The organism is Pseudomonas sp. S8, assembly GCF_050473925.1.
GTDB lineage: Bacteria > Pseudomonadota > Gammaproteobacteria > Pseudomonadales > Pseudomonadaceae > Aquipseudomonas > Aquipseudomonas parakoreensis.
In genome coordinates this window covers 3,681,486-3,796,828 of sequence record NZ_JBFDVZ010000016.1, presented here as the reverse complement: position 1 = coordinate 3,796,828, position 115,343 = coordinate 3,681,486, and the positions used below count along the sequence as shown (strand labels likewise).

Below are 115,343 nucleotides of genomic sequence, written 5' to 3'. Positions count from 1 at the left end.
CTGTTGAGCTGGCTCGAAGGCAAGGCCAACAAGCTTTATGCGCGCAAACAGCGTTACGGGGATGCGCTCTGATGGCGGGTTGGACTCTTGAGCCGCAATACAGCGAACTGAGCGAAGATTTCGGCAGCCTCGAAGCAGTGTTTGCCCTGCAGGGCGAGCGCCTGACCCGTGACCCGCTGTCCGAAGTCATCCGCGTGCAGCGCAACGGCGTCAATTACTACGTCAAACGCTACGTCGGCGCCGGCAAAGGCTTGCGCCGCTACCTGGGCAAGCCGCGGGTGAAGATGGAGTGGCAGAACCTCAAGCGCTTCGCCAAGTGGGGCATTCCCACGGCCGAAGTGGTGGCCTGGGGTCTGGAACGGCGGGGCGCGGCGTACAACCGTGGCGCGATGATCACCCGCGAGCTGCCGCGCACCGAAGACCTGTCGGCGCTGGCCGAACGCAACGATCCGAAACTCAAGGATCGCCTGTGGGTTGATGGCATCAGCCGGCAACTGGCCGGCTACACGCGAACCATGCACGATCACCGCTTTACCCATAACGATCTGAAGTGGCGCAACCTGCTGATCGACGATCAGGCGCAGCTGTTTTTGATCGACTGCCCGAACGGCGATTTCTGGCGCGGCTTCTGGCTCAAATACCGGATCACCAAGGATCTGGCCTGTCTCGACAAGGTGGCCAAATATCATCTGTCGAACACCCAGCGCCTGCGCTTCTACCTGCAATACCGCGGACGTGATCGGCTGAATGCCGCCGACAAGAAACGGATTCGCCACGTGGTGAGATTTTTCGAGGGACGCGAATGACTGATTTCCTGGCTGCTGAAGACCGGGCGCTGCTTGAGCGTCATGGCCTCGGCACTTTCGACGCGCTCTGGGCCAAACAGCTCGAAGCCGTGGATGAACCGAACACCGATGGCGGTGGCTGGAGCAGCGTGTTTCGCCTGGAGCTGGAAGGGCAGGCCTACTACCTCAAGCGTCAGAGCAACTACCTGACCCGCACCCTGCATGCGCCGTTCGGAGAGCCGAGTTTTGCCCGCGAGTTTCGCAATATCAGCCGCTACAACAAGCTGGGAATTCCTGCGCTGCAAGCGGCGTTTTTCGGCGAGCGCAAGGTCAAGGGCGATGTTCAGGCGATCCTGCTGACCCGTGCCCTCGACGGTTGGGATGATCTCGACTCGCTGTTGCAACGCTGGTCCGAGCTGACCGCCGCGCAGCACTCGGCCATTCTCAAAGCCTGTGGACAACTGGCGCGCCTGCTGCACGGCGTGCGTCAGGTGCACGGCTGTTTTTATCCCAAGCACATTTTCTTGCAGGCTGATGGTGAGGCTTATCGGGCGCAGTTGATCGACCTGGAAAAGACCCGGCCCCTGCTGTTCGGCATGCGCGACCGGGTCAAGGATCTGGAGCCGCTGCTGCGTCGCGCGCCGGAATGGAGCGAGGCGCAATTGCGCGAGTTGCTCGCGGCGTACCTCGATCAGCCCGTCGACAGTTCGCTGGTCGACAGCTGGGTTTCGCGCCTGACCGCACGGCGCAGTCGCAAGGAGACCCGTTGATGCGCTTGTCCGAACTGAAAAACGCCGGGCGTGCGCCGAGTCTGCCGCTGACGATCAGCCTCGCTGATGCGGCCGGTCCTGCGGATTTGCAGTTGCTGAGCCTGCTGCGGGTGTTGCCGGGACAGCGTTATGTCGGCGCCGGGGTCTGGCGCGGGCGACCGGTGCTGGCCAAGTTGCTGGTGGGCAGCAAGGCTGCACGGCATTTTCAGCGCGAGCTGACGGGCGTCAAACTGCTCGCCGAACAAGGCCTGACCACGCCGCTGTTGTTGGCGGATGGCCTGAAGGATGGCGAGGGCGGCTGGCTGCTGTTCGAATTTCTTGAGGGTGCTGAAAGCCTCGGTGATGCCTGGCAGAAGGTCGAATCGCTGCCGGTGCTGGCGGACGAGCAATCGGCGGTGCTCGCCGAGGCACTGGGCGCTATCGGTCAACTGCATGGCAAAGGCTTGTGGCAGGAAGATCTGCACCTCGACAACCTGCTGCGCCAGGGCGGTCAGTTGTACTTGATCGACGGTGCCGGGATCTGTGCCGAAACCGCTGGCCAGCCGTTGTCGCGGCAGAAGGTGCTGGAAAACCTCGGGGTGTTTTTCGCCCAGTTGCCCAAGTCGCTGGAGCCGTTCACCGAAGAATTGCTGGTGTATTACCTGCTGAGCAACAGCGAGCATGCGCTGCCACTGGAAGCGTTGCAGAAGCAGATCGCCAAGGTGCGCGCCTGGCGCCTGAAGGATTACCTGATCAAGGTGGGTCGCGAGTGCACGTTGTTCAGTGTGCAGCGCGGTGCATTTGGCTTGCGCGCAATCCGCCGCGAGGAAGAAGCCGCGATGCTGCCGGTGCTGGGTCAGGCCGATGCACTGCTCGATCAGGGCCATCTGTACAAGACCGGCGGCGCGGCGAGCGTTGGCAAAGTCGAGGTGGCCGGGCGCACACTGGTGATCAAGCGCTACAACATCAAAGGCGTTGCGCACTGGCTCAAGCGCTTCTGGCGTCCGAGCCGGGCGTGGCATTCGTGGCGTGAAGGCAATCGCCTGGCGTTCCTCGGCATCGCCACGCCGAAACCACTGGCAGTGCTGGAAAAGCGCTTTCTGTGGCTGCGCAGTCGCGCCTATCTGGTGACCGAGTTCCTGCCGGGGCCGGACATCATCGAGCGCTTTGCGCCGTATGTTGAAAGCGGTGCAGCGCCGGAATCCGAGTTGCAGGCGCTGGATCAACTGTTCGCCCGATTGATCGCCGAGCGCATCAGTCATGGCGACTTCAAGGGGCATAACCTGTTCTGGCAGGAGGATCGCTGGGCGCTGATCGACCTGGATTCGATGTGTCAGCACGGTTCTTCCGGCAGCTTTGCCCCCGCCTATGCCAAGGATCGCGCGCGGTTTATGCGCAATTGGCCTGAAGGAAGTGCGCTTTATCAGGTCATTGACCAACGTCTTCCCAAGGACAGCGCTAGCGCTGGCTGAATCTGGGCTATCGGTCCTGTTGCGGGCAAGCCCGCTTCCACAGGCGTTCCGGTCGTTCAGAACTCCCTGTGGGAGCGGGCTTGCTCGCGATGGCGGCGGTGCGGCTTGCGCCTCTCTTGAAAGGCGACGCCTGTTCTGTTTTTTACATGTTCAGATAGCGCACCATTCCTACAAAGCTGGTTGTCAGGTATTGAGTCACATCCCCTGTTACTAGAAGCTTGCCGTCGTTTTGTATATGGATGCGGTTGGCCTGATCAACCGCCCCAAGGTTCGTCCTGATTCTCCCGTCGGAGCCAAAAGTGGGGTCTACTTTTCCGTTTTCGAGATAGCGCATCAGCATAAAATCGGTTCTTTCGGCATTGCCGAAAAACGTTCCGGCAGCTACAGCTTTGTTGTCGGACTGTATGGTTATTGTCGAGTGTATGGCGCCGCGGTCATACGCTTCAATGTTAGGTGTCCCCCCGTAAAATGAATCGTCCAACTTTCCGTCTGGATGGATGCGAGTGACCAGAGGCTGTTCCTTGCCCTCAAAGCGGGCATGACCCGAGGCGACAAATTTTCCATCCGATTGTTGTGCAATTCCTGTGATCTGCGCTGCCAGACTGCTCTTTACAGGAATGATTGCAAATCCATCGTCGCCAAAGGAGGTATCAAGCTCGCCATTTTCCAAGTAGCGGGTAAACATCAGCTTGCCATTTCTGGATCCTGCCAAGAGCAATTTGCCAGACTTCAATGTGAGTATTGACGAGATATAAATTTTACCGGCATACACTTCGCCATTCGACCCGAAGCTGCTATCTGGCTTACCGTTATCGAGAATGCGTCGGATAATGACTTTGTCGTCCTCAACGCCGCCAACCTCTGTGCTCACGAACACAATTTCCCCGTCGTCCTGTATTGCAATGCAATTACATTTTTGCTTTCCAGAAGATTCATTAAAGATGAGTCGACCACCCTCACCAAATGAGAGGTCGAGATCACCTTCGGGCAGAACCCTGATAAGAAACACATTATGCACCGGCTTATCTAAATAGCCGAAAGAGCCAAATATAACGGCCTTGCCATCGGATTGCAGGGTAATCAATGCTTTTGTGATGGGCTGACGAGGGACAAGGTCGATGTACTTTATTCCCTGATCGCAAAAAAGGCTGTCTACAACGCCGGTATTCAGATGTCGTACGAGCACCAGACGATCTCCGACTGCAATAACGCTGAGGATTTTCCCATCGGTTTGTAATACGGAAGAGCCAGGATTTGTTATACCTGGGAGATTGAACAGTACTTTGCCTTCAACGCCAAAAGTCGGGTCAGGGGCGTTATTGTTTTTAGAGTTGGTTAGTGTGCTCATTGTCTGCTTTCCTATGCGAAATTAATAACAAATGCTCGAGTGGCAATTCCTGCTGTCTAGATATAAGCGTAATGATTTGTTGTGGGCTACTGTCAGAAATGACAGTGACGACCAGCGGTGTTTAAGCAATATCTGTTATCGCTATTGCGCCAGGGAAACTCTTCAGGAAGTGTGCGAAGGGACGGCGCTGAGCGTGGGCATGCCAGCCTGTCGCTCAGGCAAGGCGAAAGCGTTCTCCCCGTGTCAATTAACCTCTGGGTCATTCCCGTCATCTTTACGCTATAATCCCGCCCTTTAGCTGTCTCTCGCCCGGTGCGAGGGCACATCAATTTTCAAGGCGCATCGCGCCTGAATGCAGACTAAAGAGGCTAGACCCTGTGGCATTGACGATTCTTGGCCTGTCCGGCGCCCTTAGCCATGACCCTTCAGCCGCCTTGTACATCGACGGCAAGCTGGTGGCGGCGGCTGAAGAAGAGCGCTTCGTCCGCGATAAGCATGCAAAGAACCGCATGCCCTACGAATCGGCGAAGTTCTGCCTGGAACAGGCCGGTATCAAGCCCTCCGACGTTGACGTGGTGGCGATTCCGTTCGCCCCGATCAGCCTGTTCGGCAAGGCGCGCTGGCACTACGCCAAGCGTTACTGGTACGCGCCGGATCGCGCACTCGACGCGATCCTGATGGGCAACCGTCGCTACAAGCGCTATCGCAACAAGATCGTCTGGTGCCTGGAGCAACTGGGTTTTGATCCGAAGAAGATCAAGATCGAGCCGGTCGAGCACCATCTGGCTCACGCCTCCAGCGCTTACCACTGCTCGGGTTTCAAAGAGAAAACCGCGATCCTCGGGATCGACGGCAAGGGCGAGTACGCCACTACCTTTTTCGGTTACGGCGAAAACGGCAAGATCCACAAGATCAAGGAATTCTTCGATCCGGACTCCCTCGGCGGCCTGTATGGCGCGATCACCGAGTTCCTCGGTTTCGAGATGCTCGACGGTGAGTTCAAGGTCATGGGCATGGCGCCGTACGGTGACGCCAGCAAATACGATTTCTCGCGTCTGGCCTCGTTCGAGAACGGCGAGCTGGTGATCAACACCGACTACGCCAACGTGATCGGCCTGCGTCGCTACAAAGAGAAGGGCAAAGGCTTCTACTTCTCGCCGAAGCTGATCGAGTGGCTGGGTCCGAAGCGTGAAGGCGATATCGCCGACGAACCTTACATCCACTACGCCGCGAGCATGCAAGCGCTGTTCGAGAAACTGGCGTTGCAGATGATCGACTACTACCTGGGCGATGTGCTCAAGGAAACCGGCAAACTGGCCTTCGCTGGCGGCTGTGCATTGAACGTCAAGCTGAACCAGAAAATCATCGCCCGCGATGACATCAAGGAACTGTTCGTCCAGCCTGCGTCCGGCGATGCCGGCACCGCGGTGGGTGCTGCGGCCTATGTGTCCCACGCCCGTGGCGTGCCGGTCGAGAAGATGGAACACGTCTACCTCGGCCCGTCGTACAGCAACGAAGACGTGATCGCCGCGTGCGCCCGTCACGAGAATAAGCCGACCTGGCGCAAGCTCGACAACATGCCGGAGCAGATCGCCAAAATCATGGTCGATGGCAACCCGGTGGCCTGGTTCCAGGGTCGCATGGAGTTCGGTCCGCGCGCACTGGGCGGTCGTTCGATCATCGGTTGCCCGAGCGTGGCCGGTGTGGCTGACCGGATCAACCACCAGATCAAGTTCCGCGAGCGCTGGAGGCCTTTCTGCCCGTCGATGCTCGACACCGTGGCACCGCAGATGATCAAGATCGATCACCCGGCGCCGTTCATGACCTTCACTTTCGAAGTGGCGGAAGAATGGAAGACCCGCGTGCCGGAAGTCGTTCACGAAGACGGCACTTCCCGTGCCCAGGTCCTGAAGCGCGAATACAACCCGCGCTACTATGACATGATGAAGGCACTGGAAAACCTCACCGGCAACGGCGTGTCGTTGAACACCTCGTTGAACCGTCGTGGTGAACCGATGATCTGCTCGCCGACCGACGCCCTGAACATGTTCTTCGGCTCCGATCTGCAGTACCTGATCATGGAAGACATTCTGGTGGTCAAAGAGGGCGCAAACGCTTATGACTCGCTCGGCTGAACGCCATGTGCTGCAGTTCTGTCACGGCTATGACGGGCCGTTCCTCGACTGCGCACGGCAGTACGCCAGCCTGTTCGCGGGCACCGGTTATCGGGTGACCACGGTCTTTCTGACCGGGGCCGCCGACGGCGAGGTGGCCGCAGCGTGTGCTTCCGATGAAGTGTTGTTCATGGAATACAGCTCCAAGGCCATTCGTGGCCTGAAGCTGGGCGCCATCGGTGATCTGCGCAAGATCGCCGCTTCACGCAATTTCAGTTTCTGCATCGCCCATCGCTTCAAGCCGATCTACATCGCCTTGCTCGGCACGTCGCTGCCGGTGATTGGCGTGCACCACGCGTTTGACGATTACAAACGCGGCACGCGCAAGCTGTTCGCGCACATTTTTCGCAAGCGTCTGAGCCTGCTCGGCGTCTCCGACGCAGTACGCGACGACATGCGGCGCTGCCTGCCGAAATGGCCGTCGACCCGCATCCAGACCTTGTACAACCGCATCGATGTGCCGGCCTTGCAGGCCAGTCAGGTGTCGGCCCGCGAGGCCCGCGAGACCCTCGGTCTGGCGGCTGATGCGTTCATTGTCGGCAACGTTGGACGGCTGCACCCGGACAAGGATCAGGCCACGTTGCTGCACGGTTTTGCTGCAGCGTTGCCGGGTTTGCCGGGCAACAGTCAGCTGGTGATTCTCGGCAAGGGCCGTCTGGAGCAGGACCTCAAGGAGCTGGCGCGCGAACTGGGCATCGGTGACCGGGTGCTGTTTCTCGGTCAGGTGCCGGACGCGCGCAATTACTTCCGCGCCTTCGATGTGTTCGCCTTGAGCTCCGATCACGAACCGTTCGGCATGGTGCTGCTCGAAGCCATGGCCGCCGGCGTGCCGTTACTCGCCACTGCCTGTGGCGGGGCCAAGGAAGTGGTCGAAGGCGTGGGCATTCTGTTTCCGCTGGGCGATGCCGAACACCTTGCACAAGGCCTGCAACATTTGGCCGGTATGGATGATCAGCAACGCCGGCAGTGCGCCGAGCTGATGCTCGATCGCCTGCGTGAGCGTTTCTCCGACCGTGCGGTGCGCGACACCTTCTGGCGTCTGCCGCAAGTTACCGATCTGGCACCGAGGGGCTGATGCTCAACCGATTTCAAGGCTGGCGCGAACGTGGCTGGTCGCCCGTTGACGCCTCCACCTATGCCACCGCCTGGCAGCGTTTTGGCGGCAGCGTCGCGACGCATCCTTTGGTCGTCGAGCGTCTGGCTGATCTGGCCGGCATCCCGGTGCGTTATCTGGCCTGGGAGCAAGGCGGCGAAGTCAAAGCGGCAATCCCGACCTGGGGCCGTGATTTGGCGCTGTCCAAAGATGTGCTCAAGCGCAACGGCAAGAAAGGCCTGTTCGACCTCGGCAATGCCGAGTTGATCCTGCCGGCCGCCGCCGATGCCCAGGCGCCGCTGCGCCATCGCGCACGCTATCTGTCGGCGCTCAACGAAAACCGCTTCAGCGGCCTCAAGTTGCAGACCGAACAACTGGCCATGGCCCGCACCCCCGAAGAATTGTCGAAGAAGTTTCGCTACAACCAGCGCCGCGAACTGCGCTTGCTGGAAGAGGCGGGTGGACTGGTGCGTCCGGTCAGTGAGTTTTCCAGTGCCGAACTGGCGGCGATCTACTGTGATCTGTTCCAGCGCCGCTGGGGCTTTCCGGCCACCGGCGCGGCGCGTATGGGCGAAGTCATCGAGCTGCTGCGCGAACTGTTGATCGGCTCGGTGATTTTCCTCAATGATGCGCCGATCGCCATTCAACTGGTGTACCGCGTCGAAGCGCCGGAGTGGATCAGCGTCGAGTACATCAACGGCGGCGTCGACCCCGAAACCCGCGAATTCAGCCCTGGCAGCGTGTTGAGCTTCCTCAATACGCAAAGCGCCTGGGAACAGGCGCGAGCACTGAACAAGCCGCTGCGGTTTTCCTTCGGTCGCGCCGACCGTGAATACAAGGATCGCTGGTGCAACCCCGTGCCGGTGTTCACCGTATGAGTCAGCCCATGAGCCGCAAACAGCAACTGCTCAAGCGTCATCGCCGCAACAAGCGCGTCACCTTGCTGATCGCCCTGATCGTGTTGATCGCGCTCGGTGTACTGGTCGCGTGGTGGTTGCCGCTGGTGCTTGCAGTGGTTGGCTGGGTCGCCCATGAAGCGTGGTTTGCCGATCACCTGTTCTATTCGCCGAAAGACGATTACCAGTACAGCTTTCCGCCGTTTACACCGCAGCCGAAGGTGCATCTGAACGGCGAACAATTGCGTCTGGATGAAGGTGTGATGCTGGTCGACGAAGCGACGTTGATCCTCGCGGTAAAGGTTAAAAGCACTTGGCTGGGACGTTTCCTCGATCCGCGCGTCGAACTGCTCGGCGGGGCGAATCCGGATGCGCAAACCTTCGAACGCGGGGTCAATGGCCAGCGTTACCTGAACCTCAGCGGTCAGGCACAAACCCTGTCGCAAGGTCAGTTGCGTTTGCGCGGGCGCTTTTGCCGGGTCTCTGGCGAGCCTGTTTTGTGGGCACTGGAGCAACCGGACTACCGCCGTCAACGGGTGATGGTGATTGCACCACACGCCGACGACGCCGAGCTGGCGGCCTACGGTTTGTACAGTCAGGCCGATGAAGCCTGGATTGTCACCCTGACCGCAGGCGAGATCGAAGCCGAGCACTATGAGCAGATGGGCCTGAACAAGGTCGAAGCGGCGCGACTCAAGGGTCGCCTGCGGGCTTGGGACAGTCTAGCCGTGCCGCGTTGGGCCGGGGTTGCGCAGGAACACTGCGTGCAACTCGGTTACTTCTGTCTGCAACTGGCCGCGATGCAAGCTGCGCCGAATCAGGCGGTAGGTTCGCGCGAAGCGGACTTGAATGACACTCGCCTGTTTCGTCAGTTGAATCCGTTCACTCTGCCGGGCGACGCCGATGGTGCGCCGACCTGGAACAACCTGCTGGCCGACCTGCGTGAAGTGCTGCTGCGCGCCCGTCCGGACGTGATTGTGTTGCCGCACCCGACCCTTGATCCGCATCCCGATCATATCTGCGCCCAGCAAGCGGTTTTGCAGGCGCTCCAAAGTCTCGACTGGCAGCCGACGTTGCTCGGTTACGCCAACCATTTGCACGACAACGACCGCTGGCCGATGGGCAATACCGGGCAGGGCATTGCCTTGCCGCCGGCCTTCGATGCGGCGGTGCCGATGCAGCCGCTGTGCCTGTCGCTGTCCCTTGAACAACAGCGGGACAAGGCCATGGCGCTGGGCATGATGCATGACCTGCAGCCACCGGCGCCATTCAAGCGCCGCCTGCGCCGCGTGATTCAGCGCCTGCTCGCCGGGCGGACATCCTCGGTATACGGGGAAAACGAGTTTTTTCGAAAAGCGGTCAGACGCCAGGAATTGTTCTGGTTATTGAAGCACGGTGAACCGGGCGATCAGCGGGGAGAGTCATGAGTCAACGGTCCAAGGTGTTGCAGCTGCAACCCGACTACAACGTCAAAGCCCATGATTTCGCCGACCTGGCCGAGCAGATCGTCAAGGCGTTACCGGCTGATCGCTATGAAGTCACGGCGGCGTTCCTGCGCGGCAAACCGGGGCCGGGCGAGCCGGTGAGCCGGGCTGACCGTTCGGTGTACTTCGAGTTTTCCGACAAGTCGCTCAAAGGCATGCGCCTGCGGGCGATGTGGCAGCTGTACAAGTTCTGCCGTCGGGAAAAGTTCGATGTGGTGATCTGCAACCGCTTCAAGCCGGTGAATATGATGCTGGCGCTCAATCGCTGGTTGAAGGTGCCGCTGTGCATTGGCATCTCCCACGGTTTCGGCGAATACGACCGCTTTTACCGACGTCGTCAGACCCAGCGTCTGATCGATCGGCACTGGCGCTTTGTCGGCGTGTCACCGGCGGTCAAACAGTACCTGCTCGATTGCGATTGCGGCTTCACCGATCAGAACACCTACGCCATTACCAATGCCATCGACATCGAGCAGGCCGAGGGCTTGCAGCACAGCCGCGACAAAGCCCGCGAGTTGTTGGGCCTCGACCCGACTGTGCGTTTGATTGGCGCGCTGGGGCGGTTGGTATCGGTCAAGGGCCACACCTATCTGCTACAAGCCTTTGCCGCGCTGAAAGACAAATACCCGAACACTCAATTGGCGATCATCGGAGCAGGGCGCCTGCAGGCGCCGCTGGCGGCCGAGATCGAACAACTGGGCCTGAGCGGGCGTGCGCACTTGCTGGGCTTCAAGGAAAACGCCCTGCAATACGTGCGTGCGTTCGACATCTGGATCATGCCGTCGCTGGCCGAGGGCCTCGGTCTGGCGTTGCTCGAAGGCATGAGCGGACACCTGCCGGTGATCGCCTCGAATGTGCCGGCCATGTTGCCGCTGATCGAAGGCGCCGGTGGCTTGGCGATTACACCCAAGGATGTACCGAGTCTGGTCGCCGCGCTGGACAACTATCTCGCGCTATCGGATGAAGAACTCAAGGCCAAGGGCGAGCAGGCTTATCGCTACCTGCAGGAACAACACGACATCGAGGTGTTCCGTCAGCAATACCTGGACTTGATCGATTCTGGCCTGGAACAGGCCCGCAAGGAGCAGCCGTGAGCGAAGAGCAAGTCATGAGTGAAGCCAACGCCCTCGTCACGGTGATCATCGCTTCGTACAACCACGGCCCGTATATCGAGGAAAGCATCCTCAGCGTCCTCAATCAGACCTACAAGAACATTGAGCTGCTGGTGGTCGATGATGGCTCGAAGGATGACAGTGTCGAACGCATCAGCGCATTGCAGGCGCAGTACGGTTTCGATTTTCGTGTGCAGCAGAATCAGGGCCTGACCAATACCCTCAATGGCGCTATCGCCCGTTCGAAGGGCAGCCTGATCGTGCCATTCGGCTCCGACGACATCATGTACCCGGAGAGAATCGCCACCCAGGTGGCGTACATGGCCGGCAAGCCCGAAGTCGGGATCTGCGCCGGCAACATCGAATTGATGCACGCCGATGGCAGCCTTTACCCGGAGAAGCGTCAGCGCCGTGACGTGCCGTTCCGCCGTCTGGATTTCGACGATATGTTCCTTGAGCGCAAGCCATATCCGCCGGCGCCAACACTGATGATCCGTCGTGAGGCGCTGGACAAGGTGGGCGGGTTCGATCCGACGATTCGCCTTGAGGACCTGTACATCGAGCTGAAGGTGACCCGCGCCGGTTACTTCATCGATGGTCTGAATGTGGTGATGGCGCGTTACCGCAAGCACGCCACCAACTCGTACAAGAACCATCGCTTCATGATCGAGAATATTCTGCGCACCTATGCGCTGTTCAGCGATCATCCGCTGTATGACGAAGTACGCTTCAAGGCGCTGAACTCGATGTTCCTCAAGACCGCCAACCGCAATCGCAAGCTGGCCCGCGAACTGCTGGCACAGATCCCGTTCAAGGCCTGGAACAAGAAAACCTGGCGCGGCTTGGGGCGTTTGCTCTTTTCTCCGCTGGAAAAGGACTGAGGTCATGGTCGCTCGCACTCAGCGAGCGACTTTCTCCGGCAGGCGCTTTTCGCCCTTCTGGCGCTGGCGCAACCAATGCACAACCTTCTTGCCGGCAGCCATGCCCGGTTGCTCGATATAGAGGAAGGTCACGCTGCTGATCAGAATCAGCAGGCACGTGCAGATCGCCACCAGGGGCAGGTACACCGAAGTTTCCCGCGCATCGATATCCAGCAGCAGCGGCAGCCGTTGCACCATCAGCCACAGGACGAAACCGTGCAGCAGGTAAGTGCTGTAGCTGATTTCGCCGAGCCAGCGAATACTGCGTGGTTTCAGCGCGCCGAACAGGCTGTTGCCGGAAGCCACGATCACGAAAAACAGCGTCAGCAAAAACAGCGGCGCAGTCTTGAACGCCCGACTGAACGCGGTGAACGCAATCACCAGCGCGAGCACGGCGATGATGCTCGCCAGGCGTGACTGGCTCCATGCCACGAGCGCCGGGCGGCGAATCCAGTACGCGGCGGCGATACCGCCGAGGAAGCTCGCCAGAAAGTGTTTCTTCAGCGAATGCTCCCAACCGATGATCTGGTACAGCGCGTAGATGCCGATCAGGCACAGCACCACTTGCAACCAACTGCCGCGGTAGATGAACACCAGTCCGGCCAATGGCAGTGCCAGGTAGAAAAACACTTCATAGGCCAGCGTCCAGGTGACGTTGGATATCAGCATGCCGGAGTGTCGGTACTGGTTGATGTCCGGGCGGTCGAACGTCAGCCAGGCGAGAACCTGCTTGAGCACTTCCAGCCCCGGCTCTTTCAGCTGCCAGCTCTGCAAGTGGAAGATCGAGACGAACACCAGCAGCATCAATGGCAGGTACAGCGGGTACAGACGAAATACCCGTGAGACGCCGAACGCCAGCCAGTCATGGTTGCGGCCTTGCGCGAGCAAGCGGCTCCAGAACAGGAACCCAGTGATCATGAAGAACAGCGCGACGCTGCCCTGGCCCAGCATCGAATAGAAGTTGCTCGGAGGGAAGTCGATCACGCCGGTGCGCAAGAAGATCCAGGTAATGATCGAATGGTGCACGAACACACCAAACGCCAGATAGCCGCGCAGACCGTCGATGCTCGCATAGCGGCTTTCGCCGGAATGCTGCAGGTGCCGAGCAATTTTCGGCACCGCGCGCAACAGGAGCGCGGAGGTGACGATGGCCAGCAGGTAGGCTGCCAGCGCAATAAGAGGATTGGTTTCGATCATCACTGAACTCGGGCCGGGGCGTTGCCGGCCAGCACTTGCCTGTGCAGGTTTTCAACTGCGGATTTGGACGCCGTCACAGCATATCCCTGGAGCAGGGCATCGAGGTGATCCTCGAACAGCCAGCGTTTGTCGACAGTGTAACGTTGCATATGACGCAAATTGCGTTGACGCATCGAAAGGCTGAGCGGGGTCGGGTAGATGCGCAGGTCGGCCAAATCAATCAAGCCGAACTCGCCATCTTCCAGTACCAGTACGTTGCCCAGGTGCAGCGAGCGGAAGTACACGCCTTTCTCATGCAATTGCGCCATGAATTTGCCGAAGCGTTCGATCAACGCCTGACGCACCGCCGGGGCGGTAATGCTCTGCAGTACCTGACGCAGGGTGTGGCCAGGCAACGGTGCGTAATGCACGGCACTGCTGCCATCATCGAGACGGTAAACGTTCAATACTTGCGGGGTGGGAATTCCCATCTGGCGCAGTTGTTCGCTGTTGACTGCGAACCGCTCGGAGTAGGGGTTGAAACTGCCGGAGGTGTACCAGCGGCGGCGACGGAACAGTTTGAGGAAGCTGCCATCGCTCAGGCACAGGACTTTCGGGCCCAGGCCGTCTTCTTCGATGATCCGGGCTTCGCGGCTCAATTGCTCAAGGCCTGTCACCGACAGCTTTTGCACGGGCAGGGTCAACAGGCGCCGCGCGCGTTGATTGATGCTCAGCGCCGCGATCAGTGCCAGCGGGATCCACAGCAGGAACCAGTGCTCCTTGGGCCGCGAAATGATCCCGCCACCCTCTGTCAGGCCTGCGCCGATACCGAATATCAGCCAGGTCGAAGCAATGATCAGCATGGGCTGTACACGCTGACGCCAACTGCTCAGCAGGCCCCATAGCAGGAAAAACAGCCATGGCAGCAGGCCGATGATGCCGACGTAATACAGGACCCCCAGGACAAAACTGTGCGGCTCCTGAAAACTGACACCGTTGCCGGGGTCGACGGAAAGGCTGGCGCTGTAGCCATGGCCGATCCAGGGGTGATCAGCAATCATGTGCAGCACTTTCTGCCAGATTTCCAGGCGGTAGGAATCGCCTCGTTCAATGATCATCTGCGCAAACAGGGTCAGAACGGTCGCGCCGCTCAGGGCCAGCGCGATCAATAACCCTACCGAACGTCGGTTCCAGCAAATGAAACACAGCCACAACGCGGCCATGGTCAGTGCTACCAGCGGCGTTCTGGAACCGGTGCCGATCACCGCCATGAACATGACGGCCATCGCCGGTACGCTGAGCCACATCATCTGGCGGCGCTTGCAGGTCATGGTCACGCTCAGCCAGTAGGCGCTGAAGAACCCGAACAGGTGAGAGCTGAGCAGCGGATTATCGAAGGCGCCGCCGCCAATCAGGCGCATCCCCGGTTCATAGATCCGGGCGAACATGAACAGGAAAATGGTGGTTGCAATCAGGGCGACCAGCGCTGCGCCGAACAGCAAGGGTTGCAGGATGTCGGCGCGGTAGCGCACCAGCAGGTAGCAGCCGGCAAACAGCAGCAAGGTATGCAGTGGCGGCTTGAACATTCCGCCGAGCGGCTCGCCGCCTGGCCCCCAGGCGAGGCTGAGCAACGCCCACGCAGCGAACAGCAGGGCCGCGATGAAAATCGGCTCGCGCAGCAGCTCCTTGAGCTCACGCGGGCGCAGGCACAGTGCGATCAGTGTCGGGATGCTGAACAGCCCGTAGAACAACTTGTGATGAAGGCTTCGACCCGGCAAAAAGAACAGCGCGCACAGGAGCAGGAAATAACCGGTGGGGAGTATCCACAGGCTAATGAAATCGAAAACTCGATTGGACGTACCGCTGAAGCCGCGAAGTTGCATGCTGTGAGATTCATTCCTGAGGTTGATCGACCATTCGAGTGATGGCTATTTGATGCAGAAAAGGTGCATAACAATAACAGCCTTTCGCCGATTGCCAGAACCCTGAAGAAGCTGTGCTAAAGTCAGCGTCCTTTTTATCGACTTTCGCGTGATATGACCGACTCCAGTCCCGCCGCAAGCCCTTCGAGCTTGAAAATCTACTTCCGCCTGCTCGGCTACGTCCGGCCGTACATCAGTCTGTTCCTGATCAGCATCGTCGGCTTTCTGATTTTCGCCTCGACGCAGCCGATGCTCGGCTACATCCTCAAGTACTTTGTCGATGGCCTGTCCAATCCTGAAGCGGTGCTGTTTCCCTCTGTGCCCTACCTGCGTGACCTGCAACTGCTGCAGGCCGTCCCGCTGCTGATCATTCTGATCGCCGCGTGGCAGGGGCTGGGCTCGTATCTGGGCAACTACTTCCTGGCCAAGGTTTCCCTCGGGCTGGTGCATGACTTGCGTGTGCAGTTGTTCAACAACCTGCTGGTGCTGCCCAACCGCTATTTCGACAAGCATAACTCCGGTCATCTGATTTCGCGTATCACCTTCAACGTGACCATGGTCACGGGGGCGGCAACAGATGCGATCAAGGTCGTAATCCGTGAAGGCATGACGGTGATCTTCCTGTTTGCCTCGCTGCTGTTCATGAACTGGAAGCTGACCCTGGTGATGGTCGCGATCCTGCCGCTCATCGCCGTAATGGTGCGCACCGCCAGCAAGAAATTCCGCAAGCAGAGCAAGAAGATCCAGCTGGCGATGGGCGATGTCACGCATGTGGCCTCGGAAACCATCCAGGGTTATCGCGTGGTGCGCAGCTTCGGCGGCGAGGCTTACGAAGAGCAACGTTTCCTCAACGCCAGCCAGAGCAACACCGACAAGCAACTGCGCATGACCCGTACCGGCGCAATCTACACGCCGATGCTGCAACTGGTGATCTACACCGCCATGGCGGTGCTGATGTTCCTCGTGCTGTTCCTGCGCGGTGACGCCTCGGCCGGTGACATGGTCGCCTACATCACCCTGGCAGGTCTGCTGCCCAAGCCGATCCGTCAATTGTCCGAGGTCAGCTCGACCATCCAGAAAGGCGTGGCCGGTGCCGAAAGCATCTTCGAGCAACTGGACGTCGAGCCGGAAGTCGATACGGGCACCGTCGAGCGCGATTCGGTGAGCGGTCGCCTGGACGTGCGCAACCTGAGCTTCACCTACCCGGGCACCGAGCGTCAGGTGCTCGACGACATCAGCTTCTCGGTCCAGCCGGGACAGATGGTCGCGCTGGTCGGCCGTTCCGGCAGCGGCAAGTCAACGCTGGCCAACCTGATTCCACGTTTCTATCACCACGACAAGGGCGAAATCCTTATCGACGATGTGGAAATCGAGCAATACAAGCTGCTCAACCTGCGCCGTCATATCGCCCAGGTGACCCAGCACGTCACCCTGTTCAGCGACACCGTGGCCAATAACATCGCTTATGGCGATCTGGCCGGTGCGCCACGTGAAGACATCGAGAAAGCCGCGCGTGATGCCTACGCGATGGACTTCATTTCGCAACTGCCGCAAGGCCTGGACACCCAGGTCGGCGAGAACGGCGTCTTGCTTTCCGGTGGCCAGCGCCAGCGTCTGGCAATTGCCCGCGCGCTGCTCAAGAACGCGCCGTTGCTGATTCTCGACGAGGCTACTTCCGCGCTCGACACCGAATCCGAACGGCATATTCAGGCCGCGCTGGATCAGGTGATGAAGGGTCGCACCACACTGGTGATCGCTCACCGTCTGTCGACCATCGAGAAGGCCGATCTGATTCTGGTCATGGATCAGGGGCGGATTGTCGAGCGTGGTACCCATGATCAGTTGCTGGCGCAAAATGGTTACTACGCGCGCCTCAACGCCATGGGCCTGGATGCGCCGGCCGAAGATATCGCCTGATTCCAGGCCCTGCCCTGTGGGAGCGAGCCTGCTCGCGAAAGCACTGCAACAGACGACGTCCGTGTCGCATGTTCACCCGCTATCGCGAGCAGGCTCGCTCCCACAGTCGTTTGTATCCAGACCTTTACCCTTCTTGACCAAACCGGAATAAATCCGGACACCGCGCTTGTTAAGGTTCCTCACTGAACTCTGACTTTTATCGAGGGGGCCATCCCCGTCGCGCGGGTGCTTTCATGTTGCAACGCTATCTCTGGAAACTGCTGCCCAAGCCGCAGCGAGCCTTTCTGCTCGGGCGCCTGTCGGTGGTCGATCGGCAGGTGGTGAACAAGTCGATGTCGGCCAACCTGACGTTTCCCCAGCCCTTCCAGCAGCGCTCCTGCCTGTTCATCCATGTCCCGAAATGTGCCGGCAGCAGCGTTTGCACGGCGTTGTTCGACGGCTGGCGTCCCGGGCACTTGCCGTTGTACTGGTACGAAGAGCAATTCCCCGAGCAGTTCGCCAACGCCTTCAAGTTCGCCTTTGTCCGCGACCCGCTGGAGCGCGCCTATTCGGCCTACGCCTTTTTGCGTGGCAACGAGTTGAGCGCGCGTGACCATTCGGCGCAGCAGTTGGTGCGGCAGTACCGGGATTTCGACGATTTTGTCGCACGCTGGCTGCATCCGGAAACGATTGCCCGGCAATTGCACTTTGCGGCACAGACCGACTTTCTTACCGATTCGCTGGGGCATCTGGCGCTGGACTTCATCGGTTATCAGGAGCATCTGGCGCGGGATTTTCGTCTGGTTTGCGAACAGTTGGGGCTGACTGGCGAGTTGCCTCACGTCAACGGCTCGCGGGAAAGGCAAACGATGCCGGCGCGGGAGTTCTGTACGGTGCGCACCCGGCGTCTGGTGCGTCGGGTTTATCAGCGTGATTACGAGTTGCTCGGTTATGAATGAGTACCTGTCAATGCCGATGCAAGCCCCGGCCATTCGGCCTTACGGTCTGGCGTTGTCACATCAGGCCCGCGCAGCGCTCAAGGCGCAACGCCCACGCTGCCTGTGGCTGACCGGATTTTCCGGCGCCGGTAAGTCAACCTTGGCCAATGCCCTCGAACTGCACCTGCATGCGTCGGGTCTGCACACCTTTCTGCTCGATGGCGACAATGTGCGCAATGGCCTGTGCCGCGACCTGGGCATGAGCGACCTCTGCCGCCGGGAAAACATCCGGCGTATGGCTGAGGTGGCGCGGTTGATGGTCGACGCCGGGCTGATTGTGATCGTTGCGGCCATTTCGCCGTTCCGCACCGAGCGCGACGCTGCGCGCAGGCTGTTTGCGCAGGATGAGTTCATTGAAGTGCACGTCAGCACTTCGCTCGAAGTCTGCGCCCGTCGCGATCCGAAAGGTTTGTATCAGGCCGTGCGGGAAGGAAGGATCAAGCACTTGACGGGCGTGGACAGTCCTTACGAAGCGCCATTGGCAGCCGAGTGGCAGATCGACACCGAGGCGCTGGAGTTGTCCGAATCCTGTGAGCAACTGGCGGCGCTGGTGCTCAAAAAATGAGCAAAGTGACGGACTGTTTCATCCTGTTGCAGGCTGCACTCAAGCCTGCGCCAACCCTGTGTTAATATCGCGCCCCTGTTCATTTTGTATGTGGGTTGCTCCATGAAGTTGTCCATGCCGCGATTCGATCAAGCCCCAGTCTTGGTGGTCGGCGATGTCATGCTCGACCGTTACTGGCATGGTGGAACCTCACGGATTTCCCCTGAGGCACCGGTTCCGGTCGTAAAAGTCGAGCAAATCGAAGACCGTCCGGGCGGTGCTGCCAACGTTGCCTTGAACATTGCCGCGCTGGGTGCGCCGGCGTCGCTGGTCGGTGTGACCGGTGATGACGAAGCCGCCGACAGCCTGAGCAACAGTCTCAAGGGCGCGGGCGTGCGTGCCCTGTTCCAGCGCATCGCGCATCAGCCGACCATCGTCAAACTGCGGGTCATGAGCCGGCACCAGCAATTGCTGCGTATCGACTTCGAAGAACCGTTTGCCACCGATGCGCTGGCCCTGGCCTCGCAGGTCGATGATCTGCTCGAGGGCATCAAAGTGCTGGTGCTGTCGGACTACGGCAAAGGCGCGCTGAAGAACCATCAGGCCCTGATTCAGGCGGCCCGGGCCAAAGGCATTCCGGTGCTGGCCGATCCCAAGGGCAAGGATTTTTCGATTTACCGTGGCGCCAGCCTGATCACGCCGAACCTCAGCGAATTCGAAGCCATCGTCGGTGGTTGCGCCGATGAGCACGAGCTGGTGAGCAAGGGCGCCGCCCTGATGCACGATCTCGAACTCGGCGCGCTGCTGGTCACCCGTGGCGAACACGGCATGACCCTGCTGCGTCCGGAGCATCCGGCGTTGCACCTGCCGGCCCGTGCCCGTGAAGTGTTCGATGTGACCGGTGCCGGTGACACGGTGATTTCCACCCTCGCGGCGGCAATTGCTGCCGGTGAAGAACTGCCGCACGCGGTGGCGCTGGCCAACCTGGCCGCCGGTATTGTGGTCGGCAAGCTCGGTACTGCAGCGATCAGCGCTCCGGAACTGCGTCGCGCGATCCAGCGTGAAGAAGGTTCGGAACGCGGTGTGCTGGGGCTGGAGCAACTGGTACTGGCAGTGGCCGATGCTCGCGCGCATAACGAGCGCATCGTCTTCACCAATGGCTGCTTTGACATTCTGCACGCCGGGCACGTGACCTACCTCGAGCAGGCGCGCGCCCAGGGCGACCGTCTGATCGTGGCGATCAACGATGACGCCTCGGTCAGCCGCCTGAAAGGGCCGGGGCGTCCGATCAACAGTGTCGACCGCCGCATGGCGGTCCTCGCCGGCCTCGGTGCGGTGGACTGGGTGATCAGCTTCCCGGAAGGCACCCCGGAAAACCTGCTGCGCGAAGTCAAACCGGATGTGTTGGTCAAGGGTGGTGATTACGGTATCGACCAGGTGGTCGGCGCCGACATCGTCAAAGCTTACGGCGGCACGGTGAAAGTGCTGGGGCTGGTGGAAAACAGCTCGACCACGGCGATCGTGGAGAAAATCCGCGGTCACTGATTCAAGCTAAAAAGATCGCCGCCTGCGGCAGCTTCTGCATTGGAATGCGCTTCCCTGCAGGAGCTGCCGCAAGCGGCGATCTTTTGCGTTTCAGGAACTGACTTTCTTGCGCGGTACGATCTTCTTCAGCAGTTGCTTCGCCTTGCCGCGCAACCGCGCCAGGCCCGTGGGTTTCTCCGGCGGCGTCAGGCCTTGCTGGCGCAGCCAGTCCTTCCAGCGAATCCGCTCCTCGCGCACCAGCCAGCCATCCTGTCTGGCAAAACTTTCGGCCAGATACAGACCGCGCGTGCCGGCCGGAGACAGCTGACCTTTCTTCAAGGTGTACAGCTCAGCCAGCGGCTCACCGTCCTGCAACGGCATCAGGTACAGATCCGGACGCTTGCGGTCCAGGCGCGCCACCAGTTGATCACCCTCCAGCCGCTCATCGACATGAAACAGGCTCAGCGATTTGGCTTCTTTTGGTACTTCCAGGCGCAGGTCGTAGATCAGTTGCAGCGACGCGGTGGGCAAATGCACATAGGCCCGGGGCCGTTCGAGCAATTGCAGATTGGCGCAGCGCACCGGCCGCGCCGAGCCGGACAACGGCGTCAGGCGAAACGGCAGCGCTTCGCGATAATGCAGGGCGGACGAGTAGGGCGCGGGCAGCCATGTGTCGTTGAATCGCCCGCCGAGCCAGCCCTCCGGGGTTTCCAGCAGGCACTCTTCGGCAATCTCTTGAATCGCGGTGTGCAGCGGGATGTTCAGCTCATGGGCTGGCACGTAACCGGAAATCAGCTTGAGCACCACGTCGCCGCGATCCTGCCGACGCTGGCGCACCAGCACCCAGTAGTCGCGATTCTGCCAATGCAGGGTCAGGCGCACCGAGACCCCGAGGTTGGCCAGCTCCACCGCGAAACGCTCGGCATCCGCCACGCTCACCGGTTTGCGCCGCTGCAAGGTCTGGGCGAAATTCAGCGGCATGCCGACGCTCTGATAGCTCAGACCCTCGGGCGTGGCCTCGACGAACAGCGGCAGTGTCTTGAAGTTGCTCGGGTTCTTTCTGATGAGCGTACGCGGCATGTCGGCTCCTGCTTAAGGCCGCGGGGCGGCGTCAGTGACCACGAAGGACCTGGGCAACGGTCGCAACGTTATGGGCGAGGTGCAGCGGATTGATCGTCCCGACAATAGCACTGGCCACGCCGGGCTGCTGGAACAACAGCTCGAAGCTGGCGCGTACCGGATCCACGCCTGGGCTCAGGCACACATGGCCGCTGGCCAACGCCTTCTTCACCAGAATGGCTTTGCCGTGGGCAGCAGCATAGTCAATGACTGCCTTCTCGTTCTGTTCGTTCAGATTGTAGGTGACCATCGCGCAGTCCCCTTGCTCCAGCGCCTTGAGCCCGCCTTCGACGGTTTTGCCGGAGAAACCGAACCCGCGAATCTTGCCCTCGGCCTTGAGTGCGGCAAGGGTGGCGTAGACCTCTTCGTGCTCGAGGATCGCCAGATCGTTGCCGTCGGAGTGCACCAGCACCAGGTCGATAAAATCGGTTTCAAGACGTCGCAGGCTACGCTCGACCGACATCCGTGTATGCGCCGCACTGAAGTCATGGCGCGACAGGCCGTCGGCAAACTCTTCACCGACCTTGCTGACGATCACCCAGTCCTGTCGCTGGCCGCGCAGCAACGGGCCGAGGCGTTCTTCGCTGCGGCCATAAGCCGGGGCAGTGTCGATCAGGTTGATGCCCAAACCTTTGGCCTGCTTGAGCAGCAAGCGTGCCGCGTCATCGTCGGGGATCTGGAAACCGTTGGGGTATTTCACACCCTGGTCGCGGCCCAGCTTGACCGTGCCCAGGCCCAGCGGGGACACCAGCAGGCCGGTGCTGCCCAGCGGGCGATGCAGTTCGTGCAGGGTCGCTACGCTCATGGCAACAATTGCTCCCAGGCCGGTACGCCCATCGGTGGTTTTGGCAGCGCCGGCAATGCTTCGGCAGGTTGCGGCTGAATGCCGTCGCGCTCCAGTGAGGCGATGACCCGGTCGGCAAAGTCCGGTGCCAGCGCCAGTTTGGTCGGCCAGCCCACCAGCAGGCGACCCTGCTCGGCAAGGAAAGCGTTGTCCGGGCGGGTCAGACCGGTTTGCAGCGGTTCGGCGCGATCCACCCGCAAGGTCGCCCATTGCACCTGGCTCAGGTCGATCCACGGCAGCAATTGGCCGAGTTCTTTCTGCGCGGTGGCGATCTGTTCGGCAGGCTCGCGGGCCACCCCGTCGCTCTCGGCAATGTCGCCGCCCAGGTACCAGACCCAGTTGCCATCAGCGGCCGGGTGAGTCGTGACGGTGATGCGCGGCTTGGTGCCGCCACCCAGGCAATGGGCGTACAACGGCTTCAGGCTTGGGCCTTTGGCGATGATCATGTGCAGCGGTCGGCGTTGCATCGCCGGTTGGGTCAGGCCCAGGTCTTCCAGCAACTGCGCGGTGCCGGCCCCTGCGCTGAGCACGATGCGCTGAGCGTGGATTTCACGACCGTCGACCTTCAGGCCGACCAGCACGCCCGCCTCCAGCAGCGGCTCGATGTTTTGCCCGGCGAGCAGACCGTCGCCGGCCAGATCGGCCAGGCGCTGGATCAGGCTCGGCACGTCGACCACCAACTCGGCGAGGCGATAGACCTTGCCCTTGAAGCGCTTGTCTTGCAGCGCCGGCGGCAGTTGATCGCCCTTGACCTGATCGACTCGGCCACGCACGGCTTTACTGGCGAAGAAACTGGTGAGGTTGCCGGCGAGGGTGCCGGGCGACCACAGGTAATGCGCTTCGGACAGCACGCGCACGCCGGACAGGTCCAGCTCGCCGTTGCCGGCCAGCGCCTCACGCCAGCGGCGCGGCATGTCGGCGATGGCTTCCGAGGCGCCGGTCAGTGCACCGTGCAGCGCGTATTTGGCGCCACCGTGGATGATGCCCTGGGACTTCACACTCTGCCCGCCGCCGAGGCTGGCGCTTTCCACCAGCACGGTCGAAAAACCCTGGCGGCGCAGACGCGCGTTCAGCCAGAGGCCGGCGACACCAGCGCCGACAATCAGAACGTCGGTGGAAATAACGGATGGCATGCAACGACCTCAGTGTTCAAGACGAGGGCGCAGTATACAGACTCGGGGATCGGAGCTCAGAGGCGAAAAAAGATCGCAGCCTTCGGCAGCACCTACATTGGAATGCATATCCCTGTAGGAGCTGCCGAAGGCTGCGATCTTTTTCTTCAATGCCCTGCGGTCTTGGAGAACAACTGGATGACCACCACGCCGAGCACGATCAGCGCCATCCCGAGCATCGCTGGCACGTCCAGTTTCTGCCCATAAATGAACAGCGCCGCGACGCTGACCATGACGATGCCCATGCCCGCCCACACGGCGTAGGCGACACCCACCGGCACGGTGCGGACAACGAGGGTCAGCATCCAGAAGGCGATCCCGTAGCCGACGATCACCAGAATCAGCGGCAGCGGGGTGCTCAAGCCTTTGACCGCTTTCATCGAAACGGTGGCGATCACTTCGGCGCAGATGGCGATAGCCAGGAAGGCGTAGGCGTTCATGTGTAGATCCTCATGTAAAACGTTGCTTGCTGAGGCGGCATTCTAGTGATTCGCCAGATGGGGTAAAGTCATTACCTATCTGTTTTGAAGATGGGTTGCAGCATGAATACCCTGTGGAATCTGGAACAACTGCGCGCTTTTGTCAGCGTCGCCGAGCAACGCTCGTTTTCTGCAGTGGCGCGCCAGCAGCGCAAGGCGCAGTCGGCGATCAGCAGTGCGATTGCCATGCTGGAGGACGATTTGGGCGTCAGCCTGTTCGAGCGTAGCAGTGGTCGCCAGCCCCGACTCACCGAAGCCGGCGAGGCGCTGCTCGAAGAGGCGCGAGAAGTGTTGCGTCAATGCGAGCGTCTGAACGGTCGGGCGATGGCGATGATGCGCGGTCAGGAAGCGCAGTTGCGCGTGGCCCAGGACGAGGCCATGCCTTATCAGGCACTGGTGGAAAGCTTCGATGCGCTGGCCGGGCAATTTCCCAGCCTCGAAGTGCAACTGACCAGCGCCGCCCAAGGTGAAGTGGCGCGCAAACTGGTCGAACGCCGTGCCGATCTGGGCCTGCTGTTCTATCACGATGAAATCCCCGAAGCGCTGGAACGTCGGGTCTTGGGGCGGGTGGAAATGGTCACCGTCTGCGGTATCAATCATCCGTTGGCGACGCAGTCCTACGTCACCTGCCAGCAGCTGGCGCAGCATCGGCAATTGCTGATGTCGACGCAAACCAGCGTCTATCCCGGCAACGAGCCAGCCAGCCCGCAGGTATGGCGTGCCGACAGTTTCTATGTGATGGCCGAATGGCTGGTGCGGGATCTCGGCTGGGCGTGGCTGCCCCGGCATGTGGTGCAGTATTCGGCCTATCAGGGCCTGATGGTTGAGCTGGACAGTGAATGGACGCCGCCGGCGCTGGTGGTGGAACTGGTCTGGCGCCGCGACGAACCTCTCGGCCCTGCCGCAAGGTGGCTGGCGGAACGTTTTGCCGTGCACTTGCGGGCGATCGGCGACAAAAGTCGATAAACTCCGCCGCCATGAATAGAACTCTCTACACCGCGCTGTTTTACCTGGGGCTGCCATTGGTGGCAATTCGGCTGTGGCTGCGCTCGCGCAAGGCTCCGGCGTATGCCAAACGGATTGGCGAGCGCTTCTCTTATGGCATGCCGTCACTGCGACCCGGAGGCATCTGGGTGCATGCGGTATCGGTGGGAGAGAGCATCGCTGCTGCACCGATGATTCGCGCCTTGCTGCAACGTTATCCACAGCTGCCGATCACCGTGACCTGCATGACCCCGACCGGATCGGAGCGGATTCAGGCGCTGTTCGCCAGCGAGCCGCGCATCCAGCATTGCTATCTGCCATACGACTTGCCGTGCGCAGCGGCGCGTTTTCTTGATCACGCCAAACCGAAACTCGCGGTGATCATGGAAACCGAACTGTGGCCCAACCACATTCATCAGTGTGCCAAACGCGGGATTCCGGTGGCGCTGGCTAACGGTCGTTTGTCCGAGCGTTCGGCGCGGGGCTATGGGCGCTTCAGCAAGCTGACCGCGCCGATGCTCGCTGAAATGAGTTTTTTCGCGGTGCAGACCGAGGCTGAAGCCCAGCGCTTCCGAGATCTCGGCGCGCGACCGCAGACGGTCGAGGTCACCGGTTCGATCAAGTTCGACCTGACCATCGACCCGCAACTGCTGCAGCGCGCCCATGAGTTGCGCGGCCAATGGCAGGCCTTGGAACGCCCGGTGTGGATCGCCGCCAGCACCCACGAAGGCGAAGACGAAGTGGTGCTCGACGCCCATCGTCGCCTGCTGGCGAACTACCCGAATGCGTTGCTGATTTTGGTGCCGCGTCATCCCGAGCGTTTCAATTCGGTGTTCGAGTTATGCCAGCGAGAAGGCTTTGCCACGGTGCGTCGTTCCACCGGTGCCAATGTCGAGGCAAACACCGCGGTGCTGCTCGGCGACACCATGGGCGAATTACTGTTTCTTTACGCGTTGGCGGACAGCGCCTTCGTTGGCGGCAGTCTGGTGCCGAACGGTGGACACAATCTGCTGGAGCCAGCAGCGTTGGCAAAACCAGTGCTCAGCGGCCCGCACCTGTTCAACTTCCTCGACATCGCCGCGCAATTGCGTGAAGCCGGGGCATTGGCTGAAGTGGATGATGCCGAAGGGCTGGCGGTGGAAGTGCAGCGCCTGTTCGAATTGCCGCGCGATGCCCAGCGCATGGCCGAGGCGGGACTGGCGGTGATGCGCCGTAATCAGGGAGCGTTGCAGCGGCTGCTGGATGGGCTGGGCCGGTTGATCAAATAGTCGCCTGGAACATTGTGGCGAGGGGATTTATCCCCGATGGGTTGCGCAGCAGCCCCCAAACCATTCACCTCGGTGATTCAGTCAGATCGGGTAAGCCGGGTTTACGACTGCTGCGCAGTCGAATCGGGGATAAATCCCCTCGCCACAGGGGATTTATTCAGATTGTTTACGGCCGTGCCTTGAGCTGTGCTTCGGCGGCTTTGGCCAGATCCGGCGGGAGGAAATCCTTGTCCGGGTTGTAGTCGGCCTTCAAATAACGTCGCAGGTCTTCCAGATCACCCGGATTCAACGTCCCCGCCGCCTGCTTCAAGCGCAGGTTGTCGAGGATGTAGTCGTAACGGGTGTTGTTGTAGTTGCGCACCGAGGTGTACAGCTGACGCTGAGCATCGAGCACGTCGACGATGTTGCGCGTCCCCACCTGATAACCGATTTCCGTGGCTTCCACCGCGCTCTGGTTGGAAATGATCGACTGGCGCCGCGCCTGTACCTGCTCGACATCGGTGTTCACCGCGCGGTGCAGGTTGCGGGTGTTTTCGACGATCTGCCGGCGCAGGGCTTCGCGCTGCTGTTCGCTCTGATCCAGTTGCGCATAGGACTGGCGCACTTGCGAACTGGTCAGCCCGCCGCTGTAGATCGGAATGTTCAGTTGCAACGCCAGCGTGCGTTGATCGACGTTGCCACCGTACGGCGTGCCGAAGGCGTTAGGGTTGGCGAAGCCGAGGGCGTCGTTGTCACCCTTTTCGTATTTGGCCACGGCGTCGAGGGTCGGCAAGTGGCCGGCCTTGCGCTGCTTGAGGGTCTGTTCGGCGGAGCTGACCGCAAAGTTGCTCGCCAGCAGATTGAGGTTCTGTTTGGCGGCGGTGTCGACCCAGGCCTTGGCGTCGTTGGGTGTCGGCGGCAGGATCGGCAACGTATGGACGATGCCCTGAATCGAGTTGTACTGACGGTTGGTCAGGGTGATCAGCGCTTCGAAGGCATCGTCGACCTGACGCTGGGCAACGATCCGGTTGGCACGCGCGGTGTCGTAGCTGGCTTGTGATTGCAGGACGTCGGTCTTGTCCGACAGGCCGACATCGAAGCGCTCGTTGGACTGGTCGAGCTGACGCTTGAACGCGGCTTCTTCTGCCTTGGTCGAAGCCAGGTTGTCCTGACTGCGCAGCACGTTGAAGTAGCTTTCGGCTGATTGCAGGATCAGGTTCTGTTCGCTGGCCGAGAGTTGCAGGGCGGCCTGTTCGTTGACGTCCTTGGCGGCCTGGTACTGGAACCAGCGGTCGGCACGGAACAAGGGCTGGGCCAGGGTCGCCTGATAGGAGTGTGCGCTGCGATTGGCAATGGCTGAAGGCTGGTCGATCGAGGTGCGCACATCCGCCACTTCGGCGCCGCCGGACAGGTTCGGCAGCAAGCCGGCACGGGCCTGTGGCACCACTTCTTTCTGCGCGCCGTACTGGGCGCGGGCGGCGGCCAGATCGGCGTTGTTGTCGACGGCTTCCTGATAGACGCTGACCAGATCGGTCTTGGTCGACAAGGGCGCTTCTGCTGCCCAGGCCATTGCGTTGGACGCACAAGACACGGCAAGAGCCAGTGAAAGTTTGCGCAGCATGAGGCGATCCCTAGCAAAAATATTACGAAAATAATGTGCGCGCCAAGGCTACGGCGCGGCCCTGACAGCGTCAAGGTGCGCAGGGCAAAGCGAGTGTAGTTGTGCAAACGTGCGGCAACAATCCTGCAAGTCCCGGTAATTGCGCCATTCATCATGGTGTTTGCCGCGGTGTTGGCGTTCTTTGCCGGTTGTGTCTAGACTGGCCGGGTTCTTGTCGGGGTGCCTTGCTATGAGGCTGAGATCGAATAATTTCGGATCCCGTTGAACCTGATCAGGTTAGCGCCTGCGTAGGGAACAAGATTTCTCGTCACCCGGCGAGTCCTCTTGTGCTTCGTCCGGGAAATTGTTCGACAATCGAACGCTCGACGACGATGCACAGCACCAGTCCTGGTGCGTCCGTGCCTTTCAGGTTCTGCTCCGACAATCCACTGCCTGGATGCTGTCTGGAGAGCCCGTGATGACTACAAAATCTAAAAACGCGATCAACCTGAGTGACTCGGCCAAGGTCGATGAGCAGTCGGTTCAGCCGTTCACCCGTTCGCAAAAAGTCTACGTTCAGGGCTCGCGCCCGGACATCCGCGTGCCGATGCGCGAAATCACCCTCGATGTGACGCCGACCGACTTCGGCGGCGAAATCAACGCGCCGGTCACCGTCTACGACACCTCGGGCCCGTACACCGATCCGAATGTAGTGATCGACGTGCGCAAAGGTCTGGGCGACGTGCGTTCGGCGTGGATCGACGACCGTGGCGACACCGAGCGTCTGCCAGGCCTGAGCTCCAACTTCGGTCAGGAACGTCTGGCGGACCCGGAGCTGACCAAACTGCGTTTTGCCCACGTCAACAACCCGCGCCGCGCCAAGGCCGGGGCCAACGTCAGCCAGATGCACTACGCGCGCAAAGGCATCATCACCGCCGAGATGGAATACGTCGCCATCCGCGAAAACATGAAGCTGCAAGAGGCCCGCGCCGCCGGCCTGTTGACTCAGCAACACGCCGGCCACAGCTTCGGCGCGAGCATCCCGAAAGAAATCACCCCTGAGTTCGTCCGCGAAGAGATCGCCCGTGGTCGCGCGATCATTCCGGCCAACATCAACCACGTCGAACTGGAACCGATGATCATCGGCCGTAACTTCCTGGTGAAGATCAACGGCAACATCGGCAACAGCGCGTTGGGTTCTTCCATCGAAGAAGAAGTGGCGAAACTGACCTGGGGCATTCGCTGGGGTTCGGACACGGTCATGGACTTGTCTACCGGCAAGCACATCCACGAAACCCGCGAGTGGATCATCCGCAACTCGCCGGTGCCGATCGGCACCGTGCCGATCTATCAGGCGCTGGAGAAGGTCAACGGCGTCGCTGAAGACCTGACCTGGGAGCTGTTCCGCGACACGCTGATCGAGCAGGCCGAGCAGGGCGTCGACTACTTCACCATCCACGCCGGCGTGCTGTTGCGCTACGTGCCGCTGACCGCCAAGCGCGTGACCGGGATCGTTTCCCGTGGCGGTTCGATCATGGCCAAGTGGTGCCTGGCGCACCACAAAGAGAACTTCCTCTACACCCACTTCGACGAAATCTGCGAAATCATGAAGGCCTACGACGTCAGCTTCTCGCTGGGCGATGGCCTGCGTCCGGGCTCGATTGCCGACGCCAACGACGAAGCGCAATTCGGCGAGCTGGAGACCCTCGGCGAGCTGACCAAGATCGCCTGGAAACACGACGTGCAGTGCATGATCGAAGGCCCAGGCCACGTGCCGATGCAGTTGATCAAAGAGAACATGGACAAGCAGCTGGAGTGCTGTGACGAGGCGCCGTTCTACACCCTTGGCCCGCTGACCACCGACATCGCCCCGGGTTACGACCACATCACCTCGGGTATCGGTGCGGCAATGATCGGCTGGTTCGGTTGCGCGATGCTCTGCTACGTGACACCGAAGGAGCACTTGGGCCTGCCGAACAAGGATGACGTGAAGACCGGGATCATCACCTACAAGATCGCCGCCCACGCAGCGGACTTGGCCAAAGGACACCCGGGCGCGCAGATTCGTGACAACGCCTTGAGCAAGGCGCGTTTCGAATTCCGTTGGGAAGACCAGTTCAACCTCGGTCTGGACCCGGACACCGCGCGTTCGTATCACGACGAAACCCTGCCGAAGGATTCGGCCAAGGTCGCGCATTTCTGTTCGATGTGTGGGCCGAAGTTCTGCTCGATGAAGATCACTCAGGAAGTCCGCGAATACGCGGCCAACCAGCGGATCGACGCGGTCGACGTGGACGTCGCCCAGGGCCTGGCGGAACAGGCCGAACGGTTCAAGAAGGAAGGCAGTCAGCTGTATAAAAAAGTCTGATCCCTGACTGATCTTTTGTGGTGAGGGGATTTATCCCCGATCGACTGCGCAGCAGTCGCAATTTTGAGAACCGGGTCCTTCAGATGGACCGCGTTCTCAGGTTTTGGGGCTGCTTCGCAGCCCATCGGGGATGAATCCCCTCGCCACAAGTGGGCCAGCTTGATCACACACAACAACAAATGTCCCTCTGAGATAACACCTTGAGCATTCAACCCGGCACTTATTCCCCCGACCTCGCCGTATCCGCCGACAAGCGAGTATTTGGCGGTCGCGATCTGTTTTCCCTGTGGTTCTCCCTCGGCATCGGCCTGATGGTGTTGCAGACCGGCGCGTTGCTCGCGCCCGGTCTGGGCCTCTCCGGCTCGCTGTTGGCGATCTTCCTCGGCACGCTGGTTGGCGTGTTGCTGCTGGCCGCCGTCGGCGTGATCGGCAGCGACACCGGCCTGTCATCGATGGCCGCGCTTAAACTGAGCCTCGGCAGCAAAGGCGCGAGCCTGCCGGCACTGCTCAACCTTTTGCAACTGATCGGTTGGGGGTCGTTCGAAATCATCGTCATGCGCGATGCCGCCAGCCTGCTCGGCACTCGCGCGTTCAGCGAAGGTTCGCTGTGGGCCAGCCCGATGCTCTGGACGTTGTGCTTCGGTGCGCTGGCGACCTTGCTCGCAGTCAGCGGGCCGCTGACGTTCGTGCGCAAGATCCTGCGCAAATGGGGTATCTGGCTGATCCTGGCGGCGTGCATCTGGCTGACCTGGAATCTGTTCGCCAAGGCTGATCTGGCGGCACTCTGGGCGCGTGCGGGGGACGGTTCGATGCCGTTTGCCGTGGGCTTCGATATTGCCATCGCGATGCCGCTGTCGTGGCTGCCGCTGATCGCCGATTACTCGCGTTTCGGCAAGCGCGCGAAAAACGTATTCGGCGGCACGGCGATCGGTTTCTTCGTCGGCAACTTCTGGTTGATGAGCCTCGGCGTGGCCTACACCTTGGCGTTTGCGCCAAGCGGTGAGGTCAATGCGTTGCTGCTGGCACTGGCCGGGGCCGGTCTGGGCATTCCGCTGTTGCTGATTCTGCTGGATGAGTCGGAAAACGCTTTCGCCGACATTCATTCGGCAGCGGTTTCCAGCGGGATTCTGTTGCGTTTGAAGGTCGAGCATCTGGCCTTGGCCATCGGCGTGATCTGCACTCTGATTGCACTGCTGGCGCCCTTGGCGCAGTACCAGAACTTCCTGTTGCTGATCGGCTCGGTGTTCGCGCCGCTGTTCGGCGTAGTGCTGGTGGATCACTTCATCCTGCGTAAGCGCAGCGCCCACGTGGCGTCAGCCGCATTGCGCTGGCCGGCGCTGTTGGCGTGGCTGGGCGGGATCAGCACCTACCACTTGCTGGCGAATCTGTATCCGGATGTCGGCGCGACCCTGCCGGCACTGGTGCTGGCAGGGCTGTTGCAACTGGTGCTGGGCCGGGCTTTCAGTTACGGCCGGGAAACAGCTCGGGTTTGAGGATGCCGTTCAGACGCGGGTAAGGAATCTTCAGTTCGACGTGGCCCAGTGCGTAAGGCGCGATGGTGCTCACGTCGTACTTGAGGATCACGCCACCGTAGGTCAGCGCCACGTTCGGGGTTTTCACGAACGGCCAGCTCTTCACGAAATCCGCTTCCTGATCGAGCTTGGTGCTGATCAGCCAGCTGTTGTGCGCCACCTGCGCAGCCTTCCAGAACGCGTCTTCCTGACCCGGCAGCAACATGTCCGACAGGTTCAGCACCTTGTGCTGCTGACGCGAGTAGTTGATGAAGCCGCGCCCCGGGGTGCCATGGGCGCCGCCGGTGTCGAGGTAGCTCGACAGTTCGATGATCACCAAGCCGTCATGCTGCTCGCGTACCTTGGCCTGCAGATAGCTGCTGTTGCGCGGGCCGGCGGTGCGCAGGAATTGATCACGATAGGCCGCCAGGGTTGGCGCGACCGCTGCGTTCTGCTCGGTGCGGGTCATTTGCAGCAGGCGCTTTTCGATAATGCCGTCCAGTGCAGGCTCGGCCGCGAAGTGCACGGTATCGATATTCACCAGCGGACAATCGGGGTTGGAACAGCCGGGTTTCAGGGTTTCCGAGGCGTCGCGGGTGGTGTCCAGCGGCGTGCGGTAGTTGGGCTGGAACAGGTTGGCGCAGGCGCCCAGAGTCAGGGCGATGGCGGCCACGGAGGCAATTTTGAAAAGCGACATGGGCGTCCTTTCTGAAGCAGGGGAAGGCAAAAAGTTATCCGCTTCGACTCTCGCCGAAGCAGTCAGTTCGCCACTAAGCTAATTAGAGTGGGTTTCGCCGCCACCGTCCATCCCGCTGGCGGTAAAGGGGCTGCATCAATCATCACCGGCGCGTTAGGATGGCGCGAAGTCGAGGTTGCCGGTCACCACAAGGCACCTCGTATCGGGATTTGCAGTAAGAGAGGATGCTCATGACAGATTTTGCCAACGCCACTCCGGCCAACGTCGACGTCGTAAAGCGCGAGCGCTGCTACGAGGGCTTCTACAAGCTCGACCGTTTGCACCTGCGCCATGAGCTGTTCGCCGGCGGCATGAGCCGCGAGATCAACCGCGAAGTCTTCGTGCGCCACGATGCCGTGTGCCTGCTGCCGTACGATCCGCAGCGTGACGAAGTGGTGCTGCTCGAGCAGTTTCGCGTCGGGGCCATGGGCAAGACCGACAACCCGTGGCTGGTTGAGCTGGTCGCCGGTCTGATCGACAAAGTTGAAGTGCCGGAAGAAGTTGCTCACCGCGAGGCACAGGAGGAAGCTGGACTGGACATCAAGGCCCTGTGGCCGATGACCAAATATTTTCCGTCGCCGGGCGGCAGCAACGAGTTCGTGCATTTGTACCTGGGGCACTGCAGCACCGACGGCGTAGGCGGCCTGCACGGGCTGGAGGAAGAAGCAGAAGATATCCGCGTTACGGTCTGGGCCTTTGAAGATGCCTTGCAGGCCGTCCGTGACGGACGCATTGCCAATGCGGCGAGCATCATCGCCTTGCAATGGCTGGCGCTGAACCGCGCCGAAGTGAGGGGGTTATGGTCGTAAACAAGCTGCGCGATCGTTATCGAGTTGACCTTGCGGGCCTGCAAGCCGCCTGCGAGGCCAACTACGCGCGCCTGATGCGACTGGTGCCGGACATGCGCAACGACCCCGAAGCGCGGCGCATCGCCGTGACTCAGGGCGAGCAGATGCTCGGCGTGCTGGCCCTCGAAGTGCTGCAGACCTGCCCGTACACCACCACTTTGCAGGTGCGCCAGGAGCACAGTCTGCCGTGGTTGCCGGTGCCGCAACTGGAGGTGCAGGTCTATCACGATGCGCGCATGGCCGAGGTGATCAGCGCCGAACATGCACGACGCTTTCGTGGCATCTATCCTTACCCGAACGCCGCGATGCATCAGCCGGATGAAAAGGCCCAGCTCAATCTGTTCCTGGGGGAATGGCTGAGCCATTGCCTGGCCCTGGGGCACGAGTACGAAGTCGTACGCTAGTTGTGAACTGCGTCCGGTTCGCCGGTTTCCCCTTTGCGCCATCCCCCAGCATAATTGCGGCACTCAACCGATTCCGTGCTTTTGCCCTGGGAGAACGCCTTGCCGAGCGTATCCACATTGACCACCGCCGATCCGGCGTTGCTGGTGCAGTTATCCGACAGTCACCTGTTCGCCGAGGCGGACGGCACGCTGCTGGGCATGAACACCCGCGAGAGTCTGCAAAAGGTCATTGAACAGGTACTCAAGCAGCAGCCGCGGATTGACCTGATGCTGGCCACGGGTGATTTGTCACAGGACGGAACACTTGAGTCGTATCAACTGTTTCGCCAGATGACCGTGCAGATCGATGCGCCGGCGCGCTGGATTCCCGGCAATCACGATGAACCGCAAATCATGGCTCAGGCCGCGGTGCAAAGTGCATTGCTGGAATCGGTGGTCGATGTCGGCAACTGGCGCGTGACCTTGCTCGATTCGGCGGTGCCGGGCTCGGTGCCGGGTTATCTGCAGGATGATCAGTTGCAGTTGCTGGCCCGTTCGTTGAGCGAAGCGCCGGAGCGCCATCATCTGGTGTGTTTCCATCATCATCCGGTGTCGATCGGATGCCCGTGGATGGAGCCGATCGGCTTGCGCAACCCGGAAGCGTTTTTCGACGTGCTCGATCGTTTTCCACAGGCGCGCGCGGTGCTGTGGGGGCATGTACATCAGGAAATCGACCGCGAACGCAACGGCGTGCGGCTGATGGCCTCACCGTCGACCTGCATCCAGTTCGAACCGGGCAGTCACGACTTCAAGGTCGGCGAACAGGCCCCGGGCTATCGCTGGTTGCGGCTGTTGCCGGATGGGCGGCTGGAAACCGGTGTCGAGCGCGTTACCGACTTCGAGTTCACCGTCGATTACGGCTCCAACGGTTACTGACACTCCCTGTAGGAGCTGCCGAAGGCTGCGATCTTTTGATCCTGTTTTTAAAATCAAAAGATCGCAGCCTTCGGCAGCTCCTACAGGAGGTCGCGGGGTCGGGAGGGCAGCATTGCTACAGGGCATGCACATCATTTGTATGGCCCATCCCACCGCGACTCCCTGTAAACTCCGCTATCTTTCGCCGACACTCAGGGAGCTCAAATGTCCGGTTCGATCCTCTATATCCACGGTTTCAACAGCGCGCCGGCCTCGAAAAAGGCCTGTCAGCTGGTCGAGGTGATGGAACGGCTGGGTTTGAGCGAGCAATTGCGTGTCCCGGCGCTGCATCACCACCCGCGTGAAGCCATCGGTCAGTTGCAGCAGGCGATTGCCGAACTGGGCCGGCCGTTGCTGGTGGGAAGCTCACTCGGCGGCTACTATGCGACTCACCTGGCTGAGCGCCACGGCTTGAAAGCCCTGCTGGTCAACCCGGCGGTCAGCCCGCACCGGATGTTCGACGGCTATTTGGGCACGCAGAAAAACCTGTATACCGATGAGACCTGGGAACTGACCCACGACCATGTGACGGCCCTGGCCGAACTGGAAGTGCCGGCGCCGGTGAATGCACAGCGTTATCAGGTGTGGTTGCAGACCGGCGATGAAACACTGGATTATCGCCTCGCCCAGCAGTATTACCGGGCCTGTGCCCTGCGCATTCAGGCCGGCGGCGACCATGGTTACCAGGGTTTTGCCGAACAATTGCCGGCGTTGTTAAGTTTTGCCGGCATTGGCGCGGATTTGTATCAGGCAATCGATTTCACCGCACTGTGAAGTCTTGCCCCTTTTTCATTGAATCACTGACGACGAGACCCTATGGCCACTCCCAGCGCTAGCTCTTATAACGCCGACGCCATCGAAGTCCTCTCGGGCCTCGACCCGGTGCGCAAACGCCCCGGCATGTACACCGACACCAGTCGGCCGAACCACCTCGCCCAGGAAGTCATCGACAACAGTGTCGACGAAGCCCTGGCCGGCCACGCCAAATCGGTGCAGGTGATTCTGCACGCCGATCACTCGCTGGAGGTCAGCGACGACGGACGCGGCATGCCGGTCGACATTCACCCGGAAGAGGGTGTGTCGGGTGTCGAGCTGATCCTCACCAAGCTGCATGCGGGCGGCAAGTTTTCCAACAAGAATTACCAGTTCTCCGGCGGTCTGCACGGGGTGGGTATTTCCGTGGTCAACGCTTTGTCGACCGAAGTCCGGGTGCGCGTGAAGCGTGACGGCAACGAATACCAGATGACCTTCAAGGATGGCTTCAAGGCCACTGAGCTGGAAATCGTCGGCACCGTCGGCAAGCGCAACACCGGCACCAGCGTGTACTTCGCGCCGGATCCGAAATACTTCGATTCACCGAAATTCTCCATCAGCCGCCTCAAGCACGTGCTCAAGGCCAAGGCGGTGTTGTGCCCGGGCCTGCTGGTCAGCTTCGAGGACAAAGGTACCGGTGAGAAAGTCGAGTGGCATTACGAAGACGGCCTGCGCTCCTACCTGGTGGACGCGGTCAGCGAATTCGAACGCCTGCCGGACGAGCCGTTCTGCGGCAGCCTGGCCGGTAATAAAGAAGCGGTGGACTGGGCGCTGCTGTGGCTGCCGGAAGGTGGCGACGCGGTGCAGGAAAGCTACGTCAACCTGATCCCGACGGCGCAGGGCGGCACTCACGTCAACGGTTTGCGTCAGGGCCTGCTCGACGCGATGCGCGAGTTCTGCGAATTCCGCAGCCTGCTGCCACGCGGCGTGAAGCTGGCGCCGGAAGACGTCTGGGAACGCATCGCTTTCGTGCTGTCGATGAAGATGCAGGAACCGCAGTTCTCCGGCCAGACCAAAGAGCGTCTGTCGTCCCGTGAAGCGGCGGCGTTCGTTTCCGGCGTGGTCAAGGACGCTTTCAGTCTGTGGCTCAACGCCAATCCGGAAACCGGTCTGGCGCTGGCCGAACTGGCGATCAACAACGCCGGTCGTCGCCTCAAGGCGAGCAAGAAAGTCGAGCGCAAGCGCGTTACCCAGGGCCCTGCGCTGCCGGGCAAACTGGCCGACTGCGCGGGTCAGGATCCGATGCGCTCCGAGCTGTTCCTGGTCGAAGGTGATTCCGCCGGCGGTTCCGCCAAGCAAGCGCGGGACAAGGAATTCCAGGCGATCCTGCCGTTGCGCGGCAAGATCCTCAACACCTGGGAAGTCGACGGCAGCGAAGTGCTGGCGAGCCAGGAAGTGCACAACATTGCCGTGGCCATCGGTGTCGATCCGGGCGCCACGGACATGAGCCAGCTGCGCTACGGCAAGATCTGCATCCTCGCCGACGCCGACTCCGACGGTTTGCACATCGCCACGCTGCTGTGTGCGCTGTTTGTCCAGCACTTCCGCCCGCTGGTGGATGCCGGGCACGTCTACGTGGCAATGCCGCCGCTGTACCGCATCGACCTCGGCAAAGAGATCTACTACGCCCTCGACGAAGCCGAGCGCGACGGGATTCTCGACCGTCTGGTGGCCGAGAAGAAACGCGGCAAGCCGCAGGTCACCCGATTCAAAGGCCTGGGTGAAATGAACCCGCCGCAGCTGCGCGAAACCACCATGGACCCGAACACCCGGCGTCTGGTGCAGCTGACACTGGGCGACGATTTTGCCCAAACCTCGGAAATGATGGACATGCTGCTGGCGAAGAAACGCGCCGGTGACCGCAAGACCTGGCTCGAATCCAAGGGCAACCTCGCCGAGGTGCTGGCCTGATGCGTTTTGGCTGGGCCTTGGCGGGTGCCTTGCTGCTGAGTGCGATGAGCGTGTCGGCCGAACCGCTGCAGGAGTTGCGGGTGCTCTCCGAACACCCGGTCGACGGCATGCGCGGCGGCAACCTGTCGGGGCTGGCCATGTGTGGCAGCGAGTTGTGGGCGGTGTCGGACCGTGATGACGACCAGATCTATCGACTCAACACCGCCGATCAAGCCTGGCAGGCCGAAGCCTTGCACATCGACGTGCCGCCAGTGCCGGAGACCGGATTGCCGTGGGGATTGCGCTCGCGCAATTGGGCCGCGTCGTTCGTGCGCGGTGGCGACCTGGATTTCGAAGGCATCAGCTGCGACAGCGCCGGCAATCGCTACATTGTCAGCGAGGGCCACGCGGCGGTCTTGCAGGTGCCCGTCAGCGGCCCGGTCAACTGGCTCAAGATTTCGCCGATGATGGTTCGCGAAGCACGTGCCAGTGGCATGCTCCTGCATTTCAACGCGATCTTCGAAGGTCTGGCGATCAACCCGGCGGGCGATCAGATGTGGCTGGCCGGCGAGCGGCAAAACCGTGGCTTGCTGCTGATCAAGCGTCAGCAGACCGTGTGGGATTGCGACGGTCGTTGCGTGTTGCTCAGCGAGGGCGGCAAGGAGATGCAGCCGCCGCAGTTCCCGCACGCCAAAGCGGTCGACCGCGACTTTTCCGACCTTTCATTGTTCAACGGCAAATTGTTTACCCTTGAACGCAACGCCTTCCAGATTTGTCGACGCGATGCGCAGACTGCCAAGGTCGAGCGTTGCTGGTCGTACGCTGCTGAACTGTTGCAGGCCAACCGCCGTTATTCGCAGAACTTCGGGTTGGAAGAAGCGCTGATCGTTGATGCGGAGGGGGCGTGGGTCGGCGTCGACAATAATTTCGGCCCGCGGGCTGACGGTGAGGTTCGGCCGATCGTCTGGCGCTTCGCCGCGCCTGAAGGTGGCTGGAGCGCCAAACCGTGAGTCAGCAACCGCCGGGCAAACGCGCCGGCCGGGTGTTGATGATTCTGGCCTGGTGTGCGGGGCTGTTTCTGGCCACGCGGTTTTTCGGCCAGTGGGAAGAACGTCAGCAGAATCCGAACGTGGTGGTCACGTCCGAGCAGCATGACGGCGTGGTCGAAGTAAAACTGGCGGGCAATGCCCAAGGGCATTTCGTCGCCAGTGGCCAGATCAACGGTGAGCCGGTGGAGTTCATGCTCGACACCGGCGCCACCGATGTGGCGATCCCGGCGGATCTGGCCAAACGCTTGAAACTGGAAGAAGGTTTCGGTGTGACCCTGAGCACGGCCAACGGCCTGAGCCAGGGCTACCGGACAAAGATCGAGCGCCTGCAACTGGGCGACATCGTGCTGCGGGACGTCCGCGCACTGGTGGCGCCGGGGCTGCATGGCGATCAGGTGCTGCTCGGCATGAGCGCCCTGAACAAACTTGAATTCACCCAGCGCGGTGGCACCATGCTGCTGCGCCAGACAACGAACCGATGAGGCCCGCATGAGCGACTCCCTTGATCTCAGCCTGGACGGTGTAGAACGCCGCTCGCTGGCTGACTTCACCGAAAATGCCTACCTCAACTACTCCATGTACGTGATCATGGACCGTGCCCTGCCGCATATCGGCGACGGTCTGAAACCGGTACAGCGGCGTATCGTCTACGCCATGAGCGAGCTGGGGCTGGACGCCGATTCCAAGCACAAGAAATCGGCGCGTACCGTCGGTGACGTGCTCGGCAAGTTCCACCCGCACGGCGACTCGGCGTGCTACGAAGCGATGGTGCTGATGGCTCAGCCGTTCAGCTATCGCTACACGCTGGTTGACGGTCAGGGTAACTGGGGTGCGCCGGACGATCCGAAGTCCTTCGCCGCCATGCGTTATACCGAAGCGCGCCTGTCGCGCTATTCCGAAGTGCTGCTCAGCGAGTTGGGCCAGGGCACGGCCGACTGGGGGCCGAACTTCGACGGCACCTTGCAGGAACCCTTGGTTCTGCCGGCACGTTTGCCGAACATCCTGCTCAACGGCACCACCGGCATTGCTGTCGGCATGGCCACCGACGTACCGCCGCACAACCTGCGCGAAGTCGCTACCGCTTGCGTGCGCCTGCTCGATGAGCCGAAAGCCACGGTCGAACAGCTCTGCGAACACATTCAAGGCCCGGACTATCCGACCGAAGCGGAAATCATCACCCCGCGCGCCGACCTGCTGAAAATGTACGAAACCGGCAAGGGCTCGGTGCGCATGCGCGCCGTGTACCACGTCGAGGACGGCGACATCATCGTCACCGCGTTGCCGCACCAGGTCTCCGGGGCCAAGGTGCTGGAACAGATCGCCGCGCTGATGCAGGCCAAGCCGTCGAAAGCGCCGCAGATCGCCGACCTGCGTGACGAATCCGACCACGAAAACCCGTGCCGCATCGTGATCATTCCGGTCAACAGCCGCGTCGATCACGAAGCGCTGATGCAGCACCTGTTCGCCAGTACCGAGCTGGAATCGACCTACCGGGTCAACGTCAACATCATCGGTCTGGATGGCAAGCCGCAGCTGAAGAACCTGCGCGCCTTGCTGGTCGAATGGCTGGAGTTCCGCGTACTGACCGTGCGTCGTCGCCTGCAATTCCGCCTCGACAAGGTCGAGCGCCGCCTGCACCTGTTGGACGGTTTGTTGATCGCTTACCTCAATCTGGATGAAGTGATCCACATCATCCGCACCGAGGAGCATCCGAAAGCCAAGCTGATCGAGCGCTTCGCCCTCAGCGAAATCCAGGCCGACTACATCCTCGACACCCGGCTGCGGCAGTTGGCGCGCCTGGAAGAGATGAAGCTGCGCGACGAGCAGGACGAACTGCTCAAGGAACAGGCCAAGTTGCAAGCCTTGCTGGGCAGCGAAGCCAAGCTGAAGAAGCTGGTGCGCACCGAGCTGCTGAAAGACGCTGAAACCTACGGTGATGATCGTCGTTCGCCGATCGTCGAGCGTGCCGAAGCCAAGGCGCTGACCGAACACGATCTGCTGCCGAACGAGAAGGTCACCGTCGTGCTGTCCGAGAAGGGCTGGATCCGCTCGGCCAAGGGTCACGACATCGACGCCACCGGCCTGTCGTACAAGGCTGGCGATGGCTTCAAGACCTCGGCGGCGGGGCGCTCCAACCAGTTTGCGGTGTTTATCGATTCTACCGGCCGCAGTTATTCGGTGGCCGCGCACACCTTGCCGTCGGCTCGAGGCCAGGGGGAGCCGTTGACCGGTCGTCTGACCCCGCCGCCCGGCGCCACGTTCGAATGCGTGCTGATGCCCGAAGACGATGCGTTGTACGTGATCGCCTCCGATGCCGGTTACGGTTTCGTAGTCAAGGGTGAAGACCTGCAAGCCAAAAACAAGGCCGGTAAAGCCCTGTTGAGCCTGCCGAACAACGCCAAAGTCATCGCGCCGCGCCCAGTGGCCGATCGTGAGCAGAACTGGCTGGCCTCGGTCACGACCGAAGGTCGCCTGCTAATCTTCAAAATCAGCGATCTGCCACAATTAGGGAAGGGCAAAGGCAACAAGATCATCGGTATTTCCGGTGAACGTGTGGCCAGTCGCGAAGAATACGTCACGGACATCGCCGTACTTCCGGAAGGCGCTACCTTGGTGCTGCAGGCCGGAAAACGGACCCTGTCGCTGAAGGCCGACGACCTCGAACACTATAAAGGTGAGCGTGGACGTCGCGGGAATAAACTCCCGAGGGGCTTTCAGCGGGTGGATGCGCTGCTCGTCGAAAACCTCAATTAGGCGAAAACGCCCCTCTAGAGGCGTCGAACTACGATTTAACGCGTAGATCGACGCTTTGGCGCTGGAGTCGGAACGCATATTCACGGATGATATGGCCTTTCCAAGCGCCGGCGTGGCCGAGCGTTCTTCATATTTATTGAGTATTTTCACTGTGGTCAGCCTTGTGGCGGCCACCTGGACGGGATGATGACTGCTCTGCGCCCTCTTATTTTCCTGCTCGCTGGCGTTTTGGGCCTGGCGGGCTGCAGCGTTCACCAGCCGGTGTCGCTGTATCAACTGGACAGCGGAAGTCCGGTTCAGCCTGCGCAAAGCGCTGGCATGGCGGTTTTGTTGGGCCCGATCGTCGTGGCCGATTACCTGCAACGAGAAACCCTGCTGCAGCGTCAGCCCGACGGCAGCCTGCAAGCTTCGACCGATGGTCGCTGGGCGGGCAGCCTTTCGTCGGATATCGATCAATTGCTGATGCGACAGGTGGCGGGTCATCTGGACAGCCAGCGTGTGGTGCTGGCACCCGCGACGTTGGGCTTCACGCCCGATGTGCAGGTATTGCTGACCATCACGCGACTGGATTCCGGTCAGAAACAACCGGCGATCCTCGATGCGCAATGGCGTCTGATCGACCGTCGTGGGCAGGTACGCGATAACCGCATCGTTCATCTGCAAGAGTTGCATGCCGGGACCACGGCTTCGCAGGTTCAAGCACAGGGGATTCTGCTGCAGCGTCTGGCCGAGCAGTTGTCGGTGGCGCTCAAGCCATTGGCCAACCAGCCGCCGGTGGCCGAAGCACCGCGCAAAGCGGCGCCAAAACCGGCCGCGCCGGCAGCGGATGCCGAGAAACAGCCAAAGATCCCGATGGCCTCGCCGATTCGTACCGATATGGAAGTGTTCCGCTTCTAAGTCTGCATCAGCGTCAAACCAGAGCCCGCCTTGTGCGGGCTTTGTTGTGTCTGGGGGCTGGAGATCTTTGCCGTCAGTGCGCGCGAAGAGGCCCGGACAGACGCCAAAAGATCGCAGCCTGCGGCAGCTCCTACAGAGATTTACGCCAATCCACTGTAGGAGCTGCCGAAGGCTGCGATCTTTTCAACAGGCAACAAAAAAGCCCGCAGACAATCACTTGTCTGCGGGCTTCTGTGCATCAGGCCTGAAGCTTACGCCCGGCGCTCATGCATCCGCGCCAGTTGCCGCTCGAGCATCGACGGATAAGGCTCCATCAAGCGCTCCACACAGCAAGCCCCCTCAGGGCTGGCGATCGGACGGATCCGCGCACGCTGGCGAATCAGCCCGTCGTCACCGATCTTGCGCTCGACCAGCAGCAGGTTGCGGCTGTGCTGCGACAGAGCCAGGGCATCCTGGGCCGAGTCGGTCAGCAGCAAGTCGATCTGGCTCAGACCGAACAGGTCTTCACCCAGGGTCAGGCCCAGCTGCAATTGCAAGGTGATGCCGCTGTCGGCGACTTCGATCTGCAATTGATGGCCCAGCGCCCGCAGCAATTCACCGCAGCAGATCGCATTGGTCAGGTAGTCGTCACCGCTGTCTTCGGTGTGGAACAGCATCAGCGTGCTGCCGTCGTTCAGGGTTTCGATCTCGCCCTGATACAGCGAAGCGGCCTGATCGAGGCAATCGCGGTAGCGCTCCAGCAACTCTTCCAGACGGGCACGCGGCAGGCGCCGCAGTTGTTCCTGCGAGCCCAGTTGCACGGCCAGTACCGCGCTGTGCTGGGGCACGCTAGGCGTGGCCTTGCGCGTGATCGGTTGCGGCGCTGCATCCAGCGATTCGTCGCGCAGGTCAGCAAAAGCGTCGTCGTCTTCATCATCTTCAACGGTGCTGACCACATGGCGCGGTGCAGGTTTTTGCGCAGCCATCGGGCGGGTTTCGTCAAAGCTCGGGTCGCGCAGGTTGCGCACTTCGAACTCTGGCTCATCCTCTTCTTCGAACTCGGGTTCCGGCTCGGGCTCGGGTTTGGGCGCAGGCTCTGGGGCGAAGTTGGCGTGCAGCTGACGCGCCAGATCGCCGATCTCGTCCTGACGGTCGGTACCCGGAGTGTATTCGTCGATGTTGCGCAGCCAGACGCGCAATTGCAGCAGGGGCGTCGACAGATAGCGGCCCATGCGCAGACTCAGGGCCAGCGACAGCGCCAACAGGATCGCACTGAGAATGCCCATGCTCTGCAGGCTGATGGTCATCGGCTGCTGGAACTGATCCATGTCCAGGCTGATGCGCAGTTGCCCGGCAGTCACGTCCTGGAAGGTGATCTTGCTCTCGTACATGCCCTCGGCTTCGCCCAGCAGGCTGTGCTTGGGGCGCTGACCGGATTCGGCGAGGATGCGGTTGTCCACGCTATAGATAGCGGCGTGTGCCACCAGCTTGTTCTTGGTCAGGTTGTTGAGCAGCACGTTGAGGCTGAGGATGTCGTTGGACACCAACAGTTCAGTGGCGGAGGTGGCAGTCTGCGTGGTCAGGCTTTCGCCCAGCGCATCGGCCTGCTCGTGCATGGCCTGCTTGAACTGCAAGCCCATCACCCCGGCATAGATCACCAGGGCCAGAGCGACCAGGATCACGTTATGGCTGGCAATGCGCAATGCAATCGGCACACGGCGATGACGCAGTGCACGGAAGATCAGCAGGAAGAAGTTATCGGTTTTAACTGGCGTGGGCCGGTTCACTGAGCTCGGCTCTTTTGTCCGTGAAGTTGACGCGCAGTATAGCGACAGGCCCTAGACCGGCAAAGCGCTCGCGGTGCCCGATGGTCACTGAAAGTGGGTAGAATGCGGTTTTTTTCCAGTTGCGGGGGTGCGCGTTGCGCGAAATCGTCCTGATTAACATCACGGGAGTCGACCGTCCGGGTCTGACTGCGGCCATTACTGGCGTTCTGGCACAAGGTGGTGTGAACATTCTCGACATTGGTCAGGCGGTGATCCACGACACCCTGTCGTTCGGCATCCTGGTCGAGATTCCCGACTCCGAGCAAGGCAAAGCCGTGCTCAAGGACATCCTGTTCAAGGGCTACGAGCTCGACCAGCAGGTGCGTTTCACCCCGGTGTCCGAAGAGGATTACCAGCAATGGGTGGGCAATCAGGGCAAGAAACGCCACATCGTCACCCTGTTGACCCGCAAAGTGACCGCCGGCCAATTGCAGGCGGTCAGCTCGATCACCGCCAAATATGGCTTGAACATCGACCATATCGACCGTCTGTCGGGTCGCATGCCGCTGGACACGCCGGCGGACAAGGGCAAGGGCTGCATCGAGTTCTCCGTGCGTGGCGAAGCGGCTGATCCGCAGGCGCTGCGTGCCGAATTCCTCAGCGTCGCGCAGGAACTGAACGTCGACATCGCCTTCCAGGAAGATTCGCTGTTCCGGCGCAACCGGCGTCTGGCGGTGTTCGACATGGACTCGACCCTGATCGAAGCCGAAGTCATCGACGAACTGGCCAAGGCCGCCGGTGTCGGCGAGCAAGTCTCGGCGATCACCGAGCGTGCGATGGCGGGCGAACTGGACTTCCGCGCCAGCTTCAAAGAGCGTCTGGCGTTGCTCAAAGGCCTGGATGTCAGCGTACTGGATTCGATCGGCGCCTCGCTGCGCCTGACTGAAGGCGCGGAAACCCTGTTCGCCGAACTCAAGCGCCTTGGCTACAAGACCGCGATCCTGTCCGGCGGCTTCACGTACTTCGCCAAACAGTTGCAGGCCAAACTTGGCATCGACTACGTGTTCGCCAACGAACTGGAAGTGGTCGACGGCAAGTGCACCGGCGTGGCGATCGAACCGATTGTCGATGCCCAGCGCAAGGCTGACCTGCTGAAGGAACTGGCCCATAAGGAAGGTTTGCGCCTGGAGCAGACCATCGCCGTCGGCGACGGTGCGAATGACCTGCCGATGCTGGCGATTGCCGGTCTGGGTGTGGCATTCCGCGCCAAGCCGCTGGTCAAGCAATCGGCCAAACAGGCGATCTCCACGCTGGGACTGGATGGCGTGCTGTATCTGCTGGGCTTTCGCGATCGCGACGGGCAGTTGTAATTAAAGATCAAAAGATCGCAGCCTGCGGCAGCTCCTACACTGGAATACGCGTTTTCCTGTAGGAGTTGCCGCAGGCTGCGATCTTTTGCTTTCAAAGCGATTTCCACAACGAGTCGAAATCCTCCTCGCCCCCGCCATTGCGTACGGTCTCCAGCGAGCGATAGGCAAACTGATTGAAACTGTGCGTGCTCGCCACTCGTCGATCCAGTCCGGCGCGGTGTTCTTCGCCATGGGTGTTGATCAGCACTTTATTGCCTTCCTGAAACGGCAGGCGCGGGGCCAGCAAGGTCGCGGGCAAGTCGATGGCACTGATCTCGGGCAGCAGCAGGCCTCGCAAGTAGTGGCTGTGATCGTCCCGCGAACGCACCAGTTGCAAACCGCAGGGCTCGGCGTGCGGCGCCACCAGCTCAAGGCCCATTTGCGGTCCGCCACCGCGTACCTGACGAATCCAGCGCACCACCGCAATGCTCCAGCCTTGATTCGAGCTGTCCTGAATCCCGACCATTTCCCCGGCCTGCAACTCGGCGGGCACTTCGTTCGGCCAGCCAAGGCAATAACCTCCGGGGCTATGGTTGATCACCGGCAAGGTGTAAGTCGGGTAGTGCGGAGTGTGGTCGGCTGTGCTGTCGTCTTCGCCGATATGGTCGTACTGAATCTCTTCGTACGGCAGAAATTCCTCAGCGCTGTTTTGCGGGGCGGCGTCGAATGCCTGGCTCCAACTGTCTTTTTCGCCCTTGGCCACCGCGCGGCTGAAGTTCGCCGCGCGGGCGCCGGGATGCTTGAGCAACTCACTGAAAGTGCGTTCGCCTCCCAGGTAGAAGTGCAGGGCGCTCATGCCTACGCACACGGTCAGGTTGCCTTGGCCGGGGGTGCGCTGAAAACTGCGCTCGGCGGTCTGGCCCCAACTGGCGTGCAGATGCTGCAGGGTGTCGAGGCTCAGTCCCGACGGGACGGGCAGTGGCGTCGATGTTTCCTGATGCAGTAAATGCGCTTCGATGACATTCACCAGCGGCTGCGGATTGACGCCGAGCAGGGTGCCCTGTTGTTCTTGGCGAAACATGCTGCGGTAGCGCGGGCCGGTGTCCAGATCGGCGCTGATGGCGAACAGCCCGTCGTCCGGGCTGCCGGGATGCAGTCTGAGCAGGGCGCTCCACGGCTCCAGCACCTCAGCCAGTCGGGCGATCTGGTTCTGCCGCAGTTGGTTGCAACGAGCGCTGCCCAGCAGCAGCGCGGCGATGTAGGTCTGCTCCAGGCTCAGCTCGGTGGTCAGGCTCGCCAGGTCGTCGTGCACCCGACGCTGCTGCAGTTGCAAGCCGCAGGCGCAGCGATACAACTGATGCAGCTCGAACCACAGTTGTTCCGGCGCCGGGCTATACAGCTGCGCGGCGCGCAGCAGTTGTCCCTTGAGCGCATGCGCAGCGCGTTGCAGGGCCTGACTGACCAGCGCCGCACGATCCTTGTGGTACTTGGGCACGATGCGCAGCACGATCTGTTTGTAACCGATGGCCAACTGACTTTGCAGCGCCTGACACAGGTTGCTGATCTTGCGCGAACGGTCATCGAGCATGATCGCCTGATGCAGGAAGTGCCGTTCCAGATGCTGGCAGACGAAATACACCTCGGGACGCAGCAGCTCCAGCAGTTGCAGGCGATTGTCACTCGGGGTCAGCAATTGATTGAGTTCGCCCAGGCCTTGGTACAACTGGCGGGCGGTTTCGCCGATGTTCGCCTTGGGCAGGCCGGCGATCCAGCGCTTGAGGTCGCGCGGGGTGGCTTCGCAGAACGACAGGCGCGACTGCGTGGGAATCGGAGCGCTCAGCAGCGGGGGGGAGATGGTCTGGCTCATGCCAAAAACCATAGCAGCAAATGAGCATGTCGGCCTTCAACCGGTAGGAGCTGCCGCAGGCTGCGATCTTTTGATCCTGGTTTTTAAAAACAAAGTCAAAAGATCGCAGCCTGCGGCAGCTCCTACAGGGGGCGCCGATGTATCAGGCGTTTGGCAGTGCCAGAGCCTGGCCCATTTGTACTGGCGAACCGGCGACCAACTCTTCAGCCCATTTCACCTGATCCGGGCCAAACAGCACGATCGCGGTCGAACCCAGCTTGAAGCGTCCCAGTTCAGCACCTTTTTCCAGATGAATCGGCGCACGGGCAGCTTCGTCGTAGCGGAAGGTTTTCAGCTCGCGCTTCGGCGGGGTCACCAGACCGGCCCATACGGTTTCAATCGAAGCGACGATCATCGCACCCACCAGCACCACAGCCATCGGCCCGCGCTCGGTGTCGAAAATGCACGCCACACGTTCGTTGCGGGCGAACAGTTCCGGCACGTTTTCCGCGGTGGTCTGGTTGACCGAGAAAATCCGACCCGGGATGTAGACCATTTCGCGCAGGGTGCCGGCCAGCGGCATGTGCACGCGGTGGTAATCCTTCGGCGACAGGTAAATGGTGGCGAAGTCGCCGCCCATGAACGGTGCGGCATTCGCCGCATCACCGCCGAGCAGTTCCAGCACGCTGAAGCTATGGCCCTTGGCCTGGAACACGCGACCGTGTTCGATCGGGCCGAGCTGGCTGACCGCACCGTCGGCCGGGCTGAGGATCGCGCCCGGGGTCTGGTCCAGTGGCCGCGCGCCGTCTTTCAGGGCACGGGTGAAGAACGCGTTGAAGTGCTCGTAGGCGGTCAGGTCTTCGACCAGCGCTTGCGACATGTCCACCTGATAACGCTTGGCGAACCACTGGGTGAAGGCATTCTTGAACCAGCGCACGCGGCACTCGGCAATGCAGCCGGCCAGACGCGACAGCAGGTGATGAGGCAGCAGGTACTGGCTGAGGATAAACAGACGCTCTTTCATTAGTTGTCCTTAGAACCTTGAATCTCGACAGGCGTATCAGGGTGGTTGCCCCATTCGCCCCAGGAACCGGCGTAGCCCTTGACCCGCGGATAACCGAGGGACTTGGCCACCAGATAAGTGAAGCCCGACCGGTGATGGGTCTGGCAGTGGGTAATGATTTCTTTGTCCTTGGTGATCCCGAGGTCTTCGAGGATCTGCGGCATGTCCGTGCGGATCCGCAGCTGACGCGCCTTGTCCATGCCGGCGGTCCACTCGAAGTTCACGGCGCCGGGGATGTGTCCACCCTTGGCGGCCAGGACTTTCTCACCGGAATATTCCAGCGGCCCGCGTGCGTCCCAGATCGCCAGATCGGCGGCGCCGAGACGGCTTTGCAGGTATTCGCGGGTTGCCGTCGGCCCTTCGTGCAGGGTCAGCGCCACCGGGCCGCCCACCGCAGGCGGCACCTGTATCGACATCGGCATGCCCGCTTCCAGCCACGCCGGGAGACCGCCGTCGACATAGTGGTATTTGTCGTGACCGATCACATCCAGGAGCCAGATGAAACGTCCGGCCCAACCGCCGCCCTCGTCGTCGTAGACCACGTAGACCGCATCCTGGCGATGCCCCAGCTCACCGAACAACGCCTCCAGATCGGCTTTGGCCGGCAGCAGCCCCGGCGCCGGCGGCTGGCCGAGCTGGGTGCGCTTGGGGTCGACAAAGCGTGCGCCGGGAAGATGACCTTCGGCATAACGGGCAGGGCTGGTCAGATCCACCAGAATCAGTTCAGGGGAATCGAGACGCGGGAGCAGGTCGCTCGGCTCGATGACGAGCGGCAAGCCAGAGAAGTCAGACATGTGAGGTCTCCAGAGCACAAAGGGGGGGATTGTAGCGCAGCCTCATCGGCCACGGCTGCTAAAGCTGTGCAGGGCTTTCTCGATGCATTGTGCAGTTTTGCCGAATGCCTGCACGGTGATGTCGGCGAACGGCCCGCCGCCCTGATCGGCCACGACGATCATGATCACCCGGCCGTTATTGACCAGTGAGCGCAGGAACAGGTGCTCGCCACGGAACAGCGAACGCAGGCCCGGCGGCAACAATGCGGAAAACTGTGCGTTGTTCTCGGGGTTGATCCGTACTTGTGCCTGCTGCGCGAGTAACCGTTGCAGGACTTTGCTCTGACTGACGACAAAATTCAGCGCGGCGGCTTCCTTCGGTAAACCGAAGGTCTGGTGTACGCGCAGATTGGACTGCGTGCGGTCGGCCATCAGAATCATCACCCGACGCATGCCGCTGGCGACCAGCGCATCGCGCGCGGCGACGGTCAGGCTCATGGCGTTGGTGAAGCGGCTCGGCTCGGCCAGCAGTTCGGCGCATTGTCGGCGCCATTGCGTCAGGTCCTCGGCATTCGGCGCGGCCGCTGGCAGCATCCCGGCCGGCAAGCGATGGGTACCCCACGGCCACAATAATGAAACGGCCGGGTGCCACAGATCGGGCATGGCATGCTGGCGCGCACTGTTGGCGGCTTGCTGGTGCAACTGCTGCTGCACTTCATCCATCGAGATTTGCAGATAAAGGCTGGTCAGGTACTGCCAGCGCTCGCTGTGCGGACTGTCCCAGGCCTGTTGCGCCGAGAGCGCCAGACCGTTGGCCAGCAATACGGTGTTGGCCGGTTGATTGAGCCAGCGGCGCAAAGTCGGATCGTCATCAAGGCGATTCTGCTGGCGCAGCGGATGCTCGCTGTCGCGGGCGATACGCAGCACTTTCACCAGTTCGCGCTGTTCGCTGAGCAGCAGTTTATAGCCTTGCTGCACCCAGATCGGCAGGTGCCAGACCTGTACCAGTGCCTCGGCGATCTTCAGCAGGCGTACGCCAAACAGTTGCTTCTCGACCACCAGCGCCGATTCGCCCTTGTGGATCACCCGCAGCTCCCACTCTTCGAGCAACTCGGGAAACGTCAGCGCCAGCGGCCATAACGGCGACAGAAACAACAGGCTGCCCCAATGAATGTCCTGCCACAGGCGCGCGAGGCGACTGGCAAAAAAACCGTTGGCCTGTTGTGTGGCGTGCTGGCTGATCATTTGCAGTTGGCGCAGGGCTTTGGGGATTTGCATCTGCGGTTCGACCGGCAGGCGCGCGAGCAATTCTTCGGTACGCGCCAGGCCCAGACGGTTGATCGCCACCTCGAGATTTTCCGCCGCAGCGGCCAGGGTGCCGTGGGTGTGACGATTCGCCTCACGGATGATGCTCAAGGCCAGTGCCGGGCTGTCCTGCATCAGGTCGGCGATGTCGCGCAGCGAACTGCGGTTGTCACGGATCGCGCGGCACACCTTGTCGTGAGCCTCTTGCGGCACGGGCAGCCGGACGCTGTCGAGCAGCTTGACCCAGCCTTCGAGGGTGGTCGGTTTTACGTGTGGGACGTTCGTTTCATTAGCCATGTCTGGACGGGATCTTCACTGACTGTAGACGCGCCCGGCATGGGCTAAATTGGCTTTTCGCCTGAACTGGCTATAGTCTGGCGCAGTTTTGCCGATAAGTAGAAGAAGAGATTTTTTAACTTCCGAATATGACCTTGAACCCGACTTAAGTAAGTACTTTCTACCTATGGCTAAAATTATCGGCATCATCGTCGTATTCGCGAGCGTGCTCGGCGGATACGTGCTCTCCCACGGCAAAATTGCCGCCCTGATCCAGCCCTTCGAGGTGATGATCATCGGTGGTGCGGCCCTCGGTGCATTCCTGCAGGCCAACCCCGGTTACATGACGATGCACGTGCTCAAGAAATCCCTGAGCATGTTCAGTTCGCGTTTCAGCCACACGTTCTATCTGGAAGTGCTGGGCCTGATCTACGAGATCCTCAACAAGAGCCGCCGCGAAGGCATGATGGCCATCGAAGGCGACATCGAAGACGCCGCTGCGAGCCCGATCTTCGCCAAGTACCCGGCCGTGCTCAAAGACGAGCGCATGACCGCGTTCATCTGCGATTACCTGCGCATCATGTCCTCCGGCAACATGGCTCCGCATGAGCTGGAAGGCCTGTTCGACATGGAACTCTACAGCCTCAAGGAAGACCTCGAGCACCCATCCCATGCGGTGAACGGCATCGCCGACGCCATGCCCGGTTTCGGTATCGTCGCGGCGGTACTGGGTATCGTGGTGACCATGGCGTCCCTGGGCGAAGGCGATCAGAAATCCATCGGTCTGCACGTGGGTGCGGCTCTGGTCGGTACCTTCTTCGGTATTCTCGCGGCCTACGGCTTCTTCGGCCCGTTGGCGCATTCCCTGGCCCACGATGCCAAGGAAGAGCTGAACGTCTATGAAGCCATCAAGGCTTCGCTGGTGGCGTCGGCTTCCGGCATGCCGCCATCGCTGGCGGTGGAGTTCGGGCGCAAGGTTCTGTACCCGGCGCACCGTCCAAGCTTCGCCGAGCTGGAACAAGCCGTTCGCGGTCGCTAAGCCATGGAAAATAATCAGCCGATAATCATCAAGCGCGTCAAGCGCATAGCCGGTGGGCACCACGGCGGGGCGTGGAAAATCGCCTTCGCCGACTTCGCCACGGCGATGATGGCGTTCTTCCTGGTGTTGTGGTTGCTGTCCACCGCAACGCCGGAGCAGAAGATCGCCATCGCCGGTTACTTCAAGGATCCGGTCGGCTTCTCCGAAAGCGGCACGCCGTACATCATCGATCTGGGCGGCACACCGACCCTGGCGCCGGAAAACACTCTCAACCCTGAAGTGAAATCGCAGCCGCAACCGGACAAGGTCACGGTCGACACCGAGCAGGTCGAAGGCATGGCCGAGCAGGTCGAGAAAGAACGCCTGGAGCTGTTGCTGCAAGAACTGCAGAACAAGGTCGACGAGAACCCGCAGCTGCAGAAGTTCAAGGATCAGATCCTGTTCGAGATCACCCCGAACGGCTTGCGCATCCAGATCATGGACGCGGAAAACCGGCCGATGTTCGACTCGGGCTCGGCACGTCTGAAGCCGTACTTCGAAGACATCCTGCTGGCCATGGCCGACACCATCAAAGCGGTGCCGAACAAGATCAGCATCAGCGGTCACACCGATGCCAAGCCGTACACCGGCACCGGCGATTTCGGTAACTGGGAACTCTCGGCCAACCGTGCCAACGCCGCGCGGCGTGCACTGGTGGCCGGCAGCTATCCGGATTCGCAGGTGGCGCGGGTCGTCGGTTATGCCTCGTCGGCGCTGTTCGACAAGGAGAACCCGTTCAACCCGGTCAACCGCCGCATCGACATCGTGGTCCTGACCAAAAAAGCGCAAGCGGCCATCGAAGGCTCGCAGGGTGCCGACGCGGCCAAGCCTGCCGCCGAAGGTCAGAACGGCGCCGCTCCGGCGACGCCGGTCGATCCGAACGCGTTGCCGGCAGACCAGCAACCGGTGCCGGCCCACGAGTTGCGCGAACGCTTGAACCTGTTCGACGACGCCGCACCGAAACCGGCAGTGCCGGGGACTGCGGCGCCAGCGCCAACAGCTCCGCCAGCCGCTGCACCGGCCCCCGCACCGAAGCAGTGACCAACAAAAAAGCCGACAGTGATGTCGGCTTTTTTGTGGCTGTCGATTGGCCTCAGAAACCGCGTCGAATGCGATTTTTCAGTTGTTCATGGAACAGATCGGCGTTGCGCTTATAGGTGCCGCTGAAGGACTCGTTGCTCGAATCCAGCGTCATCGAGCGCTTGCTCGACACTTCTTCACGATAGGCATCGATGAAGAAATTCAGATCACTGGCTGTGCTCAGCTTCGGCCACTTGTCCAGATACTCCGGCAACCGCGCGGGCCCGGTGCGGAACGAGCAGATCCGTCGGTTGCTGATGGTCGCTTCGCCGATTTCGAACGGCACCCACCACGACAGTGCGGTTTTCTCCGAAACCACCGCCAGCAGGTGTGTGCATTCGGTGATGTTGCGGGTGATCACCCCGGTGATGTCGTCGGTGGTCTGCGATTCCGGGTCGAGTACGTCGAGGTAGGTCTTGATGTTGGCCTGCATCAATTGGGCATTGATCGCCATGGCTTGCGGACGATCGATGTGGCGGTAGCTGATGAATACGGGCATCAGAAGTGTCCTTTTATGGCGAGTTCGCGGTAATAGGCGCCAAGTGCGGTGAGGCGGCAGCCGGTGGAGTGAAGCGCGGCGTAGTACATGTGTTCGGCATCCACCGGTTCGATCAGGCTGTGGCGGTTGCACATTTGCAGTTGCTTGAAGATGTCGCCGTGCTCGGGGTCGAACAGCGCTTCGGTGGGCTCGTAGCTGGGATCGAGCCGGAAGACGAAACTTGGCTCGGGGAACCAGTCCTTGAGTTTGCGCAGGGTTTCCTCGGCAATCAGCGGCGCGACTTCGCGCAGCGGCACGAACTGCGAGACATTGGTCTTGAACACCGGACGCTGTTCCCAGGCGCCCAGCGCATTGTCGACAAACGAATAAACGCTACCGGGGGTGACCTTGCCGAGTACGTTGGCAGCGCCACCGTGCAGCGCTTGCAGCAACAGATCCGTGAAGACGCCATGACCGCGACTCTCCACAGCGTACTGTTCTTTTTTGCAGGCCGTGAGAATGGTCACGCCTTCGCCGATCACACTGCTGCCGCCACGCAGATTACGCATGGCGCCTGCTGCGCCGGCCTGGCAGCAATCGAGAATGATGATTTTGTTCTTGATGTGCGGGGCCTTGTCCGCCCACTCCAGAATGTCACTGATGCGGATCCCGTCTCCGCCAGGCTGATAGTCCTGGGGAATCAGGAGTCCTTCGTCGATGCTGGTGTCGAACTGACCATGGCCGGCGAAGTACAGCAGTGCCACGTCACAGTCGCCTGAGAACAGGCTCTGGATCTGCTGTTTCATATGGCTGAGCGTGAGTTTTTCTTCGGCGGAAGTCAGCACTTTGCTGCTGAAGTTCGGTCGCCCGTTGGCGTGACGCTCCAGCACCGACGCCATGGCCATGGCGTCGTTGTTACAGCCGCTCAAGGGCGAGACGTGGTCGTAGTGGTTGATGCCGATAAACAGTCCTTTGCGCATGGTTACACCGCCGTGTGCAGACGAATCGCACTGACGATGCTGTTGGTGTTCCACGCGCACTCGGCGTGAGCCGCCTCACGCACGACAGTGGAAATGCGCTCGGCGCCGAACGGCTTGATCGCGATGATCACTTTGCCCAGGCGTTTGGCGATCTCGATTTCCTTGTTGATCCACTTGCTGTAAGTCGAATACATCCCGGCCATGATCAGCACCGCCGAGCACGGACGAATCTTGTTTTCGATGGCTTCTTCAAGCTGCTTGTCGGTCTGCGCGCCCATGATCGGGTTGTGCGGCGGCACGGAAAAATTCTTGAAACTGAAATCCGGTCTGGCGCCGAGCAGGCGTACCAGATTGTCGTGGGCGTGGGCGTAGTTCCACGAATGGCTGATGAACAAATGGTAAGTCTGCATGGGGTTCCTCGAAGGTCGCAAAGGTGCGAAGGAGGACCCCAATCTAGGCATCTGACGCGGGCCTACAAGGGCTGGGCGGTGAAAGAGAAATGTCCTGCAAGCGGGTGCGGACGGGGCTGTCAGAAGAGTCTGACGTTTAACGGAATCGAGGATTTGTCAGGCGCGGTCCGACATCCGGCAGCCCTCGGGCGAGAGGCTGCCGGTGCAGATGTTTAGTAGCCGTTTTCCGGCAGGCTGGCGATGATCGAGCGGTAGCTGTTCATCCGCTGCTGTTGCACGCGGCCATCTTCCAGGGCCTTGAGCAGTGCACAGCCGGGTTCGCGGTCATGCTTGCAGTCGCGGAAGCGGCAGGTGCCGAGCAGGTCGTTGAACTCGATGAAGCCGGCTTCGACATCAGCGCGGCTGACGTGGCCCAGGCCGAACTCACGGATCCCCGGGGAGTCGATCAGCTCGCCGCCGCCCGGGAAGTGGAACAGGCGTGCGGTGGTCGTGGTGTGCGTGCCCTGACCGGACAGCTCCGACAACGGGCCGACACGGGTCTCGACTTCCGGCAGCAGGCTGTTGACCAGCGACGACTTGCCGACGCCGGACTGGCCGACGAACACGCTGATGCGCCCGTCGAGCTGCTTCTGCAACTGTTCCATGCCATTGCCGTGATGCGCCGAGACTTCCAGCACCGGATAACCCAGCGTGCGGTACACCGCCAGCAGGGCATTGAGCGCCGGGGCGTTTTGCTTGTCGATCAGGTCGAATTTGTTCAGCAGCAGCAACGGGCGGATGCCGGCGTGTTCAGCGGCCACCAGGTAGCGGTCGATCAGGTTGGCATGCGGCTCGGGCAGTGGCGCGAAGACAATGACGATCATGTCGACGTTGGCAGCGACCGGCTTGAGCTGGCCACGACTGTCCGGGCGGCAGAGTTCGGTGGTGCGCGGCAGTTGTGCGACGATCACGCCGATGCCCTGGTTGCCGGCGCGCCAGACCACCCGATCACCGGTCACCAGCGCCGGCAGGTTGGCGCGCAGGTGGCAACGGAATACCTGACCGGCCAGATCGCCGTCCACAGCCTCGACCTCGACCTGCACCCCGAAGTGGGCGATCACCAGGCCGTGTTGCTCAGGCCCCAGATCGCCGCCCTCGAGGGCTTCGACCGCCGAGGACTCGCGTTTGGCGGCGCGGGCGGCGCGCTCGCCCTGAATCTTTTCGATGCGCCAGTTTTGACGACGATTGAGTTGGCGTTTGGCCATGGGTGTTCCGTCTGAAGAATGCAGCGATTAGGTAAAACGGCCGCGAGTTTAGCACGCCCGGGCACCGGCCTAGGCTAAACTGCGCAGCATTGCCTAGGAGCCCGAATATGCAAAACCCGCAGAACCTGATCTGGATCGACCTGGAAATGACCGGTCTGGATCCGGAAAACGACGTCATCATCGAAATGGCCACCATCGTCACCGACAGTGACCTGAACACCCTGGCCGAAGGCCCGGTGATTGCCATTCACCACAGTGACGATGTGCTCGCCCGCATGGACGAGTGGAACACCCGCACTCACGGCAGCTCGGGCCTGACCCAGCGCGTACGCGACAGCCGCATCAGCATGGCCGAAGCCGAGGCCGAGACCATCGCCTTCCTGGAAAAGTGGGTGCCGAAAGGCAAGTCGCCGATCTGCGGCAACAGCATCTGCCAGGATCGGCGCTTCCTTTATACCCACATGAAGGCGCTGGAAAGCTACTTCCACTACCGCAACCTCGACGTGTCGACGCTCAAGGAGCTGGCCGCACGCTGGGCACCGGACGTGCGCGACAGCTTCAAGAAGGGCAGCACGCACCTGGCGCTGGACGACATCCGCGAGTCGATCGCCGAGCTGCAGCACTACCGCAAGCATTTCATCAAGTTCTGATGTTGCACCGGGCCACTTGGTGAAACTGTAGCGGGGAGCGCTTCGCGCTCCATCGGGGATGAATCCCCTCGCCACAGGTTTTGAGGGGGCGCTTACCGCCCCCTTCTGGTGCGGCGCTGAAATGGCTAGACTGCGCGCCTTCCTGCCAGGACCGCCACCATGTTGCTGATGCTCTATCTGATCGCCATTACCGCTGAAGCCATGACCGGCGCGCTGTCTGCCGGGCGGCGCGGCATGGACTGGTTCGGGGTGGTGTTGATCGCCTGCGTCACGGCATTGGGCGGCGGTTCTGTACGTGACGTGTTGCTCGGGCACTATCCGCTGACGTGGGTCAAGCACCCGGAATATCTGGTGCTGACCTCGGCCGCCGCAATGCTCACCGTGTTCACCGCGCGCTGGATGCGTCACCTGCGCTCACTGTTTCTGGTGCTCGACGCGGTCGGCCTGGTGGCGTTCACCCTGATTGGCTGCATGACTGCGCTGGAAATGGGCCACGGCATGCTGGTGGCCTCGGTCAGCGGCGTGATCACTGGAGTGTTCGGCGGCATCCTGCGCGACATTTTCTGCAACGACATCCCGCTGATCTTCCGCCGCGAACTGTACGCCAGCGTCTCGTTCGCCGCCGCGTGGTGCTACATGCTCTGCCTGTACCTGAATGTGCCGAGCGAACAGGCGATTCTGATTACCTTGTTCGGCGGTTTTCTGTTGCGGTTGCTGGCCATCCGTTTCCACTGGGAAATGCCCAAGTTCGTCTACAACGACGAGCATTAATGCATTCCCCTGTAGGAGCTGCCGCAGGCTGCGATCCTTTGATCTTGTCTTTTAAATATCAAAGTCAAAAGATCGCAGCCTGCGGCAGCTCCTACAATTGACCGTGTTGTTTCAGCGCCCACTCGACGTGTTCGCGGACTAGATCGGACGGGTAATCACGGCGCGCCTTCAAGGCCTCCAGCACCGGAATGCTCGACGGCGCGTTGCCCAGCCCGACCGCCAGATTGCGCAGCCAGCGCTCGTAACCGGCGCGGCGCAGCGGTGAGCCTTCGGTGCTGCTGAGAAATTTGTCCTCGTCCCACATGAACAGCTCCGCCAGTTCGGCGTTGTCCAGGTTGTGCCGTGGCTTGAAATCGCTTTCCCCGGATGGTCGGGCGAAGCGGTTCCACGGGCAGACGATCTGGCAATCGTCGCAGCCGAACACGCGATTGCCGATCAGCGGGCGCAGGTCTTCGGGGATGGCGCTTTTCAGTTCGATGGTCAGGTACGAGATGCAGCGCCGGGCGTCCAGCACATAGGGGCCGACGAAAGCATTGGTCGGGCAGATGTCCAGGCACGCGGTACAGCGCCCGCAATGTTCGCTGCTGTGCGGTTCGTCCACGGGCAGCGGCAGATCGACAAACAGTTCACTCAAGAAGAAATAGCTGCCGGCCTTGCGGTTCAGCACGAGCGTATTTTTACCGATCCAGCCCAGCCCGGCTTGCTCGGCGATGGCTTTTTCCAGCACCGGGGCGCTGTCGACGAAGGCGCGAAAACCGAACGGGCCAATCTCTGACTGAATCTTGTCGGCCAATTGCTGCACACGTTTACGGATCAATTTGTGGTAATCGCGGCCCAAGGCATAACGCGAAACGTAAGCTTTCTCCGGTTGCGCCAGCATTTGTGCCATTTGCGTGTCGCCGGGCAGGTAGTCCATGCGCAGCGAAACTATACGCAACGTGCCGGGAACCAGTTCCTCCGGATGCGAGCGTTTGCTGCCGTGGGCGCCCATGTAATCCATTTCGCCGTGGTAGCCGGCGGCGAGCCAGCGCTGCAGATGCTGCTCATGCTCGGCCAGGTCCAGACCGCTGATGCCGACTTGCTGGAAGCCCAGCTCGCGGCCCCAATCTTTGATCGATTGGGCGAGGGCGGGCAGATCTGTGGTGATGGCGGACATGAGGCGAGAGAAACCGGAGCTGAGGTGCGTATAATTCTGCCAGACATCGGAGCCCGAAGACGCATGCCGCACACGAAAGATGAATTACCCGACGCGCTGTATGGCGCCGCGCAGGTGCGAGCACTCGATGCGCGGCTGATCGCTGCGGGTACGCCGGGCTTCGAATTGATGCAGCGCGCCGCTCATGCGACCTGGCGCGCATTGGTGCGACAGTGGCCTGCGGCGAACCAAATGACTGTGCTTGCCGGGCATGGCAACAACGCCGGTGATGGTTTTCTGATCGCCGCGCTGGCGCACCGTGCCGGGTGGGCGGTGCGGGTGCTGGCCGTCGGTGATCCGCAACGCTTGCAGGGCGACGCGGCGCAGGCTTATGCGCAGGCCATCAACGATGGTGTCGCCGTGCAGGGCTGGACTGCGCACAGCGAGCTGCTTGGGGTGATTGTCGATGCCTTGCTCGGCACCGGGCTGACCGGCGATGTGCGCGAGCCGTATGTCGCCGCGATCAAGGCAATCAATGCCAGTGGCCTGCCGGTGGTGGCGGTGGATATTCCTTCCGGACTGTCTGCCGATACCGGGCATGTTCTCGGCGTTGCGGTTCGCGCCGACCTTACCGTGACCTTTATCGGCTTGAAGCTCGGCCTGTTCACCGGTGATGCGGCGGATCAGGTCGGGGCGCTGGTGTTTAACGATCTGCAAGCCGCCGCCGACATCTACCGTGACGCTCCTGCCAGCGCTGTGCGCCTTGCGACGGCTAATCTTCCACGACTGGCTGCGCGTGCGCCCGCTGCGCACAAGGGGCGCTTCGGGCATTTGCTGTTGATCGGCGGCGATCAGGGATTGGGCGGGGCGATTCTGCTCAGTTCCGAAACGGCCCTGCGCAGCGGCGCCGGGATGGTGTCGCTGGCAACCCGGCCGGAACATGTCCCGGCAGCGCTGACGCGGATGCCGGAAGTCATGGCGCTCGGCACGTCGTCGGCCAATCAGTTGATGGGTCTACTGGAGAAGGTTTCGGTGCTGGTGGTGGGCCCGGGTCTCGGCCAAGCGAGCTGGGGCCGGGCGCTGTTGTCCGCCGCCGCCAATGCGCAGCTGCCGCAGGTATGGGACGCCGACGCGTTGAATCTGCTGGCAAGCGGTTTTGTCAGCCTGCCCAATAATTGCGTGATCACTCCGCATCCGGGCGAGGCGGCGCGCCTGCTGGGAATCGATACCGCCCAGGTGCAGGCAGACCGCCCGGCAGCCGCGCGGGCGTTGAGCAAAAAATATTCGGCCGTCGTCGTGCTCAAAGGCGCCGGCAGCCTCATCGCCCATCCCGATGGGCGTCTGGCGCTGTGTCATCAAGGCCATCCGGCCATGGCCACCGCTGGTCTGGGCGATGTACTCGCCGGGTTGATCGGGGCGCTGCTGGCGCAGGGCATGGACGGCTACGATGCCGCGTGCCTCGCAGTCTGGCTGCACGCCAATGCCGGCGCGCAACAAGGTAAATTCGGCCGTGGGCTGGCGGCCAGTGATCTGATTCCAGTCATTCGTCAGTTGTTGGAGGAGCATGCACCGTGTCTGAAGTAACCCTGTACCTGGCCGATGAACAGGCCATGAGCGACTTTGGCGCACGGATCGCCCGCGTTACCCGGGGCCACGGCCTGATTTTTCTCGAAGGCAACCTGGGCATGGGCAAAACCACTCTGTCGCGGGGCATCATTCGTGGCCTGGGGCACGTTGGCGCAGTAAAAAGTCCGACCTTCACCCTGGTCGAACCCTACGAAATCGGTGACATCCGCGCCTTCCACTTCGACCTGTATCGTTTGGTCGATCCAGAGGAGCTGGAGTTTCTCGGCATCCGCGACTATTTCGAAGACGACGCCCTGTGCCTGATCGAGTGGCCCGATAAAGGTGCAGGCTTTTTGCCAAAGCCTGACCTGACCATTACCATTAGCCCGCAAGACAGCGGGCGTTCGCTGAAAATGTTATCCCAGGGCTCGCGTGGCGAGGCCTGGTGTGCCGCTTTGGCATTGGAATCCAATTAAATGATGGGGTTAGGTATGCGCTTTCGCGCGTTGGTGGCTGCCGTTGGACTGATGTTGATGGCAGTGACCGTCAACGCTGTGGCCGAGACAAAGGTCAACAGCGTGCGCCTGTGGCGGGCGCCGGACAACACGCGACTGGTCTTCGACCTGAGCGGCCCGGTGCAGCACAGCGTCTTCACCCTGACCGCACCGGATCGGCTGGTGATCGACATCAACGGCGCTACCCTGGGTGCGCCGCTGAAAGTCTCGACCGCCAACACGCCAATCACCGCGATGCGTTCGGCCCAGCGTACGCCGACCGACCTGCGGGTGGTCATCGACCTGAAAAAAGCCGTCACCCCGAAAAGCTTCTCGCTGGCGCCGAACGCGCAATACGGTAACCGTCTGGTGGTCGACCTGTTCGACAACCCGGCCGATGCGGCGCCGCCGCCAGCTCCGACGCCATCGGTCGCCACCGTGCCGGCAGTGCCGGTGACACCGTCGGAACCGGCGATCAAACTCCCACCGGCCCCGGCCGGCAAGCGCGACATCATTGTGGTGATCGACGCCGGCCACGGCGGCGAAGACCCGGGTGCGTCCGGCTCGCGCGGCCAGCGTGAGAAAGACGTGGTACTGCAGATCGCCCGCGAGCTGCAGCGTCAGGTCAACGGCATGAAAGGCTTCCGCGCCGAACTGACCCGGACCGGCGACTACTTCATCCCGTTGCGCGGCCGTACCGAAATCGCCCGCAAGAAGGGCGCCGATCTGTTTGTTTCGATCCATGCTGACGCCGCGCCATCTGCAGCAGCCTTCGGTGCATCGGTGTTTGCCCTGTCCGATCGCGGCGCCACCTCGGAGACCGCCCGTTGGCTGGCTGACAGCGAAAACCGTTCCGACCTGATCGGCGGTGCCGGCAATGTCAGCCTCGACGACAAGGACCGCATGCTCGCCGGTGTGTTGCTCGACCTGTCGATGACCGCGTCGCTGACGTCCAGCCTCAACGTCGGTCAGAAAGTCCTGACCAACATTGGCCGCGTGACCCCGCTGCACAAGCAGCGCGTGGAGCAGGCCGGCTTCATGGTGCTGAAGTCGCCGGACATCCCGTCGATCCTCGTCGAAACCGGATTCATCTCCAACGCCAACGAAGCGAACAAACTCTCGGCATCGAGCCACCAGCAGGCGCTGGCGCGCTCGATCAGCAGCGGCGTGCGCCAGTTCTTCCAGCAGAACCCGCCACCGGGCACCTACATTGCCTGGCTGCGTGACTCCGGCAAGATCGCCCAAGGCCCGCGTGATCACCGCGTAAGCCCGGGCGAAACGCTGGCGATGATTGCGGTGCGTTATCAGGTATCCCCCGCGACGCTGCGTAGCGCCAACAACCTCAGCAGCGATGAGCTGAAGGTCGGTCAGCACCTGACCATCCCTGGCACCGAACTGGCGTCCAAAGAATGAACCAGGTGTTGAACGCCGCACGCATCGAACTGCTCAGCCCGCGGCTGGCGAACCAGATCGCCGCCGGTGAGGTGGTCGAGCGCCCGGCTTCGGTGATCAAGGAATTGCTGGAAAACAGTCTCGACTCCGGTGCCAAGCGCATCGACGTCGATGTCGAGCAGGGCGGCGTCAAGTTGCTGCGGGTGCGTGACGACGGCAGCGGCATTTCCGCCGACGACCTGCCGCTGGCGCTGGCCCGTCACGCCACCAGCAAGATTCGCAACCTCGAAGATCTGGAGCAGGTGATGAGCCTGGGCTTCCGTGGTGAGGCACTGGCGTCGATCAGCTCCGTGGCGCGCCTGACCCTGACGTCGCGCACCCGCGATGCCGATCAGGCCTGGCAGGTTGAAACCGAAGGTCGCGACATGGCGCCTCGGGTGCAGCCGGCGGCGCATCCGGTCGGTACCTCGGTGGAAGTGCGCGACCTGTTCTTCAACACGCCGGCGCGGCGCAAGTTTCTCAAGACCGAAAAAACCGAATTCGATCACCTGCAAGAAGTGATCAAACGTCTGGCGCTGGCGCGTTTCGACGTCGCCTTCCATCTGCGCCATAACGGCAAGACCATCCTCAGCCTGCACGAGGCCCACGATGATGCGGCCCGCGCCCGGCGGGTGGCGGCGATTTGTGGTTCGGGCTTTTTGGAGCAGGCGCTGCCGATCGAGATCGAGCGCAACGGCTTGCACCTGTGGGGCTGGGTCGGGTTGCCGACTTTCAACCGCAGCCAGGCGGACTTGCAGTATTTCTTTGTGAATGGTCGTGCGGTGCGCGACAAACTGGTGGCCCACGCGGTGCGTCAGGCTTATCGCGATGTGCTGTTCAACGGTCGTCATCCGACGTTTGCGCTGTTTTTCGAGGTTGATCCGGCGGCGGTGGACGTCAACGTGCACCCGACCAAGCACGAAGTGCGCTTCCGTGACGGGCGCATGGTGCATGACTTCCTTTACGGCACGCTGCACCGTGCGCTGGGCGATGTGCGTCCCGAGGATCAATTGGCCGGTTCCGTGACGACCGCTGTCGTTCGGCCAACGGGCATCGAGGCCGGTGAGTTCGGCCCACAGGGTGAAATGCGTCTGGCAGCCAATGCGCTGCTCGAGCAACCGCAGGCGCAACCGGCGTTCAACACGTCTTCGGGTGCCAGCGCTGGCGGCGCTTATCAGTATCAGTACACGCCACGTCCGCAGTCGGCGATGCCGCCGGCCGCCGAGGCTCAAGCCGCTTACCGAGAGTTCTTCGCACCGTTGCCGGAAGCGAATGCCAACGCACTGCCGGCCGGTCAGGAAGATATTCCGCCGCTCGGTTACGCACTGGCGCAGCTCAAGGGCATCTACATCCTGTCCGAGAACGCGCAGGGTCTGGTGTTGGTGGATATGCATGCCGCGCACGAACGGATCATGTACGAACGCCTGAAGATCGCCATGGCCAGCGAAGGTCTCAGCGGTCAGCCGCTGCTGGTGCCGGAGTCGCTGGCGGTCAGTCAGCGTGAAGCCGATTGTGCCGAAGAACACGCTGCATGGTTCCAGAAGCTGGGCTTCGAGCTGCAGCGTCTGGGCCCGGAAACGTTGGCGATCCGCCAGATTCCGGCGCTGCTCAAGCAGGCCGAGGCCAATCGGTTGGTGGGTGACGTGTTATCGGACCTGATGGAATACGGCACCAGCGACCGGATTCAGGCACACCTGAACGAACTGCTCGGCACCATGGCCTGCCACGGTGCGATCCGCGCCAACCGGCGCCTGGCCCTGCCAGAAATGAACGGCCTGCTGCGCGACATGGAAAACACCGAGCGCAGCGGTCAATGCAACCATGGCCGACCGACCTGGACCCAACTGGGCCTGGACGATCTGGACAAACTGTTCCTGCGCGGTCGTTGATGAGCCAGCTTCCTCCAGCGATTTTCCTGATGGGCCCGACCGCTGCGGGCAAGACCGACCTGGCCATCGAGCTGACCAAGGTGCTGCCGTGCGAGCTGATCAGCGTCGACTCGGCGCTGGTCTATCGCGGCATGGACATCGGCACCGCCAAGCCTTCCAAAGAATTGCTGGCCGAGTTTCCGCACCGGCTGATCGACATTCTCGATCCGGCCGAGGCCTATTCGGCCGCCGATTTTCGCCGCGATGCCCTGCAAGCGATGGCCGAGATCACCGCACGCGGAAAAATTCCGCTGCTGGTCGGTGGCACCATGCTCTATTACAAGGCGTTGGTTGATGGCCTGGCGGACATGCCGGCGGCGGATCCCGAGGTTCGTGCGCAGATCGAAGAAGAGGCTGCACGCCTTGGCTGGCAAGCCCTGCACGATCAGCTGGCGATCATCGATCCGGTGTCGGCGGCACGCATTCATCCGAACGATCCGCAGCGCCTGAGTCGGGCGCTGGAGGTTTATCGGGTCAGCGGCCAGAGCATGACCGCCCTGCGTCAGCAACAATCTGCGCAAAGTACTGAAGCAGCCGCTTCGGGACGGCAACAATTGCCCTATACTGTCGCGAACTTGGCCATTGCTCCGGCAAATCGCCAGGTACTGCACGAACGCATTAAACAAAGATTCACAAATATGCTGGAACAGGGATTCATCGACGAGGTCGTAGCCCTGCGTAAAAGAAGTGACCTGCATGCCGGGTTGCCGTCTATACGTGCGGTAGGCTACCGCCAAGTCTGGGACTACCTGGATGGCAAGCTGTCGTTAGCTGAAATGCAGGAACGCGGCATCATTGCCACGCGTCAATTGGCCAAGCGCCAGTTCACCTGGCTGCGCAGCTGGGAAGAACTGCACTGGCTGGACAGTCTTGATTGCGACAATCTGCCACGCGCCTTGAAATACCTTGGGACCATCTCCATATTGAGCTGAGTCCTTGCAATTGCCGTCTATCCTTGGGGGTGTGGCGGCCAAAGCCATCTGAATTACCTATTTTTATTATTGAATCCTTAAAGGAGTGCGGCACATGTCAAAAGGGCATTCGCTACAAGACCCTTACTTGAATACTTTACGTAAAGAGAAAGTTGGGGTTTCCATCTACCTGGTCAACGGTATCAAACTGCAAGGCACGATCGAGTCGTTCGACCAGTTCGTTATCCTGCTGAAAAACACCGTCAGCCAGATGGTTTACAAACACGCTATCTCGACAGTCGTGCCAGTACGTCCAATTCGTCTGCCTAGCGCAACCGAATCCGATGCAGGTGACGCTGAGCCAGGTAACGCCTGATAGGAGTCTCCTTTGTTCTTTGAGCGCCACGGTGGTGGTGAGCGAGTCATCCTCGTTCACTTGGAAGGTCAGGACCCTGAGGCGCGCGAAGATCCGCAGGAGTTTCAGGAATTGGCTAATTCGGCGGGCGCCGAGACCGTTGCGTTTTTTAACGTACCGCGTCATCGGCCAACCGCCAAATTCCTGATTGGCAGCGGCAAGGTCGAAGAATTGCGCGACCTGGTCCATGCCGAGAAGGCCGATCTGGTGATTTTCAATCACATTCTCACGCCCAGTCAGGAACGTAACCTCGAACGTGTTTTCGAGTGTCGCGTGATCGACCGTACCGGCCTGATTCTCGATATCTTTGCCCAGCGCGCGCGTACCCATGAAGGCAAGCTCCAGGTCGAACTGGCCCAGCTTGATCACATGAGCACTCGCCTGGTTCGCGGCTGGACTCACCTTGAGCGTCAGGGTGGCGGTATCGGCATGCGCGGCCCGGGTGAAACCCAGCTCGAAACCGACCGGCGTCTGCTGCGGGTGCGTCTGCGTCAGATCAAGGGGCGTCTGGAAAAAGTGCGCAGCCAGCGCGAGCAATCGCGACGCGGCCGCTCCCGTGCGGATATCCCTACCGTGTCTCTGGTGGGCTATACCAACGCCGGCAAATCCACGCTGTTCAATAACGTGACCAAATCCGAGGTGTACGCGGCCGACCAGTTGTTCGCCACGCTGGACCCGACCCTGCGCCGTCTGGAACTGGACGACCTGGGGCCGATTGTTCTCGCGGACACGGTAGGGTTCATTCGGCACTTGCCGCACAAGCTGGTCGAGGCATTTCGGTCTACGCTCGAAGAGTCGAGCAACTCCGACCTGCTGTTGCACGTGATCGACGCGGCCGAGCCGGATCGCATGTTGCAGATCGAGCAGGTGATGGTGGTGCTGGGCGAGATCGGGGCGCAGGACTTGCCGATCCTCGAGGTATACAACAAACTCGATTTGCTTGAAGGCGTTGAGCCACAGATCCAGCGCGATGCCGATGGCAAGCCACAGCGGGTCTGGCTGTCGGCGCGTGATGGCACGGGTCTGGAATTGCTTGAGCAAGCCATTGCCGAGTTGCTGGGCAGTGATTTGTTTGTGGGGACATTGCGCTTGCCGCAACGGTTCGCTCGACTGCGTGCGCAGTTCTTCGAACTCGGCGCGGTACAGAAAGAAGAACACGACGAAGAAGGCATCTGCCTGCTGGCCGTTCGTTTGCCCCGGGTCGAGTTGAATCGACTGGTAAGCCGCGAAGGATTGCAGCCGATGGAATTCATCGAGCAACACACTTTGCAATAAAAGCCTGGCAAAGCGGTTGTGCCGCAACGGCAGGCATTCTGTAGCATTGGTCGGCGCGCCGTGGGTGCGTCTTTGCTTTATCAGATGGAGAGCGCTATGGCTTGGAATGAGCCGGGTGGCAACTCGAATAATCAGGATCCTTGGGGTGGCAAGCGCCGCAATAACGGCGACCGCAAGGGGCCACCGGATCTCGACGAGGCCTTCCGAAAGCTGCAGGAAAGCCTGAACGGGTTGTTCGGTGGTGGTAAGAAACGCGGTGGTGACGACGGCGGTGGTTCGGGCAGGAGTGGTGGCGGCTTCGGCGGTCTGCTCGGCATCGGCCTCGTCGTGCTGGCGGCTGTCTGGCTGTACAGCGCAGTCTATGTGGTCGACGAGCAGGAGCAAGCCGTGGTGCTGCGCTTCGGCAAGTACTACGAGACTGTCGGCCCCGGCCTGAACATCTACTTCCCGCCGATCGACAAGAAGTACATGGAGAACGTCACGCGTGAGCGTGCCTACACCAAGCAGGGCCAGATGCTGACCGAAGACGAAAACATCGTCGAAGTGCCGCTGACCGTGCAGTACAAGATCAGCAACCTGCAGGATTTCGTGCTGAACGTCGATCAGCCGGAAATCAGCCTGCAGCATGCGACCGACAGTGCTCTGCGCCACGTGGTGGGTTCGACCGCCATGGACCAGGTGCTGACCGAAGGTCGTGAACTGATGGCCAGCGAAATCAAGGAGCGTCTGCAACGTTTCCTCGATACCTATCGCACCGGTATCACCGTCACTCAGGTCAACGTACAGAGCGCAGCGGCACCGCGCGAAGTGCAGGAAGCCTTTGACGACGTGATCCGCGCCCGGGAAGACGAGCAGCGTTCGCGCAACCAGGCGGAAACCTACGCCAACGGCGTCGTGCCGGAAGCCCGTGGTCAGGCCCAGCGTATCCTCGAGGATGCCAACGGTTACCGTGACGAAACGGTCTCGCGCGCCAAGGGTGAGGCAGACCGCTTTACCAAGCTGGTCGCGGAATATCGCAAGGCCCCTGAAGTCACCCGCCAGCGTCTGTACCTGGACACCATGCAGGAAGTCTTCAGCAACACCAGCAAGGTACTCGTGACCGGCAACAAGAACGGCCAGAGCAACCTGCTTTACCTGCCGTTGGACAAGATGATCCAGAACAGTTCGGGCAGCAATGCACCGGTGACCGGTTCGGCCGCCGCCAGCAACAACACGGACGTCGCGCCGCATGTCACTGACCTGCCGCAGACACGTACAAGGGAGAGCCGCTGATGAGCAATAAATCGCTGATCGCCCTGATCGTTGGCGTTGTCGTGGTGCTGGTGGGCTGGAACTGCTTCTACATCGTCGCTCAGACCGAGCGTGCGGTGCTGCTGCAATTCGGTCGTGTGGTTCAGGCTGATGTTCAGCCGGGCCTGCATGTGAAAGTGCCTTACGTTAACCAGGTGCGTAAATTCGACGCACGTCTGATGACGCTGGATGCACCGACACAGCGCTTCCTGACCCTGGAAAAGAAAGCCGTGATGGTCGATGCCTACGCCAAGTGGCGCGTGAAAGATGCCGAGCGCTTCTACACCGCGACTTCCGGCCTCAAGCAAATCGCCGACGAGCGTCTGTCCCGTCGTCTGGAATCCGGTCTGCGTGACCAGTTCGGCAAACGCACCCTGCACGAAGTGGTGTCGGGTGAGCGTGATGCGCTGATGGCTGACATCACCGCGTCGCTGAACAAGATGGCGGAAAAAGAGCTGGGTATCGAAGTCGTCGATGTCCGGGTCAAGGCCATCGATCTGCCGAAAGAAGTGAACCGCAGCGTGTTCGAGCGCATGAGCACCGAGCGTGAGCGTGAAGCTCGCGAGCACCGCGCCAAGGGTAACGAGCTGGCCGAAGGCATCCGTGCCGACGCCGATCGTCAACGCCGCGTGCTGTTGGCTGAGGCCTATCGTGAATCCGAAGAGATTCGCGGTGACGGCGATGCCCAGGCTGCTGCGATCTACTCCAAGGCCTACGGTCAGGATCAGGAGTTCTACGGTTTCTACCGTAGCCTGCGTGCCTACCGTGACAGCTTCGCGAACAAATCCGACGTCATGGTTCTCGACCCAAGCAGCGACTTCTTCCGTTACCTGGAAAAGTCCAAGCCTTGATACGACGTTGACCTGAATCATTCCGCCCGGCGGCTAAAACCTCGGGCGGGGTGATCCTTTGGGAAAACGTGTGTATGATGCGGCAGCCGGGAAATTCCCGGCTTTTTTGCGTCTGCACGTTTGATTGCTGTTTTTTGTTGCAGGCATCGGGTTGAATGGCCCGAGCGTTTTTCGAGGAAAGTGATGGGCGAAGCCGGTAACAGGCCTTTCGCCGCGTCGTTCATGCGCGTGCGTTTTGAACGGTTCGGTCATTTTCTGCTTCACTCAAGGCTCGCCCGCAGGCTGGCCGCCCGGATCAAAGGGGAATGGCGTAATGGCAACGGTAGACCGCTGGCTGCTGCCAGATGGCATCGAAGAAGTACTGCCACCGGAAGCGGCGCGCATTGAAGTCGCGCGTCGTCAGGTGTTGGATCTGTTCCAGAGCTGGGGTTACGAGTTTGTCGTGACTCCCCATATCGAGTACCTGGAATCCCTGCTGACCGGTGCGGGCCAGGACCTGGATCTGCGTACCTTCAAGGTCATCGACCCGCAGTCGGGTCGGCAGATGGGGTTCCGTGCCGACATCACGCCGCAAGTGGCGCGCATCGATGCGCACACCCTGCGTCGCGAAGGCCCTAGCCGCCTGTGCTACGCCGGCAGCGTGTTGCATGCCCAGCCGCGTGCGCTGTCGTCCTCGCGCAGCCCGATTCAACTGGGTGCCGAGTTGTACGGCGATGCCAGCCCGAGCAGCGACGTGGAAGTCATCAGCCTGATGCTGGCCATGCTGCAACTGGCCGATGTGCCGGATGTGCACATGGACCTTGGCCATGTCGGCATCTACCGTGGTCTGGCGCGTGCCGCCGGTCTGTCCGGTGAGGTTGAGCAGCAGTTGTTCGATGCGTTGCAACGCAAGGCCATCGATGAGGTCATTAGCTTGACCGAAGGCCTGCCGGCCGATCTGTCCGGCATGCTGCGGGCACTGGTCGACCTGTGTGGTGGCCGTGAAGTATTGAGCGCTGCCCGTGAGCGTCTGGCCAATGCGCCGGCGCCGGTTTTGGCAGCGCTGGAAGATTTGCTGGCAATCGCCGAGCGTCTGGCGACGCGTTTCCCGGAGCTGCCGCTGTACTTCGATCTGGGCGAGCTGCGTGGCTACCACTACCACACCGGTGTGGTGTTCGCGGTGTTTGTCCCGGGCGTGGGTCAGTCCATCGCTCAGGGCGGTCGTTACGACGACATCGGCGCCGACTTCGGTCGTGCCCGTCCGGCGACCGGCTTCTCTACCGATTTGAAAACCCTGGTGACCCTGGGGCGTGCTGAGATCGAGCTACCGTCTGGCGGTATCTGGATGCCTGACAGTACGGATGCGGCACTCTGGCAGCAGGTTTGCCAGTTGCGCAGTGAGGGTCAGCGTGTCGTTCAGGCATTGCCTGGACAACCTTTGGCCGCCGCCCGTGATGCGGACTGCGACCGGCAATTGATTCAGCAGAACGGGCTTTGGCAAGTATCGCCACTGGCTTCTTGAGTTTTCCTGCCGGCCATCGCCGGCACCAAGTTTGCGCGAATGAGGACAAGTGTTATGGGTAAGAATGTCGTAGTCCTGGGCACCCAATGGGGTGATGAGGGCAAAGGCAAGATCGTTGATCTGCTGACCGAACATGCTGCCGCCGTAGTGCGCTACCAAGGTGGCCACAACGCTGGCCACACCCTGGTGATCGACGGCGAAAAAACCGTCTTGCACCTGATCCCGTCGGGCGTGCTGCGCGAAGGCGTGCAGTGCCTGATCGGCAACGGCGTGGTGGTTGCACCTGACGCCCTGCTGCGTGAGATCACCAAGCTGGAAGAGAAAGGCGTGCCGGTGCGCGAGCGCCTGCGTATCAGCCCGTCCTGCCCGCTGATCCTGTCCTTCCACGTGGCGCTGGACCAGGCCCGTGAAAAAGCCCGTGGCGAGCTGAAGATCGGTACCACCGGTCGCGGCATCGGCCCGGCTTACGAAGACAAGGTTGCACGCCGTGGCCTGCGCGTCGGCGACCTGCTGAACATGCCGCGTTTCGAAGACAAGCTGCGTGAACTGGTGGATTACCACAACTTCATGCTGGTCGGTTACTACAAAGAGCCGGCCATCGAGTTCGAAAAGACCCTGGCCGAGTGCAAGGAATACGCCGAGCTGCTCAAGCCGCTGATGCTCGACGTGACTGCCGAGCTGCACGACCTGCGTCGCGCCGGCAAAGACATCATGTTCGAAGGTGCTCAGGGTTCGCTGCTCGACATCGACCACGGTACCTACCCGTACGTGACCAGTTCCAACACCACCGCCGGTGGCGTGGCGACCGGTTCGGGCGTTGGCCCGATGTTCCTCGACTACATCCTGGGCATTACCAAGGCTTACACCACTCGCGTCGGTTCGGGTCCATTCCCGACTGAGCTGTTCGACGACGTGGGCGCGCACCTGGCCAAGCAAGGTCACGAGTTCGGCGCGACCACCGGCCGTGCCCGTCGTTGCGGCTGGTTCGACGCCGTTATCCTGCGTCGCGCCATCGATGTGAACAGCATCTCGGGCATCTGCCTGACCAAGCTGGACGTCCTCGATGGTCTGGAAACCATCAACATCTGCACCGGCTACAAGGACGCGCAAGGCAATGCCGTGGCGCCGACCGACGCTGACAGCTACGTGGGCCTGCAGCCTGTGTACGAAGAAGTGCCGGGCTGGACCGAATCGACCGTGGGTGCCAAAACCCTGGAAGAGCTGCCAGCTAACGCTCGTGCCTACATCAAACGCGTTGAAGAGTTGATCGGCGCGCCGATCGACATTATTTCGACGGGGCCGGATCGCAACGAAACCATCGTTCTGCGTCATCCGTTCGCTTGATAAGTCGTTGATGTAAAAAACAAAGGCCCCTTAATCGGGGCCTTTGTCGTTTATGCCTGTTGGACGGCATGACCTTTGCTGTAAATCTTCCTACAAGAGTGCCATCAAATTAATGGCGTCAGACGTAGAGGGATTCACAGTGTCGGCCGTTCTCTCACTGTTACAAAGCCGTTTGTTGCGGCCCGTGTTCGTTACCCTTGGTATCGCCCTTTTGGTGCAAGTGCTGGTGGCAGTCGCCCTGACACGAAGCACGGTCACGGCGCTGGAGGCTGATCTCGGCACTCGTCTGGGCGCTGACAGCCAAAAGCTCTCCGGCGAGCTGGAGCAGGCCGGGCGCGAAGTCACCTCAAGCCTCGATAACCTTTCCTCAAGTACCCGGCAGCGTCTGACCGCCGGCCTGTCCGCGCGTCTGAAGGATGAGCAGGCACAACTGCGTGCGACGCTGGAAAAAGACCTGAAGGATTCGGCCAATGACATGGCCCAGTTGCTCGCCTCAGTGGCGCCTCGTGCCATGTGGGACAGCGACGTGCCAACCCTGTCGGAATTCGCCCGCCGCGCCCAGCGTAACCCCAACGTGTTGTTCGTGGTTTACGACGACGCCACCGGACAACACCTGACGCGTTATCTCAATCGCGAAAACCCGATCAACAAAGCCCTGCTGGAAAAAGGTCAGGGCGAGCGTGCGCTGGACAAGGTACTGGACGCGGCGAAGAACGATCCGTCGGTCTACTACCTCGAAGCGTCGATCAACCCTAACGGCGTGGAAATCGGCAAGGTGCTGATGGGCGTCTCGACCGCGTCGGTGGAAACCGATCTGGCGGCGCTCGACCAGCGCTTCTCGGCGCTGATCGCCAGCAGCGATCAATTGGTGGGCGACAGCCTCAAGGGCGCAGCAGCGGACAGCGCGACAGCCATGCAGGCACGCCTGCAGTCCGCGCAATCCACCGCTGCCGAAATGAAAGCCAATACCAGCAGCACTGTGCAGGATGCCGCCGCGACCTTGCGCTGGCGGATCGGCATGGGCCTGGCGCTCGTCGGTTGTGGCGTGCTGTTGTTGCTGGCGGTGGTGCTCGGGCACCGGGTAGTCAATCGCTTGAAGATGCTCAATGCGGCGATGGACGATCTGGCGGCAGGCGAGGGCGACCTGACCAAGCGCGTGCAGATCAACAGCAAGGACGAAATCGGCGACATGGCCTCGGCAGTCAATCGCTTTGTGGATAAGTTACAGCCGATCGTGCGTGAGGCGGGCGATGTGGCCCAGCGTACCGGCGTGGAAATCGGCGCCATGACCCTGCGCAATGCCGGTGCCGACGCCGCGGCCGGGATGCAGCGTGATGAAGTGGCGGAGAGCCTGCGCGCGCTGTCGCAAATGGCTGACGAGGCGCAATCGGAAAGCCATGCCATGCAGGCGGCGTTGAAGCAGGTGGTGGATATTCGCCAGGCCACCGATGAAAATACTCGCACCTCGGCGAAGGTCGGCAGTTTGATCGAGGCGCTGGCCGGGCAGGTCGATACCGGGGCGAAAGTCATCGAACGACTGGCGCAGCAGAGCGAACAGATTGAAGTGGTGTTGACGGTGATTCACGGCATCGCCGAGCAGACCAACCTGTTGGCCTTGAACGCGGCGATCGAAGCGGCGCGGGCCGGTGAGACCGGGCGCGGTTTTGCGGTGGTCGCCGATGAAGTGCGCGCCCTGGCGAGCAAGACGCAAAGCTCGACGGGCGATATCCAGGCGCACATCGTCGCGTTGCAGCAAGGTGCGCGTGAGGCGGTCGAGGCGATTGGTCAGGCCGGGCGGCAGGCCAGCGAAGGTTTGCTGGTGTTACGCGACAGCGCACGGTTGCAGCAGTCGGTGCAGGCTTCGGTCGAGCAGGTGCATGCGGCGATCGGTCTGGCGACGCAGGCAGCGGCGCATCAGGCGCAGGGCGCGCAGGCAGTGCGCGGGCGGGTCGAGACGATCCATGCTCAGGCCGAGAAAGCGGCGCAGGCGGTGGTGGAAACCACGGCCAGTGGCAAGGTGCTGGATGGGTTGGCGGCGCAGTTGAAGGCCAGCCTCGGACAGTTCAGGGCTTAAATCAAAAGATCGCAGCCTGCGGCAGCTCCTACAGGGAAATGCAAATCCCCATGTAGGAGCTGTCGCAGGCTGCGATCTTTTAGCGGCTCAGATACATCCGCGTCGTCAGCAGATACACCGGCAACCCCGACACCACAATCAACAGCGCCGCATAAGGCGCCGCCGCCGCAAATTCGACATTCGCGGTATGCGCCCAGACCTCGGTTGCCAACGTGTTAAGCCCGGTAGGGCTCAGCAGCAGCGTCGCCGTCAGTTCCTTCATCGCATCCAGAAACACCAGCGCAAACGCCGCACCCAAGGCCGGGAAAATGATCGGCAGGGTCACCCGGCAAAACGCGGTGAACGACGAGGCCCCCAACGTGCGTGCCGCTTCTTCCAACTGCGGCGCGGCCTTGTTCAGTGCCGTGCGAATCGGCGCCTGCGCCAGCGGCAGAAACAGCAGCGCATAGGCGATCAGCAGTAACGCCGACGTCTGGTACAGCGCCGGCACGTAATGCAGGGCGAAATACACCAGCGTCAACGCAATCACCAGGCCCGGCAAGGCGTGGAGCAGATACGGCAGGCGCTCGGCCCAGAGCGCCAGTTGGCCCTTATAACGCACCACCAGCAGTCCGACCGGCACCGCCAGCAGCAGGCACAGCGCCGCGCCACCGAGCGACAAGGCCAGTGAAGACAGCAGCGCCTCTGTGATCGCTGCGACCGGGAAGGCTGCCGATGAGCCAACCGCCAGCCAGTACGCGAGCATGCCCAGCGGAATTCCGCTGCCGACAATCGCCAGCAACAGGCAATACAACTGACCGACAATAGCCCACGGCCCCAATCGCACTTGCTCGGCCTGACGTGCCGCGCCCTGGCCTGTGCGCACATGGCGGCCCTTGCCGCGGACACGCAACTCCAGCCACAGCAGCATCAGACACAGCGCGAGCAGCACCGCCGAAAGCATCGCCGCGTTGGCGTTGCTGAATTCCAGTTCGAATTGCTGATAGATCGCGGTGGTGAAGGTTTGCAGGCCGATGATCGACAGCGCGCCGAACTCGACCAGCATGTGCAGGGCAATCAGCAGCGAACCGGCCAGCAGCGATGGCCAGAGCAGCGGCAGGGTGACGCGGAAAAACACGCCCCAGCGGTTCTGTCCCAAGGTGCGAGCCGATTCTTCAAGGGACGGATCAAGGTTGCGCAGGGTTGCCGCGACCGGCAGAAAGATCAACGGATACTTCGACAGGCTCATCACCAGAATCGCCCCGCCGAGGCCTTCGAACTGTGCGCTCAACGATACCCAGGTAAAGCTGCTGACGAACGCCGGCACCGCGAACGGCAGGCACAGAATCACGCCCCACAGGCGTCGTCCCGGCAGATTGCTGCGCTCCAGCAGCCACGCCAGTGACAGGCCGATCACGCCGCAAGTCAGCGTCACGCCAACCATCAACGCCAGCGTGTTGCGCAGCAGGCCAAACACATAGGGGCGCCACAGCAAGTGCAGCGCCTCGGCCCAACCAGCCTGCCAGGCTTTCAGACCGACATAGGCCAGCGGCAACAGGCTCAGCACCACCAGTAATAAAACCGGCAGCACCAGCCAGATCGATGGCCGCTTGCGTCGTGGCACGTAACCCCCGCGCGCGGCGGGGGCGGATAACGATGCGGCCATCAGTTCAGGCCAACTTCACGTTCCAGCTCCAGGGCTTCCTCGGCGTTGCCCAAATCGGCCGGGGTCACGTTCGGCGCTTGCAGTTCGCTGAATGGCTTGAGGCCGCGATCCGATTCCATGCCCTTGTGCAGCGGGTATTCGGCGGTGGTCTGGGTGATCACGCGCTGACCTTCTTCGCTGGCCATGTAGGCAAGGAATTGCTGAGCTTCTTTTGGGTGTTTGCTGGATTTCAGTACGGCAGCACTGGACACGGTGATCAGTCCGCCGACATCGCCGCCGGTGAAGTAATGCAGTTTCGAGTCGAGTTTGCCTTTCTCACGCTGCAGGGCGAACCAGTAGTAGTTGTTCACCAGCACCGTGGCGACTTCGCCGTTTTCCACGGCTTTGAGGGCGACCATGTTGTTGCTGTAGGTCTTGCCGAAAGCGCGCAGGCCGGTCAGCCATTCTTCGGCGGCGTCGCGACCGTGCATCTTGATGATCGCCACGGCTTGTTCCTGGAATGCGCCGCTGGTCGGGACGAATCCGACTTTGCCTTGCCACTTCGGATCGGAGAATTCCATCACCGACTTCGGCAGGTCTTTCTCATCGACCAGTTTCGGGTTGTAGGCCACTACGCGAACCCGCGCGGTGACACCGATCCAGGTGCCGTTGCCGGCAACGTATTGTTTCGGTAGCACGGCCAGCGTGGCGTCATCGGTCTTGGCCAGCAGGCCTTGCTCGCCGAGATTGTTCAGTGGTGGGGATTCTTCGGTGTAGATCACGTCGGCGGGGGAACGGTCGCCTTCTTCGATGACCTGGCTGGCGAGCTGGTTGCTGCTGCCCTTGCGTACGTTGACGTGAATGCCGGTCTTGGCCTCGAAAGCCTTGGCGATCGCATCGCCGACTTCCTTGTGTTGACCGTTGTAGAGCGTCAGGGAAACCGCATCGGCTGCCTGGGTGAGGGGAGTGGCGAGTGCCAGGCCGAGCAGGGTGAAGGTCAAGCCGCGGCGCAGGGTATTTCGAAACATCATTCGCAGGGTTCCTCACTGTCGCATTGCAAAAACTTGCAACAATGATAAACGATATTGTTTCTCAAGTGCGCCTTGCGGGCTGCCGCCAGCTCTGGTACGGCGCATTCGCAGAAATGTAGGAGCTGCCGAAGGCTGCGATCTTTTGATCTTTTTTTAAAAGCAAAGATCGCAGCCTTCGGCAGCTCCTACAGTGGCGGGGCGCAAGTTTTCAAACGCCAGAAACGCAAAAACCCGCTTTCGCGGGTTTTTGGGGAACTCAACGTCGTAACCTTGAGTTTGAATTGGTGCCCAGAAGAAGACTCGAACTTCCACGACCGTAAGGTCACCAGCACCTGAAGCTGGCGTGTCTACCAATTTCACCATCTGGGCATTCATCGCGAGCGTTGCCGCTGTTGATGTGGCGCACTATACGGAGCGCTTTTTGATCTGTAAACCCCTGATTTAATTTTAATTAATCGGGTTTGACAAAACCGTTCCCCGGAATGCAAAAAACCCGCTTTCGCGGGTTTTTGTGTGAGTCTTGAAACTGTTCTAGTCTCAAACTCGAAATTGGTGCCCAGGAGAAGACTCGAACTTCCACGACCGTAAGGTCACCAGCACCTGAAGCTGGCGTGTCTACCAATTTCACCACCTGGGCATCTCGTCAACGTGTGTACGTCGTCGATGGCGCGCACTATACGGAGCGCCTTTTTAACTGTAAACCCCCGGCAGCAAAAAAAATGATTTTTTTTACCGGCGGTGTTCAAAAGGGCTTTCAGGCGTCGATACAAGGCTTCAGAAGGGCCTTATAGAGTCGGAAATTTCCCGTTTGATGACGCCTATGCCAAACTAACCCGCATATAGACAAGGTGAAAACTCTCTAATGGCCGATTGGCAGTCCCTCGATCCCGAGGCCGCTCGTGAAGCGGAAAAATATGAAAACCCTATTCCCAGCCGCGAACTGATCCTTCAGCACCTTGCTGATCGGGGTTCGCCTGCTGCCCGCGAGCAACTGGTCGAAGAGTTTGGTCTGACCACGGAAGACCAGATCGAAGCCCTGCGCCGCCGCCTGCGCGCCATGGAGCGCGACGCTCAACTGATCTACACCCGCCGTGGCACCTATGCACCGGTAGACAAGCTCGACCTGATCCTCGGTCGCATCAGCGGTCACCGTGACGGCTTCGGCTTCCTGGTGCCGGACGACGGCAGCGAAGATTTGTTCATGAGCCCGGCGCAAATGCGTCTGGTGTTCGACGGTGACCGTGCCCTGGCTCGGGTTTCCGGTCTCGACCGTCGCGGTCGCCGGGAAGGCGTGATCGTCGAAGTGGTGTCCCGTGCCCACGAGAGTATCGTTGGTCGCTACTTCGAAGAAGGCGGCATCGGTTTCGTCGTTGCCGACAATCCGAAGATTCAGCAGGAAGTGCTGGTGACGCCAGGTCGCAACGCCAACGCGCAAATCGGTCAGTTCGTCGAGGTGAAAATCACCCACTGGCCGACGCCGCGCTTCCAGCCGCAAGGCGATGTGATCGAAGTGGTCGGCAACTACATGGCGCCGGGCATGGAAATCGATGTCGCGCTGCGTACCTACGACATTCCGCACGTCTGGCCTGAAGCAGTGCTGAAAGAAGCCGCCAAGCTCAAGCCTGAAGTCGAAGAAAAAGACAAAGAGAAGCGTGTCGATCTGCGCCATCTGCCGTTCGTCACCATCGACGGCGAAGATGCCCGCGACTTCGACGACGCGGTCTACTGCGAAGCCAAGCCGGGCAAACTGCGTCTGTTCTCCGGCGGCTGGAAGTTGTACGTGGCAATTGCCGACGTTTCCAGCTACGTGAAGATCGGTTCGGCGCTGGACAACGAAGCCCAGGTGCGCGGCAACTCGGTGTACTTCCCCGAGCGCGTGGTGCCGATGCTGCCTGAGCAGCTGTCCAACGGCCTGTGCTCGCTGAACCCGCATGTCGACCGTCTGGCCATGGTTTGCGAGATGACCATCTCCAAGTCCGGCGAAATGACCGACTACTGCTTCTACGAAGCGGTGATCCATTCCCACGCCCGTCTGACCTACAACAAGGTCAGCGCGATGCTGGAAACCCCGAAAGCCACCGAAGCACGCAAGCTTCGTGGCGAATACACCGACGTGGTGCCGCACCTCAAGCAGCTCTATGCGCTGTACAAAGTGTTGCTGGCTGCCCGTCACGTGCGTGGCGCGATCGATTTCGAAACCCAGGAAACCCGGATCATCTTCGGTTCCGAGCGCAAAATTGCCGAAATCCGTCCGACCACCCGCAACGATGCGCACAAGCTGATCGAGGAATGCATGCTGGCGGCCAACGTGGCCACCGCCGAATTCCTCAAGAAGCACGAAATCCCTGCGCTGTACCGTGTCCACGACGGCCCGCCACCGGAGCGTCTGGAAAAACTGCGCGCCTTCCTCGGCGAGCTCGGCCTGTCCCTGCACAAAGGCAAGGAAGGACCGTCGCCGAAGGACTATCAGGCCCTGTTGGCGAGCATCAAGGACCGTCCGGACTTCCATCTGATCCAGACCGTGATGCTGCGCTCCCTGAGCCAGGCGGTGTACAGCGCCCAGAACGAAGGTCACTTCGGTCTGAACTACGAGGCCTATACCCACTTCACCTCGCCGATCCGTCGCTATCCGGACCTGCTCACGCATCGCGCGATCCGCAGCGTGATCCATTCGAAGCAGGACACGCCGCACGTTCGCCGCGCAGGGGCGATGACCATTCCGAAGGCGCGCATCTATCCGTACGACGAAGCGGCGCTGGAGCAACTCGGCGAGCAGTGCTCGATGAGCGAGCGCCGTGCCGACGAGGCCACCCGCGACGTGGTGAACTGGCTCAAGTGCGAGTTCATGAAGGATCGCGTCGGCGAATCGTTCCCAGGCGTGATCACGGCGGTGACCGGTTTTGGTCTGTTCGTCGAGCTGACCGACATCTATGTCGAAGGCTTGGTGCACGTCACCGCGCTGCCGGGCGATTACTACCACTTTGATCCTGTGCATCACCGCCTGGCGGGCGAGCGCACCGGTCGCAGTTTCCGTCTCGGCGATACCGTTGAAGTGCGCGTGATGCGCGTCGACCTCGACGAGCGCAAGATCGACTTCGAGATGGCCGAAAAAACCATCAGCGCACCGATTGGCCGCAAGAAACGTGGCGCCGATACCGCAGCGCCTGCGAGCAAGGCTGTGGAAGACAAGGCTCCGGCCAAAACCGCCAGCCGTCGTCCAGCCAAAGAGAAAGCCGTCGAGGCCTATCGCCCGAGCGATGCCGTGGCGAAAAACGCCGAGCTGCGCAAAAGCCGTGAATTGAAGAAGGCCTTGCTGGCCGAAGCCAAAAGCGGTGGTAAAGCGGCGTCTGGGGGAAAGACCGGGCGGTCGGCGCCTGACAAGGCCGTCGGCGGCAAACCAGCCAAACCGAGCAAACACCGTAAAGGCCCGCCGAAAGCGGGTTCGGCTCCAGCCAAAAGTGGCGGGTCGCGTAAACCGAAGGCGAAGTCATGAGTCAGTTGGAAAAAATCTACGGCGTTCACGCGGTAGAAGCGTTGCTGCGTCACCACCCGAAACGCGTCAAGCAGATCTGGCTGGCCGAAAGCCGCAATGATCCGCGCGTGCAGACCCTGATCGAACTGGCCAATGAAAATCGTGTGCAGATCGGTCAGGCCGAGCGCCGCGAAATGGACGCCTGGGTTGAAGGCGTGCATCAGGGCGTGGTGGCGGAGGTCAGTCCGAGCCAGGTCTGGGGCGAGGCGATGCTCGACGAGCTGCTCGACCGCACCGAAGGCGCACCGTTGTTGCTGGTGCTCGACGGCGTGACCGACCCGCACAACCTCGGCGCTTGCCTGCGTTCGGCGGATGCTGCCGGCGCGCTGGCGGTGATCGTGCCCAAGGACAAGTCGGCAACCCTGACGCCCGTGGTGCGTAAAGTGGCCTGCGGCGCGGCGGAAGTGATTCCGCTGGTGGCGGTGACCAACCTGGCGCGCACTCTGGAAAAGCTCCAGCAGCGCGGTCTGTGGGTTGTCGGCACGGCGGGTGAGGCCGAGGTCAGCATTTATGACCAGGACCTGACCGGCCCGACCATCCTGATCATGGGCGCCGAAGGCAAAGGCATGCGTCGCCTGACTCGCGAGCACTGCGACTATCTGGTGAACCTGCCGATGGCCGGCAGCGTCAGCAGCCTTAACGTGTCCGTGGCCACCGGTGTGTGCCTGTTCGAAGCGCAGCGTCAACGCGGCGCCAAGGCCAAAGTTGCCGCGAAGAAGTAGTCTTGAGCTGAAATCGGTTCAAATGTGGGAGCAAGCCTGCTCGCGAAAGGGGTGTGTCAGACGACAATAATGTTGCCTGATAGATCGCATTCGCGAGCAGGCTCGCTCCCACAGTGTTTTGTGTCAGGTCGAAGATCGGTGATTGTTCAAATAATCACCAATTGCCTTGCACCTCTGCAGTCCCTTCTCTACAATTGCGCCCCTTGCTGTGACGGCAGGCACGCATGTGCCCCGCGCCAGCAAGTCCATAAGTGTCATTCACTCCTTGTCTGACCGTTTTTGAGCGGCAGGCTACAACCCGTAAGGAGCATTCATGCGTCATTACGAAATCATCTTTCTGGTCCACCCTGACCAGAGCGAGCAAGTCGGCGGCATGGTTGAGCGTTACACCAAGCTGATCGAAGAAGACGGCGGCAAAATCCACCGTCTGGAAGACTGGGGCCGTCGTCAACTGGCCTACGCAATCAACAATGTTCACAAGGCTCACTACGTGATGCTGAACGTTGAGTGCACTGGCAAGGCCCTGGCCGAGCTGGAAGACAACTTCCGCTACAACGATGCTGTGATCCGTAACCTGGTCATCCGTCGCGACGAAGCCGTTACCGGCCAGTCCGAGATGCTCAAGGCTGAAGAAAACCGCAGTGAGCGCCGTGAGCGTCGCGACCGTCCTGAGCACTCCGACGCTGATGGCGTTGAGGGTGATGACAGCGACAACAGCGATAACGCTGACGAGTAATCCACGGACCTTTTAAGGAGCCTATCAAATGGCACGTTTCTTCCGTCGTCGTAAATTCTGCCGCTTCACCGCTGAAGACGTGAAAGAGATCGATTACAAAGATCTCAACACTCTGAAAGCCTACGTATCCGAGACCGGCAAAATCGTTCCAAGCCGCATCACCGGTACCAAAGCTCGTTATCAGCGTCAGCTGGCCACCGCTATCAAGCGCGCCCGCTTCCTGGCCCTGCTGGCCTACACCGACAGCCACGGCCGCTGAGACCGGGCAGTCGACAAGTAGCAAAGGATTGAATGCATGCGTGCCTTAGCTGAGTTCATCATGCGCGGCCGTATGCAGGCCACTCTCGTAGTGGCCGGGTGTGCAACATTGCCGTTGTTGTATTGGTTGGGTGCTGCCGCCGGGAGCCTGGTGCTTCTGCGGCGCGGACTGACGGACGCCATTGGCGTCCTGTCCCTGGGGCTGCTGCCGGCATTGATCTGGTGGCTGTATGCCGATGATCCGCGGGCACTTCTGGTGCTGCTGGGGTCTTCGGGGCTTGCGTTGGTGTTGCGCGCAAGCGAATCCTGGGTCCGCACGCTGCTGGTCAGCGTAGTGATTGGAGTGGTGTTTTCTGTGGTGCTCGGGGCAGCGTTTGCGGCCCAGATCGAGATGCTCGCGCAGGCCTTGATAAAGGTCATGCCGGCGCTTCTTGGTGAAACCTACAAGCAATTGTCGGTCGATGAGCAAGCGCGTTTCGCGTCCCTGATTGCACCGGTCCTGACCGGACTGATTGCGGCCTTGTTGCAGATCGTCAGCGTGCTGAGCCTGATTGTCGGGCGTCATTGGCAGGCGTTGTTGTACAACCCGGGTGGTTTTGGTCGCGAGTTTCGCGCCATCCGGATCCCGCTGGGGCCGGCGATGTTGCTGCTGGCGTTGATGCTTCTGGGCCCGAATCTCGGTGCACAGATGGCCATGTTGACGCCGTTGTGCAGTGTACCGCTGGTGTTCGCCGGACTGGCCCTGATTCACGGGCTGGTCGGGCAGAAGCGACTGGCCGGTTTCTGGCTGGTGGGGTTGTACGTCACGCTGCTGTTGTTCATGCAGCTGCTCTATCCGTTGCTCGTGGTTCTGGCCATTGTCGACAGCCTGATTGATTTTCGCGGTCGTCACGTGTCGAAAGGCACCGATAACGCGAACGGTGAAGGTTAAAAGTTAAGAGGATTTCCACATGCAACTGATCCTTCTGGAAAAAATCGCCAACCTGGGCAACCTGGGCGACAAAGTAAACGTTAAGGCCGGTTACGGCCGTAACTACCTGCTGCCTTTCGGCAAAGCTACCGCTGCGACCGCTGCCAACCTGGCTGCGTTCGAAGAGCGTCGCGCTGAGCTGGAAAAAGCCGCCGCAGACCGTAAAGCATCGGCTGAAAGCCGTGCTGCCCAACTGGCCGAGCTGGAAGTGACCATCACTGCCACCGCTGGCGACGAAGGCAAGCTGTTCGGTTCGATCGGTACTCACGACATCGCTGACGCACTGACCGCCTCCGGCGTTGAAGTTGCGAAAAGCGAAGTTCGTCTGCCGAACGGCACCATCCGCAACGTGGGTGAATTCGACGTGGCTGTGCACCTGCACGCCGAAGTTGAAGCCACCGTACGCGTTGTCGTGGTAGCAGCTTAAGCAATACTTGTCGGCTGGCACCCTCGGGTGCTAGCCGGTAACATCGGGCACGATCCTGTTTACAGGTCGTGCCCTTTGTCTTTCTGGTACTCCCGTTTTCAACCCTGACTCCAAGTGGCCATGAACGAAATCACCGCTCCCGAGCAATACGATCTGCAAACCGCCGCGCTGAAAGTGCCGCCGCATTCCATCGAGGCCGAACAGGCTGTACTCGGTGGTCTGATGCTGGACAACAACGCCTGGGAACGCGTGCTCGATCAAGTCTCCGACGGCGATTTCTACCGGCATGACCACCGCCTGATCTTCCGTGCGATCGCCAAACTGGCCGATCAGAACATGCCGATCGACGTCGTGACCCTTGCCGAGCAACTGGACAAGGAAGGTCAGACGTCTCAGGTTGGCGGCCTCGGTTACCTCGGCGAGCTGGCGAAAAACACGCCGTCCGTTGCCAACATCAAGGCCTATGCGCAGATCGTTCGCCAGCGGGCGACGTTGCGCCAACTGATCGGCATCAGCACCGAAATCGCCGACGCCGCCTTCAACCCCGAAGGTCGTACCGCCGAAGAGATCCTCGACGAGGCCGAACGGCAGATCTTCCAGATCGCCGAGGCGCGCCCCAAGACCGGCGGGCCGGTGGGCGTCAACGAACTGTTGACCAAGGCCATCGATCGCATCGACACCCTGTTCAACACCGCCGACTCGATCACCGGCCTGTCCACCGGTTATACCGACCTTGACGAGAAGACCAGCGGCCTGCAACCGGCCGACCTGATCATCGTCGCCGGCCGTCCGTCGATGGGTAAGACCACCTTCGCCATGAACCTGGTGGAAAACGCCGTACTGCGCAGCGACAAGGCGGTGCTGGTGTACTCCCTCGAGATGCCAGGCGAATCGCTGATCATGCGTATGCTTTCGTCCCTGGGGCGTATCGATCAGACCAAAGTGCGTTCCGGCCAGCTGGAAGACGACGACTGGCCGCGCCTGACCTCGGCGGTCAATCTGCTCAACGACCGCAAGCTGTTCATCGACGATACCGCCGGCATCAGCCCGTCGGAAATGCGTGCGCGAACCCGGCGCCTGGTTCGCGAGCATGGCGATATCGGTCTGATCATGATCGACTACCTGCAACTGATGCAGATTCCCGGCTCCAGCGGCGACAACCGGACCAACGAGATTTCCGAGATCTCGCGATCCCTGAAAGCCCTGGCCAAGGAATTCAACTGCCCGGTGGTGGCGCTGTCGCAGCTCAACCGCTCCCTGGAACAACGTCCCAACAAGCGTCCGGTGAACTCCGACTTGCGGGAATCCGGAGCGATCGAGCAGGACGCCGACGTCATCATGTTCGTGTACCGGGACGAGGTGTATCACCCGGAAACCGAGCACAAGGGCATCGCCGAAATCATCATCGGCAAGCAGCGGAACGGCCCGATCGGCTTTATTCGCCTGGCGTTTATCGGTAAGTACACCCGCTTCGAAAACCTCGCGCCGGGCAGTTACAACTTCGACGACGACGAGTAACGTCGAGCACTTGTGGCGAGGGCGCGTGCTCCCGATCGGCTGTGCAGCAGTCGAATTCTGGGGGCTGCTTCGCAACCCGGCGGGAGCAAGCTCCCTCGCCACAGGTAAAGCACAATTTCCGACCATAGCCGTCGGAATTGGTCAAAATTTGTGCTATATTCCGCGCCCGCGAAATTCAATGAAAGCCAACACCGGTTATCGACATGCAAGCAGCCAAGCCGTTATTTGACTATCCAAAGTACTGGGCCGAATGTTTCGGGCCAGCGCCATTCCTGCCGATGAGCAGGGAGGAGATGGATCAGCTCGGCTGGGATTCCTGCGACATCATCATCGTCACCGGTGATGCCTACGTCGATCACCCGTCGTTCGGCATGGCGATCATCGGCCGGCTGCTGGAGTCTCAAGGCTTCCGCGTCGGGATCATCGCCCAGCCGAACTGGCAGTCCAAAGACGATTTCATGAAGCTCGGCGAGCCGAACCTGTTCTTCGGCGTCGCGGCCGGCAACATGGACTCGATGATCAACCGCTACACCGCGGACAAGAAAATCCGTTCCGACGACGCCTACACGCCGGGTGGCATGGCGGGCAAACGTCCGGACCGCGCGAGCCTGGTCTACAGCCAGCGTTGCAAAGAGGCGTACAAGCATGTGCCGATCGTTCTCGGCGGCATCGAGGCGTCCCTGCGTCGCATCGCCCACTACGACTATTGGCAGGATCGCGTGCGCAACTCGATCCTGATCGACGCCAGCGCTGACATTCTGCTGTACGGCAACGCCGAGCGGGCCATTGTCGAAGTGGCCCAGCGCCTGTCCTATGGGCACAAGATCGAAGACATCACCGATGTGCGCGGCACCGCGTTCATCCGCCGTGACACGCCGCAAGGCTGGTACGAAGTCGACTCCACGCGCATCGACCGTCCGGGCAAGATCGACAAGATCATCAACCCGTACGTGAACACCCAGGACACCCAGGCCTGCGCCATCGAGCAAGAAAAAGGCCCGGTGGACGATCCCGAGGAAGCCAAGGTCGTACAGATTCTGGCCAGCCCGAAGATGACCCGCGACAAGACCGTGATCCGCCTGCCGTCGATGGAAAAGGTGCGTAACGACCCGGTTCTGTACGCCCACGCCAACCGCGTGCTGCACCTGGAAACCAACCCGGGCAACGCCCGCGCGCTGGTGCAGAAACATGGCGAGATCGACGTCTGGTTCAACCCGCCGCCGATTCCGATGACCACTGAAGAAATGGACTACGTGTTCGGCATGCCTTACGCACGGGTTCCGCACCCGGCGTACGGCAAGGAAAAGATCCCGGCCTACGACATGATCCGTTTCTCGGTGAACATCATGCGTGGCTGCTTTGGCGGCTGCACGTTCTGCTCGATCACCGAGCACGAAGGCCGGATCATCCAGAACCGTTCCGAAGAGTCGATCATTCGCGAAATCGAAGAGATCCGCGACAAGGTTCCTGGCTTCACCGGCGTGATCTCCGACCTTGGCGGCCCGACCGCGAACATGTACCGCATCGCCTGCAAGAGCCCGGAAATCGAATCCGCGTGCCGCAAGCCGTCCTGCGTGTTCCCCGGCATCTGCCCGAACCTGAATACCGACCACTCGTCGCTGATTCAGCTGTACCGCAGCGCCCGCGCCTTGCCGGGTGTGAAGAAGATCCTGATTGCCTCCGGCCTGCGTTACGACCTCGCGGTCGAATCGCCGGAGTACGTCAAAGAGCTGGTGACTCACCACGTTGGTGGTTACCTGAAGATCGCCCCGGAACACACCGAGGAAGGTCCGCTCAACCAGATGATGAAACCGGGGATCGGCACTTACGACCGCTTCAAGCGCATGTTCGAGAAGTACACCAAGGAAGCCGGTAAAGAGCAGTACCTGATCCCGTACTTCATCGCTGCGCACCCGGGCACCACCGATGAAGACATGATGAACCTGGCGCTGTGGCTCAAGGGCAACGGGTTCCGTGCCGACCAGGTGCAGGCGTTCTACCCGTCGCCGATGGCCACCGCCACCGCGATGTACCACTCGGGCAAGAACCCGCTGCGCAAGGTCACCTACAAGAGCGACGGTGTGACTATCGTCAAGAGCGAGGAGCAGCGTCGTCTGCACAAGGCGTTCTTGCGTTATCACGACCCGAAAGGCTGGCCGATGCTGCGCGAAGCGCTGACCCGCATGGGCCGCGCCGACCTGATCGGGCCGGGCAAGAACCAGTTGATCCCGCTGCATCAGCCGGCCACCGACAGCTACCAGAGCGCCCGTCGCAAGAACTCGACGCCGGCTGGCAGTCACAAGGTCGCGAAAGAGAAGACCACCAAGATTCTCACCCAGCACACCGGCCTGCCGCCGCGTGCCAGTGACGGTGGCAACCCTTGGGACAAGCGTGAACAAGCCAAGGCTGCGGCGTTTGCCCGCAACCAGCAGGCGGCCAAGGAGCGCAAGGAAGCGGCCAAGGGCAAGGGGCCGAAACCGGCACGCAAGCCCGTCGTTCCGCGCTGAGTCGCTTTTTGTTTCAACAGAACGCCAACCTTCGGGTTGGCGTTTTTTTTCAAGGTCAAAAGATCGCAGCCTTCGGCAGCTCCTACATCGGGTCATGCGTTTCCCTGTAGGAGCTGCCGCAGGCTGCGATCTTTTGATCTTCGCCACATTTAGGCGCAACTTCCTCGAACCATTTCCCCGCATCGCCCGATTTTGGTGCTGTACTGCCCTGAGCATTCCGGGAAAGCGCCCAAGCCTCTGCATGGCATAAGTCTTGCGCGCTTTCGAATACGCTTAGGCTCGCAGGAGGCACGCCGTGTCGATTCATGTCGCATTGCATCACGTCACGCATTATCGCTACGACCGCGCTGTCGAACTCGGCCCGCAGATCGTGCGCCTGCGTCCGGCCGCCCACAGCCGCACGCGGATCTTGTCGTATGCGCTGAAGGTCTCGCCCGAGCAGCACTTCATCAACTGGCAGCAGGACCCGCAGGGCAACTACCTCGCGCGTCTGGTGTTCCCCGAGAAAACCGACGAGTTGCGCATCGAAGTCGATCTGCTGGCCGAGATGGCGGTGTTCAACCCGTTCGACTTCTTCCTCGAACCCTATGCCGAGAAAATCCCCTTCAGTTACGCCGCAGATGAGCGCAAGGAATTGGCGCCGTACCTCGAAACCCTGCCGCTGACCCCAGCCTTCAAAGCCTATCTGGAGAGCATTGATCGCACGCCGCTGCCGGCGGTGGATTTCCTGGTGATGCTCAACCAGCGTCTCAGCGAAGACATTCGCTACCTGATCCGCATGGAACCGGGCGTGCAAACCCCGGAACACACCCTCGAACAGGCGTCCGGCTCCTGCCGCGACTCAGCGTGGCTGTTGGTGCAGTTGTTACGCAACCTCGGGCTGGCCGCGCGTTTTGTCTCCGGCTACCTGATTCAACTGACCGCCGACGTGAAAAGCCTCGACGGCCCGTCCGGCACCGACGTCGATTTCACCGACCTGCACGCGTGGTGCGAGGTTTACCTGCCGGGCGCTGGCTGGATTGGTCTGGATGCCACGTCCGGGCTGTTCGCCGGTGAAGGGCATATCCCGCTGGCCTGCAGTCCCGATCCTTCCTCTGCTGCGCCGATCAGTGGTCTGGTCGAGCCCTGCGAATGCCAGTTCAGCCACGAAATGTCGGTGGAGCGGATCTGGGAAGCGCCACGGGTGACCAAGCCCTATACCGATGAGCAGTGGCTGGCGATTCAGGCGCTGGGCCGGCAGATCGATGCCGATCTGCTGGAAGGTGATGTGCGCCTGACCATGGGCGGCGAGCCGACCTTCGTTTCCATCGACGACCCGGACGGCGCCGAATGGAACACAGCAGCGTTGGGCCCAGACAAGCGCCGCCTTTCCGCCGAACTGTTCCAGCGCATGCGCCAGCACTATGCGCCGAAAGGCCTGGTGCATTTCGGTCAGGGCAAGTGGTACCCGGGCGAGCAATTGCCACGCTGGTCGCTCAACTGCTATTGGCGCCGCGACGGCGTGCCGATCTGGCACAACAGCGCGCTGATCGCCGATGAGCAGCAGGACTACGGCGCCGATGGCGAACTGGCGGGACGCTTTCTCGCGAGTGTTGCCGAACGCCTGAAATTGCCTGCACGTTTCGTGTTTCCAGCCTACGAAGACCATTTTTATTACCTCTGGCGCGAGGGCGCATTGCCGAGCAACGTCAGCGCTGAAGACTCGCGTCTTGAAGAACCGCTGGAGCGTGCGCGTCTGCGCAAGGTTTTCGCTCAGGGGCTGGATAAGGTAATCGGCCAGGTGCTGCCGCTGGCCCGTACCGCCAAGGGTGATCAATGGCAGAGCGGGCGCTGGTATCTGCGCGACGAGCATTGCCGACTGGTACCGGGGGATTCGCCGCTGGGTTATCGCTTGCCACTCGGTTCGCAGCCGTGGGTGAAGGCTGCCGAGTATCCGTTCATTCATCCCAACGATCCGAATCAGGCCTTCCCCGAACTGCCGGACACCACTCGGCTCAACAGTCATGCCGAACCCGCCACGGCCGCCGAACGCGCGCCGAAAATCGACGAGTCCGCCGACTGGCTGACCCGCACCGCCTTCTGCGCCGAAGCGCGCGAAGGGCGTCTGTATCTGTTCATGCCGCCGCTGGAGCGGGTCGAGGACTATCTGGAACTGGTGGCGGCCATCGAGGCTACCGCCGAAGAGCTGCATTGCCCGGTGCTGCTGGAAGGTTACGAGCCGCCCAGTGACCCGCGCCTGAGCAACTTCCGCATCACCCCGGATCCGGGGGTGATCGAGGTCAACGTGCAGCCATCGGCGACGTGGGACGAACTGGTCGAACGCACCGAGTTTCTCTATGAACAGGCGCGGCAAACCCGCCTGACCACCGAAAAATTCATGATCGACGGGCGCCATACCGGCACCGGCGGCGGCAACCATTTCGTCCTCGGTGGCGCGACCCCGGCGGACTCACCGTTCCTGCGTCGTCCGGATCTGCTGCGCAGCCTGATCAGCTACTGGCACAACCACCCGTCGCTGTCCTACCTGTTTTCCGGGTTGTTCATCGGCCCGACTTCGCAGGCGCCGCGTGTTGATGAGGCCCGCAACGATGCTTTGTACGAACTGGAAATCGCCTTCGCGCAGATGCCTGAACCGGGCCAAGAGTGCGCGCCGTGGCTGGTGGATCGCTTGCTGCGCAATCTGCTGATCGACGTCACCGGCAACACTCACCGCGCCGAGTTCTGCATCGACAAATTGTATTCACCGGATGGCGCTACCGGGCGTCTTGGTCTGCTGGAGCTGCGCGCGTTCGAGATGCCGCCCCACGCGCGCATGAGCCTGGCCCAGCAGTTGTTGCTGCGCGCGCTGGTCGCACGCTTCTGGCGCGAGCCGTATGCGCCGCCAAAACTGGCGCGCTGGGGCACCGAGCTGCACGACCGTTTCATGCTGCCGCACTTTATCGAGCAGGATTTCGCCGACGTCATCGTCGAACTGAACAATGCCGGTTACCCACTGCGCGCCGAATGGTTCGCCGCGCACCTGGAATTCCGCTTTCCCAAGGTCGGCGATTACGCCGTCAACGGCATCGAACTGGAGCTGCGTCAGGCGCTGGAGCCTTGGCATGTGCTGGGCGAGGAAGGTACGGCGGGCGGCACGGTGCGTTATGTCGACTCGTCGCTGGAGCGTTTGCAGATCAAACTCAACGGCCTGCCGCCGCAGCGTTATCTGCTGACCTGCAACGGCGTCCCGGTGCCGCTGCAACCGACCGGGCGCATCGGCGAGTTCGTCGCTGGTGTGCGCTTTCGGGCCTGGCAACCGGCCAACTGTCTGCAACCGACCATCCCGGTGCACGCGCCGCTGGTGTTCGATCTGCTCGACACCTGGATGCAGCGTTCGCTGGGGGGCTGTCAGTACCACGTGGCGCACCCGGGCGGGCGCAATTACGAAACGTTGCCGGTCAACGCCAACGAGGCGGAGAGCCGGCGCATGGCGCGGTTTTTCCGTATCGGACACACGCCGGGAAAACTTCCGATACCCAACCTGACAATCTCCGACGAGTTGCCGATGACGCTCGATTTACGACGTTTCTAAGTCCTGCACGACATGCGGATTTTTCGTATATCCGCACGTCATGTGCCTGCGTTAGTCTGACCGTTCCCTGCTGTCTGCCGAGCTTTCCATGCCTGACCTGCTAGACCGCTACCCGCGCACTGCGGGCACTTATCACGAACTGCTGGATGACAGCGGGGAAGTGCGCCCGCACTGGCGGCGGCTGTTCGATCAATTGCAGCGCAGCACCCCGGCGCAACTGGTGCAGCGGCAGGCGTTGCTCGCCCGACAGATTCAGGAAAACGGGGTCACTTATAACGTGTACGCCGATCCGAAGGGCGCAGACCGCCCGTGGGAGCTGGACCTGCTGCCGCATGTGATCGCTGCTGATGAATGGCAGCACCTGTCGGCAGGGATTGCCCAGCGTGCGCGTTTGCTCAACGCGGTACTGGCGGATCTGTACGGGCCGCAGCGGCTGATCCGCGAAGGGCTGTTGCCGGCGGAGCTGGTGTTCGGCCACAACAATTTTCTCTGGCCCTGTCAGGGCATCGCGCCACCGGAAGAGGCGTTTCTGCATCTGTATGCCGTGGACCTGGCGCGCACGCCGGACGGGCGCTGGTGGGTTACGGCGGATCGTACTCAAGCGCCGTCGGGCGCCGGTTATGCGCTGGAAAACCGCACCATCGTTTCACGGGCGTTTCCCGAGTTGTACCGCGATCTGAAGGTGCAGCACCTGGCCGGGTTCTTTCGCACCCTGCAGGAAACCCTCGCGCGTCAGGCGCCATGTGCTGACGACGCGCCGCTGGTGGTGTTGCTCACGCCGGGGCGCTTCAACGAAAGCTACTTCGAACATCTTTATCTGGCGCGTCAGCTCGGTTATCCGCTGGTGGAGGGCGGCGACCTGACGGTGCGCGACGCCACGGTGTACCTGAAAACCCTCAGCGGTCTGCGCCGGGTGCACGCGATCATGCGCCGGCTCGACGATGACTTCTGCGACCCGCTGGAGCTGCGCACCGACTCGGCACTCGGGGTGCCCGGCTTGCTGGAGGCGGTGCGTCAGGGCCGGGTGCTGGTGGCCAATGCGTTGGGCAGCGGCGTGCTGGAGTCGCCGGGATTGCTCGGATTTTTGCCGAAGATCAATCAGTACCTGTTCGGCGAAGAACTGCTGCTGCCATCCATCGCCACCTGGTGGTGCGGCGAGGCGCCGGTGCTGGCGCAGGCGCTGGAAAAACTGCCGGAGCTGCTGATCAAACCGGCATTCCCTTCACAAAGCTTCGCGCCGGTATTCGGCCGCGATCTGAGTGAACAACAGCGTCAGGCGCTCGCCGAGCGCATGCAGGCCCGGCCATACGCTTATGTCGCGCAAGAGCTGGCGCAGTTGTCGCAGGCGCCGATCTGGCAAGCCGAAGACGGCCAGTTGCAACCGCGAGCCATCGGCATGCGCATGTACGCCGTGGCCAGTCGCGATGGCTATCGCGTGCTGCCCGGTGGCCTGACCCGGGTGGCCGCCGAGGCCGATGCCGAAGTGGTGTCGATGCAGCGCGGTGGCGCGAGCAAGGACACTTGGGTGCTGGGCGAGCGTGCGCCGAGTGGCGAACAATGGAAAACCCAGCGTAACGTCGGTGTACACGATCTGGTGCGCCGCGATCCGTACCTGCCCTCGCGGGTGGTGGAGAATCTGTTCTGGTTCGGCCGTTACTGCGAGCGTTGTGACGACAGTGCGCGACTAATGCGGATCATGCTCGCGCGGTATGTCGATGGTGATGATCCGCAAGCCTTGCAGGCAGCGGTGGCGCTGGGCGAGCGTCTGATGTTGCTGCCGGAGGAGGGCGAGTTGCCGGAGCGGCTGCTGGCGGCGCTGCTCGGCGAGGACTGGTCGTTCAGCCTGCGCTCCAACCTGCAGCGCTTGCAGTGGGCGGCCTCGCAGGTGCGCGGCAAGCTTTCGCGGGAGAACTGGCAGGCGTTGGTCGAGTTGCAGCGCGAGGCGCTGGAACTGGACACCGAGGAGCCGGATTTCGGCGAGTTGCTGGATTTCCTCAACCGGCTGGTGATGTCACTGGCGGCGTTGTCCGGGTTTGCCCTCGACGACATGACCCGCGACGAAGGCTGGCGCTTTCTGATGATCGGCCGGCGCATCGAACGTTTGCAGTTTCTCAGCAGCAGTCTGGCGGCGTTTCTGCGCGGTGCCGGGGCGTTCGATCAGGCCGGGCTGGAATGGTTGCTGGAACTGGGCAACAGCAGTATCACCTACCGTTCGCGTTACCTGGCGGTGGCGCAGTTGATTCCGGTGCTCGACCTGTTGCTGCTGGATGAGCAGAACCCGCACGCGGTGCTGTTCCAGTTGAAACTGGTGACCCGCACTTTGAAACGCTTGAACGATGATTTCGGCGTACCTCGCGAGGCCGGGCTGGCGCAATTGGTCGAGCGTCTGGCGCGGTTCGATCTGGGCTGTCTGGAGAACCCGCTGTTCGGAGAGAACAGCGTGCGTGCGGCGCTCGATGGTCTGGCGGATCTGCTGCAAGCGATTGCCGAGGCCAGCGGGCAAGTCTCGGATCGGCTGGCGCTGCGCCATTTTGCCCATGTCGATGATGTCAGCCAGCGCACGGTGTCCGTCTGATGAGCGCGCACTACCAGATCTTCCACGACACCTGTTACCACTACGACAGCCCGGTGTCGCTGGCACAGCAATTGGCGCACCTATGGCCGCGTGAGTGCACATGGCAGCGCTGCACCGAGCAGCAATTGCTGATCAGCCCGCAGCCGACGACGCGGCGGGATGAGCTGGATGTGTTCGGCAATCCGCTGACCCGGCTGGCCTTCGAGCGCCCGCACGACGAGTTGCAGGTCAACGCACGGCTCACGGTTGAAGTGCTGGCGCGACCGCTGGCGGATTTCAGTCTGTCCCCGGCGTGGGAGCAGACGCGTAACGCGCTGACCTACAGCAGCCAGCCGTTGTCCGCCGAAATGCTGGAGGCCTGTCGGTATCGCTTTCAGTCGCCCTATGTGCATTTGAAACGCAGCTTCGTCGAATTCTCCGAAAGCTGTTTTCCTCCGGGCAAACCCTTGTTGCTGGGCGTGCAGGCCTTGATGCAGAAGATTTTCAGCGAATTCACTTTCGACGCCGAGGCGACGCAAGTGGCGACACCGCTGGTCGAGGTGCTGGAGCGCCGGCGCGGCGTGTGTCAGGACTTCGCGCATCTGATGCTTGCGTGCGTGCGTTCACGGGGGCTGGCGGCGCGTTACATCAGCGGCTATCTGCTGACCCAGCCGCCGCCGGGCCAGCCACGACTGATCGGCGCTGATGCGTCACATGCGTGGGTGTCGGTGTTCTGTCCGGTATCGGGCTGGGTGGATTTCGATCCGACCAACAACGTGCAGCCGGCGCTGGAGCACATCACCCTGGCGTGGGGCCGGGATTTTTCCGATGTGTCGCCGTTGCGCGGGGTGATTCTGGGGGGCGGTTCGCATGATCCGGAAGTGCGGGTCACGGTGATGCCATTGGAATGAAGACAATCGAGTGTGGGGAGCTTTTGTGGCGAGGGGATTCATCCCCGATCGGCTGCGAAGCAGTCGCAAAACAATTTGGGGCCGCTTCGCGACCCATCGGGGATAAATCCCCTCACCACAGATCGCTCCCGAAGGGAGCGAATCAGCAATCAGCCTCAGGCGTCAGGCGCCTGGTCTTTCGGTGCATCAACATCATCATCGTTGTCAGTCGCCACTTCCCCGTCAGGGTTCAGTGCCGCTTCTTCAGCCATTTGTTTCTTGCGCTGAAGCTTTTCCTCTTTCTTCTGCTCCTTTGCCAGGTCTCGTTGACGTTTGGCGAAGGAGTAATTGGGTTTGGCCATGGGCGATCCTCTGGGGTCGAAGGTGAGGTTGAGCGGCGCGTATTCTGCCCTGTATCGGTGCCTGGCGGTTAGCCGGGTTTTTGGTCGACCCACTTGGGCGTGACGGTCGGCTTCCACTGATCGAGGGCGTCGAGCAGGGTTTGGGGCGATTCGCTCACTTGCAGCATGTCACGGTGTGGCGCGCGAACGAAGCCTTCGCCGACGATATGGTCCAGAAAAGCCGTGAGTTTGCTGTAAAAACCGTTCACTTCCAGCAGCCCCAGCGGTTTGCCGTGGTAGCCGAGCTGGCCCCAGGTCCAGACTTCGAACAGCTCTTCCAGCGTGCCGAGGCCGCCGGGCAACGCGATGAATGCATCGCTCAGTTCGGCCATGCGCGCCTTGCGCGCGTGCATGCCATCGACCACTTCGAGACGGGTCAGGCTTTTGTGGCCGATCTCCTTGTCCATCAGGCTTTGCGGAATGATTCCGATCACTTCGCCGCCAGCGGCCAGCGCGGCGTCCGCCACCAGGCCCATCAGGCCCACGGCGCCACCGCCGTAAACCAGCGTCAGCTGACGCTCGGCCAGCGTGCGGCCAAGGGCCTTGGCGGCTTCGGTGTAAGCCGGATCAGTGCCAGCGTTGGCACCGCAAAAAACGCAAACGGATCTGAGAGACATGCCTTCCTCCTGGGTCAATCCGTCACAGGGTAATGGCTGGCACGCCTTGATCCAAGGACTAAACTTCGCGTTCCGGTGATTCAAAGGTACCGCTGGCGCCACAGGCGTAGGCGGCGAGCAAACTGCACAAAAGACCGTTAAAGAACATCACGGGCACTCCGTTTCAGTAGATGCGCCGATCATAGGCCCGGCCGGCAAGTCTGGCCGGTAGATTGTTTCGATGAGTGTCATAGCCTGAAAGTTGTATACAATTTTTGACTCAAGTCATAGGAACTTGCGAAGATTTCAGGCAGTCTTTCCATCATTCGTGTTTTTGTTAACCCTGCCTTGGAGATTCACCATGTTTTCCAAAGTTGTTGCGGTATCCCTGCTGGCGCTGGCCAGCAGCCAATTGATGGCTGCCGAGTGCAAAACCACCGTAGATTCCACCGATCAGATGTCCTTCAACACCCAGTCGATCGTGATCGACAAGAGCTGCAAGACCTTCACCGTCGAACTGACCCACTCCGGCAGCCTGCCGAAGAACGTCATGGGCCATAACCTGGTGGTCAGCAAAACCGCTGACATGCAGCCGATCGCTACCGATGGCCTGGCCGCCGGCATCGATAAGAACTACCTGAAAGACGGCGACGAGCGCGTTATCGCCCACACCAAGATCATCGGCGCCGGCGAGAAAGATACGCTGACCATCGACGTATCGAAGCTGACCGCTGGCACTGACTACGGCTTCTTCTGCTCGTTCCCGGGTCACATCTCGATGATGAAAGGCACGATCACTGTTAAGTAATCAACGCCACCGCGTCATCGTTCTTCGCGAGCAGGCTCGCTCCCACAGGGTTTGTGTCGGTCACACATTTTGTGAACAACCGGGACACTGTGGGAGCGGGCTTGCCCGCGAAGAGGCCATCAGCATCGACAGGTGAACTGGCCAAAGAAAAGCCCGCCGAGGATCGCTCCTGGGCGGGCTTTTTCATTCAGTCGCCGATCAAGGCGCAAACGGCATGACTCGTTTGTGATGGGTCTTGTTGTAGGTGTTGACGATGATGTCGAACGCTTCCTGACGCACCGGCTCGCCGTGCAGGAAGGCGTCGATCTCGGCGTAGGTCACGCCGTGGGACGCTTCGTCCGGTTTGCCCGGCGACAGGTCTTCCAGATCCGCTGTCGGTACCTTTTCCACCAGCGATTCCGGCGCGCCGAAGCTGCGGGCAATCGCCCGGACCTGGTTTTTCACCAGACCGCTGAGCGGGGCCAGGTCGCAGGCGCCGTCGCCGAACTTGGTGAAGAAGCCCATCACCGCTTCCGCCGCGTGGTCGGTACCGATCACCAGCCCGTGGGCCGCGCCGGCGATGGTGTACTGGGCGACCATGCGCATCCGCGCCTTGGTGTTGCCGAGCACGAAATCCACCGACACCGCGTGTTTGCCTTCGAACGCCGCCACTTCACTGGCCAGCGACTTCACCGCCGGGCCAATGTTGACCGTGTGGCGCTCGTCCGGGGCGATGAAGTCCACCGACGCCTGGGCGTCGTGTTCATCGAACTGGGTTTCGTACGGCAGGCGCACGGCAATGAACTTGTAGGCGTGGTCGCCAGTGCGCTCGCGCAGCTCACGCATGGCGCGTTGGGCCAAGAGACCGGCGGTCAGCGAGTCGACGCCGCCGCTGATGCCCAGCACCAGGGTCTTGAGGCCGGAATTGACCAGGCAATCCTGGATAAAGGTGATGCGTCGGGCGACTTCCGCTTCGAGGGCCTGATGCCCGGCGAATGGCGGTTGCACCTTGAGCTGTTCAGCAATCTCACGCTGTACGGCTTGCATGAATTCACTCCTTGCTAGATAGGCTGGAAACGGCAGGAACCTGGAACACATGTCGCAAATAGGCGACGAAATTCGGATCTTTACAGTGAGTCTTGCCGGGCTCGTCGGAGATCTTCGCCACCGGCTGGCCGTTGCAGGCGGTCATTTTAAGCACGATGCTCATCGGTTCGACACCCGGAATGTCACAGGTCAGGTTGGTACCGATGCCAAAGCTGACGTTGATCCGCCCGTGCAGCGCGCGGAAGATCTCCAGCGACTTGGGCAGGGTCAGGCTGTCGGAGAACACCAGAGTCTTGCTCATCGGGTCGATGCCGAGCTTGTGGTAGTGGGCGATGCATTTTTCGCCCCACTGCACCGGATCCCCGGAGTCGTGGCGCAAACCATCGAAGAGCTTGGCAAAGAACAGGTCGAAGTCGCCGAGGAAGGCGTCGGTGGTGATGCAATCGGTGAGCGCAATCCCGAGCAAACCACGGTACTCGCGCACCCAGCAGTCGAGCGCGGCGATCTGGCTGTCGATCAAGCGTGGGCCGAGTTGCTGGTGGGCCATGATCCATTCATGGGCCATGGTGCCCAGCGGTTTCATGTCCAGTTCGCGGGACAAGTGCACGTTGCTGGTGCCGACGAAGCGCCCGGGGAAATCGTGCTTGAGCACATTCACCACTTCTTCCTGCACGCGATACGAAAAACGCCGACGGGTGCCGAAATCGGCGACCTGCAATTGCGCCAGTTCGTCGGCCGAGGCGTTGGCGCTGAGCCAGTCGAACTTGCGATACAGCTGCTCACGCGCCTGCACCAGTTCGATTTCGCGGTAGCGATAGCGGTTGCGCACTTCGCTGACGATCGCCAGCAGCGGCACTTCGTAAAGGATCACATGCAGCCACGGGCCGCGCAGACGAATGAACAACTCGCCGTTCTCGATGCCGGTGTGGAGGTAACGCAGGTTGAAGCGGAACAGTCCGAGAAAGCGCAGGAAATCCGGCTTGAGGAAGGTGATGCGCTCGAGAAAACTCAACTGGTCGGCGCTCAGGCTCAGCTCGGCCAGACGCTCGATCTGGTAGCGAATCTCGGCCAGATACGGCCGCAGATCCTCGCTGTTACGGCAACGAAACTCCCATTCGACTTCGACGTTGGGGTAGTTGTGCAGCACCGCCTGCATCATCGTCAGTTTGTAGAAGTCGGTGTCGAGCAGGTTCTGCACGATGCGATCGGCAAACACACTCTCGCTCATAAACGGGGTCTCCAGGTGCACCACGCAATGCGTGGGATCAATCAATGACGCTAGTGGCGCATATCAGCGGTGGGGATTGCCAGCAATTTTTGGCCTGTAGCGGATTTTGCTTAATGTAGGAGCTGCCGAAGGCTGCGATCTTTTGATCCTGAAAAACAAGATCAAAAGATCGCAGCCTTCGGCAGCTCCTACAGGAGAATCAGTGGTCGTCGGGGCTATCGATCTGCTCCAGCATCCACTTCACAAAATCGCGCACCTTCGGCACTTCCGCCGCATGTTCCGGGTAGGCCAGGTAATAGGCGTCGGAGCTGGGCATTGCATGCTGCCAGGGAATGACCAGTTTGCCGTCGGCCAATTCCTCTTCCACCAGAAACCGTGGCAGCAGCGCTACGCCGCAGCCGACCTGGGCGGCGCGGATGCACATATAAAAGGTTTCGAAACGCGGCCCGTGGTAGCTGTGTTCGGTGTGGTAACCCTGACTGTCGAACCAGTCGTGCCAGGCCTGTGGACGCGAGGCGTTTTGCAGCAGCACCAGATCGGTCAGTTGCGTCGGATCGGTGAATGGCTGATCCGGCAGGCTGCCGGGCGCGCAGACCGGCACCAGCTCTTCGCCGAACAGCTTCAGGCATTCGGTGCCGGGGCGCGAACCCTGGCCGAAATAGAACGCCAGATCGCTGCGCCCCTGCAGCAGATCATCCGCCTCCTGCTCGTTGCACAGGTCGAGATGGATCGACGGGTGGCGCAGACGCCAGCCTTTCAGACGCGGAACCAGCCAGCGCGCGCCGAAGGTCGAGGGTGTGGAGACGCGCAGGACTTCGGTCTCGCCGCCGTAGGAACGCAGGTAATGCGTGGACATTTCCACCTGAGTGAGGATTTTTCGGACTTCCACCAGGTACAAATCCCCGGCCGGAGTCATCTGCAAACGCCGACGCACTCGGCGGAACAACAAGTGCTGCAACAATTCCTCAAGCTGCGCGACCTGTTTGCTGACGGCGCTCTGGGTCAGGTTCAGTTCTTCGGCGGCCCGGGTGAAGCTCAGGTGCCGGGTCACGGCCTCGAAGCACTGCAGCGCGGTGATCGACGGCAGGTGGCGTTTGTTCAGCATGGGTTGTCCTTTTTCTTGTCTTTCTATGCGCAGCATGAATAAACGGAATGATATCTCGCGTAAAGGTCGTTTGTTGCCTTGCCTTCGGGAAGCTACAACTAAAGGCCTGCCCGGTCGTGAACATTCGGCCGCACACATTCAGTTTTTCGCTTGAGGAGTGACCCATGGTTGCCGCATTGCTTGATCGTCTTGGTGTGAACCCGGCCCTGTACCAGAACGGCAAAGTGCCGGTGCATTCGCCCATCGACGGCAGCCGCATCGCCGCCGTGAACTGGGAAGGCCCGGCCGAAGTCGAGCAGCACATCAGTCGCGCAGATCATGCGTTCGAGCAGTGGCGCAAGGTGCCGGCCCCGCGTCGCGGCGAGCTGGTGCGTCAGTTCGGCGAGGTGCTGCGCGAATACAAGGCTGACCTCGGCGAACTGGTGTCGTGGGAAGCGGGCAAGATCACCCAGGAAGGCCTCGGTGAAGTGCAGGAGATGATCGACATCTGCGACTTCGCCGTCGGCCTGTCGCGTCAACTGTACGGCTTGACCATCGCCTCCGAGCGCCCGGGCCACCACATGCGTGAAACCTGGCATCCGCTGGGCGTGGTCGGCGTGATCAGTGCGTTCAACTTCCCCGTCGCGGTGTGGGCGTGGAACACCACGCTGGCGCTGGTCTGCGGCAACCCGGTGGTGTGGAAACCGTCGGAGAAAACCCCGCTGACCGCACTGGCCTGCCAGGCATTGTTCGACCGTGTGGTGAAGAACTTCACCGATGCGCCGGCGCACTTGTGCCAGGTGATCATCGGTGGCCGTGACGCTGGCGAAGCACTGGTGGATGATCCGCGCGTGGCGCTGATCAGCGCCACCGGCAGCACCCGCATGGGCCGCGAAGTGGCGCCGAAAGTCGCCGCGCGTTTCGCTCGCAGCATTCTTGAACTGGGCGGCAACAACGCGATGATCCTCGGCCCGAGCGCCGATCTGGACATGGCCGTGCGCGCCATCCTGTTCAGCGCGGTCGGCACCGCCGGGCAGCGTTGCACCACCCTGCGTCGGCTGATTGCCCATGAATCGGTGAAGGAAGAAATCGTCACCCGCCTCAAAGCCGCGTACGCCAAAGTGCGCATCGGCCATCCGCTGGAAGGCAATCTGGTCGGCCCGCTGATCGACAAACACAGCTTCGAAAACATGCAGGACGCGCTGGAGCAGGCACTGAGCGAGGGCGGGCGGGTGTTCGGTGGCAAGCGCCAACTGGAAGATCAATTCCCGAATGCCTACTACGTGTCGCCGGCCATTGTCGAAATGCCGGAGCAGAGCGATGTGGTCTGCAGCGAAACCTTTGCGCCGATCCTCTACGTGGTCGGCTACCGCGACTTCCAGGAAGCGCTACGCCTGAACAACGCGGTGCCGCAAGGCCTGTCGTCGTGCATCTTCACCACCGACGTGCGCGAGGCCGAGCAGTTCATGTCGGCAGTCGGCAGTGACTGCGGCATCGCCAACGTCAACATCGGCCCGAGCGGCGCGGAAATCGGCGGCGCATTCGGTGGCGAGAAAGAGACCGGTGGTGGTCGTGAGTCGGGTTCCGACGCCTGGCGCGCGTACATGCGTCGGCAGACCAATACCGTGAACTACTCGCTGGAGTTGCCGCTGGCGCAGGGCATTACCTTCGACTGAGTTTGGAATGACGCAGATCCTGGGAGCGGGCTTTTGTGGAGAGGGGATTTATCCCCGATGGGCTGCGCAGCGGCCCCAAAACATGCAATCGCGGAGTTTCAGATACACCGCATGCACTGGTTTTACGGTTGCTATGCAACCGATCGGGGATAAATCCCCTCGCCACAGGGCTTTATCCCACAGGATCAGCAGTGTGTTTGGCAGGTTTCTGTTGGAGTCTGGCAATGCCGTTACGCGAAGAATGTCTGTGGGAAAAACTCACGCCGCAGCGCCCGGATAACACCGCGCTGCGGGGCGAGGTCAAAGTCGATGTCTGCGTGATCGGCGCCGGCTTTACCGGGTTGTCGGCGGCGCTGCATCTGTTGGAAAAAGGCAAAAGTGTCTGCGTGCTGGAAGCGCATCGCGCAGGTCACGGCGGCTCCGGGCGCAACGTCGGGCTGGTCAACGCCGGCATGTGGATCCCGCCGGACGAGATCGAGGCCGGGTTCGGCGAAGCGGTCGGCAGTCAGCTCAACCGCATGCTCGGGGCGGCGCCAGCGCTGGTGTTCAGCCTTGTGGATAAATACCACATCGATTGCCAGTTGCGCCGCGAAGGCACCCTGCACATGGCGCACAACGCCAAGGGCGAGGCGGATCTGCGCAGTCGCGAGCAACAATGGAAGCGTCGCGGGGCGCCCGTCGAGTTGCTCACCGGCAAGGCCTGCGAGCAAGCCACCGGCACGCAAAAGATCGCTGCCGCGCTGCTCGACCGCCGCGCCGGCACGCTCAACCCGATGGCCTATGTCACCGGACTGGCTAATGCGGTGAAGGGCTTGGGCGGGCAGATGTTCGATCACTCGTCAGTGACCCGTCTCGAGCGCGTGGGCCAGCAATGGTCAGTGCAGACCGAGCACGGTTCGGTACTCGCCGAGCAAGTGGTGATCGCCTCCAACGCCTACACCGAGGGCGACTGGACCGAACTCAAGCGCAACTTTTTCCCCGGTTACTACTATCAGGTCGCCTCAGTACCGCTGACCGAAGACGCCGCCCATGACATTCTCCCCGGCGGGCAGGGCTCGTGGGACACGCGGCAGGTGCTGAGCAGTATCCGTCGCGACAAGGACGGCCGGTTGTTGCTCGGCAGTCTGGGCAACGGCAACCAGAAACCGACGTGGTTCCTCAAGGCCTGGGCCGACCGGGTGCAGCAGCATTACTTCCCCAACCTGAAACCGGTGGAGTGGGAGTGCACCTGGACCGGGCGCATTGCCTTTACCCCCGATCACCTGATGCGGCTGTTCGAGCCGGCGCCGGGACTGGTGGCCGTCACCGGTTACAACGGTCGTGGCGTGACCACTGGCACTGTGGTCGGCAAAGCCTTCGCCGACTATCTGTGTAACGGAAATCCTCAAGCCTTGCCGATCCCCTTCGCACCGATGCAGCCCCTGGCCGGTGTCGGCCTGCGCAGTTGCCTGTACGAGGCCGGGTTCTCGCTGTATCACGCGGGCCAGTGCCTGCGCATCGTCATCTGAGTGTTGAAATATGTTGCGTAACACGGCGCTTTTCGGCGTAGCGACTAGCCTGTAATGGTGCGGGTTGTAGCAGTCCCGCACCAGCAGTGTGCAGTTCGGTGACGCGAGCTGTTACAGGCTGGTTGCACGTCGTTTGGTGCCGCGGTTGCAATGATGGCGCAAGCGGGTTGCGCCTGAGATTTAAAAAGGTTTCACCTTCCGCGGTTTAGACGGTTGCACGCCCAATGAAAATGGGAACGAAACAGTCGAAATAACAAGAAAGCAGCGACTTTTTGAAGAATAAAAAACCGATGGCACGGCGCTTGCTCAGAGCATTCAGTGAAGTGAAGTCGCAGTGCCAACTAAAAAAAACCTTGGAGCACCACCTCATGTCCCAGACGTTTTACAAGAAAGGCTTTCTGGCCCTCGCAGTGGCTACTGCGTTGGGTGTTTCTGCGTTTGCTCAAGCTGATGTGAAAATCGGTGTAGCGGGTCCAATGACTGGCGCCAACGCGGCATTTGGCGAGCAGTACATGAAGGGTGCACAGGCGGCGGCGGACGCGGTCAACGCGGCGGGTGGCGTCAACGGCGAGAAAATCGTACTGGTCAAGGGCGATGACGCCTGCGAACCGAAACAGGCAGTAACAGTCGCCAAGGACCTGGTCAACCAGAAGGTAGCCGGCGTGGTCGGTCACTTCTGCTCCTCTTCCACCATTCCCGCCTCGGAAATCTACGACGAAGCCGGCGTTATCGCGATCACCCCGGGTTCCACCAACCCGCAAGTGACCGAGCGCGGCCTGAGCGCCATGTTCCGTATGTGCGGGCGTGATGACCAGCAAGGCATCGTCGCGGGCGATTACATTGTCGATGTGCTCAAGGGCAAGAAAGTCGCCGTGCTGCACGACAAGGACACCTACGGTCAGGGCCTGGCCGATGCGACCAAGGCTCAACTGGAAAAGCGTGGCGTGAAGCCGGTGCTGTATGAAGGCCTGACTCGTGGCGAGAAAGACTTCAGCGCCGTGGTCACCAAGATCCGTGCGGCCGGTGCCGACGTGGTCTACTTCGGCGGCCTGCACCCGGAAGCCGGGCCGCTGGTCAAGCAACTGCGCACCGAAGGCCTGAAAGACGTGAAGTTCATGTCTGATGACGGCATCGTCACCGACGAACTGGTGACCACCGCCGGTGGCCCGCAATACGTTGACGGCGTGCTGATGACCTTCGGCGCCGACCCACGTCTGCTGCCAGACAGCAAGACCGTGGTCGATGCGTTCCGCAAGGCTGGCACCGAACCTGAAGGCTACACCCTGTACGCCTACGCGTCGGTTCAAACCCTGGCGGCCGCCTTCAACGGCGCCAAATCCAACAGTGGCGAAAAAGCCGCCGAATGGCTCAAGGCCAACCCGGTGAAAACCGTGATGGGTGAGAAAGCCTGGGACAAGAAAGGCGACCTGAAAGTGTCCGACTACGTGGTTTACCAGTGGGACGCGAGTGGCAAATACCATCAGCTGGAAAAACAGAAGTAAGGGCTGACGCGATCAGCTTGATCCCCACCAATACCTGTGGGAGCGGGCTTGCCCGCGATGGCGTCAGGTCAGTCGACACACAGGTTGGCTGATCCGCCGCTATTGCTGGCAAGCCAGCTCCCACAGAAGATCGGTGGGTCTGGGCTCATCGCGCTCTGACATTGCTCCGACGTAAATCTGTATTTTTCCTAGAAGAACCGCCCGCCCCGGCGGGCAGGTTCTCATTGCGTGAGATTGCGTTATGGATGGTATTTTCCTGCAGCAACTGGTCAACGGCCTGACCCTCGGGTCGGTCTATGGCCTGATCGCCATCGGCTACACAATGGTCTACGGCATCATCGGCATGATCAACTTCGCCCACGGCGAGGTTTACATGATTTCCGCTTACCTGGCGGCAATCAGTCTGGCTCTGCTGGCTTACTTCGGTATCGAATCCTTCCCGCTGTTGATGCTCGGCACGCTGGTGTTCACCATCGTCGTCACTGGCGTCTATGGCTGGGTAATCGAACGCGTCGCCTACAAACCTCTGCGCAACTCCACCCGACTGGCACCGCTGATCAGCGCCATCGGCATCTCCCTGATCCTGCAGAACTATGCCCAGATCAGCCAGGGCGCCCGCCAACAGGGTGTTCCAACGCTGCTCACCGGTGCCTGGCGCATTGACGTCGGCAGCGGTTTCGTCCAGCTGACCTACACCAAGATTTTCATTCTGGTGGCCGCGTTCGTCGGCATGGGCCTGCTGACCTACGTGATCAAGTACACCAAGCTCGGCCGCATGTGCCGCGCCACCCAGCAAGACCGCAAGATGGCCTCGATCCTGGGGATCAACACCGACCGGGTGATTTCCTACGTGTTCATCATCGGTGCAGCGATGGCAGCTCTGGCCGGCGTGCTGATCACCATGAACTACGGCACGTTCGACTTCTACGCAGGCTTCGTCATCGGCATCAAGGCGTTCACCGCCGCCGTGCTCGGCGGGATCGGCTCACTGCCCGGCGCGATGCTCGGCGGGATCATTCTCGGGATCTCCGAGTCGCTGTTCTCGGGCCTGGTCAACTCCGACTACAAAGACGTGTTCAGCTTCTCGCTGCTCGTACTTGTTCTGGTCTTCCGGCCTCAGGGCCTGTTGGGCCGTCCTCTTGTGTCGAAGGTGTAAGCGATGTCTTCAACCACTCAAAAAAACATCGATATCAAAAAAAGCCTGGTTGAGGCGATTCTGGCCGGCCTTATTGCCTTGATCGTGTTCGGCCCGATTGTCGGTGTCGTGCTCGACGGCTACAGCTTCAACCTCGAACCAACCCGCGTGGCGTGGATCATCGGCATTGTCATGATCGGCCGCTTTGCCTTGAGCCTGTTTCTGCAGACGCCCAAGGGCCTGAAGATCCTCGACGGATTCGAGAGCACCGGTTCCGGTGTACATGTGCTGCCTGCCGATCACAAATCACGCCTGCGCTGGATCATTCCACTGCTGATAGTGCTGGCGGTGATTGTGCCGTTTGTCTCCAACTCGTACCTGCTGGGCGTGGTCATCCTCGGGCTGATCTACGTGTTGCTGGGGCTGGGGCTGAACATCGTGGTTGGCCTCGCCGGTCTGCTCGACCTCGGTTACGTGGCGTTCTACGCCATCGGTGCCTACGGTCTGGCGCTCGGTTATCAATACCTCGGGCTGGGCTTCTGGACTGTGCTGCCGCTGGCGGCGATCACCGCGGGCCTGGCCGGCTGCATCCTCGGTTTTCCGGTGCTGCGTCTGCACGGTGACTATCTGGCCATCGTGACCCTGGGCTTCGGTGAAATCATCCGCCTGATCCTCAACAACTGGCTGTCGCTGACCGGCGGGCCGAACGGCATGCCGGCGCCCTTGCCGACGTTCTTCGGCCTGGAATTCGGCAAGCGGGCCAAGGATGGCGGGGTACCGTTCCATGAGTTTTTCGGCATCGCCTACAACCCGGACGTGAAGTATTACTTCATCTATACGGTGTTGTTCCTGGTGGTGCTGGCCGTGCTGTACATCAAGCATCGTCTGGTGAAAATGCCGGTGGGTCGCGCCTGGGAAGCCTTGCGCGAAGATGAAATCGCCTGCCGCTCGATGGGCCTGAACCACGTACTGGTCAAGCTCTCGGCGTTCACCATCGGTGCGTCGACCGCAGGTCTGGCCGGGGTGTTCTTCGCCACCTATCAAGGCTTCGTCAACCCGACCTCGTTCACCTTCTTCGAATCGGCGCTGATCCTCGCCATCGTTGTGCTCGGCGGCATGGGCTCGACCATCGGCGTAGTGATCGCAGCGTTCGTGCTGACGGTTGCTCCGGAACTGCTGCGCGGCTTCGCGGAATATCGCGTGCTGCTGTTCGGCATCCTGATGGTGTTGATGATGATCTGGCGACCTCGAGGGCTGATCCGCATCAGCCGTACCGGGGTCACTCCACGCAAAGGTGCCATTCACTATGAGAGGACTGCGCCATGAGTGAAGTCGTACTCTCTGTGGAAAAACTGATGATGCACTTCGGTGGCATCAAGGCCCTGAGCGATGTCAGCCTCAAGGTCAAACGCAACTCGATCTTTGCCCTGATCGGGCCGAACGGTGCCGGCAAGACCACGGTGTTCAACTGCCTGACCGGGTTCTACAAGGCCTCCGGCGGCAAGATCGAACTCAACGTGCGCGGCAAGCAGACCAACGTCATCCAGTTGCTGGGCGAGTCGTTCAAACCGACCGACTTCGTCTCGCCGAAAAGCTTCCTCAGTCGCCTGTATTACAAGATGTTTGGTGGCACGCATCTGGTGAACCGCGCCGGCCTGGCCCGGACCTTCCAGAACATTCGCCTGTTCAAGGAAATGTCGGTGCTGGAAAACCTGTTGGTGGCGCAGCACATGTGGGTCAACCGCAACATGCTCGCCGGCATCCTCAACACCAAGGGCTACCGCAAAGCGGAAAGCGATGCGCTGGATTGCGCGTTCTACTGGCTGGAAGTGGTCGATCTGGTGGACTGCGCCAACCGCCTGGCCGGTGAGCTGTCCTACGGTCAGCAACGTCGTCTGGAGATCGCCCGGGCCATGTGCACGCGGCCGCAGATCATCTGCCTCGACGAACCGGCCGCCGGCCTCAATCCTCAGGAAACCGAAGCGCTGAGCGCGATGATCCGGCTGCTGCGCGACGAGCATGATCTGACCGTGGTGCTGATCGAACACGACATGGGCATGGTCATGAGCATTTCCGACCACATCGTGGTGCTGGATCACGGCGTGGTCATCGCCGAGGGTGGACCCGATGCGATTCGCAACGATCCAAAAGTGATTGCCGCCTACCTGGGCGCCGACGAAGAGGAACTGGTATGAGCAAACCGATCCTCGAACTCAAAGGCCTGGACGTGTTCTATGGCCCGATCCAGGCCCTCAAAGGCGTGTCGCTTGAGATCAACGAAGGCGAGACGGTCAGCCTGATCGGCTCCAACGGCGCAGGCAAATCGACGCTGCTGATGTCGATCTTCGGCCAGCCACGGGCGGCGGGCGGACAGATCCTCTATCAAGGCATCGACATCACCCACAAGTCCTCGCACTACATCGCCTCCAACGGCATCGCGCAGTCGCCGGAAGGGCGGCGGGTGTTCCCCGACATGACCGTCGAGGAAAACCTGCTGATGGGCACCATCCCGATTGGCGACAAGTATGCCAAAGAGGACATGCAGCGCATGTTCGAGCTGTTCCCGCGGCTCGAAGAGCGCCGCACTCAGCGGGCGATGACCATGTCCGGCGGCGAACAGCAAATGCTCGCCATTGCCCGCGCCTTGATGAGTCGGCCGAAGCTGTTGTTGCTTGATGAACCGAGCCTGGGCCTGGCGCCGATCGTGGTGAAACAGATCTTCGCCACCCTGCGTGAACTGGCGAAAACCGGCATGACCATTTTCCTCGTCGAGCAGAACGCCAACCATGCGTTGAAGCTGTCGGACCGGGCGTATGTGATGGTCAATGGCGAGATTCGCCTGACCGGTACCGGTAAAGAGCTGCTGGTGAACGAGGAGGTGCGTAACGCTTATCTGGGCGGGCACTGATTCTTCCCGAGTTGTGCATGAGCCCCGCGACGAAAGTCCCGGGGCTTTTTACATCCCAAGTCCCGCACAAATCCCCTGTAGGAGCTGCCGAAGGCTGCGATCTTTTGATCTTCAAAAACAACATCAAAAGATCGCAGCCTTCGGCAGCTCCTACAGTGAATCCATCTTCAATATCAAGTCGATTTGGAAATTGTGGAAAACAAATTCCCATAGCTGCCAAAGCGCGACATATAGACGCTGCAAATGGCTGTTTTTCCACAGTTTTGACTTGTCCCCGTTTGCTGTGGAGCTGGCTGTGAATAACGTGGGAGTAGCTGGCTGCAGCCCTTGTGAAACGTGGCCTGCGGGCTGGTGATTGATTTTTGATCAGGCATTTTTGCGGGAGCTGAAGACGCTGTTGTCAACCTTTTTCTAGGCTGCGTTGTGGCTACAATCCGATGTGAGCAAGCCTGTGGATAAGTCTGTGACTAAACTCTGGAAAGACCGCGCTGAGGGCCGTAATTACTGGCCTCGCGCAATCACCGCACTGACCGGCCGGTCGTGCAAAATGCCATCTCCGGCACAACCGCGGCTTCAGGGTCAAGCAAAAAACTTTCTATTTCCCGCGCAAAGCCTTGTGTGGCGCGGCTTTGCGCGTTTCTACTTGCCCCCGGAAACTGTGGAAGGGACTGTGGATAACGTGCGTGCACATGGCTACAGGCCACGGCAGGTATGGCGTAGCGACGGTTGATCAAAATTTGATCGGAATATGTCCCGGTGCGGGTGTTGCTCGTAAATGCCGGGCCGGGCATGCTGGCTGCTGATTTTCTATTCCAATGGCTGCGCTGGCGGCCGACGCAAGGAGAACACGATGTCCAACACCCTGTTTATTACCGGCGCAACCTCCGGTTTTGGTGAAGCCTGTGCCCGTCGATTTGCCGAGGCTGGCTGGAAACTGGTGTTGACCGGTCGTCGTGCAGAGCGTCTGAATGCCCTGTGCGTCGAACTGTCGGAGCAGACTGAAGTGCATGGCCTGGTACTCGATGTACGTGACCGCAAGGCGATGGAAGAGGCAATTGCCAATCTGCCGCCGTCGTTCGCCAAGCTGCGTGGCTTGATCAACAACGCCGGGCTCGCGCTGGGCGTCGATCCTGCACCGAAATGCGACCTCGACGACTGGGACACCATGGTCGACACCAACGTCAAAGGCCTGATGTACAGCACCCGCCTGCTGTTGCCACGGTTGATCGCTCACGGCCGTGGCGCCGGCATCGTCAACCTCGGCTCCATCGCCGGTAACTATCCGTACCCGGGCAGCCACGTGTATGGCGCGACCAAGGCGTTCGTCAAGCAATTCTCACTGAACCTGCGCTGCGACCTGCAGGGCACCGGCGTGCGCGTCAGCAACATCGAGCCGGGCCTGTGCGAAAGCGAGTTCTCGCTGGTGCGTTTTGCCGGTGACCAGGAACGCTACAACGCCACCTACGCCGGGGCTGAGCCGATCCAGCCGCAGGACATCGCCGAAACGATTTTCTGGGTGCTCAACGCGCCAGCACACATCAACATCAACAGCCTGGAGCTGATGCCGGTGAGCCAGACCTGGGCCGGGTTCGCCATCGAGCGTAACAAGGCGTAAGACCGCATAATGGCCATCGCTGGCAAGCCAGCTCCCACAGGATCGTCGGTATACATAAATCTTGTAATCGACTCGGTACCTGTGGGAGCTGGCTTGCCAGCGATGAGGCCGTAACAGGCAAAACATGGCGATAAGGTAAACTCTCTCCTCAACAACCCCACCGCACCCCGCGGTTCAAGGGTTTTTAGAGGAGGCTACGTGAGTAACCGAGGTGAGCAGTCACTGCTCAAACAATCGACCATCCTGATGTTCGCAGTGTCGATTGCCGGGATCGTCACCGGTTTTGTTTCAGGTTCGCAATCCATCCTTTTCGATGGTTTTTTCTCGCTGATCGCAACGTTCATCAAAGTACTGATGTTGATCACCGCCAGGTTGATCGCCAAAGAAAGCAATCATCGCTTCCAGTTCGGTTTCTGGCATCTGGAGCCGATGGTGCTGCTGATCGAAGGCAGTTTCCTCCTGTTGATCGCTATCTATGCGTTTCTTAACGGTGTGTTCGGCATCATCAACGGCGGCCGCGACATCGAGTTGGGGCTGGTGATCATTTATGCGGCGGTGTTCACCGTCGTTGAATTCGCCTATTTCTTCTACGTGCGTCGGCGCAATCGCAAACTCAAGTCCAGCCTGATCCAGTTCGACAACATCAGCTGGCTGGTGGACGCGATGCTCTCGGTCGGCCTGTTGATCAGTTTTCTCGTGGCGCTGCTGCTCAAGGCCCAGGGCTTTGAGGCGTGGGCGAAATTTGTCGACCCGCTGATCCTGATCGTGCTGGCGCTGACCATGTTGCCGCCGGCGTTCAAGATCCTCGGCCCCGCGCTGCGCGATGTGCTGGGTATTGCCCCGGACACGCTGGATGACCAGGTGCGTCAGGTCATGGAAGCGGCGAAGGTCGAACACGGTTTCGACGATTACGTGACCTACGTGCAGAAGCACGGACGGGCGCGGTTCATCGAGATTCATGTGGTGTTGCCGGCGAATTACCGGTTGCACAGCGTTGGGCAACTGGATGCGTTGCGGGAGGAGATTTCGGCGCAGTTGGGCGAGCCGGATGCGGCGCGCTGGTTGACCATCAGCTTCACGGGCGACAAGAAGTGGATCGCGTGATGTAACCCCGATTTAGGCTGACAACACATTTGTGGCGAGGGGATTTAGCGAAACGTCGCACCGCCCCGATGGGCTGCGCAGCGGCCCTGCTGTTTTAGGGGCGCTTCGCGCCCCGTCGGGGATAAATCCCCTCACCACAGTAATCCCTTTGCAACAGCAATCCCATTTTTCAAGAGATCAGCGCAGGTATTCAGCCAATCCGCTATAGCACGTCGCCAAGTGATAAGGCGTGGTCGACGGCATGTCCTTGCGGCTGACCTCGCCCAGTTCATCCCGGCACTCATGCCACCCGCCCGCATGCAGAAACCGTTGCTGCAGCGCCTGCAACTGGCGCAGCACGGTGCCTTCGCTGTTAGGGCGCAAGGTCAGGGCGCGCAGGTATTCCGCCTGCGCCCAGATGCGCTGAGTCGAATCTTTCGGGCGACCGTCCAGTTCCAGATCGAGCATCGCCCGCACCGCCCCTGAAGGCTGTTCAACGCCGAATTGCTCGGTGAAAGCAAAGGCTCGCTCCAGCGCCGCGTGCAGTTTCGAACCGCGCAGCAGCGCTGAAGATTCAAGCAGGAAATACCATTCGAACTGATGCCCTGGCTCGTACCAGTTATCCACAGCCCCGAGCGGCTTCTCCATCAACACTCCGTGCTGCGGATCGACGAACTGCGTGTGCATGGCTGTGCATAACTCGACCAGCGCTTGCTGCGTCGCCGCGTCTTCACGTACCGCCAAAGTGGCGAGGAACGCTTCGGCCAAGTGCATCAGCGGGTTCTGCAGTGGCCCGGTTTGCAGGGTGATCCAGTCGCGGTCCAGGCACGCTTCGTACAAGCCATCGCCAGCGGCGAAGCGCTGGCCGATCACTTCCAGTGCAGCGTTGAGCGTGGATTCCACCAACGGCTCGCGGGACTTGGCCCAGTAATGGGCGCAGGCGAAGAGGATGAAGGCGTGGGTGTAGAGGTCTTTGCGCTGATCCAGCGGCTGGCCTTGCGCGTCGATGCTGTAGAACCAGCCGCCGTGCTCGGCATCATGGAAGTGCCGTTGCAGCGAGCGGAACAGCGCGGCGGCGCGCACCTCGGCGTTATCCACAACCCCGATCAGGCTGGAAAACAGGTACAGCTGCCGTGCGCAGGCCATCGCCCGATAGCGTTGCGGTGGCAAGGGTTGATGCGCCGCGTCGAGTGCCTCGTAAGGCAGCGCCATGTCGGCGTTCCAGCCCGGGCCTTGCCAGAGCGGCACGATCACGTTCAGAAAGTGCTGTTGCACGTCGCTGAACAGGGCGGTCAATTCGGGCAGGGAGGTGGAGCGGCAAGCATGGGGCATTGGCGGACGTCGTCACGGCTGGGGCGATTGCGCGACATGGTAGCAGAGCGGCGGCCCGATGAGACGCGGTGTCTGTCAGTCCGCCTTCGCGAGCAAGCCCGCTCCCATAATTGAATCGGATTCGCAGCTTGATTCTGTAGGAGCTGCCGCAGGCTGCGATCTTTTGATCTGGCTTTTAACAATCAAAGTCAAAAGATCGCAGCCTGCGGCAGCTCCTACAGGAGAGTGCAGTCCAATTGTGGGGGCGATAGAGATCAGCCGGCCAGCAACCAGGCGCCAGTCACCGCCGAAGCAGCACCTGCCACTCGCACCAACGGCGCAGCAGCCTGCGGCAGAACACGAACCACGGCATAACCCGCCGCATGCAGCGCTGCCGTCGCCGCGACAAAACCGGCGGCATACGCCCACGGGCTGCTCATGTCCGGCAGTTCCAGGCCGTGCGCCACGCCATGGAACAACGCGAACAACGCCGTCGCCGCCACCGCCATCACTAGCGGTGGACGCACCGCCAGTGCCACTGCCAGACCCAGCGCCAGCACCGAAGCGGCGATCCCGCTTTCCAGCGCCGGCAACTCCAGCCCTTCAAAACCGAGCATGCCGCCGATCAGCATGGTGCCGACGAAGGTGCATGGCAGCGCCCAACGCGCCGCACCTTGTTGCTGCGCCGCCCACAGGCCGACCGCAATCATCGCCAGCAAGTGGTCGAGGCCGCCGATCGGGTGGCTGATACCGGCGACCAGCCCACTGTCGCCGTGGCCCGGGTGGGCGAAGGCGAGGGCTGGGGTCAGCAGCAGCGCCACGGCGCCGAGAATGCGTTTGAGTGTCATGGAGAAGCTTCCTTGTTGGTCAATGAATCAGGCGGCGTTCAGCAAGCCTTGGCGTTCGATGAAGGCAATGATGTCTTCCAGGCCCTGGCCGGTTTTCTGGTTGCTGAAGACGAACGGCTTGCCGTTACGCATGCGCTGGGTGTCGCTGTTCATCATTTCCAGCGACGCGCCGACCAGCGGCGCCAGATCGATCTTGTTGATCACCAGCAGATCGGACTTGCAGATCCCCGGCCCGCCCTTGCGCGGCAGCTTGTCGCCGGCAGAGACGTCGATCACGTAAATGGTCAGGTCTGACAGCTCCGGGCTGAAGGTTGCCGACAGGTTGTCGCCACCGGACTCCACCAGAATCAGGTCCAGCCCTGGAAAGCGTCGGTTCAGTTGATCGACGGCTTCGAGGTTGATCGAGGCGTCCTCGCGGATTGCCGTGTGCGGGCAGCCGCCGGTTTCCACGCCGATGATTCGCTCCGGTGCCAGTGCTTCGTTGCGCACCAGAAAGTCGGCGTCTTCGCGGGTGTAGATGTCGTTGGTGACGACGGCCAGGTTGTAGCGATCACGCAGCGCCAGGCACAGGGCCAGGGTCAATGCGGTTTTGCCGGAACCGACCGGGCCGCCGATGCCGACGCGCAGGGGTTGTGTGTTCATGGTTTGTTCTCCTAAGAGCGAAACAGTCGGCTGTACTGGCGCTCATGCGCCATGCACGCCAGGGACAGGCCGAACGCGGCGCTGCCGATGTGTTCGGGATTAATGCGCGTGGCGTCCTGCTGCACCTGTTGCAGCAGCGGCAGCAGTTCGCTGGTCAGGCGCTGGGCGGCTTGCTGGCCCAGCGGCAGGGTTTTCATCAGTACCGCGAGCTGGTTTTCCAGCCAGCTCCATAACCACGCGGCAAGGGCGTCTTGCGGGCTGATGCCCCAGGCGCGGGCGGCGAGTGCCCAGCCGAGGGCCAGATGCGGTTCCGCGCATTGCTCAAGAAAGCGGCGGGCCGGCGCGTCGAGTTCCGGCAGGCCATTGAGCAATTGCTGCAGCGAGTAACCCATCTGCCGGCTCTCCAGATGCAACTCACGGGTCTCGCGGCTGGCGCGGTGGGTTTCGCAGATGCGCAGCAACTCGGGCCAGTTTTCGTCGATAGCGGCCTGACAGTGGGCGAGCAGCAGCGGCGCTTCGAAACGGGCGAGGTTGAGCAGCAGTTGATCGCTGATCCAGCGCCGGGCGCTGTCCGGGTTGTTCACCCGGCCGTTATCCACCGCCATTTCCAGTCCTTGCGAATAGCTGTAGCCGCCAATCGGCAGTTGCGGACTGGCCAGGCGCAGCAGCGCCCAGGCCGGATTCACAGGCGAACGCCGAACTGATGGAGTTTGGGCGCGTAGTTGAAGTCTTCGTCGCCATGCCGCGAATGGTGATGGCCGCCGCCGTAGGCACCGTGCTCCGGCTGGAACGGCGCTTCAATCGCTTCGACCTGCGCGCCGAGCTGTTCGAGCATGGCCTTGAGCACGTAATCATCGAGCAGACGCAGCCAGCCATCGCCGACTTGCAGAGCGACGTGGCGGTTGCCCAGGTGATAGGCGGCGCGGGTCAGTTCAAAGGCATTGGCGCAGGTGACGTGCAGCAGTTGCTCGGGGCGGGCGCAGACGCGAACGATGCGGCCGTCCTCGGCCTGCAGGCATTCGCCGTCATATAACGGTGCCTGACCGCGCTCCAGAAACAACCCGACGTCTTCACCGTCGGCACTGAAACAGCGCAGACGGCTTTTGCTCCGCGCTTCGAACGTCAGGTGCAACTCGGCGGACCAGACAGGTTGAGGGTCGATTCTGCGATGAATCACCAGCATCGGAAAGCTTCCAGCAGTGGACTGTAGAGAGGGCTAGAGCAAGGGGCTTGCCAACCGTGCGAGATGTAGGAAATCCCTGTCGGAGCGTAGAGGATGTTTCAAGATGTTGCAGGATTTTGGAAGATTTTGGTGCGTGAAGATTTTTACATGCACCAATTTGTAGCCAATAAAAAAGATCGCAGCCTTCGGCAGCTCCTACAGGGGATTGGTGTAGGAGCTGCCGAAGGCTGCGATCTTTTGATCTTTACTCGGTACTGCCCAGCCCTTGCCAGTGCTTGAGGCCGATAAAGATGAAGCGCAGTTGCTGGGTGATCTTCGCCTGGGGTGTCAGATGTTCCGGCAGGGCCTCGGCAGGCGGGTCGATGATGTCCGGCAGGGTGGCGAACACCGATTTGACGATCAGGTCGGCGATCACGCTCAGGCCGGCCGCATCCAGATGTTGCAACTTGGGCATCAGCGTCAGGTCGGCCGCGAGGTCGGCGCTGATGTTCTCGCGCAGACGACCGATTGCCTGACGCACCGGCAGCGAGCCGCCGTACTGCTCGCGGGCGAGAAACAGGAATTGCGAGCGGTTGGCGCTGACCACGTCGAGGAAGATCCGCACCGACGCATCAATGATGCCGCCCATGACGAATTCGTTGTGGCGCACCAGGCGGATGGTTTCGCGGAAGGTCTGGCCGACTTCACTGACCAGCACCAGACCCAACTCGTCCATGTCGGTGAAATGCCGATAGAAACCGGTGGGCACGATGCCGGCGGTCTTGGTCACTTCGCGCAGGCTCAGGCTGCCGAAACCTCGGCCGCTTTCCATCAAATGGCGGGCAGCGTCCATCAGGGCGTTGCGGGTCTGTTGTTTCTGTTCGGCGCGGGGCAGCATCGCAAAGGCGTTTTCTTGAGCGGGACAAGCGCCGCACTCTAGCAAATCGGCTTTGCTGGCGTCGAACGGCAGGGGGAATGTCGGCGGTAAAAAAGGGTTTTGCAGATTGCCAGTGCTGAAAAAGTCAAAAGCCCAATCCGGTGATTGGGCTTTTTTTCCAGGCCGCCATGGGCTTAGCTCAAAGCGCTGTTGCGTTCGATGACACGGTCACCACCACCTTCGGCAACGGCTTGGCCCAGTGGGGTTTTGTCGAAACCGTCTTCGGCAAGGGTCTGGCCTTGTGGGGTGCGGTCACCACCACCTTCAGCGAGGGTCTGGCCTTGTGGAGTGCGGTCGCTGCCATCGGAAGCCAGGGTCTGACCTTGTGGAGTCTTGTCATAGCCGTCTTGCACCAGACCTTTCTCTTCCAGACGATCACGGCCACCTTCTGCTACAGCTTGACCTTGTGGCGTCTTGTCGTAGCCGTCTTGTACCAGGCCCTTTTCTTCCAGACGATTACGGCCGTTTTCAGCCAGGGTCTGGCCTTGTGGCGTGCGGTCACCGCCAT

98 protein-coding genes, 2 tRNA genes and 1 riboswitch (2 of these 101 cut by a window edge) are annotated in these 115,343 nt (G+C 61.1%); of the genes, 65 read left to right on the top strand and 35 right to left on the bottom strand.

The annotated features are described in order from the left end of the window. The 4 genes in view from rfaP to AB1J88_RS18270 are tightly spaced (each overlapping or abutting the next) and all read left to right on the top strand, a layout consistent with a single transcriptional unit that may run on beyond the window. Window positions 1-72, top strand: partial view of a lipopolysaccharide core heptose(I) kinase RfaP gene (rfaP, locus tag AB1J88_RS18285; RefSeq protein WP_095667715.1) — the 3' end only. It extends 735 nt beyond the left edge of the window; only the last 72 of its 807 coding nucleotides appear in the window; its start codon lies off the left edge, out of view; it ends in the stop codon at window positions 70-72. Further along, window positions 72-806 carry a lipopolysaccharide kinase InaA family protein gene (locus AB1J88_RS18280; protein ID WP_095667714.1) on the top strand — a complete coding sequence of 245 codons (735 nt, stop codon included), beginning with the start codon at window positions 72-74 and terminating at the stop codon, window positions 804-806. The genes rfaP and AB1J88_RS18280 overlap by 1 nt, the downstream gene beginning before the upstream one ends. Continuing rightward, complete coding sequence (locus AB1J88_RS18275; protein WP_430291651.1) at window positions 803-1,555, top strand: lipopolysaccharide kinase InaA family protein; 753 nt, start codon at window positions 803-805, stop codon at window positions 1,553-1,555. The genes AB1J88_RS18280 and AB1J88_RS18275 overlap by 4 nt, the downstream gene beginning before the upstream one ends. Continuing rightward, window positions 1,555-3,006, top strand: coding sequence for a lipopolysaccharide kinase InaA family protein (locus AB1J88_RS18270; RefSeq protein ID WP_430291649.1), 1,452 nt, complete (start codon window positions 1,555-1,557; stop codon window positions 3,004-3,006). Before AB1J88_RS18275 ends, AB1J88_RS18270 begins: the two co-directional genes overlap by 1 nt. Before the next feature lie 142 nt (window positions 3,007-3,148). On the opposite strand, the gene AB1J88_RS18265 is transcribed toward AB1J88_RS18270, so the two are convergent. Then, window positions 3,149-4,354, bottom strand: a complete 1,206-nt coding sequence (locus AB1J88_RS18265) for a hypothetical protein (RefSeq protein ID WP_430291648.1) — start codon at window positions 4,352-4,354, stop codon at window positions 3,149-3,151. Window positions 4,355-4,731: 377 nt separating this feature from the next. On the opposite strand from AB1J88_RS18265, the gene AB1J88_RS18260 reads away from it, so the two are divergent. The 6 genes from AB1J88_RS18260 to AB1J88_RS18235 are packed head-to-tail and all read left to right on the top strand — an operon-like array spanning window position 4,732 to window position 11,994. Next, window positions 4,732-6,489, top strand: coding sequence for a carbamoyltransferase family protein (locus AB1J88_RS18260; RefSeq protein WP_007967355.1), 1,758 nt, complete (start codon window positions 4,732-4,734; stop codon window positions 6,487-6,489). After that, a complete protein-coding gene (locus AB1J88_RS18255) occupies window positions 6,473-7,603 on the top strand; it encodes a glycosyltransferase (RefSeq protein ID WP_222017035.1) in 1,131 nt (376 codons plus the stop codon). The genes AB1J88_RS18260 and AB1J88_RS18255 overlap by 17 nt, the downstream gene beginning before the upstream one ends. Continuing rightward, window positions 7,603-8,499, top strand: coding sequence for an antimicrobial resistance protein Mig-14 (locus AB1J88_RS18250; protein ID WP_430291647.1), 897 nt, complete (start codon window positions 7,603-7,605; stop codon window positions 8,497-8,499). The genes AB1J88_RS18255 and AB1J88_RS18250 overlap by 1 nt, the downstream gene beginning before the upstream one ends. An 8-nt stretch (window positions 8,500-8,507) precedes the next feature. After that, window positions 8,508-9,944, top strand: coding sequence for a PIG-L deacetylase family protein (locus AB1J88_RS18245; RefSeq protein WP_430291646.1), 1,437 nt, complete (start codon window positions 8,508-8,510; stop codon window positions 9,942-9,944). Further along, window positions 9,941-11,095 (top strand): glycosyltransferase family 4 protein, encoded by a 1,155-nt coding sequence (locus AB1J88_RS18240; RefSeq protein WP_430291645.1) that lies wholly within the window; start codon window positions 9,941-9,943, stop codon window positions 11,093-11,095. Before AB1J88_RS18245 ends, AB1J88_RS18240 begins: the two co-directional genes overlap by 4 nt. A 14-nt stretch (window positions 11,096-11,109) precedes the next feature. After that, window positions 11,110-11,994: a glycosyltransferase gene (locus AB1J88_RS18235; RefSeq protein ID WP_041065906.1), complete on the top strand. Its 885-nt coding sequence runs from the start codon at window positions 11,110-11,112 to the stop codon at window positions 11,992-11,994. Between the two features lie 18 nt (window positions 11,995-12,012). Here AB1J88_RS18235 and AB1J88_RS18230 read toward each other — a convergent pair whose 3' ends face one another. Continuing rightward, entirely contained in the window at window positions 12,013-13,230 is a 1,218-nt protein-coding gene (locus tag AB1J88_RS18230) for an acyltransferase family protein (protein ID WP_108181491.1), read from the bottom strand. Further along, window positions 13,230-15,092: an O-antigen ligase family protein gene (locus AB1J88_RS18225; protein ID WP_430289964.1), complete on the bottom strand. Its 1,863-nt coding sequence runs from the start codon at window positions 15,090-15,092 to the stop codon at window positions 13,230-13,232. Before AB1J88_RS18225 ends, AB1J88_RS18230 begins: the two co-directional genes overlap by 1 nt. A 153-nt stretch (window positions 15,093-15,245) precedes the next feature. On the opposite strand from AB1J88_RS18225, the gene msbA reads away from it, so the two are divergent. From msbA to hldE, 4 genes are all read left to right on the top strand, one after another. Then, window positions 15,246-17,048, top strand: a complete 1,803-nt coding sequence (gene msbA, locus AB1J88_RS18220) for a lipid A export permease/ATP-binding protein MsbA (RefSeq protein ID WP_041065811.1) — start codon at window positions 15,246-15,248, stop codon at window positions 17,046-17,048. Between the two features lie 233 nt (window positions 17,049-17,281). Then, on the top strand, window positions 17,282-17,986 hold the full coding sequence (locus AB1J88_RS18215; RefSeq protein ID WP_108181493.1) for a sulfotransferase family 2 domain-containing protein: 705 nt from the start codon (window positions 17,282-17,284) through the stop codon (window positions 17,984-17,986). Next, window positions 17,979-18,590: an adenylyl-sulfate kinase gene (gene cysC / locus AB1J88_RS18210; RefSeq protein ID WP_430289965.1), complete on the top strand. Its 612-nt coding sequence runs from the start codon at window positions 17,979-17,981 to the stop codon at window positions 18,588-18,590. Before AB1J88_RS18215 ends, cysC begins: the two co-directional genes overlap by 8 nt. Before the next feature lie 102 nt (window positions 18,591-18,692). Then, window positions 18,693-20,114, top strand: a complete 1,422-nt coding sequence (gene hldE / locus AB1J88_RS18205; RefSeq protein WP_041065802.1) for a bifunctional D-glycero-beta-D-manno-heptose-7-phosphate kinase/D-glycero-beta-D-manno-heptose 1-phosphate adenylyltransferase HldE — start codon at window positions 18,693-18,695, stop codon at window positions 20,112-20,114. Between the two features lie 90 nt (window positions 20,115-20,204). On the opposite strand, the gene AB1J88_RS18200 is transcribed toward hldE, so the two are convergent. The 4 genes from AB1J88_RS18200 to AB1J88_RS18185 all read right to left on the bottom strand — a co-directional run bounded on the left by AB1J88_RS18200 (window position 20,205) and on the right by AB1J88_RS18185 (window position 23,668). Further along, window positions 20,205-21,173: a hypothetical protein gene (locus AB1J88_RS18200; RefSeq protein WP_041065799.1), complete on the bottom strand. Its 969-nt coding sequence runs from the start codon at window positions 21,171-21,173 to the stop codon at window positions 20,205-20,207. A 31-nt stretch (window positions 21,174-21,204) separates the two neighbouring features. Continuing rightward, a complete protein-coding gene (locus AB1J88_RS18195; protein ID WP_430291644.1) occupies window positions 21,205-22,017 on the bottom strand; it encodes an aldo/keto reductase in 813 nt (270 codons plus the stop codon). Continuing rightward, complete coding sequence (locus AB1J88_RS18190) at window positions 22,014-23,189, bottom strand: NAD(P)/FAD-dependent oxidoreductase (protein WP_430291643.1); 1,176 nt, start codon at window positions 23,187-23,189, stop codon at window positions 22,014-22,016. Before AB1J88_RS18190 ends, AB1J88_RS18195 begins: the two co-directional genes overlap by 4 nt. Window positions 23,190-23,335: 146 nt before the next feature. Continuing rightward, a complete protein-coding gene (locus AB1J88_RS18185; RefSeq protein ID WP_003221050.1) occupies window positions 23,336-23,668 on the bottom strand; it encodes a DMT family transporter in 333 nt (110 codons plus the stop codon). 102 nt (window positions 23,669-23,770) lie between these two features. Here AB1J88_RS18185 and AB1J88_RS18180 point away from each other — a divergent pair, with 102 nt between their 5' ends. After that, window positions 23,771-24,673 carry a LysR family transcriptional regulator gene (locus tag AB1J88_RS18180; protein ID WP_430291641.1) on the top strand — a complete coding sequence of 301 codons (903 nt, stop codon included), beginning with the start codon at window positions 23,771-23,773 and terminating at the stop codon, window positions 24,671-24,673. 11 nt (window positions 24,674-24,684) lie between these two features. After that, window positions 24,685-25,959 (top strand): lipid IV(A) 3-deoxy-D-manno-octulosonic acid transferase, encoded by a 1,275-nt coding sequence (gene waaA / locus AB1J88_RS18175; protein ID WP_108181498.1) that lies wholly within the window; start codon window positions 24,685-24,687, stop codon window positions 25,957-25,959. Between the two features lie 166 nt (window positions 25,960-26,125). On the opposite strand, the gene AB1J88_RS18170 is transcribed toward waaA, so the two are convergent. Further along, complete coding sequence (locus AB1J88_RS18170; RefSeq protein ID WP_041065783.1) at window positions 26,126-27,559, bottom strand: TolC family outer membrane protein; 1,434 nt, start codon at window positions 27,557-27,559, stop codon at window positions 26,126-26,128. A gap of 205 nt (window positions 27,560-27,764) precedes the next feature. Continuing rightward, a riboswitch (TPP riboswitch) is annotated at window positions 27,765-27,870 on the top strand. 146 nt (window positions 27,871-28,016) lie between these two features. Here AB1J88_RS18170 and thiC point away from each other — a divergent pair. Both thiC and cytX read left to right on the top strand, forming a co-directional pair. Continuing rightward, a complete protein-coding gene (gene thiC, locus AB1J88_RS18165; protein WP_041065780.1) occupies window positions 28,017-29,906 on the top strand; it encodes a phosphomethylpyrimidine synthase ThiC in 1,890 nt (629 codons plus the stop codon). 200 nt (window positions 29,907-30,106) lie between these two features. Then, window positions 30,107-31,399, top strand: coding sequence for a putative hydroxymethylpyrimidine transporter CytX (gene cytX, locus AB1J88_RS18160; RefSeq protein WP_108181499.1), 1,293 nt, complete (start codon window positions 30,107-30,109; stop codon window positions 31,397-31,399). Here cytX and AB1J88_RS18155 read toward each other — a convergent pair. Continuing rightward, the gene (locus tag AB1J88_RS18155) at window positions 31,368-32,114 is read right to left on the bottom strand and encodes an RsiV family protein (RefSeq protein WP_430291640.1); all 747 of its coding nucleotides are present in this window, start codon (window positions 32,112-32,114) and stop codon (window positions 31,368-31,370) included. The two genes, cytX and AB1J88_RS18155, sit on opposite strands and share 32 nt — an antisense overlap. Before the next feature lie 230 nt (window positions 32,115-32,344). On the opposite strand from AB1J88_RS18155, the gene AB1J88_RS18150 reads away from it, so the two are divergent. From AB1J88_RS18150 to AB1J88_RS18110, 9 genes are all read left to right on the top strand, one after another. After that, on the top strand, window positions 32,345-32,962 hold the full coding sequence (locus AB1J88_RS18150) for an NUDIX domain-containing protein (protein WP_041065772.1): 618 nt from the start codon (window positions 32,345-32,347) through the stop codon (window positions 32,960-32,962). Beyond that, window positions 32,953-33,405: a DUF1249 domain-containing protein gene (locus AB1J88_RS18145; protein WP_007967395.1), complete on the top strand. Its 453-nt coding sequence runs from the start codon at window positions 32,953-32,955 to the stop codon at window positions 33,403-33,405. Before AB1J88_RS18150 ends, AB1J88_RS18145 begins: the two co-directional genes overlap by 10 nt. A 99-nt stretch (window positions 33,406-33,504) precedes the next feature. Beyond that, window positions 33,505-34,320, top strand: coding sequence for a 3',5'-cyclic-AMP phosphodiesterase (gene cpdA, locus AB1J88_RS18140; RefSeq protein ID WP_430291639.1), 816 nt, complete (start codon window positions 33,505-33,507; stop codon window positions 34,318-34,320). 204 nt (window positions 34,321-34,524) lie between these two features. Then, entirely contained in the window at window positions 34,525-35,133 is a 609-nt protein-coding gene (locus tag AB1J88_RS18135; protein WP_430291637.1) for a YqiA/YcfP family alpha/beta fold hydrolase, read from the top strand. A 42-nt stretch (window positions 35,134-35,175) separates the two neighbouring features. Next, the gene (gene parE / locus AB1J88_RS18130; RefSeq protein WP_414904256.1) at window positions 35,176-37,083 is read left to right on the top strand and encodes a DNA topoisomerase IV subunit B; all 1,908 of its coding nucleotides are present in this window, start codon (window positions 35,176-35,178) and stop codon (window positions 37,081-37,083) included. After that, entirely contained in the window at window positions 37,083-38,072 is a 990-nt protein-coding gene (locus tag AB1J88_RS18125; protein WP_430291636.1) for an esterase-like activity of phytase family protein, read from the top strand. The genes parE and AB1J88_RS18125 overlap by 1 nt, the downstream gene beginning before the upstream one ends. After that, window positions 38,069-38,593, top strand: a complete 525-nt coding sequence (locus tag AB1J88_RS18120) for a retropepsin-like aspartic protease family protein (RefSeq protein WP_041065757.1) — start codon at window positions 38,069-38,071, stop codon at window positions 38,591-38,593. The genes AB1J88_RS18125 and AB1J88_RS18120 overlap by 4 nt, the downstream gene beginning before the upstream one ends. Before the next feature lie 7 nt (window positions 38,594-38,600). After that, window positions 38,601-40,865: a DNA topoisomerase IV subunit A gene (gene parC, locus AB1J88_RS18115; RefSeq protein ID WP_003221074.1), complete on the top strand. Its 2,265-nt coding sequence runs from the start codon at window positions 38,601-38,603 to the stop codon at window positions 40,863-40,865. A 186-nt stretch (window positions 40,866-41,051) separates the two neighbouring features. Next, window positions 41,052-41,762, top strand: a complete 711-nt coding sequence (locus tag AB1J88_RS18110; protein WP_041065754.1) for a PqiC family protein — start codon at window positions 41,052-41,054, stop codon at window positions 41,760-41,762. Between the two features lie 251 nt (window positions 41,763-42,013). Here AB1J88_RS18110 and AB1J88_RS18105 read toward each other — a convergent pair whose 3' ends face one another. Then, window positions 42,014-43,528, bottom strand: coding sequence for an AhpA/YtjB family protein (locus tag AB1J88_RS18105; protein WP_041065751.1), 1,515 nt, complete (start codon window positions 43,526-43,528; stop codon window positions 42,014-42,016). Window positions 43,529-43,662: 134 nt separating this feature from the next. Between AB1J88_RS18105 and serB the strand changes: the two genes are divergently transcribed. Beyond that, window positions 43,663-44,877, top strand: coding sequence for a phosphoserine phosphatase SerB (gene serB / locus AB1J88_RS18100; RefSeq protein ID WP_007967407.1), 1,215 nt, complete (start codon window positions 43,663-43,665; stop codon window positions 44,875-44,877). A gap of 91 nt (window positions 44,878-44,968) precedes the next feature. Here serB and AB1J88_RS18095 read toward each other — a convergent pair whose 3' ends face one another. From AB1J88_RS18095 to AB1J88_RS18080, 4 genes are all read right to left on the bottom strand, one after another. Further along, entirely contained in the window at window positions 44,969-46,723 is a 1,755-nt protein-coding gene (locus AB1J88_RS18095) for a molecular chaperone (RefSeq protein WP_430291634.1), read from the bottom strand. 142 nt (window positions 46,724-46,865) lie between these two features. After that, the gene (gene asd / locus AB1J88_RS18090) at window positions 46,866-47,726 is read right to left on the bottom strand and encodes an archaetidylserine decarboxylase (protein WP_041065746.1); all 861 of its coding nucleotides are present in this window, start codon (window positions 47,724-47,726) and stop codon (window positions 46,866-46,868) included. After that, window positions 47,726-48,559 (bottom strand): thiosulfate sulfurtransferase, encoded by an 834-nt coding sequence (rhdA, locus tag AB1J88_RS18085; protein ID WP_047290968.1) that lies wholly within the window; start codon window positions 48,557-48,559, stop codon window positions 47,726-47,728. Before rhdA ends, asd begins: the two co-directional genes overlap by 1 nt. 42 nt (window positions 48,560-48,601) lie before the next feature. Further along, a complete protein-coding gene (locus AB1J88_RS18080) occupies window positions 48,602-50,140 on the bottom strand; it encodes an HDOD domain-containing protein (protein WP_041065740.1) in 1,539 nt (512 codons plus the stop codon). Between the two features lie 166 nt (window positions 50,141-50,306). Between AB1J88_RS18080 and motA the strand changes: the two genes are divergently transcribed. Together motA and motB are read left to right on the top strand one after the other, a co-directional pair. Further along, a complete protein-coding gene (gene motA / locus AB1J88_RS18075) occupies window positions 50,307-51,158 on the top strand; it encodes a flagellar motor stator protein MotA (protein ID WP_007952169.1) in 852 nt (283 codons plus the stop codon). Between the two features lie 3 nt (window positions 51,159-51,161). Beyond that, window positions 51,162-52,238: a flagellar motor protein MotB gene (gene motB, locus AB1J88_RS18070; protein ID WP_134785299.1), complete on the top strand. Its 1,077-nt coding sequence runs from the start codon at window positions 51,162-51,164 to the stop codon at window positions 52,236-52,238. A gap of 52 nt (window positions 52,239-52,290) precedes the next feature. Here motB and AB1J88_RS18065 read toward each other — a convergent pair whose 3' ends face one another. From AB1J88_RS18065 to rsgA, 4 genes are all read right to left on the bottom strand, one after another. Beyond that, on the bottom strand, window positions 52,291-52,776 hold the full coding sequence (locus AB1J88_RS18065; RefSeq protein ID WP_041065725.1) for a toll/interleukin-1 receptor domain-containing protein: 486 nt from the start codon (window positions 52,774-52,776) through the stop codon (window positions 52,291-52,293). After that, complete coding sequence (locus tag AB1J88_RS18060) at window positions 52,776-53,735, bottom strand: caspase family protein (protein WP_198758186.1); 960 nt, start codon at window positions 53,733-53,735, stop codon at window positions 52,776-52,778. Before AB1J88_RS18060 ends, AB1J88_RS18065 begins: the two co-directional genes overlap by 1 nt. Window positions 53,736-53,737: 2 nt before the next feature. Further along, a complete protein-coding gene (locus AB1J88_RS18055; protein ID WP_430291633.1) occupies window positions 53,738-54,145 on the bottom strand; it encodes a TIR domain-containing protein in 408 nt (135 codons plus the stop codon). Window positions 54,146-54,357: 212 nt separating this feature from the next. Then, entirely contained in the window at window positions 54,358-55,389 is a 1,032-nt protein-coding gene (rsgA, locus tag AB1J88_RS18050; protein ID WP_430291631.1) for a small ribosomal subunit biogenesis GTPase RsgA, read from the bottom strand. 107 nt (window positions 55,390-55,496) lie between these two features. On the opposite strand from rsgA, the gene orn reads away from it, so the two are divergent. Then, the gene (orn, locus tag AB1J88_RS18045; RefSeq protein ID WP_430291630.1) at window positions 55,497-56,039 is read left to right on the top strand and encodes an oligoribonuclease; all 543 of its coding nucleotides are present in this window, start codon (window positions 55,497-55,499) and stop codon (window positions 56,037-56,039) included. Between the two features lie 159 nt (window positions 56,040-56,198). Continuing rightward, window positions 56,199-56,810 (top strand): trimeric intracellular cation channel family protein, encoded by a 612-nt coding sequence (locus AB1J88_RS18040; protein ID WP_047290974.1) that lies wholly within the window; start codon window positions 56,199-56,201, stop codon window positions 56,808-56,810. Window positions 56,811-56,901: 91 nt separating this feature from the next. On the opposite strand, the gene queG is transcribed toward AB1J88_RS18040, so the two are convergent. Then, window positions 56,902-57,966, bottom strand: coding sequence for a tRNA epoxyqueuosine(34) reductase QueG (queG, locus tag AB1J88_RS18035; RefSeq protein ID WP_430291629.1), 1,065 nt, complete (start codon window positions 57,964-57,966; stop codon window positions 56,902-56,904). A 63-nt stretch (window positions 57,967-58,029) separates the two neighbouring features. On the opposite strand from queG, the gene AB1J88_RS18030 reads away from it, so the two are divergent. The 12 genes from AB1J88_RS18030 (at window position 58,030) to AB1J88_RS17975 (ending at window position 73,025) form a co-directional block, all read left to right on the top strand. Then, entirely contained in the window at window positions 58,030-59,529 is a 1,500-nt protein-coding gene (locus AB1J88_RS18030; protein ID WP_086794249.1) for an NAD(P)H-hydrate dehydratase, read from the top strand. Continuing rightward, window positions 59,517-59,987 (top strand): tRNA (adenosine(37)-N6)-threonylcarbamoyltransferase complex ATPase subunit type 1 TsaE, encoded by a 471-nt coding sequence (gene tsaE / locus AB1J88_RS18025; protein WP_086794250.1) that lies wholly within the window; start codon window positions 59,517-59,519, stop codon window positions 59,985-59,987. Before AB1J88_RS18030 ends, tsaE begins: the two co-directional genes overlap by 13 nt. Before the next feature lie 51 nt (window positions 59,988-60,038). Next, complete coding sequence (locus AB1J88_RS18020) at window positions 60,039-61,418, top strand: N-acetylmuramoyl-L-alanine amidase (RefSeq protein WP_373557748.1); 1,380 nt, start codon at window positions 60,039-60,041, stop codon at window positions 61,416-61,418. A gap of 5 nt (window positions 61,419-61,423) precedes the next feature. Then, window positions 61,424-63,325, top strand: a complete 1,902-nt coding sequence (gene mutL, locus AB1J88_RS18015; RefSeq protein WP_186448485.1) for a DNA mismatch repair endonuclease MutL — start codon at window positions 61,424-61,426, stop codon at window positions 63,323-63,325. Then, a complete protein-coding gene (miaA, locus tag AB1J88_RS18010; RefSeq protein ID WP_430291627.1) occupies window positions 63,325-64,296 on the top strand; it encodes a tRNA (adenosine(37)-N6)-dimethylallyltransferase MiaA in 972 nt (323 codons plus the stop codon). Before mutL ends, miaA begins: the two co-directional genes overlap by 1 nt. Window positions 64,297-64,390: 94 nt before the next feature. Next, entirely contained in the window at window positions 64,391-64,651 is a 261-nt protein-coding gene (hfq, locus tag AB1J88_RS18005; protein ID WP_003221112.1) for an RNA chaperone Hfq, read from the top strand. A 12-nt stretch (window positions 64,652-64,663) separates the two neighbouring features. Continuing rightward, window positions 64,664-65,965: a ribosome rescue GTPase HflX gene (hflX, locus tag AB1J88_RS18000; protein ID WP_003221114.1), complete on the top strand. Its 1,302-nt coding sequence runs from the start codon at window positions 64,664-64,666 to the stop codon at window positions 65,963-65,965. Window positions 65,966-66,061: 96 nt separating this feature from the next. Continuing rightward, entirely contained in the window at window positions 66,062-67,237 is a 1,176-nt protein-coding gene (gene hflK, locus AB1J88_RS17995; RefSeq protein WP_041065698.1) for an FtsH protease activity modulator HflK, read from the top strand. Beyond that, a complete protein-coding gene (gene hflC, locus AB1J88_RS17990; RefSeq protein ID WP_041065696.1) occupies window positions 67,237-68,106 on the top strand; it encodes a protease modulator HflC in 870 nt (289 codons plus the stop codon). Before hflK ends, hflC begins: the two co-directional genes overlap by 1 nt. A gap of 313 nt (window positions 68,107-68,419) precedes the next feature. Then, complete coding sequence (locus AB1J88_RS17985) at window positions 68,420-69,607, top strand: ATP phosphoribosyltransferase regulatory subunit (RefSeq protein ID WP_041065693.1); 1,188 nt, start codon at window positions 68,420-68,422, stop codon at window positions 69,605-69,607. Between the two features lie 54 nt (window positions 69,608-69,661). Further along, the gene (locus AB1J88_RS17980) at window positions 69,662-70,951 is read left to right on the top strand and encodes an adenylosuccinate synthase (protein WP_003221122.1); all 1,290 of its coding nucleotides are present in this window, start codon (window positions 69,662-69,664) and stop codon (window positions 70,949-70,951) included. Between the two features lie 139 nt (window positions 70,952-71,090). Then, on the top strand, window positions 71,091-73,025 hold the full coding sequence (locus tag AB1J88_RS17975; protein WP_041065689.1) for a methyl-accepting chemotaxis protein: 1,935 nt from the start codon (window positions 71,091-71,093) through the stop codon (window positions 73,023-73,025). A 79-nt stretch (window positions 73,026-73,104) separates the two neighbouring features. Here the strand turns inward: AB1J88_RS17975 and AB1J88_RS17970 are convergent, their stop codons facing one another. From AB1J88_RS17970 to AB1J88_RS17955, 4 genes are all read right to left on the bottom strand, one after another. Next, the gene (locus AB1J88_RS17970; RefSeq protein WP_095667686.1) at window positions 73,105-74,670 is read right to left on the bottom strand and encodes an ABC transporter permease; all 1,566 of its coding nucleotides are present in this window, start codon (window positions 74,668-74,670) and stop codon (window positions 73,105-73,107) included. After that, the gene (locus AB1J88_RS17965; protein ID WP_041065682.1) at window positions 74,670-75,680 is read right to left on the bottom strand and encodes an extracellular solute-binding protein; all 1,011 of its coding nucleotides are present in this window, start codon (window positions 75,678-75,680) and stop codon (window positions 74,670-74,672) included. The genes AB1J88_RS17970 and AB1J88_RS17965 overlap by 1 nt, the downstream gene beginning before the upstream one ends. Window positions 75,681-75,962: 282 nt before the next feature. After that, window positions 75,963-76,049: transfer RNA gene (locus AB1J88_RS17960), tRNA-Leu, on the bottom strand. 181 nt (window positions 76,050-76,230) lie between these two features. Continuing rightward, window positions 76,231-76,317 (bottom strand) — tRNA-Leu (locus AB1J88_RS17955). 225 nt (window positions 76,318-76,542) lie between these two features. Here AB1J88_RS17955 and rnr point away from each other — a divergent pair. The 11 genes from rnr to AB1J88_RS17900 all read left to right on the top strand — a co-directional run bounded on the left by rnr (window position 76,543) and on the right by AB1J88_RS17900 (window position 93,386). Next, window positions 76,543-79,173 (top strand): ribonuclease R, encoded by a 2,631-nt coding sequence (gene rnr / locus AB1J88_RS17950; RefSeq protein WP_430291626.1) that lies wholly within the window; start codon window positions 76,543-76,545, stop codon window positions 79,171-79,173. Continuing rightward, window positions 79,170-79,934 (top strand): 23S rRNA (guanosine(2251)-2'-O)-methyltransferase RlmB, encoded by a 765-nt coding sequence (rlmB, locus tag AB1J88_RS17945; RefSeq protein ID WP_047290988.1) that lies wholly within the window; start codon window positions 79,170-79,172, stop codon window positions 79,932-79,934. The genes rnr and rlmB overlap by 4 nt, the downstream gene beginning before the upstream one ends. A gap of 313 nt (window positions 79,935-80,247) precedes the next feature. Then, on the top strand, window positions 80,248-80,670 hold the full coding sequence (gene rpsF, locus AB1J88_RS17940; protein WP_003221133.1) for a 30S ribosomal protein S6: 423 nt from the start codon (window positions 80,248-80,250) through the stop codon (window positions 80,668-80,670). 28 nt (window positions 80,671-80,698) lie between these two features. Then, entirely contained in the window at window positions 80,699-80,929 is a 231-nt protein-coding gene (rpsR, locus tag AB1J88_RS17935) for a 30S ribosomal protein S18 (protein WP_002551829.1), read from the top strand. Between the two features lie 36 nt (window positions 80,930-80,965). Beyond that, window positions 80,966-81,859 carry a hypothetical protein gene (locus tag AB1J88_RS17930; RefSeq protein WP_145596121.1) on the top strand — a complete coding sequence of 298 codons (894 nt, stop codon included), beginning with the start codon at window positions 80,966-80,968 and terminating at the stop codon, window positions 81,857-81,859. 19 nt (window positions 81,860-81,878) lie between these two features. Continuing rightward, a complete protein-coding gene (rplI, locus tag AB1J88_RS17925; protein WP_003186385.1) occupies window positions 81,879-82,325 on the top strand; it encodes a 50S ribosomal protein L9 in 447 nt (148 codons plus the stop codon). Window positions 82,326-82,445: 120 nt separating this feature from the next. Continuing rightward, window positions 82,446-83,843: a replicative DNA helicase gene (gene dnaB / locus AB1J88_RS17920; RefSeq protein WP_041065665.1), complete on the top strand. Its 1,398-nt coding sequence runs from the start codon at window positions 82,446-82,448 to the stop codon at window positions 83,841-83,843. Between the two features lie 203 nt (window positions 83,844-84,046). Further along, entirely contained in the window at window positions 84,047-86,350 is a 2,304-nt protein-coding gene (locus AB1J88_RS17915; RefSeq protein ID WP_041065663.1) for a YgiQ family radical SAM protein, read from the top strand. A gap of 295 nt (window positions 86,351-86,645) precedes the next feature. Next, window positions 86,646-89,921, top strand: coding sequence for a DUF2126 domain-containing protein (locus AB1J88_RS17910; protein WP_430291623.1), 3,276 nt, complete (start codon window positions 86,646-86,648; stop codon window positions 89,919-89,921). 88 nt (window positions 89,922-90,009) lie between these two features. Then, window positions 90,010-92,496, top strand: coding sequence for a circularly permuted type 2 ATP-grasp protein (locus AB1J88_RS17905; RefSeq protein WP_430291622.1), 2,487 nt, complete (start codon window positions 90,010-90,012; stop codon window positions 92,494-92,496). Beyond that, window positions 92,496-93,386: a transglutaminase family protein gene (locus AB1J88_RS17900; protein WP_430291621.1), complete on the top strand. Its 891-nt coding sequence runs from the start codon at window positions 92,496-92,498 to the stop codon at window positions 93,384-93,386. The genes AB1J88_RS17905 and AB1J88_RS17900 overlap by 1 nt, the downstream gene beginning before the upstream one ends. 155 nt (window positions 93,387-93,541) lie before the next feature. Here the strand turns inward: AB1J88_RS17900 and AB1J88_RS17895 are convergent, their stop codons facing one another. Both AB1J88_RS17895 and AB1J88_RS17890 read right to left on the bottom strand, forming a co-directional pair. Next, complete coding sequence (locus AB1J88_RS17895; protein WP_025111839.1) at window positions 93,542-93,727, bottom strand: hypothetical protein; 186 nt, start codon at window positions 93,725-93,727, stop codon at window positions 93,542-93,544. 68 nt (window positions 93,728-93,795) lie between these two features. Beyond that, on the bottom strand, window positions 93,796-94,383 hold the full coding sequence (locus AB1J88_RS17890; RefSeq protein WP_430291620.1) for a TIGR00730 family Rossman fold protein: 588 nt from the start codon (window positions 94,381-94,383) through the stop codon (window positions 93,796-93,798). A gap of 340 nt (window positions 94,384-94,723) precedes the next feature. Here AB1J88_RS17890 and azu point away from each other — a divergent pair, with 340 nt between their 5' ends. Beyond that, a complete protein-coding gene (azu, locus tag AB1J88_RS17885) occupies window positions 94,724-95,170 on the top strand; it encodes an azurin (protein WP_430291619.1) in 447 nt (148 codons plus the stop codon). Window positions 95,171-95,368: 198 nt separating this feature from the next. Here azu and nadE read toward each other — a convergent pair whose 3' ends face one another. The 3 genes from nadE to AB1J88_RS17870 form a co-directional block, all read right to left on the bottom strand. Then, window positions 95,369-96,196 carry an ammonia-dependent NAD(+) synthetase gene (gene nadE, locus AB1J88_RS17880; protein ID WP_262947761.1) on the bottom strand — a complete coding sequence of 276 codons (828 nt, stop codon included), beginning with the start codon at window positions 96,194-96,196 and terminating at the stop codon, window positions 95,369-95,371. Between the two features lie 4 nt (window positions 96,197-96,200). Further along, window positions 96,201-97,424: a nicotinate phosphoribosyltransferase gene (gene pncB, locus AB1J88_RS17875; protein ID WP_041065644.1), complete on the bottom strand. Its 1,224-nt coding sequence runs from the start codon at window positions 97,422-97,424 to the stop codon at window positions 96,201-96,203. 199 nt (window positions 97,425-97,623) lie between these two features. Then, complete coding sequence (locus AB1J88_RS17870; protein ID WP_041065642.1) at window positions 97,624-98,529, bottom strand: LysR family transcriptional regulator; 906 nt, start codon at window positions 98,527-98,529, stop codon at window positions 97,624-97,626. Window positions 98,530-98,693: 164 nt separating this feature from the next. Here AB1J88_RS17870 and amaB point away from each other — a divergent pair, with 164 nt between their 5' ends. From amaB to AB1J88_RS17825, 9 genes are all read left to right on the top strand, one after another. Then, on the top strand, window positions 98,694-100,184 hold the full coding sequence (gene amaB, locus AB1J88_RS17865; RefSeq protein ID WP_430291618.1) for an L-piperidine-6-carboxylate dehydrogenase: 1,491 nt from the start codon (window positions 98,694-98,696) through the stop codon (window positions 100,182-100,184). A 224-nt stretch (window positions 100,185-100,408) separates the two neighbouring features. Then, on the top strand, window positions 100,409-101,692 hold the full coding sequence (gene amaA, locus AB1J88_RS17860; RefSeq protein ID WP_430291617.1) for an L-pipecolate oxidase: 1,284 nt from the start codon (window positions 100,409-100,411) through the stop codon (window positions 101,690-101,692). Between the two features lie 368 nt (window positions 101,693-102,060). After that, entirely contained in the window at window positions 102,061-103,194 is a 1,134-nt protein-coding gene (locus tag AB1J88_RS17855; RefSeq protein ID WP_041065631.1) for an ABC transporter substrate-binding protein, read from the top strand. A gap of 241 nt (window positions 103,195-103,435) precedes the next feature. Beyond that, window positions 103,436-104,350, top strand: a complete 915-nt coding sequence (locus AB1J88_RS17850) for an ABC transporter permease subunit (protein ID WP_027613532.1) — start codon at window positions 103,436-103,438, stop codon at window positions 104,348-104,350. Between the two features lie 3 nt (window positions 104,351-104,353). Continuing rightward, window positions 104,354-105,655 (top strand): high-affinity branched-chain amino acid ABC transporter permease LivM, encoded by a 1,302-nt coding sequence (livM, locus tag AB1J88_RS17845; RefSeq protein WP_041065627.1) that lies wholly within the window; start codon window positions 104,354-104,356, stop codon window positions 105,653-105,655. Next, entirely contained in the window at window positions 105,652-106,524 is an 873-nt protein-coding gene (locus tag AB1J88_RS17840) for an ABC transporter ATP-binding protein (protein ID WP_041065624.1), read from the top strand. The genes livM and AB1J88_RS17840 overlap by 4 nt, the downstream gene beginning before the upstream one ends. Beyond that, the gene (locus tag AB1J88_RS17835) at window positions 106,521-107,237 is read left to right on the top strand and encodes an ABC transporter ATP-binding protein (protein ID WP_108181526.1); all 717 of its coding nucleotides are present in this window, start codon (window positions 106,521-106,523) and stop codon (window positions 107,235-107,237) included. The genes AB1J88_RS17840 and AB1J88_RS17835 overlap by 4 nt, the downstream gene beginning before the upstream one ends. Before the next feature lie 850 nt (window positions 107,238-108,087). Continuing rightward, window positions 108,088-108,852, top strand: coding sequence for an SDR family oxidoreductase (locus AB1J88_RS17830; protein ID WP_430291616.1), 765 nt, complete (start codon window positions 108,088-108,090; stop codon window positions 108,850-108,852). Window positions 108,853-109,050: 198 nt separating this feature from the next. Next, on the top strand, window positions 109,051-109,956 hold the full coding sequence (locus AB1J88_RS17825; RefSeq protein ID WP_086794257.1) for a cation diffusion facilitator family transporter: 906 nt from the start codon (window positions 109,051-109,053) through the stop codon (window positions 109,954-109,956). Window positions 109,957-110,133: 177 nt separating this feature from the next. Here AB1J88_RS17825 and AB1J88_RS17820 read toward each other — a convergent pair whose 3' ends face one another. The 7 genes from AB1J88_RS17820 to AB1J88_RS17790 form a co-directional block, all read right to left on the bottom strand. Further along, window positions 110,134-111,267 (bottom strand): AGE family epimerase/isomerase, encoded by a 1,134-nt coding sequence (locus tag AB1J88_RS17820; RefSeq protein ID WP_430291614.1) that lies wholly within the window; start codon window positions 111,265-111,267, stop codon window positions 110,134-110,136. A 254-nt stretch (window positions 111,268-111,521) separates the two neighbouring features. Further along, entirely contained in the window at window positions 111,522-112,094 is a 573-nt protein-coding gene (locus tag AB1J88_RS17815; RefSeq protein ID WP_047291003.1) for a HupE/UreJ family protein, read from the bottom strand. A gap of 27 nt (window positions 112,095-112,121) precedes the next feature. After that, window positions 112,122-112,736 carry an urease accessory protein UreG gene (gene ureG, locus AB1J88_RS17810; RefSeq protein ID WP_041065601.1) on the bottom strand — a complete coding sequence of 205 codons (615 nt, stop codon included), beginning with the start codon at window positions 112,734-112,736 and terminating at the stop codon, window positions 112,122-112,124. Window positions 112,737-112,747: 11 nt separating this feature from the next. Continuing rightward, the gene (locus AB1J88_RS17805) at window positions 112,748-113,422 is read right to left on the bottom strand and encodes an urease accessory protein UreF (RefSeq protein WP_430291613.1); all 675 of its coding nucleotides are present in this window, start codon (window positions 113,420-113,422) and stop codon (window positions 112,748-112,750) included. Continuing rightward, window positions 113,419-113,919, bottom strand: coding sequence for an urease accessory protein UreE (gene ureE, locus AB1J88_RS17800; RefSeq protein WP_003221180.1), 501 nt, complete (start codon window positions 113,917-113,919; stop codon window positions 113,419-113,421). Before ureE ends, AB1J88_RS17805 begins: the two co-directional genes overlap by 4 nt. Before the next feature lie 244 nt (window positions 113,920-114,163). Next, window positions 114,164-114,796, bottom strand: a complete 633-nt coding sequence (locus AB1J88_RS17795) for a TetR family transcriptional regulator (RefSeq protein ID WP_430291612.1) — start codon at window positions 114,794-114,796, stop codon at window positions 114,164-114,166. A 173-nt stretch (window positions 114,797-114,969) separates the two neighbouring features. Beyond that, window positions 114,970-115,343 carry the 3' portion of a hypothetical protein gene (locus AB1J88_RS17790; RefSeq protein ID WP_041065594.1) on the bottom strand. Its footprint extends 133 nt past the window's final position, so only the last 374 of its 507 coding nucleotides appear in the window; its start codon lies beyond the right edge, outside the window — the gene reads right to left on this strand; the stop codon is at window positions 114,970-114,972.

Excerpts from the sequence above, each read along its gene's own strand:
- AB1J88_RS18280 (WP_095667714.1), top strand. The coding sequence starts at position 72 with ATGGCGGGTTGGACTCTTGAGCCGCAATACAGCGAACTGAGCGAAGAT.
- AB1J88_RS18275 (WP_430291651.1), top strand. The coding sequence starts at position 803 with ATGACTGATTTCCTGGCTGCTGAAGACCGGGCGCTGCTTGAGCGTCAT.
- AB1J88_RS18270 (WP_430291649.1), top strand. The coding sequence starts at position 1,555 with ATGCGCTTGTCCGAACTGAAAAACGCCGGGCGTGCGCCGAGTCTGCCG.
- AB1J88_RS18265 (WP_430291648.1), bottom strand. The coding sequence starts at position 4,354 with ATGAGCACACTAACCAACTCTAAAAACAATAACGCCCCTGACCCGACT.
- AB1J88_RS18255 (WP_222017035.1), top strand. The coding sequence starts at position 6,473 with ATGACTCGCTCGGCTGAACGCCATGTGCTGCAGTTCTGTCACGGCTAT.
- AB1J88_RS18250 (WP_430291647.1), top strand. The coding sequence starts at position 7,603 with ATGCTCAACCGATTTCAAGGCTGGCGCGAACGTGGCTGGTCGCCCGTT.
- AB1J88_RS18245 (WP_430291646.1), top strand. The coding sequence starts at position 8,508 with ATGAGCCGCAAACAGCAACTGCTCAAGCGTCATCGCCGCAACAAGCGC.
- AB1J88_RS18240 (WP_430291645.1), top strand. The coding sequence starts at position 9,941 with ATGAGTCAACGGTCCAAGGTGTTGCAGCTGCAACCCGACTACAACGTC.
- AB1J88_RS18235 (WP_041065906.1), top strand. The coding sequence starts at position 11,110 with ATGAGTGAAGCCAACGCCCTCGTCACGGTGATCATCGCTTCGTACAAC.
- AB1J88_RS18230 (WP_108181491.1), bottom strand. The coding sequence starts at position 13,230 with ATGATCGAAACCAATCCTCTTATTGCGCTGGCAGCCTACCTGCTGGCC.
- AB1J88_RS18225 (WP_430289964.1), bottom strand. The coding sequence starts at position 15,092 with ATGCAACTTCGCGGCTTCAGCGGTACGTCCAATCGAGTTTTCGATTTC.
- msbA (WP_041065811.1), top strand. The coding sequence starts at position 15,246 with ATGACCGACTCCAGTCCCGCCGCAAGCCCTTCGAGCTTGAAAATCTAC.
- AB1J88_RS18215 (WP_108181493.1), top strand. The coding sequence starts at position 17,282 with ATGTTGCAACGCTATCTCTGGAAACTGCTGCCCAAGCCGCAGCGAGCC.
- cysC (WP_430289965.1), top strand. The coding sequence starts at position 17,979 with ATGAATGAGTACCTGTCAATGCCGATGCAAGCCCCGGCCATTCGGCCT.
- hldE (WP_041065802.1), top strand. The coding sequence starts at position 18,693 with ATGAAGTTGTCCATGCCGCGATTCGATCAAGCCCCAGTCTTGGTGGTC.
- AB1J88_RS18200 (WP_041065799.1), bottom strand. The coding sequence starts at position 21,173 with ATGCCGCGTACGCTCATCAGAAAGAACCCGAGCAACTTCAAGACACTG.
- AB1J88_RS18195 (WP_430291644.1), bottom strand. The coding sequence starts at position 22,017 with ATGAGCGTAGCGACCCTGCACGAACTGCATCGCCCGCTGGGCAGCACC.
- AB1J88_RS18190 (WP_430291643.1), bottom strand. The coding sequence starts at position 23,189 with ATGCCATCCGTTATTTCCACCGACGTTCTGATTGTCGGCGCTGGTGTC.
- AB1J88_RS18185 (WP_003221050.1), bottom strand. The coding sequence starts at position 23,668 with ATGAACGCCTACGCCTTCCTGGCTATCGCCATCTGCGCCGAAGTGATC.
- AB1J88_RS18180 (WP_430291641.1), top strand. The coding sequence starts at position 23,771 with ATGAATACCCTGTGGAATCTGGAACAACTGCGCGCTTTTGTCAGCGTC.
- waaA (WP_108181498.1), top strand. The coding sequence starts at position 24,685 with ATGAATAGAACTCTCTACACCGCGCTGTTTTACCTGGGGCTGCCATTG.
- AB1J88_RS18170 (WP_041065783.1), bottom strand. The coding sequence starts at position 27,559 with ATGCTGCGCAAACTTTCACTGGCTCTTGCCGTGTCTTGTGCGTCCAAC.
- thiC (WP_041065780.1), top strand. The coding sequence starts at position 28,017 with ATGACTACAAAATCTAAAAACGCGATCAACCTGAGTGACTCGGCCAAG.
- AB1J88_RS18155 (WP_430291640.1), bottom strand. The coding sequence starts at position 32,114 with ATGTCGCTTTTCAAAATTGCCTCCGTGGCCGCCATCGCCCTGACTCTG.
- AB1J88_RS18150 (WP_041065772.1), top strand. The coding sequence starts at position 32,345 with ATGACAGATTTTGCCAACGCCACTCCGGCCAACGTCGACGTCGTAAAG.
- AB1J88_RS18145 (WP_007967395.1), top strand. The coding sequence starts at position 32,953 with ATGGTCGTAAACAAGCTGCGCGATCGTTATCGAGTTGACCTTGCGGGC.
- AB1J88_RS18135 (WP_430291637.1), top strand. The coding sequence starts at position 34,525 with ATGTCCGGTTCGATCCTCTATATCCACGGTTTCAACAGCGCGCCGGCC.
- parE (WP_414904256.1), top strand. The coding sequence starts at position 35,176 with ATGGCCACTCCCAGCGCTAGCTCTTATAACGCCGACGCCATCGAAGTC.
- AB1J88_RS18125 (WP_430291636.1), top strand. The coding sequence starts at position 37,083 with ATGCGTTTTGGCTGGGCCTTGGCGGGTGCCTTGCTGCTGAGTGCGATG.
- parC (WP_003221074.1), top strand. The coding sequence starts at position 38,601 with ATGAGCGACTCCCTTGATCTCAGCCTGGACGGTGTAGAACGCCGCTCG.
- AB1J88_RS18110 (WP_041065754.1), top strand. The coding sequence starts at position 41,052 with ATGACTGCTCTGCGCCCTCTTATTTTCCTGCTCGCTGGCGTTTTGGGC.
- AB1J88_RS18095 (WP_430291634.1), bottom strand. The coding sequence starts at position 46,723 with ATGAGCCAGACCATCTCCCCCCCGCTGCTGAGCGCTCCGATTCCCACG.
- asd (WP_041065746.1), bottom strand. The coding sequence starts at position 47,726 with ATGAAAGAGCGTCTGTTTATCCTCAGCCAGTACCTGCTGCCTCATCAC.
- rhdA (WP_047290968.1), bottom strand. The coding sequence starts at position 48,559 with ATGTCTGACTTCTCTGGCTTGCCGCTCGTCATCGAGCCGAGCGACCTG.
- AB1J88_RS18080 (WP_041065740.1), bottom strand. The coding sequence starts at position 50,140 with ATGGCTAATGAAACGAACGTCCCACACGTAAAACCGACCACCCTCGAA.
- motA (WP_007952169.1), top strand. The coding sequence starts at position 50,307 with ATGGCTAAAATTATCGGCATCATCGTCGTATTCGCGAGCGTGCTCGGC.
- motB (WP_134785299.1), top strand. The coding sequence starts at position 51,162 with ATGGAAAATAATCAGCCGATAATCATCAAGCGCGTCAAGCGCATAGCC.
- AB1J88_RS18065 (WP_041065725.1), bottom strand. The coding sequence starts at position 52,776 with ATGCCCGTATTCATCAGCTACCGCCACATCGATCGTCCGCAAGCCATG.
- AB1J88_RS18060 (WP_198758186.1), bottom strand. The coding sequence starts at position 53,735 with ATGCGCAAAGGACTGTTTATCGGCATCAACCACTACGACCACGTCTCG.
- AB1J88_RS18055 (WP_430291633.1), bottom strand. The coding sequence starts at position 54,145 with ATGCAGACTTACCATTTGTTCATCAGCCATTCGTGGAACTACGCCCAC.
- rsgA (WP_430291631.1), bottom strand. The coding sequence starts at position 55,389 with ATGGCCAAACGCCAACTCAATCGTCGTCAAAACTGGCGCATCGAAAAG.
- orn (WP_430291630.1), top strand. The coding sequence starts at position 55,497 with ATGCAAAACCCGCAGAACCTGATCTGGATCGACCTGGAAATGACCGGT.
- AB1J88_RS18040 (WP_047290974.1), top strand. The coding sequence starts at position 56,199 with ATGTTGCTGATGCTCTATCTGATCGCCATTACCGCTGAAGCCATGACC.
- queG (WP_430291629.1), bottom strand. The coding sequence starts at position 57,966 with ATGTCCGCCATCACCACAGATCTGCCCGCCCTCGCCCAATCGATCAAA.
- AB1J88_RS18030 (WP_086794249.1), top strand. The coding sequence starts at position 58,030 with ATGCCGCACACGAAAGATGAATTACCCGACGCGCTGTATGGCGCCGCG.
- AB1J88_RS18020 (WP_373557748.1), top strand. The coding sequence starts at position 60,039 with ATGTTGATGGCAGTGACCGTCAACGCTGTGGCCGAGACAAAGGTCAAC.
- miaA (WP_430291627.1), top strand. The coding sequence starts at position 63,325 with ATGAGCCAGCTTCCTCCAGCGATTTTCCTGATGGGCCCGACCGCTGCG.
- hfq (WP_003221112.1), top strand. The coding sequence starts at position 64,391 with ATGTCAAAAGGGCATTCGCTACAAGACCCTTACTTGAATACTTTACGT.
- hflK (WP_041065698.1), top strand. The coding sequence starts at position 66,062 with ATGGCTTGGAATGAGCCGGGTGGCAACTCGAATAATCAGGATCCTTGG.
- hflC (WP_041065696.1), top strand. The coding sequence starts at position 67,237 with ATGAGCAATAAATCGCTGATCGCCCTGATCGTTGGCGTTGTCGTGGTG.
- AB1J88_RS17985 (WP_041065693.1), top strand. The coding sequence starts at position 68,420 with ATGGCAACGGTAGACCGCTGGCTGCTGCCAGATGGCATCGAAGAAGTA.
- AB1J88_RS17980 (WP_003221122.1), top strand. The coding sequence starts at position 69,662 with ATGGGTAAGAATGTCGTAGTCCTGGGCACCCAATGGGGTGATGAGGGC.
- AB1J88_RS17970 (WP_095667686.1), bottom strand. The coding sequence starts at position 74,670 with ATGGCCGCATCGTTATCCGCCCCCGCCGCGCGCGGGGGTTACGTGCCA.
- AB1J88_RS17965 (WP_041065682.1), bottom strand. The coding sequence starts at position 75,680 with ATGATGTTTCGAAATACCCTGCGCCGCGGCTTGACCTTCACCCTGCTC.
- rnr (WP_430291626.1), top strand. The coding sequence starts at position 76,543 with ATGGCCGATTGGCAGTCCCTCGATCCCGAGGCCGCTCGTGAAGCGGAA.
- rlmB (WP_047290988.1), top strand. The coding sequence starts at position 79,170 with ATGAGTCAGTTGGAAAAAATCTACGGCGTTCACGCGGTAGAAGCGTTG.
- rpsF (WP_003221133.1), top strand. The coding sequence starts at position 80,248 with ATGCGTCATTACGAAATCATCTTTCTGGTCCACCCTGACCAGAGCGAG.
- rpsR (WP_002551829.1), top strand. The coding sequence starts at position 80,699 with ATGGCACGTTTCTTCCGTCGTCGTAAATTCTGCCGCTTCACCGCTGAA.
- AB1J88_RS17930 (WP_145596121.1), top strand. The coding sequence starts at position 80,966 with ATGCGTGCCTTAGCTGAGTTCATCATGCGCGGCCGTATGCAGGCCACT.
- rplI (WP_003186385.1), top strand. The coding sequence starts at position 81,879 with ATGCAACTGATCCTTCTGGAAAAAATCGCCAACCTGGGCAACCTGGGC.
- dnaB (WP_041065665.1), top strand. The coding sequence starts at position 82,446 with ATGAACGAAATCACCGCTCCCGAGCAATACGATCTGCAAACCGCCGCG.
- AB1J88_RS17915 (WP_041065663.1), top strand. The coding sequence starts at position 84,047 with ATGCAAGCAGCCAAGCCGTTATTTGACTATCCAAAGTACTGGGCCGAA.
- AB1J88_RS17905 (WP_430291622.1), top strand. The coding sequence starts at position 90,010 with ATGCCTGACCTGCTAGACCGCTACCCGCGCACTGCGGGCACTTATCAC.
- AB1J88_RS17900 (WP_430291621.1), top strand. The coding sequence starts at position 92,496 with ATGAGCGCGCACTACCAGATCTTCCACGACACCTGTTACCACTACGAC.
- AB1J88_RS17895 (WP_025111839.1), bottom strand. The coding sequence starts at position 93,727 with ATGGCCAAACCCAATTACTCCTTCGCCAAACGTCAACGAGACCTGGCA.
- AB1J88_RS17890 (WP_430291620.1), bottom strand. The coding sequence starts at position 94,383 with ATGTCTCTCAGATCCGTTTGCGTTTTTTGCGGTGCCAACGCTGGCACT.
- azu (WP_430291619.1), top strand. The coding sequence starts at position 94,724 with ATGTTTTCCAAAGTTGTTGCGGTATCCCTGCTGGCGCTGGCCAGCAGC.
- nadE (WP_262947761.1), bottom strand. The coding sequence starts at position 96,196 with ATGCAAGCCGTACAGCGTGAGATTGCTGAACAGCTCAAGGTGCAACCG.
- pncB (WP_041065644.1), bottom strand. The coding sequence starts at position 97,424 with ATGAGCGAGAGTGTGTTTGCCGATCGCATCGTGCAGAACCTGCTCGAC.
- AB1J88_RS17870 (WP_041065642.1), bottom strand. The coding sequence starts at position 98,529 with ATGCTGAACAAACGCCACCTGCCGTCGATCACCGCGCTGCAGTGCTTC.
- amaB (WP_430291618.1), top strand. The coding sequence starts at position 98,694 with ATGGTTGCCGCATTGCTTGATCGTCTTGGTGTGAACCCGGCCCTGTAC.
- amaA (WP_430291617.1), top strand. The coding sequence starts at position 100,409 with ATGCCGTTACGCGAAGAATGTCTGTGGGAAAAACTCACGCCGCAGCGC.
- AB1J88_RS17855 (WP_041065631.1), top strand. The coding sequence starts at position 102,061 with ATGTCCCAGACGTTTTACAAGAAAGGCTTTCTGGCCCTCGCAGTGGCT.
- AB1J88_RS17850 (WP_027613532.1), top strand. The coding sequence starts at position 103,436 with ATGGATGGTATTTTCCTGCAGCAACTGGTCAACGGCCTGACCCTCGGG.
- livM (WP_041065627.1), top strand. The coding sequence starts at position 104,354 with ATGTCTTCAACCACTCAAAAAAACATCGATATCAAAAAAAGCCTGGTT.
- AB1J88_RS17840 (WP_041065624.1), top strand. The coding sequence starts at position 105,652 with ATGAGTGAAGTCGTACTCTCTGTGGAAAAACTGATGATGCACTTCGGT.
- AB1J88_RS17835 (WP_108181526.1), top strand. The coding sequence starts at position 106,521 with ATGAGCAAACCGATCCTCGAACTCAAAGGCCTGGACGTGTTCTATGGC.
- AB1J88_RS17830 (WP_430291616.1), top strand. The coding sequence starts at position 108,088 with ATGTCCAACACCCTGTTTATTACCGGCGCAACCTCCGGTTTTGGTGAA.
- AB1J88_RS17820 (WP_430291614.1), bottom strand. The coding sequence starts at position 111,267 with ATGCCCCATGCTTGCCGCTCCACCTCCCTGCCCGAATTGACCGCCCTG.
- AB1J88_RS17815 (WP_047291003.1), bottom strand. The coding sequence starts at position 112,094 with ATGACACTCAAACGCATTCTCGGCGCCGTGGCGCTGCTGCTGACCCCA.
- ureG (WP_041065601.1), bottom strand. The coding sequence starts at position 112,736 with ATGAACACACAACCCCTGCGCGTCGGCATCGGCGGCCCGGTCGGTTCC.
- ureE (WP_003221180.1), bottom strand. The coding sequence starts at position 113,919 with ATGCTGGTGATTCATCGCAGAATCGACCCTCAACCTGTCTGGTCCGCC.
- AB1J88_RS17795 (WP_430291612.1), bottom strand. The coding sequence starts at position 114,796 with ATGCTGCCCCGCGCCGAACAGAAACAACAGACCCGCAACGCCCTGATG.